The 115,343-nt window shown below is 42.8% G+C and carries 88 protein-coding genes and 1 pseudogene (1 of these 89 running past the window's edge); 55 read left to right on the top strand and 34 right to left on the bottom strand.

Going from position 1 to position 115,343, the window contains the following annotated elements; translation table 11 throughout:
• Together QM738_RS23670 and QM738_RS23665 are read right to left on the bottom strand one after the other, a co-directional pair.
• Nucleotides 1-762 carry the 5' portion of a PAS domain-containing sensor histidine kinase gene (locus QM738_RS23670; RefSeq protein ID WP_462279243.1) on the bottom strand. It extends 291 nt beyond the left edge of the window, so only the first 762 of its 1,053 coding nucleotides appear in the window; its start codon is at nt 760-762; its stop codon lies off the left edge, out of view.
• A 155-nt stretch (nt 763-917) separates the two neighbouring features.
• Nucleotides 918-2,594 carry a PQQ-dependent sugar dehydrogenase gene (locus QM738_RS23665; RefSeq protein WP_462279242.1) on the bottom strand — a complete coding sequence of 559 codons (1,677 nt, stop codon included), beginning with the start codon at nt 2,592-2,594 and terminating at the stop codon, nt 918-920.
• A 209-nt stretch (nt 2,595-2,803) separates the two neighbouring features.
• Here QM738_RS23665 and QM738_RS23660 point away from each other — a divergent pair, with 209 nt between their 5' ends.
• Complete coding sequence (locus tag QM738_RS23660) at nt 2,804-3,655, top strand: dienelactone hydrolase family protein (RefSeq protein ID WP_462279241.1); 852 nt, start codon at nt 2,804-2,806, stop codon at nt 3,653-3,655.
• 87 nt (nt 3,656-3,742) lie between these two features.
• Nucleotides 3,743-5,614 (top strand): tetratricopeptide repeat protein, encoded by a 1,872-nt coding sequence (locus QM738_RS23655; protein WP_462279240.1) that lies wholly within the window; start codon nt 3,743-3,745, stop codon nt 5,612-5,614.
• A gap of 5 nt (nt 5,615-5,619) precedes the next feature.
• Here the strand turns inward: QM738_RS23655 and QM738_RS23650 are convergent, their stop codons facing one another.
• The 6 genes from QM738_RS23650 to QM738_RS23625 all read right to left on the bottom strand — a co-directional run bounded on the left by QM738_RS23650 (nt 5,620) and on the right by QM738_RS23625 (nt 10,350).
• Nucleotides 5,620-6,531 (bottom strand): GNAT family N-acetyltransferase, encoded by a 912-nt coding sequence (locus QM738_RS23650; protein ID WP_462279239.1) that lies wholly within the window; start codon nt 6,529-6,531, stop codon nt 5,620-5,622.
• Nucleotides 6,521-7,063 carry a hypothetical protein gene (locus QM738_RS23645; RefSeq protein WP_462279238.1) on the bottom strand — a complete coding sequence of 181 codons (543 nt, stop codon included), beginning with the start codon at nt 7,061-7,063 and terminating at the stop codon, nt 6,521-6,523. The genes QM738_RS23650 and QM738_RS23645 overlap by 11 nt, the downstream gene beginning before the upstream one ends.
• A gap of 60 nt (nt 7,064-7,123) precedes the next feature.
• On the bottom strand, nt 7,124-8,308 hold the full coding sequence (locus QM738_RS23640; RefSeq protein WP_462279237.1) for an MFS transporter: 1,185 nt from the start codon (nt 8,306-8,308) through the stop codon (nt 7,124-7,126).
• Nucleotides 8,309-8,356: 48 nt separating this feature from the next.
• A complete protein-coding gene (locus QM738_RS23635; protein ID WP_462279236.1) occupies nt 8,357-8,968 on the bottom strand; it encodes a histidine phosphatase family protein in 612 nt (203 codons plus the stop codon).
• A gap of 120 nt (nt 8,969-9,088) precedes the next feature.
• Nucleotides 9,089-9,820, bottom strand: coding sequence for a phytanoyl-CoA dioxygenase family protein (locus QM738_RS23630; RefSeq protein ID WP_462279235.1), 732 nt, complete (start codon nt 9,818-9,820; stop codon nt 9,089-9,091).
• Nucleotides 9,820-10,350: a hypothetical protein gene (locus tag QM738_RS23625; protein WP_462279234.1), complete on the bottom strand. Its 531-nt coding sequence runs from the start codon at nt 10,348-10,350 to the stop codon at nt 9,820-9,822. The genes QM738_RS23630 and QM738_RS23625 overlap by 1 nt, the downstream gene beginning before the upstream one ends.
• On the opposite strand from QM738_RS23625, the gene QM738_RS23620 reads away from it, so the two are divergent.
• The 10 genes from QM738_RS23620 to QM738_RS23575 all read left to right on the top strand — a co-directional run bounded on the left by QM738_RS23620 (nt 10,349) and on the right by QM738_RS23575 (nt 27,283).
• On the top strand, nt 10,349-10,555 hold the full coding sequence (locus QM738_RS23620; protein ID WP_462279233.1) for a hypothetical protein: 207 nt from the start codon (nt 10,349-10,351) through the stop codon (nt 10,553-10,555). The genes QM738_RS23625 and QM738_RS23620 overlap by 2 nt on opposite strands.
• Nucleotides 10,556-10,780: 225 nt before the next feature.
• Entirely contained in the window at nt 10,781-12,655 is a 1,875-nt protein-coding gene (locus QM738_RS23615; protein ID WP_462279232.1) for a rhamnogalacturonan lyase, read from the top strand.
• A gap of 476 nt (nt 12,656-13,131) precedes the next feature.
• Nucleotides 13,132-15,474, top strand: a complete 2,343-nt coding sequence (locus tag QM738_RS23610; RefSeq protein ID WP_462279231.1) for a glycoside hydrolase family 2 protein — start codon at nt 13,132-13,134, stop codon at nt 15,472-15,474.
• A 78-nt stretch (nt 15,475-15,552) separates the two neighbouring features.
• A complete protein-coding gene (locus QM738_RS23605; protein WP_462279230.1) occupies nt 15,553-16,338 on the top strand; it encodes a rhamnogalacturonan acetylesterase in 786 nt (261 codons plus the stop codon).
• A 3-nt stretch (nt 16,339-16,341) separates the two neighbouring features.
• The gene (locus QM738_RS23600) at nt 16,342-17,136 is read left to right on the top strand and encodes a rhamnogalacturonan acetylesterase (RefSeq protein WP_462279229.1); all 795 of its coding nucleotides are present in this window, start codon (nt 16,342-16,344) and stop codon (nt 17,134-17,136) included.
• A 15-nt stretch (nt 17,137-17,151) separates the two neighbouring features.
• Entirely contained in the window at nt 17,152-20,061 is a 2,910-nt protein-coding gene (locus QM738_RS23595; RefSeq protein ID WP_462279228.1) for an exo-beta-1,4-galactosidase, read from the top strand.
• Nucleotide 20,062: 1 nt separating this feature from the next.
• A complete protein-coding gene (locus QM738_RS23590) occupies nt 20,063-23,560 on the top strand; it encodes a DUF4450 domain-containing protein (RefSeq protein ID WP_462279227.1) in 3,498 nt (1,165 codons plus the stop codon).
• A gap of 23 nt (nt 23,561-23,583) precedes the next feature.
• Nucleotides 23,584-24,297 carry a hypothetical protein gene (locus tag QM738_RS23585; protein WP_462279226.1) on the top strand — a complete coding sequence of 238 codons (714 nt, stop codon included), beginning with the start codon at nt 23,584-23,586 and terminating at the stop codon, nt 24,295-24,297.
• Entirely contained in the window at nt 24,260-25,711 is a 1,452-nt protein-coding gene (locus tag QM738_RS23580) for a hypothetical protein (protein ID WP_462279225.1), read from the top strand. Before QM738_RS23585 ends, QM738_RS23580 begins: the two co-directional genes overlap by 38 nt.
• 150 nt (nt 25,712-25,861) lie before the next feature.
• Nucleotides 25,862-27,283: a glycoside hydrolase family 28 protein gene (locus QM738_RS23575; RefSeq protein WP_462279224.1), complete on the top strand. Its 1,422-nt coding sequence runs from the start codon at nt 25,862-25,864 to the stop codon at nt 27,281-27,283.
• Nucleotides 27,284-27,342: 59 nt separating this feature from the next.
• Here the strand turns inward: QM738_RS23575 and QM738_RS23570 are convergent, their stop codons facing one another.
• The 3 genes and pseudogenes from QM738_RS23570 to QM738_RS23560 all read right to left on the bottom strand — a co-directional run bounded on the left by QM738_RS23570 (nt 27,343) and on the right by QM738_RS23560 (nt 30,922).
• On the bottom strand, nt 27,343-28,335 hold the full coding sequence (locus QM738_RS23570) for a hypothetical protein (protein WP_462279223.1): 993 nt from the start codon (nt 28,333-28,335) through the stop codon (nt 27,343-27,345).
• A gap of 196 nt (nt 28,336-28,531) precedes the next feature.
• Nucleotides 28,532-29,027, bottom strand: a pseudogene (locus tag QM738_RS23565) (DUF6250 domain-containing protein).
• A gap of 185 nt (nt 29,028-29,212) precedes the next feature.
• Complete coding sequence (locus QM738_RS23560; RefSeq protein ID WP_462279222.1) at nt 29,213-30,922, bottom strand: polysaccharide lyase family protein; 1,710 nt, start codon at nt 30,920-30,922, stop codon at nt 29,213-29,215.
• Between the two features lie 163 nt (nt 30,923-31,085).
• Here QM738_RS23560 and QM738_RS23555 point away from each other — a divergent pair, with 163 nt between their 5' ends.
• Nucleotides 31,086-31,289 carry a hypothetical protein gene (locus tag QM738_RS23555; RefSeq protein WP_462279221.1) on the top strand — a complete coding sequence of 68 codons (204 nt, stop codon included), beginning with the start codon at nt 31,086-31,088 and terminating at the stop codon, nt 31,287-31,289.
• 182 nt (nt 31,290-31,471) lie between these two features.
• Here the strand turns inward: QM738_RS23555 and QM738_RS23550 are convergent, their stop codons facing one another.
• From QM738_RS23550 to QM738_RS23530, 5 genes are all read right to left on the bottom strand, one after another.
• Nucleotides 31,472-32,152 carry a DUF2306 domain-containing protein gene (locus QM738_RS23550; protein WP_462279220.1) on the bottom strand — a complete coding sequence of 227 codons (681 nt, stop codon included), beginning with the start codon at nt 32,150-32,152 and terminating at the stop codon, nt 31,472-31,474.
• Nucleotides 32,153-32,248: 96 nt separating this feature from the next.
• The gene (locus QM738_RS23545; protein ID WP_462279219.1) at nt 32,249-32,872 is read right to left on the bottom strand and encodes an HAD-IA family hydrolase; all 624 of its coding nucleotides are present in this window, start codon (nt 32,870-32,872) and stop codon (nt 32,249-32,251) included.
• 47 nt (nt 32,873-32,919) lie between these two features.
• The gene (locus QM738_RS23540) at nt 32,920-33,525 is read right to left on the bottom strand and encodes a hypothetical protein (RefSeq protein WP_462279218.1); all 606 of its coding nucleotides are present in this window, start codon (nt 33,523-33,525) and stop codon (nt 32,920-32,922) included.
• A gap of 60 nt (nt 33,526-33,585) precedes the next feature.
• Nucleotides 33,586-35,535, bottom strand: a complete 1,950-nt coding sequence (locus tag QM738_RS23535) for a T9SS type A sorting domain-containing protein (protein WP_462279217.1) — start codon at nt 35,533-35,535, stop codon at nt 33,586-33,588.
• Between the two features lie 154 nt (nt 35,536-35,689).
• Complete coding sequence (locus QM738_RS23530) at nt 35,690-36,085, bottom strand: DoxX family protein (protein WP_462279216.1); 396 nt, start codon at nt 36,083-36,085, stop codon at nt 35,690-35,692.
• A 197-nt stretch (nt 36,086-36,282) separates the two neighbouring features.
• Between QM738_RS23530 and yiaK the strand changes: the two genes are divergently transcribed.
• Complete coding sequence (yiaK, locus tag QM738_RS23525) at nt 36,283-37,299, top strand: 3-dehydro-L-gulonate 2-dehydrogenase (protein ID WP_462279215.1); 1,017 nt, start codon at nt 36,283-36,285, stop codon at nt 37,297-37,299.
• Between the two features lie 86 nt (nt 37,300-37,385).
• Entirely contained in the window at nt 37,386-39,818 is a 2,433-nt protein-coding gene (locus QM738_RS23520) for a hypothetical protein (RefSeq protein ID WP_462279214.1), read from the top strand.
• Nucleotides 39,819-40,152: 334 nt separating this feature from the next.
• Here QM738_RS23520 and QM738_RS23515 read toward each other — a convergent pair whose 3' ends face one another.
• From QM738_RS23515 to QM738_RS23505, 3 genes are all read right to left on the bottom strand, one after another.
• Nucleotides 40,153-40,518 (bottom strand): hypothetical protein, encoded by a 366-nt coding sequence (locus QM738_RS23515; RefSeq protein ID WP_462279213.1) that lies wholly within the window; start codon nt 40,516-40,518, stop codon nt 40,153-40,155.
• A gap of 76 nt (nt 40,519-40,594) precedes the next feature.
• Nucleotides 40,595-41,197 (bottom strand): hypothetical protein, encoded by a 603-nt coding sequence (locus QM738_RS23510; protein WP_462279212.1) that lies wholly within the window; start codon nt 41,195-41,197, stop codon nt 40,595-40,597.
• 58 nt (nt 41,198-41,255) lie between these two features.
• The gene (locus QM738_RS23505) at nt 41,256-41,726 is read right to left on the bottom strand and encodes a hypothetical protein (RefSeq protein ID WP_462279211.1); all 471 of its coding nucleotides are present in this window, start codon (nt 41,724-41,726) and stop codon (nt 41,256-41,258) included.
• Between the two features lie 193 nt (nt 41,727-41,919).
• Between QM738_RS23505 and QM738_RS23500 the strand changes: the two genes are divergently transcribed.
• The 9 genes from QM738_RS23500 (at nt 41,920) to QM738_RS23460 (ending at nt 58,271) form a co-directional block, all read left to right on the top strand.
• Entirely contained in the window at nt 41,920-43,062 is a 1,143-nt protein-coding gene (locus QM738_RS23500; RefSeq protein WP_462279210.1) for a glycoside hydrolase family 88/105 protein, read from the top strand.
• A 33-nt stretch (nt 43,063-43,095) separates the two neighbouring features.
• Nucleotides 43,096-46,074, top strand: a complete 2,979-nt coding sequence (locus QM738_RS23495) for a glycoside hydrolase family 2 protein (protein WP_462279209.1) — start codon at nt 43,096-43,098, stop codon at nt 46,072-46,074.
• A gap of 366 nt (nt 46,075-46,440) precedes the next feature.
• Complete coding sequence (locus tag QM738_RS23490) at nt 46,441-47,025, top strand: sulfatase-like hydrolase/transferase (RefSeq protein WP_462279208.1); 585 nt, start codon at nt 46,441-46,443, stop codon at nt 47,023-47,025.
• Entirely contained in the window at nt 46,922-47,842 is a 921-nt protein-coding gene (locus QM738_RS23485; protein WP_462279207.1) for a sulfatase-like hydrolase/transferase, read from the top strand. The genes QM738_RS23490 and QM738_RS23485 overlap by 104 nt, the downstream gene beginning before the upstream one ends.
• A 159-nt stretch (nt 47,843-48,001) precedes the next feature.
• Nucleotides 48,002-49,249 carry an oligogalacturonate lyase family protein gene (locus QM738_RS23480; RefSeq protein WP_462279206.1) on the top strand — a complete coding sequence of 416 codons (1,248 nt, stop codon included), beginning with the start codon at nt 48,002-48,004 and terminating at the stop codon, nt 49,247-49,249.
• A gap of 80 nt (nt 49,250-49,329) precedes the next feature.
• A complete protein-coding gene (locus QM738_RS23475) occupies nt 49,330-52,167 on the top strand; it encodes a glycosyl hydrolase (RefSeq protein ID WP_462279205.1) in 2,838 nt (945 codons plus the stop codon).
• A 224-nt stretch (nt 52,168-52,391) separates the two neighbouring features.
• Complete coding sequence (locus tag QM738_RS23470; protein WP_462279204.1) at nt 52,392-55,628, top strand: SusC/RagA family TonB-linked outer membrane protein; 3,237 nt, start codon at nt 52,392-52,394, stop codon at nt 55,626-55,628.
• Nucleotides 55,629-55,646: 18 nt separating this feature from the next.
• Complete coding sequence (locus QM738_RS23465; RefSeq protein ID WP_462279203.1) at nt 55,647-57,206, top strand: RagB/SusD family nutrient uptake outer membrane protein; 1,560 nt, start codon at nt 55,647-55,649, stop codon at nt 57,204-57,206.
• A gap of 3 nt (nt 57,207-57,209) precedes the next feature.
• The gene (locus tag QM738_RS23460) at nt 57,210-58,271 is read left to right on the top strand and encodes a glycoside hydrolase family protein (protein WP_462279202.1); all 1,062 of its coding nucleotides are present in this window, start codon (nt 57,210-57,212) and stop codon (nt 58,269-58,271) included.
• Between the two features lie 102 nt (nt 58,272-58,373).
• Here QM738_RS23460 and QM738_RS23455 read toward each other — a convergent pair whose 3' ends face one another.
• On the bottom strand, nt 58,374-58,610 hold the full coding sequence (locus QM738_RS23455) for a helix-turn-helix domain-containing protein (protein WP_462279201.1): 237 nt from the start codon (nt 58,608-58,610) through the stop codon (nt 58,374-58,376).
• The gene (locus QM738_RS23450) at nt 58,579-59,238 is read right to left on the bottom strand and encodes a cupin domain-containing protein (protein ID WP_462279200.1); all 660 of its coding nucleotides are present in this window, start codon (nt 59,236-59,238) and stop codon (nt 58,579-58,581) included. Before QM738_RS23450 ends, QM738_RS23455 begins: the two co-directional genes overlap by 32 nt.
• A gap of 219 nt (nt 59,239-59,457) precedes the next feature.
• Between QM738_RS23450 and QM738_RS23445 the strand changes: the two genes are divergently transcribed.
• The 22 genes from QM738_RS23445 (at nt 59,458) to QM738_RS23340 (ending at nt 94,121) form a co-directional block, all read left to right on the top strand.
• Nucleotides 59,458-60,636, top strand: coding sequence for a family 43 glycosylhydrolase (locus QM738_RS23445; protein ID WP_462279199.1), 1,179 nt, complete (start codon nt 59,458-59,460; stop codon nt 60,634-60,636).
• Nucleotides 60,637-60,756: 120 nt separating this feature from the next.
• On the top strand, nt 60,757-62,364 hold the full coding sequence (locus QM738_RS23440) for an alpha-L-fucosidase (protein ID WP_462279198.1): 1,608 nt from the start codon (nt 60,757-60,759) through the stop codon (nt 62,362-62,364).
• A gap of 21 nt (nt 62,365-62,385) precedes the next feature.
• Entirely contained in the window at nt 62,386-63,771 is a 1,386-nt protein-coding gene (locus QM738_RS23435) for a TolB-like translocation protein (RefSeq protein WP_462279197.1), read from the top strand.
• A gap of 61 nt (nt 63,772-63,832) precedes the next feature.
• Entirely contained in the window at nt 63,833-65,299 is a 1,467-nt protein-coding gene (locus QM738_RS23430; RefSeq protein ID WP_462279196.1) for a hypothetical protein, read from the top strand.
• Nucleotides 65,300-65,325: 26 nt separating this feature from the next.
• Nucleotides 65,326-67,266: a glycoside hydrolase family 97 protein gene (locus tag QM738_RS23425; RefSeq protein ID WP_462279195.1), complete on the top strand. Its 1,941-nt coding sequence runs from the start codon at nt 65,326-65,328 to the stop codon at nt 67,264-67,266.
• Between the two features lie 29 nt (nt 67,267-67,295).
• Complete coding sequence (locus QM738_RS23420; protein ID WP_462279194.1) at nt 67,296-68,288, top strand: family 43 glycosylhydrolase; 993 nt, start codon at nt 67,296-67,298, stop codon at nt 68,286-68,288.
• A 1-nt stretch (nt 68,289) separates the two neighbouring features.
• Nucleotides 68,290-69,306 carry an aldo/keto reductase gene (locus QM738_RS23415; protein WP_462279193.1) on the top strand — a complete coding sequence of 339 codons (1,017 nt, stop codon included), beginning with the start codon at nt 68,290-68,292 and terminating at the stop codon, nt 69,304-69,306.
• Nucleotides 69,307-70,188: 882 nt separating this feature from the next.
• Nucleotides 70,189-71,529 carry a family 43 glycosylhydrolase gene (locus tag QM738_RS23410; protein ID WP_462279192.1) on the top strand — a complete coding sequence of 447 codons (1,341 nt, stop codon included), beginning with the start codon at nt 70,189-70,191 and terminating at the stop codon, nt 71,527-71,529.
• 28 nt (nt 71,530-71,557) lie between these two features.
• A complete protein-coding gene (locus tag QM738_RS23405) occupies nt 71,558-72,709 on the top strand; it encodes a glycoside hydrolase family 27 protein (RefSeq protein ID WP_462279191.1) in 1,152 nt (383 codons plus the stop codon).
• A 29-nt stretch (nt 72,710-72,738) separates the two neighbouring features.
• Complete coding sequence (locus QM738_RS23400; protein WP_462279190.1) at nt 72,739-75,474, top strand: family 78 glycoside hydrolase catalytic domain; 2,736 nt, start codon at nt 72,739-72,741, stop codon at nt 75,472-75,474.
• Nucleotides 75,475-76,908: a sialate O-acetylesterase gene (locus QM738_RS23395; RefSeq protein ID WP_462279189.1), complete on the top strand. Its 1,434-nt coding sequence runs from the start codon at nt 75,475-75,477 to the stop codon at nt 76,906-76,908.
• 15 nt (nt 76,909-76,923) lie between these two features.
• Nucleotides 76,924-78,015, top strand: coding sequence for a hypothetical protein (locus QM738_RS23390; protein ID WP_462279188.1), 1,092 nt, complete (start codon nt 76,924-76,926; stop codon nt 78,013-78,015).
• A gap of 69 nt (nt 78,016-78,084) precedes the next feature.
• Nucleotides 78,085-79,608, top strand: a complete 1,524-nt coding sequence (locus QM738_RS23385) for a glycosyl hydrolase family 28 protein (RefSeq protein ID WP_462279187.1) — start codon at nt 78,085-78,087, stop codon at nt 79,606-79,608.
• 75 nt (nt 79,609-79,683) lie between these two features.
• Entirely contained in the window at nt 79,684-82,158 is a 2,475-nt protein-coding gene (locus QM738_RS23380; RefSeq protein WP_462279186.1) for a glycosyl hydrolase 115 family protein, read from the top strand.
• A gap of 76 nt (nt 82,159-82,234) precedes the next feature.
• Nucleotides 82,235-85,087: a glycoside hydrolase family 2 protein gene (locus QM738_RS23375; protein WP_462279185.1), complete on the top strand. Its 2,853-nt coding sequence runs from the start codon at nt 82,235-82,237 to the stop codon at nt 85,085-85,087.
• Between the two features lie 16 nt (nt 85,088-85,103).
• Entirely contained in the window at nt 85,104-85,586 is a 483-nt protein-coding gene (locus tag QM738_RS23370; protein WP_462279184.1) for a protein-tyrosine phosphatase family protein, read from the top strand.
• Between the two features lie 88 nt (nt 85,587-85,674).
• Entirely contained in the window at nt 85,675-86,985 is a 1,311-nt protein-coding gene (locus QM738_RS23365) for a BNR repeat-containing protein (protein ID WP_462279183.1), read from the top strand.
• Between the two features lie 2 nt (nt 86,986-86,987).
• Nucleotides 86,988-88,190, top strand: coding sequence for a glycoside hydrolase family 88 protein (locus tag QM738_RS23360; protein WP_462279182.1), 1,203 nt, complete (start codon nt 86,988-86,990; stop codon nt 88,188-88,190).
• A gap of 13 nt (nt 88,191-88,203) precedes the next feature.
• On the top strand, nt 88,204-90,030 hold the full coding sequence (locus tag QM738_RS23355; protein ID WP_462279181.1) for a glycoside hydrolase family 35 protein: 1,827 nt from the start codon (nt 88,204-88,206) through the stop codon (nt 90,028-90,030).
• 33 nt (nt 90,031-90,063) lie between these two features.
• Entirely contained in the window at nt 90,064-91,275 is a 1,212-nt protein-coding gene (locus QM738_RS23350; RefSeq protein WP_462279180.1) for a DUF2264 domain-containing protein, read from the top strand.
• A 42-nt stretch (nt 91,276-91,317) separates the two neighbouring features.
• Nucleotides 91,318-93,156 (top strand): glycoside hydrolase family 2 protein, encoded by a 1,839-nt coding sequence (locus tag QM738_RS23345; RefSeq protein WP_462279179.1) that lies wholly within the window; start codon nt 91,318-91,320, stop codon nt 93,154-93,156.
• A 17-nt stretch (nt 93,157-93,173) separates the two neighbouring features.
• Nucleotides 93,174-94,121 carry a glycoside hydrolase family 43 protein gene (locus QM738_RS23340; RefSeq protein ID WP_462279178.1) on the top strand — a complete coding sequence of 316 codons (948 nt, stop codon included), beginning with the start codon at nt 93,174-93,176 and terminating at the stop codon, nt 94,119-94,121.
• A gap of 34 nt (nt 94,122-94,155) precedes the next feature.
• Here the strand turns inward: QM738_RS23340 and QM738_RS23335 are convergent, their stop codons facing one another.
• The 4 genes from QM738_RS23335 to QM738_RS23320 all read right to left on the bottom strand — a co-directional run bounded on the left by QM738_RS23335 (nt 94,156) and on the right by QM738_RS23320 (nt 97,317).
• On the bottom strand, nt 94,156-94,608 hold the full coding sequence (locus QM738_RS23335) for a hypothetical protein (RefSeq protein ID WP_462279177.1): 453 nt from the start codon (nt 94,606-94,608) through the stop codon (nt 94,156-94,158).
• A gap of 21 nt (nt 94,609-94,629) precedes the next feature.
• Entirely contained in the window at nt 94,630-95,814 is a 1,185-nt protein-coding gene (locus QM738_RS23330) for an MFS transporter (RefSeq protein WP_462279176.1), read from the bottom strand.
• A 207-nt stretch (nt 95,815-96,021) separates the two neighbouring features.
• Entirely contained in the window at nt 96,022-96,657 is a 636-nt protein-coding gene (locus tag QM738_RS23325) for an NAD(P)H-dependent oxidoreductase (protein ID WP_462279175.1), read from the bottom strand.
• A gap of 282 nt (nt 96,658-96,939) precedes the next feature.
• The gene (locus QM738_RS23320) at nt 96,940-97,317 is read right to left on the bottom strand and encodes a DoxX family protein (RefSeq protein ID WP_462279174.1); all 378 of its coding nucleotides are present in this window, start codon (nt 97,315-97,317) and stop codon (nt 96,940-96,942) included.
• Nucleotides 97,318-97,443: 126 nt separating this feature from the next.
• Between QM738_RS23320 and QM738_RS23315 the strand changes: the two genes are divergently transcribed.
• The 8 genes from QM738_RS23315 (at nt 97,444) to QM738_RS23280 (ending at nt 104,843) form a co-directional block, all read left to right on the top strand.
• A complete protein-coding gene (locus QM738_RS23315; RefSeq protein ID WP_462279173.1) occupies nt 97,444-97,812 on the top strand; it encodes a winged helix-turn-helix transcriptional regulator in 369 nt (122 codons plus the stop codon).
• Between the two features lie 146 nt (nt 97,813-97,958).
• Nucleotides 97,959-99,392 (top strand): glycoside hydrolase family 28 protein, encoded by a 1,434-nt coding sequence (locus tag QM738_RS23310; protein ID WP_462279172.1) that lies wholly within the window; start codon nt 97,959-97,961, stop codon nt 99,390-99,392.
• Between the two features lie 136 nt (nt 99,393-99,528).
• Nucleotides 99,529-100,815 carry an L-fucose:H+ symporter permease gene (gene fucP, locus QM738_RS23305; protein ID WP_462279171.1) on the top strand — a complete coding sequence of 429 codons (1,287 nt, stop codon included), beginning with the start codon at nt 99,529-99,531 and terminating at the stop codon, nt 100,813-100,815.
• 11 nt (nt 100,816-100,826) lie between these two features.
• On the top strand, nt 100,827-101,168 hold the full coding sequence (locus QM738_RS23300) for an L-rhamnose mutarotase (protein ID WP_462279170.1): 342 nt from the start codon (nt 100,827-100,829) through the stop codon (nt 101,166-101,168).
• Between the two features lie 78 nt (nt 101,169-101,246).
• Nucleotides 101,247-102,011 carry an SDR family NAD(P)-dependent oxidoreductase gene (locus QM738_RS23295; RefSeq protein WP_462279169.1) on the top strand — a complete coding sequence of 255 codons (765 nt, stop codon included), beginning with the start codon at nt 101,247-101,249 and terminating at the stop codon, nt 102,009-102,011.
• A gap of 96 nt (nt 102,012-102,107) precedes the next feature.
• Nucleotides 102,108-102,965 (top strand): fumarylacetoacetate hydrolase family protein, encoded by an 858-nt coding sequence (locus tag QM738_RS23290; protein ID WP_462279168.1) that lies wholly within the window; start codon nt 102,108-102,110, stop codon nt 102,963-102,965.
• Nucleotides 102,952-103,779 carry an amidohydrolase family protein gene (locus QM738_RS23285; RefSeq protein WP_462279167.1) on the top strand — a complete coding sequence of 276 codons (828 nt, stop codon included), beginning with the start codon at nt 102,952-102,954 and terminating at the stop codon, nt 103,777-103,779. The genes QM738_RS23290 and QM738_RS23285 overlap by 14 nt, the downstream gene beginning before the upstream one ends.
• A 53-nt stretch (nt 103,780-103,832) precedes the next feature.
• A complete protein-coding gene (locus QM738_RS23280) occupies nt 103,833-104,843 on the top strand; it encodes a zinc-binding alcohol dehydrogenase family protein (RefSeq protein ID WP_462279166.1) in 1,011 nt (336 codons plus the stop codon).
• 7 nt (nt 104,844-104,850) lie between these two features.
• Here the strand turns inward: QM738_RS23280 and QM738_RS23275 are convergent, their stop codons facing one another.
• The 9 genes from QM738_RS23275 to QM738_RS23235 all read right to left on the bottom strand — a co-directional run bounded on the left by QM738_RS23275 (nt 104,851) and on the right by QM738_RS23235 (nt 114,337).
• Nucleotides 104,851-105,024, bottom strand: coding sequence for a hypothetical protein (locus QM738_RS23275; protein ID WP_462279165.1), 174 nt, complete (start codon nt 105,022-105,024; stop codon nt 104,851-104,853).
• Between the two features lie 143 nt (nt 105,025-105,167).
• Entirely contained in the window at nt 105,168-105,941 is a 774-nt protein-coding gene (locus QM738_RS23270; RefSeq protein ID WP_462279164.1) for a LytR/AlgR family response regulator transcription factor, read from the bottom strand.
• Between the two features lie 5 nt (nt 105,942-105,946).
• Nucleotides 105,947-109,021, bottom strand: a complete 3,075-nt coding sequence (locus QM738_RS23265; RefSeq protein WP_462279163.1) for a sensor histidine kinase — start codon at nt 109,019-109,021, stop codon at nt 105,947-105,949.
• Between the two features lie 103 nt (nt 109,022-109,124).
• Entirely contained in the window at nt 109,125-109,787 is a 663-nt protein-coding gene (locus QM738_RS23260; RefSeq protein WP_462279162.1) for a hypothetical protein, read from the bottom strand.
• A gap of 31 nt (nt 109,788-109,818) precedes the next feature.
• Nucleotides 109,819-110,268 carry a hypothetical protein gene (locus QM738_RS23255; RefSeq protein WP_462279161.1) on the bottom strand — a complete coding sequence of 150 codons (450 nt, stop codon included), beginning with the start codon at nt 110,266-110,268 and terminating at the stop codon, nt 109,819-109,821.
• A gap of 145 nt (nt 110,269-110,413) precedes the next feature.
• A complete protein-coding gene (locus QM738_RS23250) occupies nt 110,414-111,145 on the bottom strand; it encodes a hypothetical protein (protein ID WP_462279160.1) in 732 nt (243 codons plus the stop codon).
• A 5-nt stretch (nt 111,146-111,150) separates the two neighbouring features.
• Nucleotides 111,151-111,891, bottom strand: a complete 741-nt coding sequence (locus QM738_RS23245; protein WP_462279159.1) for a hypothetical protein — start codon at nt 111,889-111,891, stop codon at nt 111,151-111,153.
• Nucleotides 111,892-112,057: 166 nt separating this feature from the next.
• Nucleotides 112,058-113,134, bottom strand: coding sequence for a trypsin-like peptidase domain-containing protein (locus QM738_RS23240; RefSeq protein ID WP_462279158.1), 1,077 nt, complete (start codon nt 113,132-113,134; stop codon nt 112,058-112,060).
• Between the two features lie 21 nt (nt 113,135-113,155).
• Complete coding sequence (locus QM738_RS23235; RefSeq protein ID WP_462279157.1) at nt 113,156-114,337, bottom strand: type III secretion system chaperone family protein; 1,182 nt, start codon at nt 114,335-114,337, stop codon at nt 113,156-113,158.
• Nucleotides 114,338-114,488: 151 nt separating this feature from the next.
• On the opposite strand from QM738_RS23235, the gene QM738_RS23230 reads away from it, so the two are divergent.
• Nucleotides 114,489-115,184, top strand: a complete 696-nt coding sequence (locus tag QM738_RS23230) for an SDR family NAD(P)-dependent oxidoreductase (protein WP_462279156.1) — start codon at nt 114,489-114,491, stop codon at nt 115,182-115,184.
• Nucleotides 115,185-115,343 lie beyond the last annotated feature (159 nt).

The following is a 115,343-nucleotide window of genomic DNA, read 5'->3' as shown; positions in this document are numbered from 1 at the left end:
TTTTAATTCCTGTGTAAGATAAGTTTCGTTGCAGCTGCTTGTAAAACTGCAGGGGATATTGTTGAGTAAAGAAAATTCATTGCAAAGCCATTCCAGGGTGGCATTTAAACCAAGATCATCGAGCATGCCGGGGCTGATAGAAAAAGAAATGCGCTGTATGGATTTGATGAGCATTTGTGCAATGGCAGAAGCATGCTCTACTCTTTCATCTACTGTTGGCGGCAGATCGGTCTTATAATTCAGTATCCAGTCGATATCCATTTTTAAAACGGATACCAGTTGGGCCAGTTCCTCGTGCAGTTCGTAAGCAAAATATTTTTTTACTTTCTCCACTCTTTTTTTAAAGTGAGTGGCCATGCCCTGCAGCTTAATGTAATTTTCCTCTACTTCTTTTTCCACCAGTTTTCTTTCTGTTACATCTTTAGCAATGGCAAACACGGTTTCAGTTGCGGGGTTGTAAATGGAGGTCCATTCCAGCCATACAATGTCATTGGTTTTAGTAACATAGCGGTTGGCAAAATTGCGCAACACTTTTCCTTTCAGCAGGTCGGCGCGGTATTGTTGCGTACGTAATTTGTCATCGGTGTAAATAAAAGAAGCGATGGGTTTGGAAAACAGTTCTTCCCGGGAATAACCCAGCCTGTCAACCACTGATTGATTGATGCGCTTAAAATAACCTTCCTTACTGGCAATGCATACGAGGTCTGGAGTAATATCGAAGAACACCGATAGGTCCAGGTCGGTAACAACAGAATTTTCCATGTGTCGGTTTTAGCTTTACTTGAACAAAGCGTTGGAGCAGGCACATGCAATTTAATAATAAAAAAAATTAGCTGCAAATTTTCTATCGTGTAGTAATAACACTGCCGGTTGTTAAGGCCGGCAGTGTGGATATTGTTTTAAAGGTTAAACAATGATTATTTGACCAGTATTTTCTCGGTAACAGTACGACCCGGTAAAATGATCTTTGCTACATATAGACCACCGGGCAGCCGCTGCAGATCAATAATATCATTATTTAAATAACTGCTGATATTTAAAACATTCTGGCCGCTTAAATTATATAGTTGAAAAACTGCTTTTTCATCGGGAGGAATATTCAGCCAGATGATCCTGGAACTGCCGCTGTAGTAATATACCAGTTGGCGGTCTGTTAAAGTATTGTTCTTTAAATAGATCGTATTGGAATATTCAACCCGGCCATTGTTGTTCACAATTTTTAAACGGTAGTATAAAAAACTGTTTTGTATAAAATGCCGGTAGCTGTACGCCGCATGCTGGTTGTTCTTTGCAATCACTGTACCTGCCGTTTTAAAACTGATGCCATCTGTACTGTATTCCACTTCAAATTGTTTTACATCAATTTCGGAAGCCGTCTGCCATGTCAACTGGTTGTAATTTTCATAAGGAAATCCATCCCATTGTAATAATTTCAGCGGCAATACCGAACTTGTTCTTACTTCATACAGAGTGCCGGTACGTGTAAGCACCACAATTTCGCCATTCTCCAGTTCCCCAAAGCCCGATACATTCAACAGTTGGGTAGGTTGTTGCGTGGCGGCATTACTGGTGGCATTGATCACCCAGGCATTGCCGGTGATATAATCGGCGCAGATATAATAACCATACATTGCAGGAAATAAACTGCCGCGATATACATAACCTCCCGTTACCGCGTACCCGCCGGTAGTATTATTGTGCGGATAATCAAATATGGGGGATATATAACTCGATGCCGGTAAGCAACCCGAAGTATTGTAGGGTTGCAGGCCTTCATAACATCTCCAGCCATAATTGGCGCCATTGGCCTGTGCAGCTGTAAGTACATTTACTTCTTCTCTTGCATCCTGGCCTACATCTGATATCCATAAATTGCCGTTCAGTTTATCAAAACTCCAGCGCCATGGATTGCGCAGGCCGAATGAAAATATTTCATTCATGATGGTACCACTGCCTACATAAGGATTGTCAGGTGGAATGGTATAATAAGGCGGTGTAGTAAAATTATCAACATTAATGCGTACCATCTTGCCCCATAGGCTATCACCACGTTGTGCAAAATTGCGTGGATCGCCGCCACTGCCGCTATCACCCAAACCAAAATACAAATTACCATCCGGCCCAAAATTCAGTTTGCCGCCATTATGATTGGTAAAGGCAACCGGTTTATCAATCGTCATGATATTGGTTCTTGTAGCAGCATCGGCCTGGTTGGCATTGGACGACATGGTTTGAAACCGGTCGATATTAATGCCCCCTGCTGCATTGGTATAATACACAAAAAAATACCGGTTGTTCTCATAATCGGGATGAAAAGCGAGACTCAGTAAACCCTGTTCACCACCGGAAATAAAATTCCCGCTCAGCGTTAAAAAATTACTGTTCAGTAAAGTATACGTATTGCTGTACACTTTAATAGTACCACCCTGTTCTGCAATGAAAATGCGGTTGGTGCCATCGTTGGCAGGCACTGCATCAACAGGTGTTGATAAACCGGAACTGATAACGGAAGTGTAAGTGAGAATGGGTTGAGTGTAAGAAGAGCAGATCGATGTTATCATAGCAACAAGGACCAGGAGTAAATGTTTTGGCATAGGTATAGTTTTAGAAAGATGAGGTCTCAATTACAATGCCACTTTATAATGCATTGAATTGCTGCTGCATAAAAAAATGCAGCGGAAATAGTTTTCCCGCAGTGAGGAAATTTTTAAAAAATCTGCCTGTAGAAAAATCTACTCATACCGGATGTTCATAAATCTTTATAAAAAAGCAGGACCGATGTTTTAACTTTAAAAGAAAAAACATGAACCAGGAGATCATCAATCTATACGACGATTACACACATACACCATTGAGCCGGGGTGAATTCATACGCCGCCTGGTGTTGATCACCGGCAGCCTTACCGCGGCAATGGCGATACTGCCCTCAATAGAAGTGAACGCGGCCAATATGAAGATGACCAGTGACGAAGACCTGTTCACGGAAAGGATCAGTTACCCCGGTGTACCCGGTAAAATGGATGCTTATGTAGCGAGGCCGAAAGAAGAGAAAAAATACCCGGCCATTATAGTGATACATGAGAACCGTGGGCTGAATGCACATATTGAAGATGTGGCCCGCCGTGCAGCGAAAGAAGGATTTTTGGCTATAGCGCCCAATGCATTATCTGCTATCGGCGCTAATCCCGCCAATGAAGATGAGGCACGCCAGAAATTCCAGGAGTTGAAAGCGGAAGACAGCCTGAAGAATTTTATGAATGCCTTTGATTACCTGGGCACCCGGAAGGATTTTAATGGTAATGCAGGTTGCGTGGGCTTTTGCTGGGGCGGCGGCATGAGCAACAGTCTTGCGGTTAAATTACCGGGCTTAAAAGCGGCAGTGGCATTTTACGGCCGTCAGCCTGCAGCGGAAGAAGTAAGCTCCATTAAAGCAGCAGTGCAACTGCACTATGCGGGCCTGGATGAAAGAGTGAATGCCGGCATACCTGCTTATGAAGAGGCGCTCAAAAAAAACAATGTCACCTACGAATTGTATATGTACGAAGGCGTTAATCATGCCTTTCATAACGATACGGCACCCACCCGCTATAACGAAGCTGCTGCAAAACTGGCCTGGCAGCGCAGCATTGCCTTCTTTAAAAAATACGTGAAATAATACCCATTTACTATTGATAAATGTGGCTGGTGGGTATTTGATTTCATTAAAGCAGTTTTTACTTTTACAGGTGAAAAAACCAGTGAAATGAAAAAGCTATTGTTATATACGCTGTTGCTTACGCTTGCATTACCCGTACTTGCGCAGGACGAGATCAGCCAGGGCAATGATTGTTATTCCAAAAGGCAGTACCAGTGTGCCATTGATAAATACATGGCATCGCTGGATAAAAGATCGTATAAAGATGGAGAAAGGCATTTACTGGAATACCGTATCGGCAGCAGCTATGCAGCTTTAAAGCAGCCTGATAAAGCAAAGGAGTATTACCAGAAAGCTATTTACAGCAAACCGGAATATATGTTCAGTTACTGGGATCTTGCAGATATCCAGTACGATGAAAAAAATTATACAGACGCCATCAATAATTATCAAAAAGCATACGACCGCAGTACTACAGAAAAAGATAAAGAAGACCTTACCTGGTGGATCGCCACCACACAGTATGAAGCAAAGAATTATACCGCTGCCATACCCGGTTTTAGAAAGATCGTATCGAGGCAGGATAAATTCAGTAAGACAGAATCTTACCTGGGCGATTGCTATTACAGTTTAAAAAAGTTTGACAGTGCACTGGCTGTTTATAACCGGGCGCTCAATAATTATAAACCCGGCGATTCTGCTGTAAGGTTCGTAAAATGTTTTATAGGTAAATGCTACCGCGAACTGGGCAAGTACAAAGAAGCAGAACAAATGTTTGATGCGGCACTGGCTATTGATGCCAACTACGGCCTGCCCAAATGGGAAAAAGGCATATTGCTGGTAAATAAACTGGATTATGCAGGCGCTATTGAATGGTATAAAAAAGCCCTGCCTGCTTACAATAATAAACCTTCAGATGCTTATACGCTTTGCGGCAATATTGCAGCCTGTTACGAGAACCTGGGTAATTATACCGAATCGGCGAACTGGGAAATAAAGAGAAAAGCTTACTCCACCAATAAGTATAAAGACTACCTGCGCATAGCTTCGCTGCAGTATGGTAAAATGCGCCAGCCCAAAGAAGCAGAGAAGACCTGTACCACGGCGATCAATGAGTATGTGCTGGAACCGGCAGATAAATTAAAATCATTCTCGGTAGAGGATTATGTAAAACTGAATGCGCTGGCCGGTAAAATTTCGCTGGAAAGAAAAGATACCGTGCAGGCGATGAAATATTTCGAGACCGCGTTAAAACTGAATAAGAATAATTACGAGGCCAATGCAGGCGCTGCAGCCATTGCATGGGCACGAAAGGCGGAGAGCGATTATAAGATATACTACGCTAATATTTATAAAACGGCGTACGATACGCTGTTGTCCACCAGAAAGGATATTGCCAATGTGTACGGCCGTGCCGCCTATACCGATGCTTATGTGAACAAATACAGCTATTATACCACCAGTGTGGAAAGCGCCCTGGAATTTGATTCATTACAGCGGGAAGCGGTGGTATTGTGGCCGATCGTATTGACTAACGGTGCTGCATATACGTTAACAGCCAAGCGCTATGCCTGTTTATCTATACTGAACCAGGCCATCAAATTATACGCATCCGACAAGCAGTATGTAAGCGACCTGCTGAATTCCAAAGCGGTGATGCTGGAAAGCAAGGACACCCTGGCGATCAAAAAAGCGCTGGAAGAAGCCATCAAAGTATATCCTGAGAATATAAGGGCATGGGAAAACTTATTGAAATATTATGGCTCGTACGATAATAATACCGGTGCCGTAGCGGTGGAAAAATTGATTGACCTGCTAAAGAAGAAAAAAGATAATATCACCACATCAACGGCCTATGTTTATAAGGGTGATTTTTTGTGGCGGGTAAATAAAAAAGAAGATGCTAAAAAAGCCTGGCAGGAAGCATTGGTATGGGATAACAGCAATGCTACGGCCAAAGAGCGGATAAAGATGCAATAGTGCTTTTATTCAGCATCATCTTCCCATAACAGCGAACTGATCTTCCAGCCTTCGCCAGTTTTAATGAACTGGAATAATTTGTTGCCATATTCTTTAAAATCCACTCCATCACGGCGACCAGTTTTTTGATAACGGGAGGAACGCTGTGCAATATTACCTGTAATATTTGTAGCAAAGTTTAATTCCCGTTCGGAAAAGTCAATGAGCGAACCACCTGATAAAATTGCTTTTCTTGGCGTAATAAAACTATCAACAGAATCAATCGTTTCTTTTACACCAGTTTTTTTAATGATGATGGCTTCTTTAATAAAGCAGCTGTGTGCCAAATCCCAACCGGGCTGCCGGCCATTAACATTATTGAAAATGCTGAAGAATGTTTGGATAAGCCTGTTTACCTGTAACTGATCGGATGTGGCTTCAAACAGCAATAATTCTTCCCCGTTGTTCAATATCTTTTCGCTGAAGCTGAGGCCCAGTCTCTCCAAAAGGCTGATGGAATTGGTATTGCTTTCCAGTGTGGTGGCCAGCAGGTGCGTATGGTTATGGTCGTTTGCTATATCATTTACCACTGCAGCAGCAGCTTCAAAAGCGTACCCTTTTTTACTATGGCCGGGTAAAAAAGCAAAACCAATATCGTGGTGCCTCAGGTAATCCCGTTTGATGAGTGTGATCACACCCACCGGCACCTGCTCTTCTTTAAGCGATGCCACCCAATAAACGATGTTCTTATTGTCCACCAGTTTTTGTACATAAGCGGCAGCCGTGGCTTTATCATGTATATGCCGGTCGCCAATAAATCTTTTCCATGATTCGGTATTCACCAGTTCGAAAATAAAATCTGTATCGTGAATGGTAAGCGTATTCAGTAAAAGCCTTTCGGTATCGTATTGCTGCTGCATAAAAATTCTATTTTGCACTATCTGGTTTTAAATAATAAGCAGGTATGGGCAGTTTTGCAGATTCCACGTCCCAGATGATGCTGGTGACTTTCCAGCCCTGCGCTGTTTTTACCAGCTGAAAACTGTTCACGCCTCTTTCAGCAACCGAGTCCATGGTATTGACATAAGTTTTGTAAGTGCTGATCCTTTGTGCTATCCTGCCAAACTGTTCGGTGGTGCCGCTGATCTCTTCTTCGTAAAAAGAACCGATCTTATTGGAAGTGATGAATTCTTTATAAGCCGCTGCAAACTGGTCGATGGTAAAATACTCGAGTGTGTCATTCCTGAAGTTGAAGAATTGCGCCTGCGGTACAAAGTAATTTTTTACTGCATCAAATTTTGGTTGCTCGCCCTGTTTAAAACTTATACAGGTATAAGCATCAGCCACTGCTTTTTTGATAGCCGCTTCTTCTGTAGCATGTACAGTGTTTACAACAGGCGTTGTTTTGGTGTCGTTGTTATTGCATGCGGTAAAAAGCACGATACCTATTGCAGGAAACAATAGCTTCATATAAGATGGTTTAAGCATCAAAGTTGATTGTTTTTTATGAGAATTGTGAAGCGCAGGTAGTTATTCTGCAGTTTTATTTTTTTGCAATAATGCTGTTAAGCCGAGTACAGGACCAATCGCCAGCAGCAGGTAAATATATTGCGGACTGATGGTTGCTGATAACATCTTTATTAACTGTATACTGATGATGGTAATGGCAAAACCAATACAGGTCACCATCGTGATAAGCGTTCCTCGGGAGTGCTCTGGAACATTTTGTGCCACCAGTGCAGAGAACAGGGGAGAGTCGGCAATGACCATCCATCCCCAGAAAAATAAAAAACCGATCAGCAAAGTGGTATTGCTGCTGAATAAGAACAGGGGCGATACGATACAACAACTGCCGGATAAGAACAAAGCAATAGCTGCGATCCTTTTAGTGCCCCAGCGTTGTGATAATACGCCGCTTACCATACAGGCAATGCCGCCCAATGCAATGATCCAAAAAGAAAATAAAGAAACATTTAGGTTGTTGTGATGCTGTTCTTTATTCACTGTAAGCATCACCGGTACAAATGCCCAGAAAGCATACAACTCCCACATGTGTCCGAAATAACCCAGTGCAGCCGAACGGAAACCGGCATTGCTGAAGCCGCCCAGTAATGCACGGAATTTTAATGCCTGTCCCTTTTTTCTATAAGGGCCATCCTTTACTAACAGCAACAGCAGCAAGCCGCCTGATACTGAAAGCGCAGAAATGGTATCGATCACGTATCGCCAGGGCAGGTGCGTGGTAAAGGTTTTTAATAAATGCGGTAAAGAAGTACCGAATACCAGGGCGCCAACTAAAAATCCTAACGATCTTACCAGGCCTTTCTGAAAATAATCCGAAGCGATCTTCATACCGACAGGGTAAATGCCTGCGAGGAAAAAACCGGTAAAAAAACGCAGCAGCATGATACTGTTTACCGAAATGCCGGGAATGATCATACCCAGGTTAAAAGCCGCTGCAATAAGGGAGCAAACAAAAAAAACTACCGAAGGAGAGAAGCGGTCGGCAATAGTGAGTAAGGCAAACATCAGTGTGCCCGCAATAAAACCCAGTTGCACAGCACTCGTGATATTGGCTAAAATGCCGGGTGTGGCGGCTATATTACTCACAATGTCCGGTATCACTGCATTGCCTGCAAACCACAACGATGTGCAAAGGAACTGCGCAATAACGATCACGGGCAGTATCCATTTTTTAACAGCAGTATTATCCATAATGTGCAGCAACTAAAGCGGTGAAGTTACTGCATATTAAAAATACTATCACGGATAGATCTGGTAAGGAGGTTTCGGGCAGGTAGCATTTGGGAAGATATTTTCCTGTTCAATATTAAAACTTAAAAGCTTAAGCCCCGATTTACCTTTTTTGAATTCCAGTATCCAGATACTTTCAAAATCGCAGCCATTCCATCCCGGCACAATGCTGGCCAGTTTACTGCCCACCAACGCCTTGGCAAGTGGTGGTATATTGCTATGTTCCCAAACCATCAGCACCACGCCTTTGCGGGTAAGCACATTATTGGCAGCAGCTGTAGTACTGTCTTCTTTATAAGCACTGTTGATGGTTAAATTCTCTTTTACTGCAAAAGGCGTAACGAGCTGAAACATTCTTACACTGGTTGTTTTAGTGCCCATACCCATAGTAGGTACATAGGTATAATCGGGTTTGCCGGTAACAGTATCCAGCACAGCGGGCAGCGCCATGGAACGGAGCAGGCCGGTATCGGAAAGATTATCTCCTTTTTTTGGTTTTTCGCCATGGCGGATGATCACCACTTTTAATACCGCATCCTTATTAAGTAATTGTGCTGTAGCGCAGCAGGTGAAAAATATAAGTGTGGTTAATAAAGCAGCTTTTAAAAAATATTGTTTCATAACAAGAATATTTAGGGAGTTAAAAGATGTGGCAAGATGTAAAAAAGAACCGGTGCATTTACCCGTATTTATACCTGAATTTTGGTGAGTGTATCCTGCAAGACGGTAGTAAATTCACATTCAATTAAAATTCATCCGCTCCGCCCAGTTCAATGCTGCGGGTAATTCCTTGTTTGAAAATTCGATATGTATCACACGCCTTTGTTTGTTACTGGTCGTTCTGCCGGAACTGTGCAGCAGTAAGGGTTTCATCAACATGATGCCGCCTGCCTGCACACTACAGCTGCAATCCCGGCTTGTTTCGTGATCAATGTTTTCAGCTCTGTAAATGCCTTGCCGGTGCGATCGAGGTATGACTTTTAAAGCGCCATTACACTCGTCCGTATCATCCAGGTGGATACGGACCGTTACAATGTTTTGTAAAACATCCAGCGGGGGCTGTACAGCAAATTGGTTTTGTTTGGTGGTCCAGTTATCAAAACCTTCCAGTTCAATTTTTCTGTCAACAGAAATAGTGAGATCCTGGTGATACGATACATACCAGTTGGAAGCAGGCGGTTTGTCAAAATAGATACTCTTTACAACAAAATATTGCTCGCCTAATAAATGTTGCAACACCGATCTTAATTTGCTATTGAAAATAATATCAATTGCCGCAGGGATCTCTTTCAGGAATTGCCTGATAGCAAAAAGTCCCGCCGATTTTCTGAAGGTGTCTTTATCCGTATTTGCAGCGTTGATCTTCTCCAGCAGGCATTTGATCTCTGCTGCGGTATACATGTTTGGAATGGTTTCAAAACCTTCTGTCATTAATTCATCTGCCTGTAAAGGCGTTTTTGATACTATTGCCATCAGGCTGTTTTTTTATGCAATCTGCTGTTTTTCTTTTGTTCAAAAGCTTTCAATGTATCATCTACCAGGTGCGCTATCTGCATAAAATTAACAGCAAGTGTTTTAACTGTCTGCTCAATATGGGCTGCATCCAGTTCCACCCAGCCTTCCATTAAAGTCAAAGGCCCGTATTGCACACTTACGTTCTGCCAGCGTTGCTGCACTTTCCTGAATTTTTTCCGGAATTGTTCGGCAAAATCCCTGCTGGATATATCATAACCCTTTAACTGCCGCAGCTTAAAAGCATGAATATTGTAGTATACCCGGTTTTGCTCCGCGGTTTTTTCATTGATCCACACAGAAAAGAAGATCCTGGTGGCGGCATTCAACGGGTCCTCCATATCATTTACCCAGGTCTTTTTGTATAATTTCAAAAAAACAGAATCCAGCACAATGCCCACTGCAGCCTCCAGTTGCAATTTGCCCAGCTGTGTTTTATCCATTTGCCCAAGGGCATTTTTAAATTTTTGTGTGTAAACGGTAAGATCCATGACAAATATTTTCCCGGTAAAGTCCCGGATTGTAACCGGTATCCATTTTAAATTAGTATTAAAAATAATTATAAAATACCGCCCTGAGAAAGATACTTACCCACGGGAACGCCATATCATAAAAAAACCGTCGCTTTTATCCACTCATTTATCCACCTGTTTTTCGCAGGATGCAACAGGATGCAGCCCTTTATATATCAACTAAATTGTGCCTGTAAAACGATTCGCCTGCATGAACTTCTGCCATAAACATAAGATTCTTCACAGCATTCATTTACATGAAAGATTTGCTGCTGCGCAGCAAAGGATTAGCCACGGATTACACAGATTTTCACAGATCAAATACAAAAAAATAGATAAGAAAAATCCGTGTTAATTCGTGTAATCCGTGGCCCAAAAAGACTGCGAAGCAGTCTCTAAATAAATTTATATGAAAAGAAAAGCAAGCATTTTATTGGTGGCAATTTTTTGTGGCATCAGCGCTTTTGCACAGCGGCAGATGGAATACCTGAACCGGGGTGTGGTGGCAGTGCCCGATGGAAAAGGAAATATTTTTGTAAGCTGGCGACTACTGGTTACTGATGATGATAAAGTGGATTTTAATGTTTACCGGGCAGATAATGGCGGCAAACCGGTGAAGATCACTAAAAAGCCAATTGCTGCGTATACGCATTACAGTGATGATGGTATTGACAGCAGCAAAGCCTACAGTTATTTTGTAACACCGGTGGTAAAAGGAAAAGAATTAACGCCTTCAGAAAAATTTACGGTACCTGCAATGGCAAAGCCTTATTTATCCATACCATTACGCACACCGGCAGGCTATTCGGCCAATGATGCTTCCGTAGGCGACCTGGATGGCGACGGACAATACGAGATCATCATTCACATGACGGGTAGGGCGCACGATAATTCGCAGTCGGGTTATACCGATCCACCCATATTGCAGGCCTATAAAATGGATGGCAGTTTTTTGTGGGAGATCAATTTAGGAAAGAACATACGGGAAGGTGCACACTATACGCAATTTATGGTATACGACCTGGATGGTGATGGCAAAGCAGAGATCGCGATGAAAACTGCGGATGGCAGCATGGATGCCAAGGGCACGGTGATCGGCGATTCATCAAAAGACTGGCGTAATGAAAAAGGATATATTTTATCAGGTCCGGAATACTTAACTGTATTCAACGGCTTGACCGGTGAGATCATCAATACCACCGATTATGTGCCGCCACGCTATGGTAAATTAAATCCCACTACCGAAGAATTAAAAGTCATGTGGGGCGATGGTTATGGCAACCGTATGGATCGTTTTTTGGCCTGCGTGGCTTACCTGGATGGCGTACATCCGAGTTTAGTAATGTGTCGCGGTTATTATACCAGGACCATTTTGGCAGCATGGGATCTTAAAGATGGTAAATTGGTAAAACGCTGGGTGTTCGACAGCAATGATGAGGGTAATAAAAAATTTGCAGGGCAGGGCAATCATAATTTAACGGTGGCCGATGTGGATGGAGATGGTAGGGATGAAATTGTATACGGGCAAATGACCGTGGATGATAATGGCAAAGGTTTGTACAGCACCGGCATTGGTCATGCGGATGCACTGCACGTAAGCGATCTCGATCCTTCCCGCCCGGGGCTGGAAGTATTCAGCATACAGGAACGTTTTGATGATGCAGGCGCTAACTTCCGTGATGCAAGAACCGGCGAAGTGATCTGGAAAAAAGCTTCTGTGAAAGCGGGTGATGATGGCGAAGGACCGGGTCGTGCACTGGCACTGGATGTGGATCCACGTTATCCCGGTTTTGAATGCTGGGTGGCAGGTGCAGGTATCACCGGCATGTTTGATAACAAAGGCAATAAGATAGCCGACAAAACACCGGCCTGTAACATGGGTATTTTTTGGGATGGTGATGTGTTGAGCGAAGTACTCAATGGCGTTAACGTAAGCAAATGGTTGTACGACAGCAGCAAAACACAAACCTTATTCGACGGAAGAAATTTTGATTGTGTAAGTAATAACGGTACCAAGTCCAATCCCTGTTTATCGGCCGATCTTTTTGGCGACTGGAGAGAGGAACTGATCTGCAGAACAAAAGACAGTAAAGAACTACGCATCTTCACAACCACTATTCCGACAGATAAAAAATTCTATACACTGATGCAGGATCCGCAATACCGTTTAAGTATTGTGTGGCAGAATGTGGCATACAACCAACCACCGCATACCAGCTTCTTTATGGGACAGGATATGTCGCAACCGCCGAAACCGAACATCGTTGTAATGAAGAGAAAGTAATTGTAGATTTTAGATGGGCGATTTCAGATTTGTGATTTGTGAGTTGTGAGTTGTGAGTTGTGATTTGTGAGTTGTGAGTTGTGAGTTGTGAGTTGTGAGTTGTGAGTTGTGAGTTGTGAGTTGTGAGTTGTGAGTTGTGAGTTGTGAGTTGTGAGTTGTGAGTTGTGAGTTGTGAGTTGTGAAAATATTTGGGTTTGTAAAGATACTGCGATTTGGATGCAGTCTATCTTCGAGTTATCACCAGTACCTGCATAAGGCGCCTCTTTTGGTTCGGTGATGCCGAAGGCGGCATTCGAAAAATCCGCCTTTGGCGGTAATTTTTCGAAAGAGCCAAAAGTAGCGCCGGTGTAGGTACGCAGCCCCACCGGCTGTGGAGGTGAAAGGGACAAATTAATAAGAGCTTGTAAAAAAGCATACCCGGCAACGATTTTTATAAATTAAAGAGAACTTGTAAAAATTAAAAGAAAAAACGAATAATGGGAAAAAAGTATTTTGTATGTAAGATATTTCTATTGGTAACAAGTTGTTTTTTCGTAACAACAATTACTGCACAGGAATTATCAAGAAAAACAATTTCTTTTGATGATGACTGGAAATTTTTAAGGGATGATGTAAAGGGTGCAGAACAAACTGAATTCAATGATGCCGCATGGCGTTCATTGAATGTACCACACGACTGGAGCATTGAAGGTCCATATGACAGGAATAACGCCACCGGCCGCGGCGGCGGATATTTGCCCGGCGGTATAGGCTGGTACCGCAAAACATTTACATTGACTAATGATAATGCACAACAAAAAATATTCATTGAGTTTGATGGTGTGATGGCCAATAGTGATGTCTGGATAAACGGGTATCATTTGGGCAAACGTCCTAACGGTTATGCAAGTTTTGAATATGAACTCACAGGTCATTTGAATTTTGGGGATAAGAAAAATGTTATTGCGGTAAGAGCTGATAATACGGTGCAGCCTGCCTCAAGGTATTATACAGGCGCCGGCATCTATCGCCATGTTTCACTGAATATTACCAATCCGGTGCATGTGGCGCACTGGGGTACTTTCATTACTACAAAAAATATTAGTGCAGTAAAAGCAACGGTAAACCTGAAAGTAAAAATTTTGAATGAATCTAAAGCTGCACAAAATATATCGGTAGAGTTTATGATTTCCTCAACGCGGGATGGAAAAAAAATTACAGCGGTATCGGCTAAACAAAAAATTGAACCGGGTGCTGCGCAAACTGTAGATCAAAATATTGTTCTGGATAATCCATTGCTTTGGGATATTGATAGTCCGGCAATGTATGAGGTATATATAACGGTCATTGTAAATAAAAAAACAGTGGATAAAACCGTTGAAACATTCGGGATCAGGGATATTCAGTTCGATGCGGCATCAGGTTTTTTACTCAATGGCAAACAGGTAAAAATAAAAGGCGTTTGCCTGCACCATGATGCCGGTGCTTTAGGAGCAGCAGTTCCATTTAGCGTTTGGAAAAAAAGATTGGAAACATTAAAAGAACTAGGTGTAAATGGTATCCGTACTTCTCATAATGCAGTGGCTCCGGAATTTTTAAGCCTTTGTGATTTTATGGGTTTCTTAGTGATGGATGAGACCTTCGACACATGGAATGCTGCTAAAAGTCACGCAGAAAAAGGATACAATTTATATTTTACTGATTGGTGGGAACGTGATACAAGGGATATTGTATTGAGAGATCGCAATCATCCTTCCATTGTAATTTACAGTATTGGTAACGAGATACACGATAACCTGAATGATTCATCAGGGTTTAAGAAATACCGGATGCAGCAGGACCTGGTGCATTCACTCGATCCCACAAGGCCGGTAACGATGGCTTTGTTCCGACCGGCATTATCCAAAGTGTATGAGAATGGATTTGCAAAGATCATGGACGTGGTGGGACAGAATTACCGGGAGAATGAACTGGTGGCAGCACATGAAAAAAATCCTGACTGGAAAGTAATCGGTACAGAGAACAGGGTGGAACAGGCCGCATGGATACCTTTAAGAGATAAACCTTACATGTCGGGGCAGTTTTTATGGACAGGTATTGATTATCTCGGCGAAGCCGACTGGCCTGAAGTGGCGCATGGTTCGGGGCTATTAGATAAAACAGGAGCAATAAAAGATGTGGGCTATCAACGGCAAAGCTGGTGGAGTGATAAACCGATGGTATACGTAATGCGTAAAGAAGGCAATGCCGGGGCGGGCGCATGGGTAAGCGACTGGAGTCCTACGGATATTGATACCTATGATGAAGCAAAGATCCAGGTGTTCAGTAATTGCGATGAGGTGGAATTGTTTTTAAATGGTACATCAGTAGGAGTGCAGCCACGTCCTGCAGATAATGCATCACCCAGAAACTGGTCGATCAATTTTCATAAAGGCACATTAAAAGCGGTGGCCAGGAATAATGGCAAAGTGGTGGCCGAACAGGAATTGACCACAACAGGCAGTCCATCAAAGATTGTATTAACGGCTGATAGAAATAAGATATTGAACACATCGGAAGATGCTGTATACATTACCGCTACGGTTACGGATGATAATGGTTTGCCCTGTATCAATGCGATCAACAAAATAAAATTCACCGTAGAAGGGCCTGGTGTAATTGCGGCGGTAGACAATGCCGATCTTGCCAGCACCGATCCTTATCAAACCAATGAAAGGTGGGCATTTAAAGGAAAATGTGTGGCTATCATCAAAGCCAGTGCTGGTGCAGGAACGATAAAGATAACGGCTTCTTCCCCTGAATTAAAAAATGCGGTTATCAACCTCAAAATAGATGACTAAAACAGCTATGAGTTATGCGGATAAAGAACTTTTAATTAGTACTAATTCGTGTAATTCACTGCAATAAAAAACACTACGATGAAAAGGATTGTTAAATTGAGAACAGTATTTCTCTTAACTATTGTTATTGCATTGAGCTCTTTTCTTTTATTGAAAAAAGAAAAACCAACGCTCTACATCATCGGCGATTCTACCGTAAGAAATACCAACCGCCCGCAATGCGGCTGGGGCGAAAAGATCGGCGATTTTTTTGACACCACCCAGCTCCGTATTTCCAACCAGGCCATGGCGGGAAGGAGTACACGAACTTTTATAAAAGAAAAACGCTGGGATAAAGTGATGAGTACATTAATAGCCGGCGATTATGTGATCATGCAGTTTGGTCATAATGAAGGCAGCAAGCCGGATACCAGTAAAGCGGGCTATCGTGGCGTGTTAAGAGGCACCGGCGAAGAAACAGTAGAATTGACCTGGCCCGACAGCACGAAAGAAATTGTACACACTTATGGATGGTATATCCGTAAATTCATACAGGATGCAAAATCCAAAGGCGCAATACCTATTGTAGCATCCATGATACCGAGAAATGAATGGAAAGATGGTAAGGTAAAACGTGCCGACAATGATTATGGTAAATGGGCTAAAGAAGTTGCCACCAGCGAAGGCGTGACCTTTGTAGACCTGAATGCCATCACTGCGGATAAATATGATGCGATGGGGCCGGATAAAGTAAAAGAATTCTTTCCCGGCGATCATACCCATACCAACGAAGCAGGTGCAACAATCAATGCAGCCTCCGTAACAGAAGGTATTAAAATGGTAAAATCATTGGGATTGAATAATTATTTACTCAATAAAAATTAAGTCATGTTGAGATATAAAAAAAGAAATATTGTTTTGGCAGTAGCAGTGATCCTGCTTTCTTCATTTTTGATGCTGAAAAAAGCGGATAAAAAACCAACACTGTTTTTCATTGGCGACAGCACTGTAAAAAATGGTCGTGGTGATGGTGCAGGCAATATGTGGGGCTGGGGCGACCTGATGAAACCATTGTTTGACACCACGAAGATCGACCTGGAAAATGATGCATTGGGCGGCACGAGCAGCCGTACTTATTTAACCAAGGGCTTATGGGATAAAGTGTTGGCAAAAATTCAGAAAGGTGATTTTGTGATCATGCAGTTCGGGCATAACGACAGCAGTCCGCTGGATGATACTGCAAGAGCAAGAGGAACCATTAAAGGAGTAGGGGATTCTGCGAAGGAAATTTATAACCCCATTACCAAGCAGCAGGAAGTGGTGCATACCTACGGATGGTACCTGGCCAAATTTACCAATGAGGCAAAAGCAAAAGGCGCCACCGTATTCATTTGTTCGCCTATCCCCCGCAACGACTGGAAGGATGGCAAGGTGGTGCGGTATAACGGTACCGGCTATGGGCTGTGGGCAAAACAAACTGCAGAAGCAACGGGCTCGTTTTTTATCGACCTGAACAGCATTACTGCCGATGCCTATGATGAAATGGGGCCGGAAAAAGTAAAACCGTTTTTTCCTAATGAGCATACGCACACATCATGGGATGGCGCTGCATTGAATGCCGCCAGTATAGTAAAAGGCATCCGACAATTGAAAAACTGCAGCTTGCAGCAGTACCTGCGATAAATTTTTTAAAACTATATGGGGAGACAAAGCAGTTTACACATAAAGTTATTGATTTCCCTGCTGGTGATACTGGCAGGGAATTGTGCTATTGTACATGCCCAAACGATCTCACTTGCAGGGCAATGGGATTTTAAAATGGATCCCAATGATGTTGGTATCGCAGAAAAATGGTTCAATAAAAAACTGGATGATCACGTCACATTGCCCGGCTCTATGTTAAGTAATAATAAAGGCAATGAAGTAACCATTGATACAAAATGGACAGGCAGCATTTACGACAGCAGCTGGTATTTTATGCCCCGCCTTGCTAAATACCGCCAGCCCGGTAACCTGCATTTCCCTTTCTGGTTAACACCCAATAAATATTATGTGGGTGTTGCCTGGTATAGTAAAACTATTGTAATACCCGCTGGCTGGGCACAACAAAACATACAGCTCTTCCTCGAAAGGGTGCATACTATTTCTACTGTATGGATAGATGGAAAAGAAGCAGGTACACAAAACAGCCTCGCCACGGCACATGAATATGATTGTGCAGCTTTTTTACAACCGGGCAAGCATACCATTACAATAAGGCTGGATAACCGCATAACGGATATGAATGTAGGGCCTGATTCGCATAGTGTTACCGATCATACACAGGGTAACTGGAATGGCATCATTGGCAAAATGGAATTGAGGGCGGTCCCGAAAACATTCATCAAAAACGTACAGGTATATCCGGATGTAAAAAATAAAAGAGCCAGGGTACTGATTACTGCATGTAACGATGCTGATAATACTGCTGCAATCGTTATTGGACTGTCAGCAAATGCCTTTAATACCAAAACGGCTCACCGTGTAACAATCAAAAAAAATGCAGAGATCACAAAGGGTGATACAGTGCTGGAATTAATATTACCCATGACCGATCAGGTGCAGTTGTGGAGTGAGTTTGATCCGGTACTTTACGAACTCCATACTGTTATTTCGGGCAAAAATGCACAAAGCAGCAGTATTACACAATTTGGTATGCGTGAGTTTGGTGTTGATGGCACACAGTTTACCATCAACGACCAAAAAACTTTTTTGCGTGGCACGGTAAACAACTGCGAATTTCCGCTTACCGGCTTTCCACCTACTGACCTGGCAAGCTGGCAAAAATTATTTGCGACTGCAAAAGCACACGGATTGAATCATATGCGCTTTCATTCCTGGTGCCCGCCCGAAGCGGCATTTGATGCAGCAGACAGGGAAGGATTTTATTTACAACCGGAAGTGGATTCCTGGCCCAATCATGGCACTTCATTGGGCGATGGAAGGTTTATTGATCAATATATTTATGCGGAAGCTAAAAAAATGTTGCAGCGGTATGGTAACCATCCTTCCTTTGCTATGCTGGCAGCGGGTAACGAACCTGCGGGAAGAAACCAGGCAAAATATTTAAAGGATTTCATCTTTTATTTTAAGGCCTTAGACAATCGCCGTTTATATACCGGGGCATCAGTAGCCATGAGCTGGCCATTGGTACCCGAAAATGAATACATGATCAAGTCCGGCGCAAGGGGGCTGGACTGGAATTCGCGTATGCCTTCCAGTGACTCTGATTACCGTCGTGCTATCGCCGCGTTCACTATGCCCTATGTTACGCATGAACAGGGGCAATGGTGTGTATTTCCGGATTTTAAAGAGATCAAATTGTATACGGGCAATTACCGGGCAAAGAATTTTGAAATGTTTCAGCAGGACCTGATTGGAAATGGAATGGGTGATCTTGCAGAAAAATTTTTAATGGCTTCAGGAAAATTGCAGACCATCTGTTATAAGTACGAACTGGAAAAATCCCTGCGCACACCCGGGCTTGGCGGATTCCAGCTATTAGGGTTGCAGGATTTTCCCGGCCAGGGTTCGGCAATCGTTGGTACACTCAATGCCTTCTGGAAAGAGAAAGGCTATACTACGGCAAAAGAATTCAAACAATTCTGTAATATAACGGTGCCGCTGATACGCTGTTCAAAATTTGTATATACCAATGACGAAAACATACAGGCAGCTGTAGAAATTTATCATTACGGGCAGGCAGATATGAATGATGCAACCATTAGCTGGCAGTTACGCAACAATAAGGGTGCCGTATACAGCGAAGGAAAATTTGCAGCACAGAATATTGCCACCGGCAAAAATACTTTCGCAGGTAATATTACTGCTTCTTTAGATAAAATTAGCGCAGCGCAGCAGTTAACTTTATATGTAACCATTGATAAGACCGGTATTGAAAACAACTGGAATTTTTGGGTATATCCCAAAGCATTGCCTGCAATAAATAACAATACGGTTTATTATACCGATACGCTGGATGCAAAAACCGTGGAAGTGCTGAACAATGGAGGAAAGGTATTTTTAAATCTTGCCGGAAAAATCATGAAAGGAAAAGAAGTGGTGCAGTATTTTACGCCGGTATTCTGGAACACATCCTGGTTTAAAATGCGCCCGCCCCATACATTGGGTATGCTGATAGAGGAAAAGCATCCTGCCTTTGCTGCCTTTCCAACCAGCTATCACAGCGATCTTCAATGGTGGGAAATAGTGAACCGTGCACAGGTAATGCACCTGGAAGATTTTCCCCAGGATTTTAAAATATTGCTGCGGCCCATTGATACCTGGTTCATGAACCGGAGGCTGGCCGTTTTATTTGAAGCAAAATGCGGTAACGGGAAGATCATGGTAAGCAGTGCCGAGCTTTCACCCAATACGCCGGGCAAGCCAGCCGCCACGCAATTATTTTACAGCCTGCAAAAATATATGAACAGTGATGCATTTGCGCCTGCACAGTCAATTGATATAAATTTGATCAGGGATCTAACCAGTAAACCTTCAAAGTTTGTATGGGACGCATTTACCAAAGCAGCGCCTGATGAATTAAAACCAAAATTGATCGCACAATAACATGAAGAAAAAAAGATGTACCATATACGATCCCGGGGCAACAGTCAAATACTGTGTTGTGCTGTTATTGTGCTGCATCATTGCACCTGTTTGCATCAAGGCACAACAGAATGAAACTACTTTTTGGCACGATAAGGAAAGAACGGTGCATTACCTGCCGCAGGGCAATGATTTTGTTTTATATAAAGGCACCCGGAAATTCAACCGGGCGCTGTATGGCACCAACACTGCCTTTCGTGTAGAAGCAGGTGACTTACCTGAATTTGCCTTGTACATGCCCGGTATGGGAGGTAACTGCAAAATTGGTATCAGTGTAAATGGAAAAAGTAAATGGATCAGTAATGCCGATGTAATAAAAACTATTTACCGCCCCGGTACAATGCTGTATGAAATAAAAGACAGTTTACTGGGAAAAGGCTCCATCAATGTTACAGTGTTGGCTATGGCAGATGCGGAAGGAATGATCGTTAAAATGGAAACAATTAATGCACCGGCCAATACCAATTTGTTGATGGTATACGGTGGTGCCACAGGCAAAAAATTCGGGCGTGATGGAGATATCGGCGCCGATCCTGAATCATCTTTTTATTTGCAGCCCGGTTATTGTAAAGACAACAGTTATAAAATTGAAAAGAATAGTTTCCAGCTTTTTTACGGATTGTCAAAAGCATTAAGCGAAGATGAACGATACGAGATACAATATGGCGATAAGAAACCTGATACGAGTGGAAAAGAAAAACCTAAACAGCTGACAGGTATCTTTCCTGTAACAGCAACACTAAAAATTGCGGATGCAGAAAAGCAGTCATCACCAGAAGAATTATTTGCTTCTTCCGCAACTGCTGCATCGCCGGTGGTTATTGCAAAATGGAGTGTAGGAAAAGATCATCCATTTTATTTTGCAGTGCAGAAGGCAGGAGATAATACCAGTGCAGAAATATTACCCGCAATGTTTGCGAAAGCAGAAGCGGCAAGAAAGAAAATTGCAGACCGGGTGCAGTTGCAGACGCCGGATGAATTTATCAATCCTATGGGTGCTGCATTGGCCATTGCGGCAGACGCCATCTGGGAAGAACCTTCTTTTATGCACGGTGCTATTGCATGGCGCATGCGGTTGCCTGCATGGCGTGGACCTTATGCTGCCGATCCGCTGGGCTGGCACGATAGGGCAAGAACACATTTCAGCAGTTATGCCTTATCACAGGTAACGAAGGTGCCACCAGGTCCTGTAGTATTTGATACAGCGTTACACATAGCGAGACAGCAGGAAAAAATGGGCAACGCCATGTTCAGCAATGGGTATATCAGCCGCAACCCCGGTGGTGATATCCGTCCGCATCATTATGATATGAACCTGGTGTACATTGATGAACTGCTCCATCATTTTAATTATACCGGCGATATAGATTATGTAAAAAAAATGTGGCCGGTAATAAAGCTGCACCTGCAATGGGAGAAAAGAAATTTTGATGCAGATGGCGATGGACTATACGATGCTTATGCAGCGATATGGGCCAGCGATGCACTGCAATACAGTGGCGGTGGTGTTACACATTCTTCTGCTTATAATTACCGTGCCAATAAAACTGCGGCCATGCTGGCCAAAATGATAGGTGAGGATGGGAGCGCTTACGAAGCAGAAGCAAACAAGATATTTGCTGCAATGAACAAAGAACTGTGGCTGAAAGATAAAGGCTGGTTTGCTGAAAACAAGGACCTGATGGGGTTGCAACTGGTGCATCCTGCGGCTGCATTATGGACGGTATACCATGCCGTGGATGAGAACGTGCCGGATGCAAAGCAATGCTACCAGCTGATGCGTTATGTAGATCATCATATTCCGCATATTCCTGTAAAAATTAATGGCTTAAAAGATGAAGGATATTATTTATTATCTACTACTAACTGGCAGCCGTACACGTGGAGTATGAATAATGTGGCCTTGGCAGAAAACCTGCATGCATCGCTTGCATACTGGCAAAGTAATGAAGCGGATAATGCCTATAAATTATTTAAAAGCACCGTGGTGGAAAGTATGTACGCCAGCGCCAGCCCGGGTGGTTTTGAGCAATTGTCTTTTTATGATGCCATCCGTGGCGAACTGTACCGTGACTTTGCAGACGGCATTGGTATGGCGGCAAGATCTTTAACAGAAGGTTTGTTTGGTATCTTGCCGGACGCATTGCATGATCAGCTTTTAATAAAACCAGGTTTTCCATCCGCATGGCAGTTTGCAAAAATTGCAGTGCCCGATATTAGTTTTGAGTTTAAACAAAATAAAAATGTTGCTTCTTACAATATCACGCAATCTTATCAAAAATTATTGAACATTACATTGCAGTTGAAAGCGCTGCAAGATAAAGTGGCATCGGTAACGGTGAATGGAAAACCTGTGAAATGGAACTGGATGCAGAACATGGTTGGTGCGCCAATGATCGCAATTGAATGTGGCAAGACCAGGAATGCTGTTATAAAAATAACCTGGGGAGGCAAAATCTTTGATGACGTTGAAAGTCAATACCTGAGGCCGATATATGGAAAAGGTAAGGTAGAGCTTAAAAATGCAATTTGTATTGCAATAGATGATCCTCAACACGTTTTTAAAAATACGAATATGCAAAAAACATCGGTTGCTTACGAAGTGACCGATGAGCCTAATTTTCATACAGCTTTTTTGCAATTGCAACAGGGCGGTGTCACCTGGTTCGACCCGGTACATTTTGATATTAATTATCCTGTCGAGGTCGACAATCTGAAGGATTTTCCTCCTTATGGTCCGTTTACTATGGTAGACCTGCAACCCTATTTTAATGATAAAGTGACGCAGATATTTAAAAACAAATACCTTTCGCCCAGGCCATCATCAACCACTTTGCAGATACCCTGGCAGGGGATCGGTAACTGGTGTTATCCATTAACAGATGTGAATATTGATGACAGTGGTGTACGGGAAAAAGCAGGCAGTGCTAACACGATCTATCTTGATCAACTACCCTTTGCAACTCCATCAGCGAAAGATGCGAAAAATATCATTTACACTTCGCAATGGGACAATTATCCAAAGTCTGTAACAATACCATTAAATGGAAAAGCGCGGCAACTGGAATTACTCATGGCAGGAAGCACCAATCACCAGCAAAGCCAGTTTACCAATGGAAAGATCACTGTTACGTATACTGATGGAAGTACTGATGAAGTGGCTTTAGTAAACCCGTACAACTGGTGTCCCATTGAGCAGGATTATTATGATGATGGATTTGCTTTTGATACGCACTATTCGAGGAATTACCGCTTGCTTTTAAAAACAGGTGAGTTTACCAGCAAGATCACTAAATTAAGTACTATTAAAGGGCTTACCAGTCGTGCTATTGACGGTGGCGCCGGAATTGTAATTGATATGTATTTAAAAAGAGATAAAGAATTGAAAAGTCTGAAAATAGAAACCATTGCCAACGAAGTGGTAATCGGTTTAATGAGTGCAACATTGGTAGGTAATTAATAATTAAAAATTAATAATTGATAATGAGATCGGTTTTAAATATTGTAGTAGCAATTTTTGCTTTTGTATCAGCAACTGCTCAACCCATCAACCGCAAAGCATTGGTGGAAAGGCATACCGTTGTCAATAAAAAAATGGATACGCTTTCTTCCCTATCCGTAGGCAATGGAAAATTTGCATTTACCGTAGATGCCACAGGATTACAATCTTTCCCCGACGCTTATGCGAAAGGTGTGCCACTGGGTACAGAAAGCGAATGGGGCTGGCATAGTTTTCCTAATACAAAAGGATACAAGGAAGAAGAAGCATTAAAGACCTATCATTTGAACGGCAGGGATGTACAATACATGGTGCAATGGAACAGTCCTGAACAAAATAAGAATGCCTGCAACTATTTTCGACAAAACCTGCATCGTTTGCAATTAGCCAACATCGGGCTGGAGATCACTAAGAAAGACGGGACCATTTTTAAAATAGAAGATGTAAAGGATATTGATCAGCAATTGAATATGTGGACAGGCGAGATCCATTCAAAATTTACAGTAGATGGTGCGCCGGTGGAAGTGATCACTTATTGCCACCAGCAGGATGATATGATAGGGGTTAAGATCAATTCTGGTTTAATAAAAGAAAGAAGGATCAACATCCGTATCCGGTTGCCTTATCCCACCGGTGGTTGGGCAGATATGAATACCAATTTTGCTGACGAAGAAAAAACATCAGTCTGCATTAAATGAATCATCACATAACAGTGCAGTGATCACTCATAACCTGGATACCACTTCGTATAAATTGTTTTTGAACTGGAACAACAGGGCCGATATCAGCACCAAACAAAAGCACTATTTTTTAGTGAAGCCTTATGCAACTGATGCTTTTGAATTTACCTGCGCTTTTACACAGGCTACGGGTTTGAAAAAAGAATTTTCTTTTAGTGATATAAAGAACAATAGTACCAGTTCTTGGGCTGCGTTCTGGAAGCGGGGTGCCGCAGTGGATTTTACAGGCAGCACCGATATAAGGGCCAGCGAACTGGAAAGAAGGATCGTGCTCTCGCAATACCTTACCAAAGTAAATTGCGCCGGCAGCAATCCTCCGCAGGAAACAGGGCTCACGTATAACAGCTGGTACGGTAAACCGCATATAGAAATGCATTGGTGGCATGCCATTCATTTTGCATTATGGGGCAGGGTAGACCTTTTGGAAAAAAGTTTGCAATGGTACGACCGTGTTGCACCCATTGCAAAAGCAATCGCAAAGCGGCAGGGATACGAAGGCGTGCGCTGGCAGAAAATGACCGACAACGACGGGAGAGAAGTGCCTTCATCCATCGGCGCCTTTTTAATATGGCAGCAACCACATTATATTTATTTTACAGAACTGGTTTATCGGGAAAAGCCTAATACACAAACACTCAACCGGTATAAGAACCTGGTATTTGCCACGGCAGATTTTATGGCCTCTTTTGCACGCTACGATGCAGCCACCAAAAAATATGTATTGGGAAAAGGTGTGATCGCTGCACAGGAAAGATTTAAAGCCGATACCACTTATAATCCTACCTACGAGCTGGCTTACTGGCACTGGGCCTTATCCACTGCACAAAAATGGAGAGAACGCCTGCACCTGCCCCGCAATAAAAAATGGGATGATGTGATCAAAGATCTTTCGCCTTTACCGGTACAGGGAGATAAATATTTGTTTACCGAAAGTGCAACGGACTCTTACACCAATCCTGAATTCAAGACAGATCATCCATCCGTACTGGGTGCATTGGGTATGGCGCCGGAAACACCGATGGTGGACAAAACGATCATGAAAAATACGTTCAATTGGATATGGAGCAACTGGAGCTGGAATGATACCTGGGGATGGGATTTTCCCATGACGGCGATGACGGCTACACGGTTAGGGATGCCCGAAAAAGCTATTGACGCCTTGCTGATGCCCATTACCACCAATACTTATTTGAACAATGGACACAATTACCAGGATGGCAGGTTAACGATCTATCTACCGGGTAATGGCGGTCTGCTGGCAGCAGTGGCGGTAATGTGTGCCGGTTACGAAGGCAGTAAAGAAACTGAACCCGGTATCCCTAAGAACGGTCAATGGAAAGTGAAATGGGAGGGGTTGAGGAAGATGCTGTGACCCCAAATTTCTTTTGGGGCATATTCCTGCGCCTGGCGCTGAAGTTATGTATTACGATATGAGATACTCCGGCATCGATTCCGTAGATTTTTTTAAAAGCAATTTTTTATCTGCTTACTTTAGGAAACTGTTTTATAAATAACGGTTGCAATGAAACACTCCAACAATTCCCGCAGGGATTTTTTAAGAACAACAGGTAAGGCATTGGCGCTGATGCCTGCAGTAATGGCAATTGATAACACGGCTTTTGCTACTACTGCCCAAAAAGTTTCAAAGGAAAATAATAACAAAGAAACGAAGGACACACAGCTGGTACTTAACATTCGTGATTTTGGCGCCATAGGCGATGGGCAAACAAAAGATACTTTATCTATACAGCAGGCAATAGATCGTTGTTATGTATTGGGAGGCGGCGAAGTGCTGGTGCCCGCCGGTAATTATTTTACCGGTGCCATTGCATTACGCTCCAATGTATTGCTGCGCCTGGAAAAAGATGCCATACTTACTGGCACACCCGATTTTGCAGATTATCCTGTAATGCAGGTGCGTTGGGAAGGCAAGTGGGTAAAGGGGCATACGGCATTGATCTATGCAGCAGAGGCCAGTAATACCGGCATAGTTGGCCCGGGGCATATTGCAGGCAATCATGCACTGGGCGGCAGGCCGAATGATAAATATCCGTTGCGCCATCCGGCATTGATAGAACCTATTGGCTGCAATAATTTACGCTTCGAGAATTTTTCAACGGACTATTATTTAATGTGGAGCCTGCATCCCACCTATTGCGAAAATATTGTTATTAAAAACCTTACCATACGCAGCACGGGCGGCAATGGTGATGGTATCGATATCGATTCCTGCAAACACGTTACCATCGATAATTGCGATATAGCCACCGGCGATGACTGTATTTCCCTTAAGTCGGGCAGGGGTATGGAAGGATACTCACTGTTACGGACAACCGAAGATGTAACGATAACCAATTGCACTTTTGCAGATTCCATTTTTGCCTGCATCGGTATTGGCAGCGAAACATCAGGAGGCATACGCAATGTAAAAATTCAGCATTGTAAATTTATTGGTGCTAAAACGCATGCGGTGTATATCAAAAGCCGCCCCGGCCGCGGCGCCTTTATTGAAGATATTATCTGCGACGACCTGGAAGTATCCAATGTGCAGGCAGGTTTTTTACGTTTCAATATTCTGGGCAGCGGCCTGCAGGACCAGGTGCCCGTGCCGGGACTGGAAGGCATCCCCACCATCAAAAATTTCAGATTCAATAATATCAGGGTAAAAGATGTGCCGGTACTGGTGGATGGTACTGCGATACATCCCGATAAGCCACTGGATGGATTTACATTCACCAATATCAGCGGCACCTGTGCCAAAGGGATTGCATTGGCCAACATTAAAAAAGCAAAATTGAAAAATATAAACGTTACAGGATTTACCGGTCCGTTGATCAGCATTAATAATGTAAGCGGCAAGGGGCTGGATGGTGCAACTACTATCGAAGCGCCAAAAGTTCCTGAAACCATTCCTGCAACACAACCTCCTTATCAACTTAAATAAAAGCACCGCATAAAAAAGCCGCCCTTAAGGCGGCTATTGCTATGCACCATTAACCTGAATTATAATTTTACATACCTGAGATTGGTAACTTCCCCGGTTATTTTATTGTTTAAAGAAAGCGTGTACACACCCGGTTTAATAACAGGCAGTGTAACAGCACTTGCAGTAAGTGTAGTATTGTAAATAGTAGCGCCAGTTGCATCACGTAATAACAACTGCATGTCTTTTGGCTGCAAAATGCCTTTAAAATTCACCGTGTTGCCGGTGTTAGGCACTGGGAAAGCATAGATATTATTGCCGCTGGTATACTTCACTACTCTTGTATCGCTGTAAGTGAATTTACCATTCAGGTCAGTTTGTTTAAGACGGTAATAGCTGGTGCCGGTAACAGGATTTTCATCAAAACTTTCGTAGTTGATAATAGAAGAAGAATTCACTGCACCCTTGACAGTTTTTACAACCGTCCAGTTTGCAGCATCCGTTGATCTTTCAATAGAAAAATAATCATTGTCGATCTCCGATTCTGTTGTCCAGTCCAGTTTTACTTTATCCTTTACCGCTTCGGCAGTAAAGCTGGATAATTTAATAGCCAGCGGACCTCCTGATGGAAAAGTGAACGAAATGGTCTGCGCCGCAATACCGGGACCTTCAATGCTTAAAGTGGCACCATTACAACCTAAAGAAGATACGGTAGCGGTGTTACAATCAGGATTAGGGTTCCATACATTAGAACCAGTAGTCAACTGACCTGAACCACCGGCAACAGGCAGGCTGTAAAAATGCGTGGATGATCCGCAACCGATATTGCCCTGCAAAGTGTACAGGCTCGATGGAATATTTGAACCAGTAAAAGTAACCGTGTAGTTCACCTTTAAATTGTAATTGTAACCATAAGTACAAGAGGTAGTACTGGGTACAATAGCAACGGGCTGCACGGTAACATGCACCATATAACCATTAGAAGAGGTGATATGTACCTGCGAATGGACAGGGCTGGCTAAAAATGTAAAAAGGAAAACAGCAATTGCTGCAGTGAGTAAATGTTTTTTCATTGTGATGAGGTATTTGCGGTACAAAGCTAGGAAAATACTGCATTTTGAACCGTAGTTCTACTACTACAACAGTAATTTTACGGCACTTTTAATGCTTTTTTAATAGGCATAAAATGAAGTTTGCCTTAGAAGCAGTTGCTTATAAATGCAGGAGAAAATATATGCGTCGCAGAAATTTGTATAAATTAACAAGCTATTAATCCAGCTGGTAGATCTTTACATCATCCACCTGCTGGCGGCTGCGGGTAGAGCGGATGGCAAAATAGCCATGACTGAAAGGCTGCTCGTCCTTCCAGGAAAAATAGGTTTCACCGTTCACACTGAAAGTAACCTGGCCATTTTTCATCGTGATCTCAATAGTATATTCTTTATTCGGTTGCAGCAGGTGCAGGCTGTCGCTGTATTCGGCAATGATCTCTTTTATCACCTGCCTTGTATTTACGAAAGCGGGTCGTTTTATTATAATTGCCACCCATGCCCACATAATACATATCCAGTGAATCATATTCTGCAAAGCCGCCTTTACGGGTGAACATTTTTTTGGAAGGATCCGTTGCCATCCAGAATTGATTAAGATCCGATAAGCGGTCATTCTTGCCGCCTTCCATGATCACTTTTCTTTTGTAAACAATGCGGATATTTCCCGATAGTTCTTTTTTATACCAGATGGTGGCGCCGCCGTAAGTATCCATTACAAGACGACCATTTTGCGTGGTCACAATTTCGCTGTCTGCTTTTTGTTTTTCCACCAGCCAGTTGTCCGTATTTAATCCTGCGGAAAAATCATCGCTGAACAACAGCACCTCTTTTTGCGCAGAACTGCCGCATGCCAGCAATAAAAAGAAAAAAGCAATAACGCTTTCATGGTATAAATATTTTATTGTTTCGCTTCCAGCTTGATGGCATCGTACATAATACCGGCGCCCAGCTTGACCGATCTTAAATTGAGCGTGATCTTATTTTCGCCTGTTTGCAAAAGCGCAGCAGGAAATTTTAATTCTTTTAACTGGTAATAACCACCTGCAATGGCCGAGCGGTAAACGCTGGCATCATTGCCCATTCTTAAACTGCTGATCACCGTTCCGTTCACCACTACATCCAGCTGTGGGTTTCTTGCACAACCGGCCACAGCAATGGTAAGCGTGGCGCTGTCGGTATAGGTTTTATTATTGGTGAACAGGATATTCCAGTTGCCTTCTTTGGTTTGTGCGTAGTACCAATCATTATTTTCCTTACTGGTGCCGATAGTATAATTCAGCTCTGCAGGCGGTTGAAGAAATACTGCATAATTGCGTTTGCTGTCGGCCAGTTTAAAGCCCGTGGTCTTTCGGTCTGCAATACCGATCTGCCATAATTTTTCACCATTGTTTTTAGGTTCCCATTTTAGTTTACCCATTACCGTTACTATGTCTGCTGAAATGCTCACATTGTTCTTTACAAATTCTTCGGTCTGGTTACTGCCATAAGCATACAAACTGTATTTGCCCGGCCTGATATTGTTGACCACGAATTTACCTTCGGAATTTGTTTTGGTATAATAGATATAGCCGCGGCTTTGCGCCTGCCAGTCGTAACCTTTATCGGCCAGTACAATATGTGTACCCGGCGCAGCTGGCTGCCCGTTGATCATCAGCTGCCCGCTGGCCTGGCCCCGCAGCAAAGGATAATCAGCGTGCTGCATCCATTTGTAAGGCCATTGCGCTTTCTCTGTTACTGCACGTTGCTTGGCAGTTTTCCAGATCGCGGCAATATCTTTTCCTTCGGTAATGAATAAAAAGAAAGGACCATTCAGTTTTCTCCAGTCGCCATCAATTTTATTATCTCCCTTGCGTACATCACTTAAAAAATGTCCGCAGTTGAACATGTTGATCAAAAAAGGATCGCTGTGCACATCCTGGTATTGCTTGGTGGGGCCGCCGTTCAGGTATTCATGACTGGGGTTGATGACAAAAATACCGAGCCCGCTTTTTTGCCCCGCCATACCATGCACATAGCGGTCTTCAATATAATCGGCATAATCATATTTCGTGTAGTAGGTACTGTCAGGTAGGCGATAGGTCCAGTCCTGTATGGGGTCTTTCAGCTCGGCCATCTTGGGCATGGGGCCCTGAATACTGTCCCGCACCAAATGATAATCAAATAAATTTTCATCAGCCCTGATGCCCCACCTGGTTTGCCCGTAATCACCAGTGGAGTCGCCGGCACGGTGCGTTTCTTCTAAAAAGCAATACACCCCTGCATCGCCGCTGCGCAGGATATAATGCAGATCGTATTGAAAATGATTGGAAGCATCGTGAAAAAAAGACAACTCTATCAATGAATCTGTTAATCGTACAATGGTAAAACGGGAAGGCGACATATTAAAATCCGGCGCCAGCAGGTAAGCCCTGCCTTTTTTACCCAGCAGGCTTATTTTTTTGTGGTTGATGATCTCCGTGATATCCGCATTGGTTTTATTGAAACCTAAACTGATAATACCGTTGGAAAGCTGTACGGTTTCGCCCTTATCCAGCAACTGCACTTTTTGCGCCATCATGCAATGGTGAAGCAAAAAGAACCAAACAGCAGCAACGATCTTGTATTTCATCTAACAGCAATATGAGTGTTTAAATTTACGGTAAAGATATATCTAACTGTCCTGAATAATTGCAGGACAGTGCAGGGTTTTAGCGAAGTTTTTGGAGAATCTTTAACAAAGCTGCATGTGTTATTGACGTATCTTCAGGTACCTTAATTTAACCGGTCGCTTTATGATCTTTTTACCCTTTCTTTTTATTGGTATACCCATAATGGTATGGTTAGCCTACTTTATTTCCAACTCTGTTTATAAAAGCATTAAAGAAACCAATAAGTATGCAAAGCTGATATGTGTGCTGCTTGCACTAGGCATATTTGCGGTACTCATGCTCCTTGCTTTTTATTTTATAGTGGAAAATATAAGGCTGGAACGTTAAGCAAAACGCTATGCTCCTTATTTACTTAATACTTATTTCGATACTATTGCTCTATGGCTGGTTATCGGGCGTAATTGCCAAAAAGCTATGCATGCCTATGCGCAAACAGCATGAGCGGGCCGCAGATATACTGCAATTTTTCACTGCACTCGTGATCTTTGCCTTACTGTTTTTTCTCAGTTTTATTTTCCTGCTTTCCAACCTGCGATTGGGTTGCTGATACGATAGGTTGAAAAATTTTTTCTACGGATCAGCCATTCTGCAAATAACAGGTTGGGTACAAAACCCATCCAGGCATCGATCATATACAATGTTGCAGGATCAATCGTAAAAGAGTGGGAGAGAATGATCTTCCAGGTACGCAGTGTAATGGCAGAAAATGTAAGCGCATAACTGCGGATCATATATTGCTTATGCGTTTTGATATCTTTTGCTCTTATTGCAGCAACACCTTTGTAGGTAAACCAAAACCATAAACAATCCAATATAATAAAAGCAATTTTAGATGGGATGCCGCCATTGGCATAAATGGCCATGATCATTCCGGCGGGTACATTGATGAGCAGGATATCGTACGCATAAATCCTGCCCGCAATGCGGTGCAGTTTTTTATGATGCTTTAAAACATAGCTGGAAAATTGGGTGAACCCGGCGCATAAAGTAAGCAGGCTGGAAAATACATGCGTGTAAAAAGCGATCCTCCATATATCAATGTCAATATAATCCTGCTTGAACCTCAAAAAACCAATATCTGTTTTAAAGGAAGCATATTGTGAAATGGCGAGCAACATACCAAAAGTTGCTGCACACAATGCAAAATATACAAGGATGTTTTTGCCGGTATTTTGTAAGGCTGCTTTCAAGAAAAAGAGTTACTCAAAATAAAGCAATCCGGCACACAATAAAAATACCCGGCAATGTGTACAAAAGATTTTACGCAAACCTTAACTTTTCAGGTATCACTTGATTGTAAAACCAAACTTTGCCAGTTTTTCTACCGTGGTTTTATGATCGATATGGCGCAGGCCTTTTATGCCCAGCGTTTCGGCCACCTGTACAAACATGGAACGATCTTCCAGGTACAGTACCTGTTGCGGTGCTACTTGTGCGGTATCCAATGCGATCTTAAAAATATCTGCATCTGGTTTGCGGAAGTGTACAAAACTGGATACAATAAAAAAATCCACGAAATTATTCATGCCGAATTTGCGGATACGGTATTCCGCCAGTTCACGGCCTTCGTTGCTCACTACAGCTATTTTTACACCGTATTGTTGTTTTAATTGCTGTACCAGTTGCAGCATTTCCGGAAATGGTTTGGACTGGCTGTACATAAAATCCTTGAACGCCTTGCGGGAAAAAGAACGCTTTTTATAAAATACCACCCGGTCCAGGTATTCATCCAGGGTTATCTTGCCTACTTCATACGTATCAAAAGTAAGGTGGTGCCGTTCCTCCGTCTCTTCTTCATCCAGTTTAAAAAGATCAATGGCCCGGCGCCTGCTGCCACGGTCCCAGCCGTTGGTGAGTAGCACACCGCCGATATCGGTGAAGATGGTATTTACAGGTATTTTCTTTTTCATATTGTTACACTAACAATAAAGTCCTGCATATTGTTTGTTATAATAAATTATTTCGGGCAGTCCAGTTTGGCAGCATATTTACTGTAGCTGTCATAGCAATCCAGTCTTATTGCAGTGCTGCCATTTACGGATACCCAGCTTAATTTCAAATACGCAATATCTTTTTTAGGAAGTTTCAATTCGTAATAATAATAACCGGCAATAGTTTTATTATCGCAGCTTTTAAGCAGTTTGGCAGTAAAAGGTTTTTTGCCAAAAACGCTGTCCAGTGTATATTTTGGCTGCATTTCATTGCTCAGGGGCTGGCTTACAATACTAAAGGAAGTGTAACCCATGCGGGGACCTTTCAGCATGATGTTCCATTTAATAGGTTCTGCACCCTGCATATAACTTTTGCCTTTGAGGGTTATATCAACAGCGCCCATCCTGAAAAAGTTGATGCTGGTATCATCACTCATTTCCAGTTTATCGGCCTTCCATTTAATGGGGAATTTTTTAGGCGTACCCACGGCCCAGTCGCCTACATTTTCGTAGCCGGTGCTGTCGGATAACAATTTTTTAATAAGATCGTACAATTCTGTTTTAGGGGATGTTTGTGCATTCACAGCTATGCAGCTGCAGCAAACAGTAATAAGCAGGATAAGTTTTTTCATGCGTCTAAAGATAGAGCATAATTAAAAACCCCGAAATTTTTCTGCGGCCTTTGCAAAAATCTATTTCAGTTTCAGGATTTTTTGTGTAAAACTTGTGTTAGGCGTTTTCACGCTGATGAAGTATACACCATCTGCATAAGCAGACAGATCCGCTAACCGCAGCGGGTTCGAGCCGGGAGGAATATTGATACGGGTGCTTTTTACCAGTTTTCCAAAAGCATCCCGGATAGTTATATCTGCAGATTGATTAACAGCTGTAGTGTAAGAAAGCCATGTATCACCATGTGTTGGGTTAGGAAAAATACCCGGGGGGGCGGCTGCATCCCTGTTTCGTAATGCTGCAATGTTACTGTACTTCATCCTGCCGTCTTTACCCGTTACTTTTATCCTGAAATAAATAATGGCAGCATTCCATTTTTCAAGCGGGAAGGAAGCCGCATAGCCTGCAATGCCGCTTTTTTTGGATGCCGGCACTGTATCCAGTGGTAAAAAAATATTACCATTCAAACTATATTCAATAAAGTATTGTGCAGCTTCTTCGTTTGCAGATGCCTGCCATGTTAAGGAAGCCTTGTTGTCATTTGTTTTAGTGGCGGAAAAATCAATAATGTCTACCGGTAATACCCTGCATATACTGTCGAAAATAAGTTTTACCGAATCTTTGGAATAATAAGCGCATTGCGCATTCAACTGCTGCGTTACATAATAGGTGCCGGGCCTGTCTACATAGATGGTAATACCAACATTACTGCCTACAATATTTCCATTATTGGTGGTCCATGTATAGATCGAATTGGGATTAGGATTAAGTACAGTAACGGGTGTTAATGGAAAAACCTTGCAGAAATAAAGCAGGTACGAAAATGCGTTCACGGGCGGAAAATCAAACATCCTGAAAGGCGCAACAAAATCTTTTAATTCCGAAGTGAATGAAGTGGAGGATCTTGTTTTTATAAGTACTCTTCTGAATGGTGTGCCGCAGGGATTATTGCTATAGCTGCCGGGGTCAATTCCTAATTTAGTAAGGTTCACAGAAAATTCCAGGAACTGACCTGGAATATAATCAGTCACCACGCTGTTATCTGTTCTTACTAATGAGAAAGGACCAGCCCAGGTAGTTTCAGTTGATTGCAGGCCGGTATAAAAATCTCCGGCAGTTTTAGGTACAATGCTCGCATAACCATAAGTAGCGCCATTGCCATCGCCATCAAACTGCCCACCCCAGTTGAAATTCTGTGGAGTGGTCAGGAGCGCATTTTTGTTGACCCATATCCTTGCTTCCACCAATGTAAGTGATGAGCTGCTGAACTCTTCGCTGAATATAATATCGCCCGCCTTGATCACATTACCGCTGGCATCAAATTGCCAGGCTGTATGGCCTGCTTCAGCACTATAGCCTTTAAAGGTATTCGTAGAACGGTCGTAATAAAAATCAGTTTGATACAACTCAAAATCAAAATAGCGGTTGCCATTGGTATTTTCAATCGATAAGCCACCAAACATCCACAGCGAATCAGTCACAGAAGGGCCGGCCCTTCTGATATGAGTAAATGCATCGAGTATTTCATTCTTATCGGGTATGCCTTGCGAAACCGGGCAACTCCAGTTGGCAGGGCTCATGCCATTTTTATTGCTTCCAGAAGCAAATACGGTTGAATCGTCACCATGAAAATCGCGGTGAAAAACGGCGTCGATCACCAGGTTATTTTGCAGCACGCTGTAAAATGCAGGACCCATAATACGGGAGAAAGAGAGCATTCTTGATGCAGGATTAGTATTATAACCGGCAACAATAGCTGCAGCCCCGCTGGTATCGATCATAAAATCTCCTGATCCAAATTTGGTTTGTTTGAACCAGTCATCAGTGCCATTGGAAATTACATTAGTAAAATAATTTGCTTTCAGGTTGCCGTCTACGCCAAAATTTGCTTTTATGGCAGGTGTTGTTATCTGCGCAGGAACTAGGTTGTAAAAAAGCAGTGATATAAAGAGGTATAAAATTGTTTTCATCGGCTTCAGCATTTGTTATAGAAACTCTGCCAAAATGGATATTGAAAATAGCAGCAGCATACAATCACTGCTATTAAATTAAAACTAAAGTTAGGCCAAAAACTTGCCAGGAAAATACTCAATTTTCCGGTGATTATACCTCGTAGGTTTACGATTAACTATTACCTGTGGAAACCTGTTTATTTAAATGTCCCGGGAACATAATGGCCAGCACCACGCAGATCAGCAGGAAATTATATTCCATACCATTGCGGCCGCCGCCTACCACGTACCAGCCTTCGGGGTAGTGTACCATAATGATGCCCGCCACCAATACAAAAATGGTGGCAATGCCAGCCCATTTTACATATTTATTCAGCAGGAAAAGCAGGGCGCAAAACACATGCGACAATTTTATTGCCCAGGCAAGGTAAATACCAAAAGGCCTGAACCCTTTTTCATCCAGGTACAGGGTGCCAAAATCGTTGATGCTGTTATCAAACATGCCGGGAAGGCTGTGCGTAAAAAGAATGATAGCTACAGCCAGGCGGAGTATAAGATTGTTGTTCATTGCAGTGGTTATTGGTGAAGCGGTTAAATAAAGTTATACAATTAACTGCAGGATGTCAATACGCCCGGTATTTCATAAAATGCGCCGGTATTTTTAAAAAATGCGACAGGTTAAGCACTGGTTAAAACGGCCGGTATACAGTAATTCTTACAAAGGATTGCGTTGAGAAGTTTATTTTGCATTAAAAAGTCATTGATATGACAACTATAAAAACAATACGGGTACCTGCGGAAGAAATGCAGCAGGTTTTTGAAACTGCTTTGCTGCAGCAGGGATTTACTAAAGAAAAAGCTGCCACCTGCGCAAAGATATTTACAGAAAATAGTATCGATGGCGTGTACACGCATGGAGTGAACCGTTTTCCCCGCTTTATAGAGTATATACAAAGAGGCTATGTTGATAAAGATGCGGTTGCTACGCTGCGGCACGAATTTGGCGGCATCCAGCAATGGAATGGCAACCTTGGTCCGGGTATACTGAATGCACTGCAGGCAACGGATAATGCTATGGCTTTGGCGCAGCAATTTGGTATAGGCTGTGTGGCACTCTCCAATACCAATCACTGGATGCGGGGCGGCACTTATGGATGGAAAGCAGCAAAAGCCGGTTATGTATTCATTGGCTGGACCAATACCACGGCACTGATGCCCGCCTGGGGCGCTGTGGATGCCAAACTGGGCAATAATCCGCTGGTGATCGCAATGCCTTATAATAACGAAGCGATCGTGCTGGATATGGCGATGTCGCAGTATTCCTATGGCGCTATGGAAAAATATGTGGCACAACAGGAACGGCTACCCGTAAATGGCGGATTTGATGAAACGGGAGCACTTACCAATGATCCGGCAGCAATTTTGCGTTCCAAAAGATCGTTGCCGATAGGATACTGGAAAGGAGCGGGGCTGTCGCTGCTGCTCGATCTGCTGGCGGCTATCTTATCCGGCGGACTGGCAGTTTGTGATATAAAGGAGCAACAGGCGGAACAGGCTTTATCGCAGGTATTTATTGCTATTGATATTGCAAAGCTGGGGAATGCATCCGCCATTACTCAAACGGTGGAACATATAATAAAAGATTATAAAAATTCCATACCGGCAACGGAAAATGATACCATTACCTGGCCAGGCGAAAGGGTGCTGGCAGCACGAAAGAAAAACCTTGCAGAAGGTATACCCGTAATGGAAAATGTATGGCAACGGATATTGCAACTGTAATGGTGTACTGTTGCATGTTACCACATGACAGTTATAAATAGGCAAACCAATAAATTCATGCTAATAAAATCATTGCTATGTGTTCGATGAACAAACGGTTGTTAATCATCTTTCTTTTTATTTTTTTCGGGAAGAACGCAATGCTTGCACAGCAGCAGGACGGTACAGGGATCAAATTATTTTTTGAAAAAGTATACCTGCATACAGACCGCAATTTTTATGCAGGTGGCGATAATATCTGGTTTGAAGCTTACCTGGTGAATGGGCAAAGCAATTATCCCGTAAGCACCAGCAATACTTTATATACAGAATTGATCGATCCTTTCAATAAGATCATATCACGACAGGTGATCCGCATTGACAGCGGAGTTGGTATCGGCGATTTTAAACTGGATGATTCAATAGCCGGTGGCAGTTACCGCATCAGGGCCTATACCAACTGGATGCGGAATTTCGGCAATCATTTTGTTTTTGAAAAGCAGCTGGAAGTAAAAGCGGTCACCACAGAAAATAAAAAGAATGAAAAGCATGCAAAAGAAGCAGCAGTTGCAACGGCATTGTCACCTGCTTATACCATACATTTTTTTCCAGAAGGGGGATCGATGCTGGAAGGCATAAGATCTGTGATAGCATTTAAGGCAGAAGATGCGAATGGTAAAGGAGCAGAGGCATCCGGCGCTGTGTTGTCGGCTTCCGGCGATACTGTTGTGCGTTTTAAAACCACGCATGCCGGCATGGGCAAATTTGAATTTACTCCCGCAGCGGGCATGCAGTACAAAGCCTGGATAAAATACCCCAACAATACCAGTTCGCTTACCGAACTGGATGCAGCTTTGAAAAATGGGTACGCCATGAAAGTGGACAATAATAACGGTACTGCCGTGGTGAACATATTTACCAATGCGGCCACCGCACAGTTACATCCATCGGGTAATATCACTGTGGCTGCAAAACATGGCGGCAGGATATTGTATAAGGAAAAGATACAACTGAAGGACGATCATGCAGAACTGAATATCCCGCTGAAGGATATTCCGGAAGGTATCTGCAGCGTTACGGTGTATGATGAAGACCTGCACCCCAATTGCGAAAGACTGATCTATGTGTCAGCCGCGGAACCACTGAATATAAAAGTGACTACACTGAAGAATACCTATGCATCCAAAGAAAAAGTTACCGTGAATATCATGGTGACCGATGCGGCGCAACGTCCTGTAAAAGCTAATATCTCACTGGCAGCCATAGACGATAATATTGAAAAAGCAGGATCCGAAAATATCAGCACCAACCTGTTGCTGCAAACGGAAGTAAAAGGCCGGATAGAAAATGCCGCCGCTTATTTTGATGTAAATAATCCACAACGCTTGCAGCAACTGGACCTTTTATTGATGGCACAGGGCTGGCGTGATTTTTTATGGAGAAAAATGGCGGATACTGCTATCGCTATTCATTATATGCCTGAGCAGGGTATCAGTATCTCGGGAAGAATAAAACAGAAATTTTCGCAAAAGCCTTTGCAGGATATGAATATCAGCCTGCAGGCACCCGGCGCAAAAGGAGATAAATGGTATACCACCCGCAGCGATGCACAGGGCAATTATTTTTTAGATGGCATTCCATTGTATGGTGTGCAGACGCTTAAATTGAATGCTGCCAATGATAAAGGCGAAAAAATGGGCGAGCTGCTGATGGATTCACTTTTCGCACATCCAATGACCGTTACAAATGCTGCTGTTCCGTATGATACGGCTGCTTACCTGCATTTTGCACAGGATGCCGCCAAACGATACACAGTAGAAAAAAATAATAAATGGTTCACGGTATTACCAGGTGTAACGGTGACCACGCAAAAGAAAACAGAATTTTTAAGAGATGGCGCTTACATGAGTTTTGGTTACCCGGTAGATAATTTTACCATCACCGCCGCCGATTATGGTTATGATGACCTGCGGAATTTTTTAGGCAAGAAAGTGCCCGGCGCTTATTATGATATGGAGAATGATGGCATTTATTTTATGGCCAATGGTAAAAAAGTACGGCCAAGATTTGTAGTGGATAAAAGAGAAGATGTATTTGACCGCATTGATTATTATTCCCTGCCCATGCAACAGGTGCAGAGTGTAACAGTAAGGCATATGGTGGGCCAGCCAAGATTTGAACGTACAGAAACTTTTGATGGCCATGTCCGCGACCTAGGTGCTTCTCCTACAGATATCTTTATCATTACACTGGTATTGAAACCCGGTGCCGGTAATATGGATCCTACCAAAATAATGACCGAAGTAAATGGCTATTACCAGGCAAAGGTATTTTATGCACCCAATTATGCAGTAGATAAAGATGCGGCTGACGAACGCACCACCATCCATTGGGCGCCATTAATCACCACCGATGAAAATGGCAAGGCCAGTGTGAGTTTTTATAATGCCGATCCTAAAACCACGGTACGTATTGATGTGCAGGGGGTGAGCAGTAAAGGCGCTACCATTGTTGCAGAGAAAAAATATGCGGTGCAGTAGCGTGCGATTTAAGTATATAGAAAATAATGGTTAGGAAAGTTTAAATGATCAATGTTTGTTTTTCTTCCACTCGTTATAACTGATTATAACTTCAGCCATGTTGCTCAGATTGTATTTTTTAGGAATAGTTTCTATAAAATCATCTTCCAGTTGCAAATCATTTTTCAGCATACTGAATAACTCATCTTTCTTAAAAGTACGTTTAAGCCGTACAAGGCCGGATTTGGTTTTTACAAAATAATTCGTGTAGTAATTGCCTCCGCTCGCAACACCTTTGTGATGAAGAAATACATCCTGGTTAAAACGGCAGATATAATAACTTAAAGGATTCCCTTCAACTTCTACTTGTGCAAAAACTGCAGTAGGCGGATTCTTTTTTAAAGAATTGCAGCTCGTCGCTATCGATATTTAAAGACCTGAATTCATAATGTACATCTTTGTAGTCGAAATTAAATCCCTTTATTTCTGCAGGAGAATATTCTTTCTCAGTCCCACCTTTAGCGGTAAAGTTCATAGAAAGGATAAACATACCCCAATTGAAAGGTATATAGTAGGCATCCCTGATCCTCTCCAGCCGGATTTGTCCTTTTATAGTGTCATTCTTAAGGGTGATAATATAGCCATCAGCAATCTTTTCAGCGTGGCCAGCACTTAAGGCAATGCTTAAGATAAATAGCAACAGGGGCTTTTTTAAATTCATGGTACAGTTTTAAAAGTAATTTTTTTAGGGCTTGATCCAGAACGAAGATAAGCAATCAACATTAATCTCTTCAGTATTATTGCAGAGGGCTAAACTCAAATTTAAAATACCCCTCGTATTCAAATCTTTGGCGGTCATAATTAACCGGAGTCTCGGTAGGGAAATGGTATATTTCGCCACCCATTGTTTTTATATAACCATAAATGATATCGCCTTTATGCAGGTCCTGTCTTTTACTTAACACCAATATCAAAGTATCGGGGCTGGTGCCTGCGCCGTAACTCAATGCACTGTCGGAAAGTTTGCTTTTAAAACATTTACAGCTTCTGCTGGATACAAATGTTTCCACAAAACAACTGTCGTTCCTGAACGAAAGCTGGAACCCGATCGGAGCGATCACATTAATGAATGTGCAGAGCGTATCTTTTTTATTGATAGTTACCATGGAACTTAAAGGCCAGGGGACACTGCTTAAGAGGCCGGATTTTTCGGGCACATCGTCGATGTATTCTTTTATGGTGAACGCATTTAAGTTTTTTTGCTTTTTGCAGATCTTTTCAATGCCCGGATCAACGCTGATGCCAATGGGAAAAGTGGTGGATTGTTGCGCTGCCAATTTAGTGATCAGTAAGATGGATAAAACAAAGCAGCAACAAGTTTTGATCAGCCTGTACAACATAAGGTGGTCGGTTTTATTCTTTCGTAAATGAAATGTACAGCCAAGATAAGATATATTATTATTTCAGTCTTGTAAAACTATACTGGTGCGTGGCAACACCATTGGGGCATAACAGCACTGTGAAATTATCCACGTCAGTAAGCGTGAATTGAACAAAATAGGCGGTCTTTTTTGTTGTCCCGCTTGTTTTTGCAGCTTCCAGTTCCAGCACAGTGTAGCCGCCATCATACCATACCGTATTACCATTATCATCCGTATAAGTTTCATCAGGTTTTTCATACAGCAGCCAGCTGCCTTTATACAGTTCCCTTGTGCCTCCATTGTATTCAAATGTACCGTCTGCATTAAAAATGTAATCACCCGTGCCGAATTCGAGTGGCGTATTATTGCCGAAACCATTCATGCCGGTTATCTTTTTTACATGCCATTTTCCGGCGATAGTGTCATGATCGTTCAGCTTTGCTGGTTTTCTACAACCGGCACTGGTAATGATAATAAGGGCTGCTGCGAGTACAAATTTTATGGGCATCTGGCTAAAGTTGTTTTGGAAGCATCATAAAGAAATAAAATGGGCATCAAATAAAATGTTAAATGGAAGGCTGGAGGGGGGCTAAGTGATTCAATCAGTCATTTTTAATGCCGTTTTAATACAGGATACCACATGACAATCATCCCCGCAAATCATCCTAAACTGCATCATAATTCGCTATTAACTTGCATATATGAACCAGATAAAGAATGCTTTTTTTATAGGTACCGCCATCCTGCTGGTACAGTGCAGCACCGCACAAAAACTTCCCGAAAAAAAACAGGTATTGCAAACCATTACATTGGCCAATAAATATTTTATGGACAAATGGCCCGATGCCGGCAAACCCATATTTGTGCCCAGCCGCAACCGTACCTGGCCGAGCCATATCTGGACAAGGGCTGTGTATTATGAAGGCCTGATGGCTTTGTACAGTGTAGATCCACAGAAAGCGTATTATGATTATGCCGTGGACTGGGGCGCAAAACACCAATGGAACCTGCGTGACGGCAGCCGTACCCGCAATGGTGATAACCAGGCCTGTGGTCAAACTTATATTGACCTGTATAATATTGATAAAAAACAGGAATACATCGACAGTATTAAAGCATCCATTGATAAAATGATGCAGACTGATAAGATAGATGACTGGAACTGGGTGGATGCCATACAGATGGCGATGCCGGTGTATGCAAAACTGGGTGTGCTGTATAAGGATACCAATTATTTTCACCGCATGTACGAAATGTATGCGTATACCAAGTATAAGCACGGCGATCATGGTTTGTACAATGCAGCAGAAGGATTGTGGTGGAGGGATAAGGATTTTGATCCGCCTTACAAAGAACCCAATGGCGAAGATTGTTACTGGAGCCGTGGCAATGGCTGGGTGGTGGCGGCATTGGTACGTGTGCTGAGCACCATACCTGCAACAGAACCACACCGCGAAGAATACCTGCAGGATTATAAAAGCATGATGGCCGCCCTGCTGAAAGTGCAACGCAAGGATGGCTACTGGAACGTGAGCCTGCACGATAGTACGAATTTCGGCGGCAAAGAACTGACCGGTACTTCACTTTTCGTGTATGGGTTGGCGTGGGGTATCAATAATAAAGTACTGGATAAAAAAACATACCTGCCTGCTGTTATTAAAGCATGGGATGCATTAAGTAAAGAATCGGTACACAGCAATGGCTTTTTAGGTTATGTACAGGGTACAGGAAAGGAACCCAAAGAATCGCAGCCTGTTACTTACGACCGGGAGCCGGATTTTGAGGATTTCGGCCTGGGTTGTTTTTTACTCGCAGGAAGCGAAGTGTATAAATTAAGAAAATAAAGTTGGTTATTTTAAAACTATAATGATCTTTTAATGAAACGTTTTTGTTTGTTTACAGTTTTTGTGATCGCATTGCAATATGGTTTTGCACAACGCACCAAATACAATTTCAACAGCAACTGGAAAGTGCTGGTAAAAGATGACAGTGCTGCAGTAGCGCCTGCCTACAATGATGAGGCCTGGAAAAAAGTAACATTGCCTTATGCCTGGAACGAAGATGATGCTTTTAAAAAAGATATTGCCGATCATACCACCGGTATTGCATGGTACCGCAAACATTTTAAAATTCCTGCGACTGCAAAAGGACAAAAAGTGTTTTTAGAATTTGAAGGTGTACGCCAGGGCGGCGAATTTTATGTGAATGGAAAATATATCGGGCTGCACGAAAATGGCGTAATGGCATTTGGTTTTGATATTACCAGCGCCGTACATTTTGGAGAGGATGAAAATGTGATCGCTGTAAGAACGGATAACAGTTGGGATTACAGGGAAAAAGCCACCAACAGTAAGTTCCAGTGGGAAGACAAGAATTTCAATGCCAACTTTGGCGGTATAGTAAAAAATGTTTACCTGCATGTAGTGCCAACCGTATATCAAACATTGCCCCTGTATTCCAATCTTAAAACAACCGGGGTTTATATTTATGCAGATAACTATGATGTAAAGAACAAAGCTGCCACCCTGCATGCGGAAAGTGAAATAAAGAACGAAAGCGGGCAACCGCAGCAAATAACTTACCAGGTAGCCATCGCGATGGACGAATTGGGCAAAACGATCAAAACATTTACCGGCGATAAAATAACATTATTGCCGGGCGAAACAAAAATTGTAAAAGCCAGCAGCGCTTTAACCGGTTTAAATTTCTGGAGCTGGGGCTATGGTTATTTATATGATGTCCAAACCACTTTGCTGATCAACAATAAACCTGTTGATGTGGTGACCACCAAAACAGGTTTCAGGAAAACAGCTTTTAAAGACGGGATGATCTATTTAAATGATCGTGTTATCATGGTGCATGGCTATGCACAGCGTACGAGTAATGAATGGCCTGCGATCGGTTTATCAGTGCCTGCATGGCTGAGCGATTACAGCAACGGATTGATGGTGGAAAGTAATGGTAACCTGGTAAGATGGATGCATGTAACGCCGTGGAAACAGGATATAGAAAGCTGCGACCGGGTAGGATTGATGCAGAGCATGCAGGCCGGTGATGCAGAAAAAGATGTGGAAGGCGTAAGATGGCAACAAAGAAAAAATGTAATGCGGGATGCGATCATATACAACCGTAATAATCCCAGTATCATTTTTTATGAATGCGGTAACGAAAGCATCAGCGAACCGCACATGCAGGAAATGAAAGAGATCCGCAATATGTACGATCCTGCCGGTGGCCGTGCTATTGGCAGCAGGGAAATGCTGGACAGTAAAGTAGCTGAATATGGCGGCGAAATGTTGTACACCAACAAAAGCGCTCATATACCCATGTGGGCCATGGAATATTCCCGTGATGAGGGATCAAGAAAATATTGGGATGATTTTACGCCTCCTTATCATAAAGATGGGGTAGGGCCGGATAGTGTATGGTCGGCATCTGTAAATGCAAAGGTCAAAAGTCCTGATGCAAGGCCTTACAACCGTAATATGGAAAGCCATGCGGTGGAGAATGTAAAACGCTGGTTCGAGTTCTGGAATGAACGCCCCGGCACAGGAAAGCGGGTAAGCGCCGGCGGTGTGAATATTGTTTGGAGTGAGACGAATACACATCATCGCGGCGAAGAAAATTACCGCCGCAGTGGGGAAGTGGATGCACTGCGTATCAAAAAAGAAAATTTTTATGCCAACCAGGTGATGTGGGATGGATGGGTGAATCCTGAAAAACAACACATACACATCATTGGTCATTGGAATTATAAAGAAGGGGTGAAAAAAGATATTTTCGTGGTAGCCACTGCGGATAAAGTGGAACTGAAAGTAAATGGTGTATCGCAGGGCTTTGGCACCAGGAGCGATGGCTTTTTATTTACGTTTAAAAACATTGAATGGAAGGCAGGCAATATCAGTGCAAAAGGTTATGATGAAAAAGGCGTTGCAGTTTCTTCCGACCAGGTAAATACTGTAGGCGAGCCGGTGGCATTGCGGTTGAAAGCTATTGAGCGCCCTACCGACCTTGTTGCAGATGGGCATGATCTTGCATTGGTGGAAGTGGAAGTAATAGACGCCAAAGGCAGCCGTTGCCCCACAGCCCTCAATATGATCAATTATACATTGAACGGTCCTGCTGAATGGCGTGGCGGCATGGCAATGGGACCGGGCAATTATGTACTTGCCAAAGCTTTTCCTGTAGAAGGGGGCGTTAACCGTTTCCTGGTAAGAACCACCACCACTCCGGGAGATATCACCATCACCGCAACAACCGATGGGCTGAAGCTGGCAACACTAACGCTTACGAGTAAACGATTTGAAGAAAAGAATGGTTTGTCAACCATACTGCCTTCGGCAGGCTTGCCGGTAAACCTGAAACGTGGGCCAACGCCTTCCACAGCTTCTTACCAGGTGATCCGCACAGCGGTGAATATTGTAAATGCCACGGCAGGCGCCCATGCCGACAGCGCTTTTGCCAGCTACGATGATAATGAGCTGAGCGAATGGGTGAATGATGGCAAACTGAATACGGCCTGGATAGAATATGAACTGGAAAAAAATGCCACCGTGAACGAGATCACGATCAAGCTGAATAATTTCCGTTCGAGAAGCTATCCTTTGCTGATCACACTCGATGGCAAGGAATTGTTCAATGGCAGCACTGAAACCTCGTTGGGTTATTATACTATTAAGTGCAAACCGCAAACCGGGAAAAAACTGAAGATCCAACTTACAGGCACTGCTCAAACAAAAGATGCCAACGCAGGTGTGGAAGTGAACGGAAAAAAACTGGATGATGGCGTGGCGAGGAACGATGTAAATGCGAAGGGGACTTTGAGTATTATTGAGATGGAAGTGTATGGGAAGTGAGTTGTGAGTTGTGAGTTGTGAGTTGTGAGTTGTGAGTTGTGAGTTGTGAGTTGTGAGTTGTGAGTTGTGAAAATATTTGGGTTTGTAAAGATACTGCGATTTGGATGCAGCCTATCTTCAAGTTATCACCAGTACCTGCATAAGGCGCCTCTTTTGGTTCGGTGACGCCGAAGGCGGCATTCGAAAAATCCGCTATCGGCGGTAATTTTTCGAAAGAGCCAAAAGCAGCGCCGGTGCAGGTACGCAGCCCCACCGGCTGTGGAGGTGAAAGCAACAAGTTTAAAGCAGCTAACAAAAAGAATTATAAGCTTATCATCCAACTACTATATTATTATGTTTGATCTGAAAAAAAATATTACAGCGTTTTTGTTATTGCTAACAATAACGGCATCAGCGCAGCAAAAAGACAGCCATCCGAATATTATTTTTATACTGGCAGATGATCTTGGCTATGCCGACCTGGGTTGCTATGGACAGCAAAAAACAGAAACGCCCTACCTGGATCAAATGGCGAAAGAGGGGATGAAATTCACGCAATTCTATTCCGGCTCTACGGTATGTGCACCTGCACGCACTACACTGATGACAGGTTTGCACACCGGCCATACAGCCATCCGTGGTAATAAAACTTTTTTGCCTGAAGGACAAACGCCATTGGATGCAAACGTAATGACCATTGCAAATGTTTTGCAGCAGCAGGGCTATAATACCGGCGCTTTCGGTAAGTGGAGCCTTGGTTTCATCACCACCTCCGGTGATCCTGCGAAAAAAGGTTTTGCAGAATTCTTTGGATATAACTGTCAAACGCTGGCGCATGATTATTATCCTGATCATCTCTGGCACAATCATGACCGGATTCGATTTTCCGCAGAACATAACTGCCAACGCCATTTATTCTGCGGATACCATACATGCAATGGCCATGCATTTCATCAGCCAGCAAAACAATAATAAGCCTTTCTTTCTTTATTTGCCTTATACACTGCCACATGGCGATGTGATACTGCCGCATGATAGTGTGTACAATTATTACATTAAAAAGTTTGACGAAAAACCATTGCCTGATACTAAAAAAGATAAACTGGCTTATGAACCTTACCCGCATGCAGCATTTGCGGCAATGGTAAACAGACTGGATAGATATGTAGGAGATGTGATCAAAATGATCAATGATAAAGGCCTTGCAGAAAATACCCTGATCATTTTCTGCAGCGATAATGGTCCGCATAAAGAGAATGGGGGCGACCCTGATTTTTTTCAGAACCATGGCATTTACCGCGGTATAAAACGCGACCTGTACGAGGGCGGCATAAGGGTACCGTTCATTGCTTACTGGAAAGGAAAGATACTGCCTGCAACAACCGATCAATGGCTGGCATTATGGGATATGTATCCCACCTTCCAGGAAGTGGCGGGGATCAAACCTTCGAAAAATGTAGACGGTATTTCCATTGTACCTACTTTATTGCAGCAGAAAAAACAAAAACAGCACGAATACCTTTATTGGGAGTTTCATGAAAATAATGGCCGGCAGGCGGTGCGCTGGAAGAACTGGAAACTGGTAAAGCTGGAAGTAGGTAAAAAAGATTCTGCTGTGGTTGAATTATATGACCTGGCAAATGATCCTTCTGAAAAGAACAATGTGATAGCACAGTTTCCCCGGATTGCTGAAAAACTGGATAAGAAAATAAAAGAGGCCCATACACCCAATGCCGAATGGCCATTGCTGCCGGAAGAAACACAAGGCGTAAAACCAGTGAATGATTAACAGGGAATAGCTGTAATAACAGGCTGGTTAACATTTGTTAACCGCATTTTAATGTGGCATGTAACTACAGGATGGATAGAACTGGAAGGCCGGTAAATTGTGTTGCTATTCTATTGCCAGGTTTAACAACGATTGTATAACAACCAAAACAATTTTACGATGAGATCTTTTTTAACAGTATTGCTGTCGGCAATAGCATGCACTTCATTACAGGCACAGGAACTGATGGAAACCGGTGGTAAAAAAATGCCTACCGAGTGGATCGACAAAGATACCCACCACAAAATAGTACGTTTGTCCGGCGACCTTCCCGGCAACAGTTTAAGTTTTTATTTTCACAACAATCCTTTTATTGGTAATAACATGGTGTTTTACAATAGCAGTAAACAGGCTGCTGCTGATGTAACGGATATGAAGCGGGAAGAAGCAAAGCCCACCAATATCAACGACCGGCAGCTATACAGTGTGGACCTTGCCACCCGTAAAACCACCCGCCTTACATCCTGCGCATCACCGATGAATGGTGAAGTGGTGTGCGAAAAAACAAAAACTGTTTTTTACCAGGTAAAAGACAGCGTGTTTTCGCTCGATTTCAATACACACAAAAGCAAACTGGTCTTTGTTTTTCCCGAAGATTTTAAATCTGCTATCATGACGGTGAATGCAGATGGTACACTGCTCGCAGGTTCAAGAGCTACTGATGCGGAAAAAGAAATTTTAAAGAACAATCCGAATAAGAGTAGTTATTTTAATTTGATCTATGATGCGCATCTGCCTAAAACTTTATTCACCATTGATGTAAAAACAGGTAAGCTGGATAAGATATTTACGGACAGTGCATGGCTGAACCATTTGCAGTTCTCTACCATCGATCCCAATCTTTTATCTTTTTGTCATGAAGGCCCCTGGCATAAAGTAAACCGTATCTGGACCATTGATGTGCGTACCAAAAAGATCACGCAGGTGCATCACCGTACGATGGATATGGAAATATGGGGGCATGAATGGTTTGGAAAAAGCGGCAAGACCATCTGGTTCGATCTGCAGCAACCAAGAGGCACTACATTTTTTGTAGGAGGTTATGATGTGGCAACAGGCAAAGAAGTGAAATATGAATTTGGCCGCAACGACTGGAGTGTACATTATAACAGCAACAATGATGAAACCTTGTTTGCAGGTGATGGCGGCGATCCCGGTGCAGTGGCCAAAGCGCCTGATGGGCAATGGATCAATTTATTTACACCCAACGGTAATAAGTTTGACGTGGAGAAACTGGTGAACATGAAACACCATCAATACAAACTGGAACCGAATGTGCACTTCAGTCCCGATGGAAAATGGATCATCTTCCGCGCCAATTTTGAAGGCGAGTCAGGTGTGTATGCGGTAGAGATCAGGAAGAGTTAGTTAATTAGTTAATTGGTTTATTAGTGTAATTAGTATAATTCGTGTAATTCTTTTAATTCGTGTAATTAAAGTAATTAAATATGAGGAAATTATTGCTTTCTGTTGTTGTAACTACAGTTATTATTACTGCAAATGCGCAGGTAAAATGGCCGGCAGTAACCAGCCAGACAAAGCCCTGGACAAGATGGTGGTGGCTGGGTAGTGAAGTAAAAAAGAATGACCTTACCACTGTAATGCAGCAATACCAGCAGGTTGGTTTGGGCGGACTGGAAATTACACCCATCTATGGTGTGCAGAAAGAAGATGACCAGTATATTCCCTTTTTATCGCCGCAATGGATGGACGTGTTTGGCCATACTTTAAAAGAAGGCAAAAGGCTGAACCTGGGTATCGATCTTGCGAATGCGACCGGCTGGCCCTTCGGTGGTCCGTGGATCGGTGATGAAGATGCCTGTAAGAATATGCAGATCAAGACCTATACATTGAATGGTGGTGAAACATTGAGTGATACGATCCAATTGATACAGGAACCATTGATACGTACAGAGAATTATAAACAACTGAAGATCGAAGATGTATTATATCCTGTATCTGCCAATAAAAATTTACAGGCATTGTCGATAGACCAGGTAAGGTTTGTGCGCCCATTGCCTTTACAAACATTAATGGCGTATTCCGAAACAGGCGAAGCAATTGAATTGACCAGTAAAGTAGATGCCAAAGGCAAACTGAACTGGACGGCCCCCAATGGTAAATGGAATTTATACGCATTGTTCATGGGCTGGCATGGCAAGCAGGTGGAAAGGGCTGCGCCCGGCGGTGAAGGCAATGTGATAGATCATTTTTCCGCCAGTGCTTTACAACACTATTTAAAAAAGTTTGATGATGCTTTTAAGAATTTTGATATCAGTAGCCTGCGGGGTTTCTTCAACGATTCTTACGAAGTGGATGATGCAAGAGGGCAATCCAATTATACGCCTTTGTTGTTTGAAGAATTTAAAAAAAGAAGGGGCTATGATCTGAAGAATGAATTGCCGGCATTATTTGCCAAAACGCATACGGACAGAACGAACCGTATTTTGTGCGACTACCGGATGACCATAGACGAACTGATACTGGAAGATTTTACAGGCGTATGGAAAAAATGGGCGCAAAGCAAGGGCAAGATCGTCCGTAACCAATCGCATGGTTCGCCTGCCAATACACTGGACTTGTATGGGGTAGTGGATATTCCCGAAACAGAAGGTACAGAAATATTACGCATCAAATTTGCGCCCTCCACTTCGCATGTAATGGGCAAACAGCTGGCCGCATCTGAATCTGCCACCTGGCTCAACGAACATTTTGTGTCGTCTTTAAGCGATGTAAAAAAAGCGCTGGATGTGTATTTTATCGGCGGGGTGAATCATATTGTGTATCACGGTACCGCCTACTCGCCGCCATCGGAGCCCTGGCCCGGCAGGTTGTTCTACGCTGCTGTAGAATTTACACAGGTAAATCCTTTCTGGAATAATTTTGCGGCACTCAATAGCTATGTTACCCGCACGCAATCTTTTTTACAACAGGGCAAACCGGATAATGATGTATTGCTCTATTTTCCTATCTACGATAAATATTCCGAACCGGGCAGGGACCTGTTGCTGCATTTTGATGGTATGAAGCCTGATTTCAATGGTACGCCATTTGAAACGGCTGCACAAACCATGCAGGATAAAGGGTATGCATTTGATTATATTTCCGACAGGCAGGTACAAAACCTGCAGGCTGCCGGTAATAAGATCAATACCGGTGGAACCAGTTATCAAACCATTGTGTTGCCGGATGCTAAATTCATACAGCTGCAAACATTGCAGCACCTGGTGGAACTAGCTAAACAAGGCGCTACCATTATTGCGTATAAAAATATGCCTTCCGATGTACCCGGTTATGGCAACCTGGAAAAAAATCTTGCTGCTTTTAAAGCATTAACTGCCACACTGAACTTTAAGCCTGCTGCTAATCCCGGCATACAGGAAGCCAAAATTGGTAACGGAAGATTTTTGACCGGCGATAACCTGGAAGAATTATTACAGGCTGCCATGATCAGGAGAGAACCAATGACAGCAGACGGCTTCCAGTTTGCACGCCGCAAAAATGCAGATGGTACTAATTTTTATTTTATTGCCAACCGCAGCGGTAAAAAAACAAATGGCTGGATAGCATTGAATACCACCAAGGCTACAGCTGCCGCCTTATACAATCCTATGACGGGGAAAGCGGGCATTGCACAATATAGGAAGAATGCCGCCGGATATATTAAAGTATATCTTCCTGCTAATATAGATGAAAGTTATATTGTACAGTTGAGCAGCAAGCCGCTTAAAGGCAATAAATATGCTTATATCAAAACGACCGGTAGCAGCAATGAAATAACCGGTGAATGGGCCTTGCGTTTTACAGAAGGTGGTCCGGCTTTACCCGCTGCTGTTAAGATGAACAGCTTAAAACCATGGACAGAACTGGACGACAACAGTTATAAGATATTTTCCGGCAGTGCAGTGTACAGTGTTCAATTTAACAAACCTACAGGCAACGCAAAGCAGTATTTGCTCGATTTAGGTAAAGTGTATGAAAGTGCAGAAGTGTTTGTGAATGGCAAAAAAGTAACAACACTGATCGGCCCTTCTTACACTGTTGCAATAGATGCAAAAGAATTAAAACAAAATAACCTGCTGGAAATAAAAATAGCCAACAGTATGGCTAACCGGATCATTGACCTGGATAAAAGAAAAGTGGTTTGGAAAAAATTCAATAATACCAACTTCCCTGCAAGGCTTGGCGTTAACAGGGGAGCGGATAATTTGTTTGATGCATCCCGGTGGGAACCTAAAGTATCCGGCCTAACAGGACCGGTTACCTTAACTGCTATCGAAAATTAAAACTAACACGCTGTTCAATTAGTTCTGCCATAGAAGTATACATCAGTAATGCTAATTTAGTATCGGTTTTTATCAATCCAGTATTGATATAGTAATCCTTTGAAACCCTTTACTGGCAAGAGTTTCAAAGAAATGCTTTGCAGGATGGAACAGGATGATTGCGGTAAGTAATCGCAATAATTTCATATACGATTTTACGATTTTCTCACGCTAAAAATTGCTGTATGAAATTAAACTCAGTGTTTCAGAAAAGTATTGTCCTGGTACTTTTCTTCTTCTTGTTCTTCTCTTTTTACTCAACTGCTCAAAACGGATCATTTAATGTAAATGGAAAAGTTACCGACGAAAGTGGTAAGCCACTGGACAAAGTAACGGTAACGGTTAAAGGAACTTCTAACAGTACGGTCACCGATGCAAATGGTAGTTACCATATCAATGCAGGTTCGGGCAAAGCGGTACTGGTATTTACTTCTGTGGGTTACCAGGCTTTTGAAATGCCTGTGCTCAACAGGTCGGTGGTCAATACCGCACTTACCTTATCACAAAAAATACTGGATGATGTAGTGGTGATCGGGTATGGTACACAAAAAAAAGGCAACGTGTCCTTTGCCGTTAGTAAACTAAAAAATGACAATTTTGATGAAAGGGCCATTACCCGTGTGGACCAGGCATTGGTAGGCCAACTGGCCGGTGTTACCGTAAAACAGAATACAGGTGTGCCCGGCAAAGCTTTCAGTATACAGGTGCGTGGTTCAGGATCTATCAGCGGTGGTAACGAACCTTTGTATGTACTGGATGGTTTTCCGTTAACACCCAACTCTTCCAATACCAGCAATGGTAGTTTCTCGGGTGGTAATCCTTTAGATAATATCAACCCAAATGATATTGAATCCATTGAAGTGCTGAAAGATGCTGCTGCTGCGGCCATCTATGGATCAAGGGCTTCTAACGGTGTAGTACTGATCACCACCAAGCGTGGTCAATCGGGCAAAGCAAGGATATCGGTGAATGGCTATGCAGGTTACAACCAGGCTGCTAAAAAACTGGAAATGATGAATGGCCAGCAATGGATCGACCAGGCAACAGAAGTGATCAATGCACAATATGTAGCCAAATACGGATCGGTTGGCGCAACTGCCAATGATGACAGGGCTACAAGGCTGGCACGTTTACCGGGTGGAGTAGTGGATCCCAACTATATACTCGATCCCCGCTGGACGATGCCCGGACATCCCGGGCTGCGTTTTATAGACTGGCAGGATGAAATAGAACGCAAAGGGAAAATGGAGAATTACGAAGTATCGGCCAGTGGCGGTACGGATGCAATAAAATATTTTATATCGGGTAATTATGCCAACCAGGATGGCTTTGTGATAGGGTTGGGGTATAAAGCCTATTCGCTTCGTGCGAATGTAGAAATGAATCTTTCTAAAAGAGTGAAATTCGGGGTGAATATTGCGCCCACCTATTCTATAACACAGGATCCCGGTGTCGACGGAAAGGATAATATATTTCACCAGGCGCTAAGCCTTGCGCCGGTACAGGAAGATACGATGGGTGTGCTGGTGAATACTTCTACCAATGGTCAATATATCTGGAGCAGCACCACCAATTCGCCTGTAGGAAAATTAATGTACAATAAAGGCACCACTAAACGCTATCGTACACTCGGTACCGCTTATGGCGAAGTGCAGATCATTAAAGGCCTTGTTTTCAGAAGTTCGGTGAACCTGGATAATACGGATAACAATGCATCCACTTATGTGCCTTACATTACTGCGGGTACACTTGCCGCACGTACTTTTACCGGCTCCAATAACCTGCTGGCAGCAACTTCGGGTACGTATCGCAGTTATAGAAGGCAGACTTTTGTAAATGAGAATACATTGAATTATACCAGGAATTTTGAGAAATACCACAGCAGCCTGAATTTACTGGCAGGTTATTCCTATAATTTCGATCGTTTGGACCAGACAGCTATCAGCTCCAACGGTGGTTATACAAGCGCAGTGATACAAACTTTAAATGCTGCAGCTGCGGTAACAGGTAATACCACTTCCAGCCAGAGCGTACTGATCTCATCCTTCAGCCGTTTACAGTATTCTTATAAAGAAAAATACATGCTGCTGGCCAGTATCCGCCGCGATGGTACATCAAGAGCGGGTGTCAACAACCAGTTTGCTTATTTTCCTGCTGCATCACTGGCATGGAGGATCAACCAGGAAGATTTTATGCAGTCAGTGCGTGCCATCAGCGACCTGAAACTGCGTTTTTCCTATGGCGTGAACGGTAATATTCCTTCCGGTGATTACGGAGCTATTGCTACACTCGGTTCTTTTGGATATCCATTTGGATCAACTGCTGTGGCAGCCATAGGCCAGGCGCCCAATGTGCTCGGCAATCCAGAACTGCATTGGGAAAGATCAAAGACCTATGATGTTGGTATCGACTTCGGTTTATTCAATAACCGCATCACGGGTTCTATCGATTACTACAATAAGCTGAACTATGAATTATTACTGAATGTACAAACGCTTGCAGTAACTGGTTTTGGCAGCTACCTGAACAATATCGGATCTGTAAGAAATGTGGGACAGGAACTGGAACTGACTTCCCGCAACATTGTGCAAAAAGATTTTCAATGGACCACTTCTGCCACTTTAACACATAATACCAATAAGATAGTGGCGTTGGCGCCGGGCCAGACACAGATCATCGTTCCGAATGGTCTTACTGTATCCGACCAGATATTAAGAGTGGGATCGCCACTGAACAGTATTTATGTATTGAAGGTGATCGGTTTCCTTACTGCAAAGGATATTTCGGATAACGTTCCCCGTTATACCACTGCCGAACAACCCGGCGATTTTAAATTTGAAGATATCAATGGCGATGGTCAGATAACAGAGGCAGATAAACAGATCGTTGGCCACCCTAATCCTGATTATACGTATGGCATCACCAACACATTCCATTATAAAGGTTTCGACCTGAATGTGCTGGTACAGGGCCAATGGGGTGGATCTATCTATTCGCAATTGGGAAGGGCCATTTCAAGACCTGGCCAGGGCCGCTCAGATAATCACCCTGCTTCTTTTGTAAACAGGTGGTATTCTGAAAGCAATACCGGCGAAGGCAGGTTTGGTAAAGCTTATTCCACTTACAATAACCCCATTACATCTGCCACAGACTGGTTGTATTCTTCCGATTATATCAGGGTAAGGAATATAACACTGGGCTACAGTCTTAAAAACCTGTTTAAAAAGAATTATGTACAGAATGCAAGGATATATTGCACACTCGAAAACTTTTTTGGCCACGATAAATATGTTAACGGCCTGAATCCAGAAGCAGCCAATACCGCAATAAGCTCAAACTCTACTGCTTATCCTGAAGCAGGAGATTATGGTGGATTGCCATTGGCAAAATCACTGATCTTAGGATTGAACATTACTTTTTAATCAGCCAAATTTTAAACAATGAAAAAGCTATCATTTATTATATTAACAGGGTTTGCCTTAATATCGGTATCGTGTAAGAAAAATCTTAACCAGGTACCTATTTCCGCAGCTACTACTGAAACATTCTATAAGCAGCCGAGCGATTTTATACAGGCAGTGAATGCCACTTACAACGACCTGCGTGGTTATCCCGACAGGCTCTTGTTTCTTTCTGAAGTACGTTCGGATAATATTTATCCCACCAACGATGTGGGACGTGACCCGGACCCGGTCAATAATTTTTCTAAAGGCATAGCGCCCAATACTTATGTGGAAGAAGGATGGACCGCTGATTTTAATGGCATATTCAGGGCCAATACTGTATTGGAGCAACTTACAAAGAATGCCAGTTATGTAGGCTCAGCTGCGCTGGCAACAAGGCTTACAGCCGAAGCCCGTTTCCTGCGTGCATTCTTTTATTTCGACCTGGTAAGGTATTACGGCAAATTACCGGTCATAGATCATACGGTAACATCAACAGAAGCGAATACCATACCCAGGAGCAATGTAGCAGATGTATACACGCTCATCATTAACGATCTGCAATACGCAATTACAAACCTGCCCGCTAATTTCAGCGGCACATTTCCTTCTTATGCTGCTACTGATGTTGGGCGTGCGTCAAAATATGCTGCAGAAGGTTTGCTGGCATTGGTGTATATGACACGTTCCGGTCCTACTTATGGTATTGAAGGGCCAGGCCTTGGATTAAATAAGTGGAATCTTGCACTGCCTTTATTACAGGATATCATTACCAATGGCGGCTTTGTTTTTAACAGCGCTGCATATACTTTCCCTGTACCGGCCGCGGGCATCTTCTCTTACAGTAATCAAAGCCCGGCAACTAATAAAGAAGCGGTATTTGATGTAATGTACCTCACCGGTCAATCAACAATAATCGGCGCTACATTCCCCTGGCAGTTGGTGCCGAATGCTTATTTTAATTCATTACCTGCAGGTAATACGCCGGCGAATGGAGCATTGGGCGTGCCTTCTGTTTCAAATGACCTGCTGGCAAAATTCGTTGCAACGGATACACGAAAATCACCTACTTTCCACACCACTCCATTCAACAATTTGGGAACACCGGATTTTCATGCTTTCTACAGGAAATATTTGGATACAACTAAAATACCTACCAGCCGTTTCGACTGGGGTATTAACTTCATCGCCATCCGTTACACCGACATACTGATGCTGAAAGCGGAGTGTATTTTGCACGGAGCGCCGGGCACACAGGCTGATGTGGATGCAATTGTGAACCAGGTAAGAACCAGGGCAGGGCTTGCAAACATGACCAATGTTACATTGGCGCAGTTGTTTGATGAAAGAAGAAGAGAATTTGCGGGTGAGGGTTCCCGTTGGTTCGACCTGCAACGAAGCGGCAACCTCATCACCATCATGAATGCATGGATAACAGTGGAAGATGCCGCCTTGCATAAAATGAACCAGGTGGTACCGGATTATATCATTTATCCTGTGCCGCAAACACAGATGGATGCTGCCCCCGGATTGTATAAACAGAACAACGGTTATTAAACTATGCAGCGAAGGCAATTTCTGTCACAACTTTCTATACTTACTACAGGAGCCTGCTTTGCCCAAAGCGGGGCAGGCTCTTATTTTGCAGGCGATGAAGCGGAATTTGCAAAACATATCAAACCCGTAGGCCGTGCATTGGAGATGGAAGGTTATTATGTGTGGTGCAACAGCCCGATACTGGGCGAAGATGGATTGATACATGTTTTCTTCAGCAGGTGGGATGCCAAAAAAGGAATGGGCGGATGGATCAAAGGAAGCAAGATAGCGCATGCGGTGGCGGATACGCCCGAATCGCCTTTCAGGTTTGTGGAAACCATTTTTGCGCCAAGGGCCGGCTTCTTCGATGCTACTACCTGTCACAATCCTTTAATAACAAAAGTGGATGGTAAGTATTGCCTTTTTTATATGGGTAACAGTAACGGCAAGACGAATACCAAACGTATTGGCCTTGCATTTGCCGATTCACTCAACGGGCCGTGGACAAGACCGGACAAACCCTTGCTGGAAGCCGGGGCAGAAGGCGCCTGGGACGATCATTGCACCACTAATCCTGCATTTATAAAACGCAATGGTAAATACTGGCTGTACTATAAATCGTGGAACACCAAAGATTATGAAACATCCACTGATCCCGTAGTAAAAGGCAACAGGAAATACGGTCTTGCAATAGCCGACAAACTGGAAGGGCCTTATATAAAATACGAAGGCAATCCCGTGATCGATTTTTCTTACAAGGGTAATAACTGCCAGTTTGAAGATGCTTTTGTATGGCAGGAAAAGAAAAAAATAAAAATGATCGCAAGGGATATGGGATTTTATAACCACGAGGATGGTTTATTGATGCAGACAAAAGACGGTTATAAATGGGACCTGCCGAAGATCGCTTATTACGGCGCTGAAAAATACATTCAGCAACCACCGCCACCATCGTATCTTAAAAAATACGGCCGTTTTGAAAGACCACAACTGTTATTCCTAAATGGCAAACCGGCCTATCTTTTTACTGCATCGCAGGGAGGAAAATATATGACCTCCTCTTCTTTTATATTCAAGATTACCTGAAAATCCACCATAAGCGCTCTCATCGATAGCAGTTCGAGAAAAAGAAGTCCCGTTCATACCAGCAGTTATGACGGGCTTCTTTGTTATATGAACAAAGGCAGGTCAGTTTAATTGCAGATCTTTTCGGTATTGACGGGGGCTTGTTTTCTTTACCAGTTTAAAGAAGCGGTTAAAGTTGGATACATTATTAAAACCGGAATCGGAAGCAATTTTTGTAATAGGGATGTCCCGGTTATTTAAAAGTTTGCAGGCATGGCCAATGCGTATCTCGTTGATGAATTGCGTGAGTGATTTTTGGGTACGTGATTTAAAAAACCTGCAGAATGCATTGGGATTCATGGCAGCAATGCGTGCAACTTCTGCCAATGAGAATCTCCCTGGTGAAATTCTTCATTAAAAAACCATACACATCATTCATCCTGCCATTCTCCGAGTCCTGGATATGATTGGTATAATCGCTGCTGGCCAGTAATTCATATTCTTTGGTAATACTTAAAACCTGTATTATTTTCAGTAAACTAATGATATGTTCTATGCCGGTCTCTTGTTGCGCCTGCAGCAGTAAAGCAGTTAGTTTGGCCTTGCTTTTTCCATAAATGAACATACCCCGTTGCGTTTTTTTAAATAACTGTTCCAGTTTTTGCGTGGTACCAAATTCGGCAGAGTGGGCGAGGAATTTTTGTGGTGAAATAAATAAGGAAAGAGAAGCAGAATGAGCCGTTTTTTTAACCGGTTTTTTCCTGCTGGTATTATACCATACATGCGGTACATTAGAGCCAATAAAAACCAGCTCGTCCTCATCAAAATGTGCTACAGCATCGCCCACCACTCTTTTTCCTGAGCCTTTGATAATATAGGCCAGCTGGCATTCTTCATGAAAGTGAAATTCGCTGGAGAAATAATCGCTGTTGATCTCCCTCATAAAAAAGATCCTTTCGGGTGCAATAATAGCGGCAGAAGGTTTCATGCTTTATAACATCGAAAATGATACAAGTGTAAGTTCGTGAAAAAAATATTTTCTTTGCAGCAAATGTGATATTTATACAAAACTATGCTAAAATAATACCAGTTTTAATACAATAAGGAAGCATTGCATTTATAACAGGATGCAACAGGATGCTGTTAAGGTAAAACTAACATAGATTTATTTTTTGCCGGATACTACTTTACTTAACGACAGCAGCTAATGAATTTTTTATCACCAATCATTCTCACCGGAATATTGTTTTTTTCTTACGGCAGTCTGCATGCACGGCAAACGAATAACCAGTTTTCGCAAACACAGATCGATAGCGTGTTACATTCTGTATCGGGATTATCCGGTGCCGGTAAACCAATAACAGGTGATGGCGGAGGGGGATGGAGAAGTGGTTCTGATGGCGTATTGTACAATGGCCCCGAACCACAACCCGGCTGGAAAAAGATGGCTCCTGAAAAATCATCGGGTGCTGTAATAAAAAATAAATTACTGCCACCCATAAAACCATTGATGGAATTGCATTTGCGGGATGCAGTGATCTGTGTGGGCGGTGATGGTAATTATTATCTCACCGGTTCCTCCGGTCATAATATATGGGCCTGGGCCGAGGGGGTGGAAATATGGAAGTCAAAAGATCTTAAGGACTGGTCTTATCTTGGATTGGTATGGAGTGTTGAAAAAGATGGAGCTTGGGAAAAGCAATGGCAGAACCTGCATGGTAAACCTGCAAGGGCTTTGTGGGCGCCTGAATTACATTTTGTAAAAAACAATTACTATATCTGTTTAAGTATGCCGCCGGGTGGTATCTCCATTTTAAAAAGTACAACAGGCAAACCGGAAGGACCTTATGAGCATGCCACAACGGTTACGGATAAACCTTTTGTGAATGGTATTGATCCCACTTTGTTCCAGGATGATGATGGCAGTGTATATTTTACCTGGAGCGGCGCCACCCGTATCGCAAAAATGAAAGATGATATGAGTGATTTTGCAGAGCCGTTCCATACGATCGTATTACAAAACCCCGATCATGATTCTGCACATCATTCAGCAAAATGTATGAAACGGGGCTCCAATGATCTCGGCCATGAAGGGGCTATTCTTTTTAAACACAACGGCAAATATTATTTAGGTGCAGCGGATGAATATCAAGGCCGTTACTCCAGTTGCGTGGCAACAGCGGATAATATTTACGGACCTTATACCAACCGGCAGGAGAGTGTGCCCTGCGCCGGTGGCGGTAATTTTTTCATGGATAAAAAAGGCAACTGGTGGGCAACCATCTTCGGCAATGATGATCAGTCGCCATGGAGGGAGAAGCCGGGTATTGTAAAGATTACATTCGACGACAATGGAAAAATACTGGTAGCGGGATTAAGTAAATGATCATTGATACAAGCGAAAACGGTTTCGCTTTTATACTTATTAAAAAGAAGCAATGAAATATAAACCGTTGTAAATTGTACAGCTTTAGACAAACCATTTTATAACGATCAAACCTGCTGTATGTCAATTTCAAGAAGAAAAATTTTAAAGAGTCTTGCGTTGGGAATTCCTGCGCTGCAATTGAATCCAACACTTGCTTTTGGTAATGATACTGCTGCATTCAAAAAAAATAATTTTATAACCAATGGTCCTTTCGCTGCAACAAGGGCATCATTAAGAGCTTACGAAATTCCGCAATGGTACCGCGATGCAAAATTCGGCATCTGGGCGCACTGGGGGCCACAATCTGCCATTGAAGCGGGGGACTGGTATGCACGTAACATGTACATACAGGGGCAACGGCAATACAAATACCATGTTGAAAAATATGGACATCCTTCCAAATTTGGTTATAAGGATACTATACCCGCATGGAAGGCAGAAAAGTTTGATGCAGATTATTTGCTCGGCCTATATAAAAAGGCAGGAGCAAAATATTTTATGAGCATGGGTGTACACCATGATAATTTTGACCTGTGGGATTCTAAACATAATCCCTGGAACGCAGTAAAGATGGGGCCTGGAAAAGATATTGTGGGGTTATTTGCCAAAGCTGCAAGAAAACATGATCTTAAATTTGGGATCAGCGATCATTTATGGATCGCTTATAAATGGTTCAGTACAAGTAAAGGCGCCGATAAAGACGGACCTTTTGCAGGCGCCCCTTACGATGGCGCATACCCTAAGAATTTCAGCCTGTATGGCAACTGTGAAGAGGTATTCAATAAACGACTCGATTGGAATGAGAACTGGATACCGGAAGCGTGGAAAAAACATTGGTTCGACCGGATGAAGGACCTAGTGGATAAATACGAACCGGATGTGTTGTATTGCGATGGACATTTGCCTTTTGAGGAACATGGGTTGGCCTTACTGGCGCATTTATATAACCAGAATGCTAAAAAGAATGGCGGTATAACGCAAGCGGTTTATAACAGTAAGCGGCCGGAAGATTGTGAAGACAAAACCGGCGTGTGTGTATATGATGTGGAACGGGGCGTGGTGGATGGCATCTGGCCCAGGCCCTGGCAAACCGATACTTGTATTGGTGACTGGCATTATAATAAAGACAGGGTAGGCAAATACAAGACTGCTAAAACAGTAATAGACCTGTTAGTAGATATTGTAAGTCGTAATGGTAATTTAATGCTGAATATTCCTTTACCTGCAAGCGGCATGCCGGACAGTGATGAACTGAATGTGCTGGACGGTATCACTAAATGGATGGCGGTGAACAGTGAAGCGATCTATGCCACCCGGCCCTGGAAAATATTTGGCGCCGGTCCGCAATCGGCCATCACAAAAGGAGATAAGGGCGCTGTATTTGATAACCTGCAGTTCAACGAAAAGAACAGGAAAGATTTTAGTGCAGAAGATGTTCGTTTTACAACAAAAGATAAAACGCTTTATACATTTTTTATGGGTTGGCCGGAAGGCAACCAGGCTGTGATCAAACCATTGGCAACAACCAGCGAACAAAAAATTGGTAATATTGAAAATGTGGAACTAGTGGGTTATGGCAAAGTGAATTTCAGCAGGGACAGCGAAGGATTAAAAGTTATTTTACCGGCGCAAAAACCCTGTGAACATGCTTTTGCTTTAAAGATCAATGGCAATGATCTTGTATAGAAAAATAAAACAAACGATATAATGAAAAATTGCTTGCAAACCGGTATGCTGTTGATGACAACGGCGCTGTGTCTTTCTTTAAATGCGCAGATCGGTAAACGATTTCCTTCGGAGAAAAAAGTGGTGAAAGATCCTGTAACGGGAACGATGCTTACTTTTTTAACCAGCACGCAAAACGGCGATGCCAAAATTTATCAAACACATAATCAATGGACATCAGATGGACAGTGGCTGATCTTTCGCAGCAACCGTGTTAAAGGCGAAGCAATGGCCGTGAATGAACAAACAGGCGATATTGTACAGGTAACGGAAGGCGGTTATACCGGTATGCTGAATGTGGGCCGCAAATCGATGAAGCTGTATTTTATGCGCAATGAAAAAACAGATACGATCCCTGTAACTCCCGGCGATACTGCCAGGCGCCGTGTACAAAGACCGGTGCAGATAATAGAAGTGGACCTGGCTAAATTGTTTGCAGACAGCAAGGCCGGTACTTTAAAAAAAGAAAGCGCTTACCAGCGTGTTTGCGGTACCACGCCTAAGGAGCTGGGTGCCGGTGGCGACATGGCGTTGGATGGCGATGAAGAGTGGGCCTATTTTCGTGTAGGCCTGCAGGAAGCCTCGAAACATTTAGCACCCAATACAAAGCTGGAGCCTAATTTCGGGCCCAGGAATATGGGCGCAGGTCCATCTGGTATTGCAGGTATGAATATTCACACAGGACAAATAAAATATGTAGTGAGTGTGCCCTTCCAGATCGGGCATATACAAACCAATCCATGGGTGCCAGGCGAAATTGTTTTTTGCTGGGAGACCGGTGGCAAATCACCACAACGTACTTGGACGGTGATGAGTGACGGTAGTGGATTGCGGCCCTTGTATCCTGAAAGTGAATACGAATGGGTAACGCATGAAGCTGTGATCAGCAAAGACGAAGTGGCCATTGCCATCATGGGGCATCGTAAAGTTCCCGGAACGGATAAAGTGGTGGAAGCGGGTACGCCTGTAAGTGGTGCCAATCCCGGCCAGGAAGCTGCATGGGGTCCTTCTGGTACCAGGGAAAAACCAACCGGCTTAGGCATTGTTAATTTGCGTACCAGGGAAATGGTGATCGCAGGCCAAACAAAAAGCGGCAGTGGCTTATGGCATGTAAGCGGATCGCCGGATGGCAGGTGGGCAGTGGGAGATGATTTTGCAAGGAATATTTATTTGATCGACCGGCATACCAACGAAATGATCTTGCTTTCTGCAGGGCATAAAACAACGGCGGCAGATCACCCGCATCCCACAATGAGCCCGGATGGTACAAAAATAGAAATTGAATCGGCTATGCTGTCGGAAGATAACCGATCCATGAATATCTGCATCATTCCGGTGCCCGAAGCATGGCTGAACAGGAAATATTAAGAAAGTTGTTGTAATTTTCTTTTGTATTTGCCCTGCCGGAGTTGCAGTTTAAATGATCATCATGTATCCAGGGAGCCATAAACCTTGTACTTACTTTTTTTTATTAACGTTATTGCTGCTGGTTTGTTACGGTGGTACGGCACAGACATTGCAGTACAGCCGGCAAAATATTTTTATTGATAATCCCGATGATCTGCAGATGGTAGCTGATATAGCAGGTACACATCATTTGTTAAAATTCAACAACAACGAAAGCCCCGAGATATTTATTTATAATGATGCACTGGAATTTAAAAAAAAGGTGAAGACGGCTTTTAAATTCCCCGAAAAAGCATCGCTGCGTATAATAGCCTGCGATAAATTTTATTATCTCTGCATCCGTCCCCGCTTCAGCAACAGTTATTTTTTGTGGAAGATAGACAGTAATGGAAATAGTGTGGAACTCACCGATGCTTTCCGTAAGCTATTGCGGTCGCAGGCACAGAATATGGAATCGGGTTTCCAGTTGATAGAAAGTGACAACCGGCTTTGCCTGCTGTACCATACTTATATCCCCAAGCTTGAAAAAAATGTGCTTACGTATATTAAAACGGATAGTGTAATGGGCATCAGTTCGGTACGCAAAGTGATGTATGAATTCAAAGCCGACCAGGAAAAACTGCAGCAGGAGGCCATCGTTTCAGGAAGATATTTGCTGGTATTGAAGAAGATGAACAGCATCATGCTGAAAGTAATGAAAGTGGATATTGCCACCGGCCTCGCAGTAAGTAACGAATTCACCAGCTCGGGGTATTATTATAGTCAATGCGGTTTTACGTGGAGCAACACTGATTCATCCATTACCATTTCGGCATTGCTTACGGAGCCTACCAAAAATTATAATCCACGGCATTATATATTTGTAAGCAGGCTCAATAATATGCTGGCCGAGCAAACACCTTTTACTATTTTTAAATCGCAGTTTGCAAAAAATGCCGGCACCAATTTTTTAATGGTAAATGGCGCCTCGGTGTGGAACAGGATGCGGGTGGTGTGGACGGGGATGCCTAACCAGGCGATGGATAATACCATCAGGGTGTACCAGGATATTACCATGCCCTGCGATCAGCAGAATGCGATGGATAATAACCGGCTGCTGGCATCATTTAATGCTATGAATGATTTTGATTATGCAGAAGACCAGCGCCGGGGCGTGCGCATATCAATGCTGGATAAGAATTTAAAACTGGCAAGTGATACTTTGATAAAAAACAATAAAGATTCTTATACATTGCGTCCGGAAGATTTTACACGCTTTAATTGTAATGGCAAAGATCATTTGCTGATAGCACAACAATTTACCGGTAGAAATAAAGGGCTGCTGCTTATAAGCCCTAACGAAATGCAGCAGTTGAGTTACGATCATCTGCCCGTTATCAGCAGGTACAATTATTTGTTATCAAAAGCACAGCTGGTACCGGGAAAAGCGTTGCTGATACCTTACCTGTATAAAATGGATGCCGGGCTGGTGAAAGTGACCGTCAATTGATACTATTGTATTTATAAAACATAACAATGATAAAAGGAATGAAATTTTGGGTGATGATGGTTTGTGCAGTTGTTGCATTGCAGCAAATAAAAGCGCAACCAATTGTGATAGAAAGCCCGGATAAGCGGATATCCGTAACAGTTATAGTAAATGCCCAACAGCAATTGCAGTACAGTGTTAAATATGCCGGTAAAACCGTTTTGCAACCTTCAGCATTGGGTATTATAAGGGAAGATGCAGATTTTAATACCGCAGTAAAGTTATTGAGTAGTACGTCCCAGGCAGCAGTAAAAGAGCGCTATAATATGCTTACCGCAAAAAAATCGCAGGTGGATTATACTGCAGGCAGGAGGATACTCACGGTACAAAATGCGAAAGGGGAGAAGATGAATATCGTATTCCAGGTATCGAATGATGGTGTTGCTTTCCGCTATGAATTCCCGGGGAGTTCTGCTGATATAAAAAAAATAATGGAAGAAAAGACATCTTTTCATTTCGTGGAAGGCACCAGGGCATGGCTGCAGCCTAAAACAGAAGCGCAGAGCGGCTGGGAACATACCAATCCATCTTACGAAGCGCATTATATGATGGACATTAAAACAGGTACACCGGCACCGGGAAAAAATGGCTGGGTGTATCCTGCTATGTTTTATTACGACAGTACCTGGATGCTGATAACAGAAGCGGCATTGGGTAGAACTTATTGCGGCACTTCTTTGCAACAGTTCTCAGACAGTAATGAATACAAAATAAATTTTCCGGAAGACCCCGAAAAATATACCAATGGCATTTTGTTTCCCCAATCTACTTTGCCCTGGCAAACGCCCTGGCGCATTATTGCCATCGGCAGCCTGAAGACCATTGCTGAGTCCACGCTGGGTACGGACATGGCCATTCCCACAAAAGCAACGGATATGAGTTTTATTAAACCGGGCAGGGCATCCTGGAGCTGGATCAACAGCAAGGATAATTTTATTGTGTATGATGAACAGAAAAAATATATTGACTATGCAGCTGACATGCACTGGGAATATTGCCTGATAGATGTGAATTGGGACACCAAGATCGGTTACGATAAAATAAAAGAACTGGCCGCTTATGCTGCCACTAAAAATGTTGGGTTATTATTATGGTACAATTCCGCCGGCGACTGGAATACGGTGAAGTATACGCCCAAAGGCAAATTGCTTACACACGAAGACAGGGTGAAAGAATTTGCATTGCTGCAGCAGATGGGTATAAAAGGGATCAAAACAGATTTTTTTGCTGGTGATGGCCAGTCGATGATCAACTATTACCAGGACATACTGGAAGATGCAGCACAGTATCATTTGCTGGTGAATTTTCATGGAGCTACTTTACCAAGAGGGTGGCAGCGCACTTATCCCAATTTAATGACCACGGAAGCGGTGTATGGTTACGAGATGATCACCTTCAATCAAAAAGATGCGGATGTAGCGCCGGCACACATGGTGATGAGCGCTTTTGCACGCAATGCTTTTGACCCGATGGATTTTACACCGGTGAATTTATATAAGATACCGAGGATCAACCGCAAAACAACCAGCGCTTTTGAACTGGCCACTTCGGTTATTTTCTTATCCGGCATACAGCATTTTGCTGAAAGTCCCGAAGGCATGGCACAAATGTCGGCGCCGGTTAAAAAATTCATGCAGGATGTTCCGGCCAATTGGGATGATGTTGTTTTCCTGGATGGCTATCCCGGTAAAAGTTATGCCGTGGCAAGAAGATCGGGCAGGAAATGGTATGTAGCTGCTGTAAATGCGGATACTGCGGTCAAACAATTCATTATCAATTTTTCTTTTTTGCCATCAACAAGAAATGGCCTGATGATCTATACAAAAGATGACGGCCAGGTATCAACAGCAGCTTACACAGCATCAGGTATGCTGCAAACAGTTTTTATGATAAAGCCCAACGATGGTATCGTGATGGAATTTGATTAAGCGATGCTGTATAATCCATATTAAAATAAATGAAAAAGATAATTGCCGTATTGTGGTGCTTTGCTTGTATGCATGTGTTGCAGGCACAAAAACATATTGTTCCCAAGCCTTTGTTTGATGATCCTGTTTATCATGGCGCGGCTGATCCCGTGATCATTTATAACAAACAAAAAAAGAAATGGTGGATGCTGTACACGAACCGTCGTGCTGCATTGAATGATACTACTGTGCAATGGGTACACGGCACCCGCATTGGTATTGCCGAAAGCAAGGATGGCCGTAACTGGAAATATGTAGATACGGCCAATATCAATTACCGGCCCGACAGCGGCTATACTTTCTGGGCGCCGGATATAACCGAACACAATGGTATTTATCACATGTACCTTACTTATGTGCCGGGTACATTTAAAGACTGGAATCATCCGAGAGTGATCATTCATTGTACCAGTGCAGACCTTGTTAACTGGAATTATGAATCCACGCTTAAACTCGTGAACGAAAAAGTGATCGATGCAACTGTATTTAAAGTGAACGATAGTTTGTGGCGTCTCTGGTACAATAATGAAAAGGATGGTAAATCTATCTGGTATGCGGATAGTAAAGACCTGTATCATTGGGAGGATAAAGGCAAAGCGATCGCCACGAGGGGAGAAGGCCCGAAAGTTTTTTACTGGAAGGAACAATATTTTATGATCGTGGATGCGTGGAAGGGCATGGAAATATTTTCATCCACCGATCTGTTGAACTGGAAAAAACAAAGCAACCGGATACTGGAACAACCCGGTAAAGGCACCGATGACCAAGCTATTGGTGGGCATTGCGATGTGGTGGTGAATAATGGCCGTGCCTTTGTATTTTACTTTACACATCCCGGCAGGTTCAAGGGTAATACATTTGCAAAAAACGCCTTTGAATTAAAACGCAGTGTGATACAACTGGGAGAATTGAAATGGGTGAATGGCGAAATTATTTGTGATCGCGATGAACCAATAAAGATTAAATTGCAGGCAAAAAAATAGTATGTCTTATACAGCTGCCGAAGACCGTTATTCGAAAATGCAATACCGCCGCAGTGGTAAAAGCGGGGTACAATTACCCGCTATCTCGCTTGGGCTATGGCAGAATTTTGGTAACAACGATTACGAAGCCAATTACCGTAAAACACTACATACTGCCTTTGATAATGGCATCACGCATTTCGATCTTGCCAATAATTATGGGCCGCCTGCAGGGAGTGCTGAAAGTAATTTTGGCACCATACTCCACGAAGATTTTCATGCTTACCGCGATGAGTTGATCATCAGCACCAAAGCTGGTTATTATATGTGGCCCGGTCCTTACGGAGAATGGGGTAGTAAAAAAAGCCTGGTGGCCAGTTGTAACCAAAGCCTGCAACGGATGCGGCTGGATTATGTAGATATCTTTTATCATCACCGGCCCGATCCCAACACACCATTGGAAGAATCTATGATGGCACTGGACCTGTTGGTGCGCCAGGGTAAAGCATTGTATGTTGGTATATCCAATTATCCTGCAGACCAGGCAGCGGCTGCTTTTAAAATTTTAAAAGAACTGGGTACGCCGTGCCTGATCCATCAACCTAAATATTCCATGCTGGAAAGATGGGTGGAAAAAAAGCATGCTGCGGTAAATAAGAACCTGTTGGAAGTACTGGATGAAAATGGAGTGGGCTGTATCGCATTCTCTCCATTGGCGCAGGGTTTATTGACCGATAAATATTTGAAAGGCATTCCCTCAGATTCAAGGGTGGGCCGCAAATTGCCCAATGGCGCTCTTACAGAGAATGGTTTGAACGAAGAGGTGTTGAAAAAGGTGGCTGCATTAAACGAGATCGCACTGCAGCGTGACCAAACCATGGCGCAAATGGCCATTGCCTGGTTGCTGAAAGATAAAAGGATCACTTCTGTTTTAGTGGGTGCCAGCTCTTCGCAACAATTATTGAATTCAATAGCTGCTGTTAATAATATTGATTTTTCGGAAGCAACATTGCAGGCCATTGAAAATATATTGCAATGATGTGATGTTGTAGGGTAACGCAACGGCTCACATGCACCACCTCTTTTAAACACGATGCGTTCCTACGGAACGCTGTGCAACAACTGCGTTGTTGCTACCGATGAGTTGTCCCTACGGGACAGGAAATGCAGTATTTTACAGGATGGATAGTGATTTGAATTTCGTTCTGTAAGAATATTTCATTGTAATGGTTCCCGGCAAGCGGATCGTGTTTTAAAGCGGTCCATAATTGTATCGCCTTGATTACTACAGATAGAAACTCTTTAATTTTATCTCTATTTGTATTTCGTTCCGTAGAAACGTTTCATAGGTAACATCATCAGTTCACCCGAATGACCTGATGACGTAGGAACGTTTTATGGGTAACACAAAAACTACCCGGATGTTATCGTTCCGTAGGAACGGCTGGTGCTCTCGAAGCCACGATTATTATATAGTCTGCTCCCAGCATCGCCAGAACAATTCCTGAACTTTTCACCTCTATTTGAACTTCGTTCCGTAGGAGCGTTTCGTGGGTAACACCACCATAATGCCCGCTCTCTTCGTTCCGTAGGAACGATTCGTGCTTGAAGGTTGCGCCGATCATACTATTCCTCCCGACAGCACAAGACAATTCTTTAACTTTAGTTTTGTTCCGTAGGAACATTTCATCGGTAACACAAAACTACCCGGATGCTATCGTTCCGTAGGAACGGCTCGTGTCTGAAGGTAGCAGCTATCATACTATCCCTCCCGACAGCACAGGATAATCCTTTACCACAAATAAATATTTTTACTACACTCAATCATTGCTGTATGAAGTGTTGGCATACCCCCGTTATCTTGGTTTGCAAAACAAAGAAGCCGTTCCTATGGCTACTGTTCTTTTTATGTACAGGCACAATGTCTTCTACCGCACAAAAACAAAATGCCATTTATTCAGGTGTACCCTGGTACGATGACCAGGGAAATATCGTAAGTGCACATGGCGCCAATATTGTAAAAGAAAAAGATCGCTATTACCTGTTTGGAGAAAGGCACACAGATACCAGTAATGCATTTGCAGGCTTCAATTGCTATTCTTCTATCGACCTGTACAACTGGAAATTTGAAAGCATCGCATTACCGGTGCAGGCAACAGGCAAGCTGGATAGGAACGGCGTAGGCGAGCGCCCTAAAGTGATGCAATGCCCTGCCACAGGAGAATATATCATGTACATGCATGCAGATACAATGGGCTATATAATCCCCTATGTGGGATATGCTGTTGCAGAAAAAATAACTGGCCCTTATATTTTCCAGGGCCCGTTACTGTTGAATGGTAAGCCGGTAAAAAAATGGGATATGGGCACTTTCCAGGACGAAGATGGTACTGGATATATACTATTACATGGTGGAGATATTTATAAACTCAGCAATGATTATAAAAGTATCAGCGAACAAACCTGTAAAGCATTTGAAAAGGGATTTGAATCACCGGCAATATTTAAAAAAGATAGTTTGTATTATTTTTTAGGGTCTGATCTTACAGGATGGGAAAGGAATGATAATTATTATTTTACGGCAACATCATTAAATGGACCATGGACGAAAAGAGGATTGATTGCGCCACCGGGTACACTTACCTGGAACTCGCAAACTACATTTGTTTTACCAATAAAAGGCTCAGAAGAGACCCATTATATTTTTATGGGTGACCGCTGGTCGTTTCCCAAACAGGCTTCTGCAGCAACTTATATCTGGCAACCTTTGACCGTGAAAGGTTATGATATTGCAATACCTGAATATGAAGGGGCATGGAGCATTGATCTCTCGACCGGCAGAATATCTTCGCAAAAAATAAAACCTGGTAAATTAATTGCTGCGGACAAACTTAACGGATACCTCGGTAACTGGGTACAGGGTGCGCTTTCCACTATGAGCAGCGATGAGAAAAATGCTTCATTTTCTTTTACAGCAAAAGCAACGCAAATAGGATTTTACGGTTTAGCCCGGCCAGATGGCGGATATGCAGGCATTACCATCAAAAACAGCAAAGGGGAAATAATATTGACGGGAACAGTGGACATGTATGCCAAATACCAAATGGTAGGTTTGAAATATCTTAGCCCGGTACTTAAAAAAGATACTTACACCATTACCATTACAGTGTTGGGTGAAAGATGGTACTGGAAAAATAAAAAAGGAGATTTATCCGGCAGCAAAGGCGATATGGTTTCTATTGCCAGGATAGTGATGATATAAATAATTTTAACTGAAAATAAAAGATACCATGCGCAGGATAATTTGCATCATCGTTTGCTTAGGAGCAGTTCTATTTACATTCGCTCAAAAGCCAAAACCACCCATCATGGGCTGGAGCAGCTGGAATCATTTCCGCGTTAAGATCAATGAGCAGATGATACAACAACAGGCAGATGCAATGGTCGCTACAGGAATGAATAAAAGCGGTTACAGCTTTATCAATATCGATGATGGCTATTTTGGTGGCAGGGATTCTGCCGGTGCTCTTTTTGTAAATAAGGATAAATTTCCTTCGGGGATGCAGTCATTGGCGGCATACATACACAGTAAGGGATTAAAAGCGGGTATTTATACAGATGCGGGGAAAAACACCTGCGGTTCTATTTACGATAAAGATTCTTTGGGTATCGGTGCAGGCATTTATGGTCATATCAATAAAGACTGTGCACTTTTCTTTACACAATGGAAATATGATTTTTTAAAAGTGGACTGGTGTGGTGGCGAAAAAATGAAACTGGATGAAGCAACAGAATATTTAAAGATACTGGACAGCGTAAAAGCGATCGATCCCGATATTGTTTTCAATGTTTGCCGCTGGAAATTTCCGGGAGAATGGGCCATTAAAAAAGCAGATTCATGGCGGGTATCGGGAGATATCCGGGCGCAGTTCAGTTCTATCTTAAAGATCATCGATCTAAATGCTGATCTGTATAAATATGCATCAGCAGGGCATTACAACGATATGGATATGCTGCAGGTGGGCCGGGGTATGAGTTATGATGAGGATAAGACCCATTTTTCCATGTGGTGCATGCTGAACTCACCATTATTGGCGGGCAATGATCTGCGCAATATGACTGCACAGACACTGGAAATTTTGACCAATAAAGAAATTATTGCCATCGACCAGGATATTACGGATGTGCAGGCAAGAAGAATGCTGCAGGATAACGGGATAGAAGTATGGATGAAATCGATGCAGAAGGGGAAGGTAAAAGTAATTGCCATCATGAACCGGGACAATGAAGAAAAAAATTATACTATCACTGCAAAGCAGGTTGGCAGCACAATAAAAACTAAATTGCGTAACCTGTGGCTGCACCAGGACCTGGGGCAATTCGGGGAACAACAAAGTTTTACTATTCCCAAACACGGGATCGTGGTGCTGAAACTATATTGAGTAATTTATTTTAAAACCATTCTTGTTGTATGAAAAAGGTATTTTCACTTTTCCTTATTGTCAGCTTTACAATGTTGTCGTTACAGGCACAGTTAAAAGCAGATCATCTCTTGACAGAGAACCTGCAGGATCCTGTTGGTATCGATATCCTCCAGCCACAGTTCAGCTGGCAGTTACAATCTGGTGAAAGAAATGTACAGCAATCCGCTTACGAGATACAGGCAGGCACAGAAACTGCTGCATTGGTAAAAGGAGAGGGTGCCTGGAAGACGGGAAAAATAAACAGCGACCAGTCAGCCCATATCACATACAATGGCCCTGCGCTGGTGGCAGGTAAAAGATACTATTGGCGGGTACGGGTATGGGATAACAAAGGCAATACCTCAGAATGGAGTAAACCAGCTTCCTGGCAAATGGCATTATTACAGCCTTCCGACTGGAAAGCGCAATGGATCGTACCCGGGGTTGATGATAGCACGTATGCGTCACCGTTATTTAGAAAACAATTCTCCTATAGTAAAAAAGTACGTTCTGCAACCGCTTATATTACAGCGCATGGCCTGTATGAAGCCCAATTGAACGGGCAACGTGTTGGTGATGCCTATCTTGCTCCCGGCTGGACCAGTTATAACAAACACCTGCAATACCAGTGTTATGATGTGACGAATCTTTTAAAACAGGGTGCAGCAGTAATAGCAGTAACACTGGGCGACGGCTGGTACAGGGGCAATTTTGCATTTGACAATAAAAGGAATATTTATGGTACGGATATCGCATTGCTGTTCCAGCTGGATATTGTTTATGCAGACGGCACCAAAGAAAGTGTTGTATCCGACAACAGCTGGAAGTCATCCACCGGCGCCATACGCTCCGCAGGTATTTATGCAGGCGAAACAATTGATGCAAGGCTGGAGAAAAAAGGGTGGACGTTGGCTGGTTACGATGACAGCAAATGGGATGCCGTAAAAACAGCTGATCTTTCAAAAACTGTTTTAGCAGCAGCTTACAACGAACCGATAAAAAAACACGAAACCATCCAGCCGGTTAAGATCATCACCACGCCTAAAGGTGAAAGGGTGATCGACTTTGGACAAAACCTCGTGGGCTGGGTGCAACTGAAAGTAAAAGGCAAGCCGGGAGATTCCGTAAAGATCTATCATGCAGAAGTACTCGATAAAAACGGGAATTTTTATACAGAAAACCTGCGGGGCGCAAAGGCAGAAGATATTTATGTATTGAAAGGAAATGAAGAAGAAATATTTGAACCGCATTTCACCTTTCACGGTTTCCGCTATGCAAAACTGGAAGGATATCCCGGCGAACTGAAACCAGAGAATTTTACAGCAATGGTATTGTATTCAGACATGAAACAAGCTGGCAGTTTTACTACATCCGATCCGTTGATCAACCAGCTGCAGCACAATATTGAGTGGGGATTAAGAGGGAATTTTTTAGACGTGCCCACCGATTGCCCGCAACGGGACGAACGCATGGGCTGGACGGGTGATGCACAGGCTTTCTTCCGCACCGCGACTTTTTTAAGAGGTGTAAATAATTTTTTCACCAAGTGGCTGAAAGATTTATCACTCGACCAGGTAAGCACCGGTAGTGTACCGCATGTTATCCCCAATCCTTTGGGTGATAAAGGCTGGGCAGCGGGTGGCAGTGCCGGTTGGGCAGATGCATCTACTATCATTCCCTGGCAGATGTACTTGGTGTATGGTGATAAACGCATACTGGAAAATCAATACAACAGTATGAAGGCCTGGGTGGGTTATATGCAATCGCAAAGCACCAACGATCTGTGGAATAAAGGCAGTCATTTTGGCGACTGGTTATTTTATACCATGGCAGATGATAACGATGGTAAATCAGCGATCACCAATAAATACCTGATCGCACAATGTTTTTATGCCAATTCCACTCAATTATTGATCAACGCTGCGAAAGTGCTGGGCAAAAATGAAGATGTGGCAACTTATACTGCTTTGCTGCAAAGAATAAAAGACGCTTTTCTGAAAGAATACACAACGGCAAATGGCGCTACGATGTCCAATACACAAACGTCTTATGTGCTGGCCCTGCAATTTGATATGTTGCCGGAGGCTTTACGGCAACAGGCGGCGGACAGGCTGGTGGCAAACATACGGGAGTATCGAAATCACCTGACAACAGGTTTTTTAGGAACGCCTTATCTATGCCATGTGCTGAGCCGTTACGGATATACCGATGTCGCATACACGCTTTTGTTGCAGCAGACATATCCATCCTGGTTATATCCTGTTACAAAAGGCGCCACCACCATCTGGGAGCGTTGGGATGGTATCCGCACCAATGGCGAATTTGAAGCAGTGACCATGAATTCCTTTAACCATTATGCGTATGGCGCCATCGGCGACTGGATGTACCGTGTGATGGCGGGCATTGACAACGAAGATGGAACAGTGGGATACAAACAGGTACGCATACAGCCGCATATCGGGGGAGGTTTTACAGATGTGGCCGCATCTTATGATACGCAATACGGCAAACTGATCTCTTCCTGGAAAATAGCCAATGGCAAATTGATATTGCAGACCGAGATACCTGCTAATACCACTGCAACTATCTACGTTCCTGTACAGGGCGATAATGAAGTAATGGAAAGTGGGCAACCGCTCAGTGCATCCAAAACAATACAAACCACCGGCAAAGAAAAAGGATACCTGGTGGTAAAAGTGGGTTCCGGCAAATACGAATTCAGTACAAATTATAATGGCAAATAAATGAAACGATCTTTAACAGCTGTTTTGTTGATGACTGTGATGCTGCCTATAAAAGCACAACAGGCCGTGGACAGTAATTTTCATTTGTACCTGCTCATAGGTCAATCGAATATGGCCGGTAGAGGTCCGCTTGATGAAGACAGCAAGAAAATAAATGAAAAGATATGGATGCTGGATTCCCTCAATAACTGGGTGCCGGCAAAAAACCCTGTTCATTTTGATAAACCGGATATTGCAGCAGTAGGCCCCGCTATAAGTTTTGCCAATGAAATGCTGCAGGGTAATAACAAAATAAAAATAGGATTGATTCCCTGTGCATGGGGCGGCTCGCCCATTAAAGTCTGGGAGCCGGGCGCAAAATATTTTGCGGCGCATCCTTACGATGATGCGATCAAAAGAACTGCAATAGCTATGCAACGTGGTGTGCTCAAGGGTATTCTCTGGCACCAGGGCGAATCGGATAATGATACTGCAAAAGCGACTGTTTATTTAGAAAAATTAAAAGCACTGATCAACAGGCTGCGCAATGATCTTCAACAGCCACAAGTACCTTTTATTGCCGGGGAGATCGGTTATTTCAATAAAGAAGATCATATCAATGCGGTCATCAATCAATTGCCACAGGCAATGCCGCTAACAGCTGTTGCCAGTGCAAAAGACCTTACTGATAAAGGGGATCACCTGCATTTCAATACGGCATCTGCAAGAGAATTGGGCAAACGTTATGCAGCAGCCATGAAGCAATTACAGCAAAAAGGTAAGGGTAAGCTGCAACCTGTGGTGGCACTGGGTTTTGATGATGCCGAAATTTCCCAATATACCATTGTGGCGCCGCTGTTGAAAAAATTTGGCTTTGATGCTACCTTCTTTGTTTGCGAAATGCCTTATAAAGCTCCCGGCGATTCTGTGTATTATATGAAATGGCCGCAGATCGCTGCATTATATAAACAGGGATTCGAGATCGGCAATCATACCGGGCATCATAAGAACATGACGAAGATGAACAGGGAAGAAATGCAAAAAGAGATTTCCTACATCGAAACAAAATGCAAAGAGAATGGTATCCCCAAACCCATTTCGTTCGCATACCCGGGCAATCGTTCCGATTCATTATCGCAGGTGGTATTAAAAGAAATGGGTTACCGGTTTGCAAGGGCAGGCGGCAGCCAGTATTACGATCCGCAAAAAGACCCGCCACTCGTGATACCCAGTTATACAATGGGCTCAACAGAAAAACTGGGCGAACGTACCTGGACCGCAATAAAGAACCTGCAACCGGGACAGATACTTGCGTTCACTATTCATGGTGTGCCTGATATAGCACACCCGGATTATACTACTTCTGAACAGGTTTTTACTGAATTTCTGCAGTACATGAAAGAGCACCAGTATAAAGTAATTGCAGTGAGAGACCTGCAGCAGTACATTCAATAATTCAATGCTTTGCCGATGATAAAATGTTGTATGGCCGACCGCAGGATACATAAAGCGGCATTCTTTATCTTAATGATATTGTGCTGTGATACGGTTTTGATGGCTCAAACTGTAAATGGAAAAATATTAAAAACAGTAACAGAACATAAAGGGCCTGTTATCAGCAGTACGCATCCTGATGTGCTCGCAAGTAATAATAAGTCGGGTTTTGAAACAGGGCAGGTGATCAAACTCAACGGGCTGTATCACATGTTTGTAAATGAAATGTTCGACCGTCCGCACCGCGACCTGCGCATCGCCTACTGGACAAGTACTGATGCGGAGAACTGGAAAAGACAATCCACCATTGTGAACAGCATACCCGGCAGAACGGCCACCAATCCACGTTCTGAAGTATGGGTAAGCACGGTGATCTTTAATGAAGAAGAAAATGCCTGGAATATTTTTTACGTGGCTTACCGTGCCGGCGACAGTACTAAAGGAGAAATAGCCGGAAATGATTATGAAGGAAGGATATGGCGGGCAAAATCGGTTATGCCTGGCCGTGAGGGTATTGCAGGCCCTTATGCCGATATGAGTATTGTATTGCAGCCCGATGAACATTCGCAGGCATGGGAAGGGCAGCAGGCGATCGCTTCTTTCTTTCCCTATAAAGTGAATAACAAATGGTACGCTATTTACGATGGCCATTATCATACACCCAAAGGTCCCTGGCCAGATGGAATGGCGTTTGCTGATAAGCTCAGCGGTCCCTGGACAAGGATGCCTGAAGGATTTAATCCCATTCCCATCGCAGATACCTTTACAGAAAATGCCGTGGTAAGCCGTTTAAAAGATGGGCGCTATATGATGGTATTTGATTCATTTGGCGACCAGGAAATAGGATACAGTCTTTCTACTGATGGCGTACACTGGGCAAAAGAGACCCGGGTGAAAGTACAGCGAAAAGAAAGTACCTGGGCGGAGAACGGGGATCATTTTACACGAACACCACTTTGCGCCATTGAAGAAGAAGATGGCACATTTACGGTTGTATATACCGCCATGATGCTGGTGAATGGCAAACGTTTTTATGCTATTGGCAAATGTTCAATGGCATGGCAATAAAACTTTACAAACAGTGCAGGATAATTGCAGCAGTGCATCCACTAATTTTACCTGTAAACGATCAACTGTATGAAAAAAACGCTTTTTACTTTTTTGATTTTCTGCATTACAAAGATTGTGTCAGCCGCACCACCGGCAGAGTTTAAGTTGATGGTCGCCCCGGCTACATTGGCTTCCAACCAGGTGACCGTTTTATGGGATAAGCAATATATTTCCGGCGCTTTTGAATATGAAGTGCTGCTCAACAGCAAAGTAGTGGGTGCCACCAATAAAACCAATTATACTATCACGGGTCTGTTGGCATCCACCCAATATGCTGTAAGTGTTCGTGCAAAAGGTTTTACGTCCGGGTTATTAAAATTCAAAACACCCGGTAAGGGCAAAATATTTAACATTACTCAATACGGAGCAAAAGCAGAACCCGGTTTCAAAAACACCAAAGCCATACAGGCTGCTATCAACGCCTGTACCACTGGAGGAACGGTATTGATCCCTAAAGGCGTTTTTGAGAGCGGCGCTCTTTTTCTTAAAAGTGATATGACGTTGTGCATTGAAAAAGGCGCGGTGCTGAAAGGTGCTGTTGATACATCGGATTATCTTCCATTGTACCTCAATCGTTTTGAAGGTTGGGAACTGGAAACCTATGCCAGTTTGATCAATGCCGGCACATTGAACCGCAACGGGTCTTATAATGTAAAGAACCTGCGCATTACCGGGGGCGGTACTATTGAAGGCGGCGGCAAAAAACTGGGCAACGACATGATATCGGCAAGGGGTATACGAAGCCGTGGCCGATTGATCTGCCTGATGAATTGCCAGGATGTATGTATTGCCGATCTTACGATACAGGAACCGCCCTGCTGGACCATTCATTACATCTACAGTGATAATGTAACACTGCAAAACCTGGTGATCAATACTTATGGCATCCGCAATGGCGATGGTATCGATCCGGATTCTTCTACTGATTCTTATATCTTCAACTGCAGTTTTGATACCGGCGATGATTGTATCGCCGTGAAATCGGGTAAAAATCCGGAAGGTTTTTTTGTAGCTAAACCCACTACTAATGTACGTGTCACCAACTGCGATTTTATCCGTGGGCATGGTATTTCCATCGGCAGCGAAATGAGCGGGGGCGTAAGTGATGTGCTGGTGCAGGATTGTAAAGCAGGTGCATTGATCAACGGCATGCAGATAAAAGGCACCAAAGAAAGAGGCGGTTATGTAAGAAATGTTACAGTTACTGATTGTGAATTACTGCAGATCACCGTGTTTTCAAAATTGAGTTATAATAACGATGGTGAAGCAGCACCTGAGCCTCCTGTTTTTGAAAATTTTACATTCAGGAATATCGACCTTTCAAAAGCTCCACTTACAAAGCCGGTTATTGATATCAACGGCTTTGCTGATCCGGTACATAAATTAAAAAACATACAATTCAGCAATATCACCTTGCCTGCCAAAGCCAGGGTGGTGGTGAATGATGCAGAAAAAATATGGTTTACAAACGTAGCCTGTACCGATGGCGAAAAGCCTGAATATGTGATCAATAACACTACCGGGGTTACATACGGAAAAGTGACGCAATAACGTGTTTTTTCGCAGGATGCAACAGGACGGATTAACTATATTGCAGGTTTAATTTACAAACCTTTAAACGATTGTATGTTGCGTAGACTTATTTTAGCGGCCTTTCTGTTTATATTCCTTTCATCAACTGTTTTTGCGCAAACAAAGAATAGCCTTGTTGTTGCCGAACAGGATGCTCCAGTTGCATTTCCTCTTTTTACAAATAACAGTACACCGGCTTTTTATTACGATAGTAAAGATGCCAAAGTAGTGCAGATAGCTGCAGAAGCTTTTGCAGGAGATATTAACCTTGTGTCGGGCAAAACAATAAAGCTGAATACTTCTGGCAATATTGCTGATGATTATGCCATCATTGCCGGCACTATTGGTCATGCAGCATTGATAGACGAACTGGTAAAAGCAAAACAACTGGATGTGTCGAAAATAAAGGACCAGTGGGAACGCTTTACGATCACTGTTATCAATCAGCCTTATAAAAAAGCAAAGAAATTACTGGTGATCGCAGGGAGCGACCGGAGGGGGACTGCTTATGGCATTTTTCATTTATCCAGGGCAATGGGTGTATCACCATTAGTGTGGTGGGCCGATGTGTTGCCTGCAAAAAAACAACAACTATTCGTTTCCGGTAATTATACCTCTGCTGCACCATCTGTACAGTACCGTGGCATTTTCATCAATGATGAAGATTGGGGCATGCAACCCTGGGCAGCTAAAAAAATGGATACAGATATTAAAGACATTGGTCCCAAAACTTATGCAAAAGTGTTTGAATTGTTATTGCGCTTAAAGGCCAATTATATATGGCCGGCCATGCATCCTTGCACAAAGGCATTTTATTATTACAAACAAAACCCCAAAGTGGCGGATGATTACGCCATTGTGGTGGGCGGCAGCCATTGCGAGCCCATGTTGCGCAACAATGTATGCGAATGGGCCGAGACCTACGAAGAAGAATACAAAAAGAAACCCGGCGAATGGCGCTATGATGTGAACCGTGATGAGATATATAAATACTGGGATGATCGTATCAAAGAAGCGGTGAATTATGAATCGGTATTTACGGTAGGTATGCGTGGTGTACACGATGGCAGTATGCCGGGCCCCAAAGATCCCAATGAAAAAGTAAAGCTGTTGGAAAAAGTGATCACCGATCAAAGAGAGATATTGCAAAATAATTTCAAAAAAGCGCCGGAAGCCCTGCCACAGATATTTGTGCCTTACAAAGAAGTACTGAGCCTGTACAGGCGCGGATTAAAGCTGCCGGATGATATCACCATTATCTGGCCTGATGATAATTACGGTTACATACGTCAACTCCCCGATGATACAGAACAGAAAAGAAGTGGCGGTAATGGCGTGTATTATCATTTATCCTATTGGGGCAGCCCGGCAGATTATTTATGGTTGAGCACTACATCACCAGCATTGATCGGTTATGAAATGAAGAAAGCGTATGATTACAATGCCAAAAAATTATGGGTGTTCAATGTAGGCGATATAAAACCTGCTGAACTGGAAATGCAGTTTGCAATGGATATGGCATGGGATATCAATACTTATGATCCCGCTAGTGCATCTGCCTATATAAAGCAATGGGCAACTGCTGCGTTTGGTACACAGGCAATGGATGATATTGCGGCAATAAAACAATCGTATTATTCCCTGGCCGCAGCAGGTAAACCTGAGCATTTGAATATGCTGAAATTCACTGCGAAAGAGATCAATGAAAGATTGGAAGCCTATCAAAAGCTGGAAGATATGATGAATAGTTGTGCAGCAAAGATACCGGCCACTTTAACGGATGCCTTTTACCAATTGATAAAATACCCTGCACAGGGGGCTGCCCTGCTGAACAGGAAGATATTGTACCAGCAACTGGCACAATTATCCTTACAACAAAACCAGGCTGCAGAAGCAAAAGAATACCTGCAGATGGCACAACAGCATTTTAATATCATACAGGAGATAACGGAAAGGTATAACCGCTTTACGGCACTGGGCAAATGGAACGGCATGATGGACTGGAAGCCCCGCAATCAAAAAGTATTTAATGCGCCGCCTGTGCTCGACAGCCTGAAACCAGCCAACGATTCTGTATGGACCAAAAAACAGTACCGCGAAGGGCAGCGGGTGGCCATTGTTACAGCACAGCAATTGTACAACAGTAAATCGGTTGCAGGTTGCACACTATTGAATGGAGTAGGTGTAAGTGGCGCAGGCCTTAGTCCTTCAGCTGCAAAAGCCAGTATCGCTTATAAAACAAAACTGAATGCGGGCACTTACACCATCGTGGTAAAATGTTTGCCCACATTTGCAATGGAAAAAGAAAGATTATTGCAATACAGTGTTTCATTCAATACCGGCGCTGCACAAACCGTAAATGTAAATGCCGAAGCAGAGACCAATACCTGGAAGGAGAATGTGTTGCAGGGATTTTCTGCAGGTGAAACAACCCTGCCATTGACCACCAGTGGCATTACCGCCATCAATATTGAACTGCTCAATAAAAATATCGTATTGTCACAAATAGAGATCTACAAGGTAGATTAATAAATTAATTAAATAGAATGCAAAAATCGCCGGTTGCATGCTGTTCCGCAGGAACAATTTATCGGTAGAATATAAAATGAAAAAAATAATCGCATCGATCATTTGCATGTGGGTTTTGGGATCACATGCACAGCAAAAGCAAATTCAGTATTTAAGCGGCACAGATACCAAACACACCACACAATGGGATTTTATGTGCACCGCAGGCCGCAACAGTGGTGAATGGAAAAAAATAGCCGTACCCAGTTGCTGGGAACAACAAGGTTATGGCAATTATAATTACGGAAGAGATTATAAGACCAACGGAAAGAATTTTCGTTTTTATGATGAAAAAGGAATGTACAAATACAGTTTTAAAGTAGCCCCCTCATGGAAGGATAAAAAAATAAACATCGTTTTTGATGGCAGCATGACCGACACAGAAGTAAAGATCAATGGTAAAAGCGCCGGCGCCATTCACCAGGGAGCGTTTTACCGTTTTAAATATGATATCACCTCCCTGCTGTATTTTGATAAGCCTAACACACTGGAAGTGACCGTAAGTAAAATGAGCGCCGATGCCAGTGTGAACAACGCAGAACGCCTGGCAGACTATTGGGTATTTGGCGGCATCTTTCGCCCGGTGTTTTTAGAAGCGATGCCGAAGCAGTATATCGATTATGTTGGTATTGATGCAAAAGCGGATGGAAAATTTGCCATGCAGGTATGGCCAAAAAATCTGGCACAAAATGCAGTGGTATTAACTACCATTACAGATGCTAATAAAAAAGTGATCGGCACCGTAAAAGCGCCGGTTGCAAAAACGGATGAAAGTATTGTAGTGAATGCTGCAGTAAGCGGTATCAAAACATGGACATCCGAAACACCCAACCTGTACAATGCCAATATTGTGTTGCAGGATGCAACGGGAAAGAAATTGTATGAGATGAATGAAAAATTCGGATTCCGTACAATAGAAGTGCGGTATGGAATGGGCGTATACATTAATGGTGTGCAAGTAAAGATGAAAGGTACCAACCGTCATTGTTTCTGGCCGGAAACAGCCAGGGCATTAAGTGATGATCAACAACTGAATGACGCATTACTATTAAAGGAAATGAACATGAACGCAGTGCGCTGTTCGCATTATCCGCCGGATGAATATTTTTTGAAAGTGTGCGACAGCATTGGTATTTATGTATTGGACGAATTGGCGGGTTGGCAGAAATGGTATTCCACTAAAGCGGGCGAACCGTTGGTAAAAGAAATGGTGCTGCGTGATCTCAATCATCCATCCATTATTTTCTGGGACAATGGAAATGAAGGTGGCACCAATAAAGAACTGGATGATGATTTTGTAAAATGGGATTTTCAAAAAAGGCCGGTGATACATCCGCACCACCGCCCGGGCAACCAGTTCAATGGTATTGATTGCAATCACTACGAAGATTATTACAGCACACAAAAAATACTGAATGATTCACTGATCTACATGCCAACAGAATTTCTGCATTCGCAGGACGATGGTGGCGCAGGCGCAGCAATGGAAGATTTCTGGAACCTGCACTGGAAGTCGCAGAAATCGGCCGGCGGATTTATATGGGCCATGATAGATGAAGCGGTTGTAAGAACGGATATGAACAATGCCATTGATGCCAACGGGTTAAATGCCAATGATGGTATCATGGGGCCGCACAGGGAGAAGGAGGGTAGTTTTTATGCACTGCGACAAATATTCTCACCCATCAGGTTAAACCTGCCGCTGGAATTGCCTGCTAATTTCAACGGACAGGTAGAACTGGAAAACCGCTTTCATTTTTTAAATGCCAGTCAATGCACGTATTACTGGGCGCTGGTAAATTACAGCAAGCCATTCGATCGCTTTGATGGATATATAGTTCAGCAAAAAGGAACGGCGACAGCACCTGATATTGCAGCCACAAAAACAGGCGCATTGCAATTGAACCTGCCCAGTGATTATAAAAATTACGATGCCCTGGTGATAGTGGTAAAAGATAATTTTGGAAAAGAACTGTACAAATGGACAGCGAAGATCAAAACCAATGCAGCCATCATCAGCAACTTTGTTACAGCAAAAACAGATGCTGTAAGTGTAAAAGAAACGGATACAGTGTATACCATCACCGGTGGAGATATAAGTATCACATTAGATAAAAAGACAGGCAACCTGGTCACGTCAAAAAATACTTCTAATGATTATACATTATCCTTCAACAATGGACCGGTGCTGGTAAAAGGCAATGCAACAGTCATTGCAGGAAAAACCTATAAGGAAAACAATGATCAGGTAGTGGAATTTACGTACAGTGGCGACATGAAATATACCAAATGGAAGATCAACAGTAGCGGATGGGTAACACTGGAATATGAATACAGTGCCAATGGAGACCTGCCATTTGCAGGCATCAGTTTCAACTATCCTGAAAATTATATAATCGGCAGCCGCTGGCTGGGCAAAGGGCCTTACCGCCAATGGAAGAACCGCCTGCAAGGCACTGAAGTGAATGTGTGGGAAAATATTTATAACGATACCAAGACAGGTTATGCGCCACATATTTATCCCGAATTCAAAGGCTATTATGGCGAAGTGAACTGGATGGAACTAAGCACCGTGGAAGGCAAATTGTATATCGCCAGTAAGGACAATGGATTGTTTGTACGTCTCTTTGATTTTTATGCATTGAGCGCTGCGGCCAAACCACATCCTGAATTACCAGTGGGTAATATCTCTTTTTTAGACTGCATTCCTCCAATAGGTACCAAGCTGGCAACGGGATTAAATACCAATACCAAAGCGCTGGGGCCATTAAGTGAACTGAATCATTTGAACGGCAGTAAACAACGCACTTTGTATTTTTATTTCGGTATGCCTAAAACAACCGATAGTAAGGAAGCCTATAGCAGGCCTGCAGTGGATAATGTGTTTTAATGTGGAATAAAAATGAATGAACACAAAAATATACTGGATACATCAATTTGAAAACAATGCCCGGCTGGGTATAATGGCCAGGCCCCGGGGCAATGATTGGCTGGAAGATGAAATAAACAATCTGGAGAATCATCAAGTGGGTGTATTGGTTTCTTTGCTCGAAAGTGAGGAAATATATGAATTGGGTCTTGAAAAAGAAATCCATCTGTGTCGTCAGAAAGGGATAAACTGTATAAATTTCCCGGTAAAAGACAGGGGCGTCCCCGACAGTAATGAAAAAGTACATGCTCTGATCAATCTATTAGCAGCAAAATTGAACGAAGGTCACTCTGTTGTGGTGCATTGCAGGATGGGCATCGGAAGATCGTCAATAATCGCAGGTGCAATTTTGCTAAGGTATCAATCAAGTGTAAATAATATTATAGATAATATAATCCGGGTGCGAGGACTTAATGTACCCGATACGGACGAGCAATTGCAATGGCTGAAAAGACAATAAAAGCATGTCATTTATTGCTCAGTATTTTTTAACGGTCTTAATACCCGCTTTTCTTTTTCACCTCAACTTTTTACTTTAAATTGTTGCAATGTTTAAAGGTTGTTTATCTACAATATTTTTATTGATTGCATCAGTGGTTTTGGGGCAATCGGTAAAGACTGTCCGAACGGTGTATGTGGACAGTGGCTGGGCCAATAACTCTGTCAATACCGTAGTGTTCCGCAAAAATTCCTTGTGTACCTATAAGAACACGCAATACATTTCTTTTTATAATAAAGAGGGTTGGGTGGTATTGGGTAAACGAAAGTTGGGTACAACAAAATGGGAGTTAAATACAACCGCTTTTAAAGGTGATGTGAATGATGCCCATCGTTCCATCAGCATCATCGTTGATGGCGAAGGATATTTACATTGTTCCTGGAATCATCATGGTAATAAACTGCATTACAGTAAAAGTATTGCGCCCGGATCTCTGCAGATGAGTGGCGAGGTAAGTATGGCCGGTATTGCCGAGACCGATGTGACTTACCCGGAATTTTATTTGCTGCCCAATGGAAACCTGTTATTCCTTTACCGTGATGGACAATCAGGGCAGGGTAACCTGGTGATCAACCGCTATGATACCAGGATGAAAAAATGGGAACAACTGCACAGCAATTTAATTGATGGCGAAAAACAACGCAATGCATACTGGCAGGCCTGTGTGGATACCAAGGGCATTCTTCATGTATCGTGGGTATGGCGCGAAAGCCCGGATGTGGCCAGTAATCACGACCTGTGTTATGCAAGATCAACAGATGGAGGTGTAACATGGGAAAACTCGAAAGAAGAAAAATATAACTTACCTATCAACGCAACCACTGCAGAATACGTTTGTCGCATACCACAAAAAAGCGAACTTATCAATCAAACGAGTATGTATGCAGATGAAGATGGTAATCCATTTATAGCCACTTATTGGAAAGATAAAGGAGACAGTATTCCGCAATACCATATTGTATACCACATCAATGATCAGTGGAAAGTATCGAATACAGGTTTCAGGAAAACAGCCTTCAGTTTAAGCGGTGCAGGTACCAAACGGATCCCGATCAGCCGTCCACAACTGATCAGTTTTAAAAACCGGGATACACATGCAGTTATCTTATTGTTCCGCGATGAAGAAAGAGGCAATAAAGTTTCTGCAGCCATCAATAAAAATATCAATGCAGGTGAATGGCAGGTAAAGGATATAACGGAGCAACCGGTAGGTTCATGGGAGCCAACATTTGATACAGAATTATGGAAGCAGCAAAAGCAACTGCATCTTTTTGTTCAGTATACCGATCAGAAGGATGGAGAAGGGAGGGCGAATATTCCGCCGCAGCCAGTTTGGGTAATGGAAATAAAAATCAAATAATCATGAAGATAGTTGGTAGTTTTTTTATCGCTGTATGTTTATGTACACAATCTTTTGCACAGGTAATTAAACATGATAAGAATTTATTGAGAACCATTGATAAGAATTTTATTGATGCGGCCGCACAATATAAATTCTTAGCTAAAAACCTGCCTCCTGATAAATTTCCCAAAACTTATTTTCCAACAACAGGAAAATATGAATTCAGTAATTCCGGCTGGTGGTGCAGTGGTTTTTACCCGGGCACTTTATTATACCTGTACCAGCAAACAAAAGATACCGCTTTATACAATGAAGCAATGCGGATATTGGTACCATTGAAAAAAGAACAGTTCAATAAACGTACGCACGACCTGGGATTTATGATGTACTGTAGTTTTGGTAATGCCAATATGATAAGACCTTCAGAAGAGTACAAAGAAATATTGTTAAACAGCGCCAGGTCTTTATCAACAAGGTTCAATCCAAATGTAGGCTGTATCAAATCCTGGGATGGTAAACCGGGAGAGTTTATTGTCATCATCGACAACATGATGAACTTAAAATTATTGTTCTGGGCCACGCAGGTAACCGGCGATTCTTCTTTTTATAAAATAGCCGTATCGCATGCCAATACTACTATGAAAAATCATTTCCGGGCAGACAACAGTTCCTATCATGTATTGAATTATGATTCTGCAACCGGCGCTGTGCAACAAAAGAAAACTGCCCAGGGATATGCGAATGAATCGGCATGGGCACGTGGACAGGCATGGGGCTTGTATGGTTATACCGAAACCTACCGGGAAACAAAAGATAAAAAATACCTAGAACAAGCCAATAAGATAGCGTCATTTATTTTGTCAAATCCAAACCTGCCCGCAGATAAAATTCCTTATTGGGACTTTAATGCACCTGATATCCCGAACGCATTAAGGGATGCTTCCGCAGCTGCGGTCATGGCTTCGGCATTTTTAGAACTAAGTGATTATGTAGATAAGCAATTGGCTAAAAAATATTTTAAAACTGCTGAAACCATTTTAAAAAATCTTTCAACGGAAAAATATAAGGCTGCTACCGGAGCCAACGGCGGTTTTATTCTGCAGCACGGAGTGGGGCATATGCCTAATAAAACAGAAGTGGATGTGCCATTAACTTATGGCGATTATTATTTTGTGGAGGCAATGGAGAGGTATAAAAATTATATTATTGTAAATGTCAATTAAACCTGGTAGAATAATGAAGAGATATGTTGTTCTTGTTTTTTACATACTAGTTGTATATTTCAACGCTAATGCGCAAAAATCCGCTCACAGCTTTGCATTGGGCGATTCTGTTTTTTTACTCGATGGCAAACCGTTCCAGATGATATCAGGAGAGATGCACTATCCCCGTGTACCCAGGGAAGCCTGGCGCCAGCGCATGCAAATGGCCAAAGCAATGGGATTGAATACTATTGGCACTTATGTATTCTGGAACCTGCACGAACCACAAAAAGATCAGTTTGATTTTACAGGCAATAATGATATTGCAGCATTTGTACAAACAGCAAAGGAAGAAGGATTGTGGGTGGTGCTGCGCCCGAGCCCCTATGTATGTGCCGAATGGGAATTTGGCGGGTACCCGTACTGGTTACAAAACGAAGAAGGATTGACTGTAAGAAGCAAGGAAACAAAATACCTGGCTGAATACCGGAAGTATATCAATGAACTGGGAAAGCATTTAGCACCTTTGCAGGTAAACCATGGCGGCAATATATTAATGGTGCAGGTGGAAAACGAATATGGTTCTTATGATAAGGATAAAGCGTACCTGGATATTAACCGAAAGATGTTTATTGACGCCGGCTTTGACGGATTGTTGTACACCTGCGATCCTGTAAAGGATGTAAAAGACGGGCACCTGGATGGTTTACTACCCGCAGTGAACGGTACTGATAAACCTGCACAGATAAAAGAACTGGTGCGGAATAATCACGATGGTAAGGGACCTTACTATGTTGCAGAATGGTATCCTGCCTGGTTTGATTGGTGGGGCACCAAACATCATACCGTGCCTGCAGAAAAATATACACCCGGACTGGATGCAGTACTATCTGCTGGCATCTCCATCAATATGTATATGTTTCATGGTGGCACCACCCGTGGCTTTATGAACGGTGCTAATTACAACGACCGTAATCCTTACGAACCACAGATCAGCAGTTACGACTATGATGCACCGCTGGATGAAGCAGGTAACGCTACGCCTAAATTCATGGAGTTTCGCAAAGTGATCATGAAATATTTACCGGATGGCACTACACTACCCGAAGTGCCGGCTGCAAAACCGGTAATGCAATTGCCTGCGATCCATTTTACACAATCTACCAGCGTATTTGATATTTTGCCAAAAGCAACCGGCAATGCCACCCCTTTAACTTTTGAAGCGCTGCACCAGGATTATGGATTTGTATTGTACCGCACTACTTTGGCAAATGCAGCATCCGGGCTTTTAAAAATAAAAGACCTGCGGGATTATGGCATTGTATTTATCAATGGTAAGCGGGTAGCGGTTTTAGACAGGCGGTTAAAACAGGATAATGCGAATATCGATATACCCAAAGGAAAAGTAACCCTGGACATACTGGTGGAAAACCTGGGGCGTATCAATTTTGGCCCTTATCTTTTAAAGAATAAAAAAGGTATCACCGAAAAAGTATTGCTGGATGATAAAGAAATAATGAACTGGCAGATGTATTCGCTTCCTTTTGATGATATCAATGCTATTAAAAACAAAGCAACCAAAAATACAAACGATGCACCTGTTATAAAAACAGCCAGCTTTAATGTAGAAAATGTAGCAGATACTTATTTTGATATGAGCAACTGGGGCAAAGGTGTATTGTGGGTGAATGGACATAACTTAGGCAGGTATTGGCAGGTAGGCCCGCAGCAAACTATTTATGTACCGGCAGAATGGTTGAAGAAAGGAGAAAATAAAGTAACCATACTGGAATTGATAAAGCCCGGCGAAACGCTTTTGCAAAGCGTAACACAACCTGTGCTTGATAAATTGAATAAATAAACACATTCTTAAAAGCCATTAAAATATAAGCTGATGATAAGAAAAATGTTGTTGCCTCTGCTGATTTTTTTTATCAGCGGCCTGCAGGCGCAGCAGGCGAGTACAACAAGAAATGTATGGCTCAGATACCTGGATAAGATAGCAAGGCCAGTATTGACCAATCTTGCCAATAATACTTTAAAAGAAAAAATGCCCCTGGTATTATCCGAAAGAGTGGATAATAAAGTTGCAAGAACCAAAGCATCTTACCTGGAAGCATTTGCAAGAACACTCTGCGGCATTGCGCCCTGGCTGCAATCGGGAGAAGGGGATAGTAATGAAAAAAAACTGCGGGATGAATACCGGCAGCTGGCATTAAAGTCGTTGGCCAATGCCGTTGACCCCAATGCAAAAGATTACCTGCAATGGTCGGGCGGACAACCGTTGGTGGATGCTGCATTTCTTTCATTAGGATTGATACGCTGCCCCTGGTTGTGGGAAAATTCAGATACTGCAACACAACATAAGATACAGGAAGCATTGTTGCTGACGAGGAACACAGTACCTGCATACAGCAACTGGCTTTTGTTCACCGCGATGATAGAAACATTTTTCTGCAATTATAATCTGCCTTACGATAAAGTACGCATCGATTTTGCAGTAAAAGAATTTTCCAATCACTGGTATGTGGGTGATGGTATGTTCTCCGACGGCATGGAGTTTCATTTGGATTATTACAACAGTTACGTGATACAGCCTTACCTGCAGTGCATTGTAAGTGTGATCAATAAAAAAGACAGCAGCTACAAAATATTTGCACCGAAGCTGAATAAAATTTCCAAACGCTATGCCGTGATACAGGAAAGGATGATCAATACCGACGGCAGTTTCCCGGTCACAGGAAGATCCATCACCTACAGGGGCGGTGCCTTTCACCATTTGGCCAACATGGCTTTATTGCACCAGCTGCCTGGAGAACTGGATGCTGCGCAGGTAAGGGAGGCGCTTACTGCGGTATTGAAAAAAACACTGGATGCACCGGAGGCATTTAATGATAAAGGCTGGCTCAATATCGGTTTGTATGGATCGCAGCCGGGACTGGCCGAGGGATATATCAACACGGGCAGCGTATATTTATGCTGCCAGGCATTTTTGCCATTGGGCTTACCGGCCACAGATGAATTCTGGACCAAACCCGCCGCACCGTGGACAGCAGTAAAGATATGGAGCGGACAAAATGTGCAGGCCGATCATTCGATCGAATAACAGTTAAGCTGCTTGAAAATACATACCGTTCAAAAAATAAAAATGAAAAGAAAAACGATTTGCTTGTTTGTTTTGATCATTAGCGTGATCAGTAATTCATTTGCACAACAGGGCCTCATCACCAATATACAGGCCAGAAAGACCACCAGCTTGAATGGTGTATGGCAATATATTGTAGACCAGTATGAGACCGGCTTTTACGATTACCGTTTTAAAGAACGTGCCGCCAGCGATGCAGAAGCATACTGGAATAATCCCGTGCAGGTAAATAGGTGGGACAGGAAGGAGCACGGCTATAATGCAAAGTATTCCATCAAGGTGCCCGGCGACTGGAATTCGCAGGACCCTAAATTTTTGTATTACGAAGGAACATTATGGTATCAACGCACATTTGATTATACTAAAACAAATGCCGGCAATCATCTCTATATTTATTTTGGCGCTGTAAATTATAAAACAGACGTGTACCTGAACGGCAGAAAGCTGGGTGCACATAAAGGAGGATTTACGCCATTCAATTTCGAGATACCGGATACCCTTTTAAAACCGACCGGTAATTTTTTAGTAGTGAAAGTGGATAACAAACGCTACGCCGATGAAGTGCCCACATTGAATACCGACTGGTGGAACTATGGCGGCATTACCCGTGATGTATTGCTGGTGGAAGAACCACCTGTTTATGTAGAAGATTATACATTACGGTTGGAATCGACAAAAGCAATTGATCCTAAAAATACGATTATAGAAGGAAGGATAAAACTGAATACAGCTTCCACGCAACAGGTGCTGGTGGAGATACCGGAATTAAAAATAAAGAACACGGTGACTGTAAACGCAGGTGAAGCAACATTTAAATTTCCTGTAAAGAATTTACAATTATGGTCGCCGCAAACGCCGAAACTGTATGAAGTGACCATTACACTGGGAGAAGAAAAAATAAAAGATAAGATCGGGTTTAAAACCATTGAAGTGGTTGGAAAAAAAATATTGCTGAATGGCAAACCTTTGTTCATGCGGGGTATATGTATACACGAAGAAATTGCAGAAGATGTAAGAAGGGCGTACAGCAAAAGCGATGCAATAAAATTACTGGGCTGGGCAAAAGAGTTGAATTGTAATGTGGTTAGGCTGGCGCATTATCCGCACAATGAAAATATGACCCGTACGGCCGATTCACTCGGCTTGCTGGTATGGTCGGAGATACCGGTGTACTGGACGATACAATTCACCAATCCCGAAGTATTGCAGAAAGCAAAACAGCAATTATCTGAAATGATCACGAGGGATAAGAACCGTGCCTGCATTATGATATGGTCGGTAGGCAATGAAACACCGGTGAGTGAAGCAAGAAATATTTTTATGCGGGAGCTGTTGCAAACCGCCAAAAAAACTGACAGTACAAGACTGGTTTCAGCAGCGCTGGAAGTACATTACAATCCGGGGGAAAATTTGATCAATGATGAACTGGGTAAATCCACCGACCTAGTTTCTATTAATGAATACCTGGGTTGGTACAATGGATTGCCGGATAATTGCCGCACCGCACAATGGAAGACGGTGTATGATAAACCACTTTTCTTCAGCGAAACAGGAGCTGAGGCAAAAGGCGGCTTTCATGCCGATTCGCTCACCCGCTTTAGCGAAGAATACCAGGAATGGTATTTTAAAGAACAGGTGGCCATGATGAAGCGCATGCCGGATAATTATGTAGGGTTCTCTCCCTGGATATTGGTGGATTTTAAATCTCCCCGCCGCAATAACCCGGTGTACCAGGAAGGATGGAACACCAAGGGCTTGATCGATAATCATGGTAAAAAGAAAAAAGCATTCTACATCTTAAAAGCTTATTACGATGAGATGCAAAAGTTGTACGAAAAATAACCCGTAAATTAAGTAGGATGGAAGGGAGGTATAAAATATATAAGATAGTAACGGTGATGTGTGTACTATTTTTTGTGCAAACAACTGTTTTGGCACAGGATAGTAAAGTGTATATGTTTGGCTATTTTAATAATAATGGAAAAGATGGCCTGCACCTGGCATACAGCAAGGATGGTTATCGCTGGACGGCATTGAATAAAGACAGCGCTGTGCTGAAACCCATGGTGGCAAAGGATAAACTGATGAGGGATCCCTGTATCATTAAAGGAGAAGACGGGCTTTTCCACATGGTATGGACGGTAAGTTGGAATGACAAAGGAATTGGCTATGCCAACAGTAGTGACCTGGTACATTGGAGTGAGCAGCAATTCATACCTGTAATGAAAGGGGAGGACAGTGCCCGGAATTGCTGGGCGCCGGAGATCACTTATGATAAAAAGAACAGGCAGTACATGATCTATTGGGCCACCACCATTGCGGGAAAATATAAAATGGATACGGTGGTAGAAAATGGTTACAATCATCGTTTATATTATGTGACCACCAAAGATTTTAAAACCTTCAGCAAAACAACCTTATTATACGACAAAGGCTTTAATGTGATCGATGCCACGATAGTGCCCGATGGCAAACAATACGTAATGTTCTTAAAAGATGAAACAAGGTTACCACCGCAGAAGAATATCAAGATCGCCTATAGTAAAAATTTGACCAAAGGATTTTCTGCACCATCAGCACCCATCACCGGCAATTACTGGGCCGAAGGACCGACCACTTTAAAACTGGGTGATACCTGGATCGTTTATTTTGATAAATACAGGGATCATAAGTATGGGGCGGTGCAATCCACCGATCTGAAAAACTGGACAGATGTATCGGATAAAATATCATTGCCGAAGGGCATAAGGCATGGCAGTATATTCACTGTATCGCAGGCGGAACTGGATGTTTTATTGCATATGTAGTGTGTGACAGTGGTAAAGTTACAACCGGCAAAAATTAGTATTTGTGTAACCCCTTGTCGTCATATATTAAGTATAAACTGTCGTAATTAAGCCTGAAGCCTTCACAGTTGCCGTATTCAGTAAGGCAATCTTTAGAACCCGTTAATTGTAATGTAGCATAATTGTAAGTGTTCTGCCCCGCAAACCTGTCTGCAATAGATAGAATTTTAGGTGTATCGGTGTTGTCAAGAGAAAAATATAAACCGGGTTCTAATGATGTGAAAGATATTTTGTTTTTTGCCTGGGTCTTCTTATTAAACAGTGTAATTGTTTTGTCAATGTCAAAATCCTGGAACCCTGTAATATCCGGGTCAATTCTGAGTTTGATCTCTAAACTGTTGTTGATGGTATAGCTGTAATGTTCTACCCAAAATAATTCCCTGAAGCCTTTATAACAAGGATAACTGAGTAACAGCAGGATCAATATTATTTTATACTTCTTTTTCAATACTATAAAATTACCGGCATATTATTCTATCGCTTTCACCCTGCTTATCAGGAAACTGATGCCCAGCCCTAAAAAGGCAATCGTCATGAAGGAGTATTTTAAACCTGCCAGCTGTGCAATATAACCGATCAATGGCGGGCCCATCAAAAAGCCAAGAAAACCAACACTACTCACAGTGGCAATGGCCATTCCTTTTGATATCTTCAGATCGGCCTTGCCTACGGTACTGTATAATAGAGGAATGATACTGCTAACGCCAAAGCCCACTATTAAAAAACCAATAGTAGCCGGAACCACATAAGGAAAAAGCACGGCGATCATCATACCGGAGAAAATAAGCACGCCGCTTACCTGTACCATTCTTTTGCGGCTGAATTTTTCGGCTAATTTTCCACCGGCAAATCTGCCCGTTGCCATCGTTGCCATAAAAGAAACATAACCATAAGACACTAAGAAACCTTCTGTCTTAACCACCTGTTTAAAATATACACCGCTCCAGTCGAACATACAACCTTCGCAGCTTAAACAACAAAAAGCAATGATGCCCAGTTGTAATAATAAACCATGGGGCATACGGATACGCTTAAACGAAGTAGCTTCCCTGTTTATAGGAGTATTTAAAAGATATTTTACAAATACGAGTGCAAGGATCGTTACAAAAACTGCTATAATACAGAAGTGCAGGTAGGGGCTTATCTGCAGCTTCATCATCAAAAGCCCGGTTATGGCACCAAGGCATCCTGCAGCGCTCCAGGCGCCATGAAAAGAGAACATGATCGGCCGGCCATACAATGCTTCGGCATTCACACCCTGGGTGTTCACAGAAATATTACACAGGTTACCACAGATACCAAATGCAAACAGGCACAATGCCAATTGCCAGGGAGCAGTGACCAAACCAATATTGGTGAGTGTAAAAGCATACAGGATAATAGCAATGCGGACCACTTTTTTACTGCCGAAGCGGGTAACGGCTCTTCCGCTGAAAGGCATGGTCAATAATTGCCCGATAGGCAAACCCAATAAAATGCTGCCTAACCCTGCTTCGCTCAAATGCAGGGCTGATTTGATATCGGGAATACGGCTGGCCCAACTGGCAAAGCAGATGCCCTGGCAAAAAAAGAAAACAGAAACTGCGATGCGTATCTGGAGTTTGGAATATTGCGGTAAAGTGGCTGTACTGATCAATTTGTGTAGTAATGACACAAAGATACTTTAAAAAAAATCCATTCAAAGCAAGAAACGCCCTATAGGCCGGGGCGCTCACCTGCACCTGGTGCAGTTGCGACCCGGACTATAAGACACTTCCACTCTCCATAATACTGATCAGCCGGATTTACAACCGCAAACAGGCAGGAGATTAAAAAATGATTAAAGTTTACACATCGATCTTCAAGCAGCCCCGGAAAAGCATTATCGCGGGAAATTCACCACCAGGTCTTTCATCTCTTTTCTTACTTTAGGCGCTTTGGCTAAAAAGTCATTGGCTTCATCGCGGTACCCCAATACCATAATGGCCACGCTCTTTACACCCAGGTCTTTCAACCCTAAAATTTCGTCGAAGGCCGCAGGATCAAAACCTTCCATAGGAGTAGCATCCACTTCTTCGTTAGCTGCTGCAATCAAAGCCGTGCCCAGTGCAATGTAAGCCTGTCTTGCAGCCCAGTTAAAGTTGGTGGCTTCGTCACGGGCGACAATTTTGTCCAGCAAAACTTTTTTAAAGTCTGCCAGGCTTTCCGCAGGTATTTTTTTAACAGCAGCCTGCAGGTTGATATAGTCTTCTACATGCTGTGCAGTAAGATTTTCATACGCTGCAAACACCAGCAGGTGCGAAGATTCGGCGATCTGCGGCTGGTTGAAAGCAGCAGGCTGCAATTGTTTTTTGATCGCTTCATTCTCCACCACGATGATCTTATAAGGTTGTAAGCCTGCAGATGATGCAGACAAACGGGCAGCTTCTAAAATATTATCCACTTTTTGTTGTGGTACTTTGGCGCCGGTCATTCTTTTAACCGCGTAACGCCAGTTTAATTTGTTGATGAGTTCCATTATTTATATTTTTTAATTGGTATTAAAATTCTTTATTACGGCGGTTTTTATGTTCCGTAGGAACAACTCATGGGTAACAGAAAGCCTCTTCTGTCTCCATCGTTCCGTAGGAACGTCTCGTGCCGACAGCCGGCTCCAAGCTTACACTTGCTTACATTACCACACTGCACCGGAATAAAGGCCTTTACTTCTATACTGGAAGCATGCATCCAGGTCGCATCCTCCGTTCCGTAGGAACGTCTCGGGCCTGTTGCCACCCAAAGCCTTTTCCCAACTACAGCATTATACCGCCACAGAAAGCCTGCCTTGCTTATACAGGAATACGTTCGACACCAGTAACACCGCCAGGAATATCACCGGCATAATTATATACTGCGTAGGATCGCCGCTGATGGCATGAGCGATACTGGCCGAAATAAAAGTGATGGCAAAACCTGCATAAGCCCATTCCTTGATCTTGACAGGCACTTGCGGAATGATGAGCACCAAAGCACCGATGATCTTGGCGATTGCCAGCTCCACGCGGAAATAATCAGGAAAACCGAGGTGTTTAAAAGCCGCTGCAATTTCCGGTTTGGCCATATAGTTGTAAGCACTGAAAAGCATCATAAAGCTGATAATGCCCGTGGCTATCCAGTAAACGATCTTATTTGTTTTCATTTTTTTGATTTTATTAATTGAACTGTCTTGTTTTGTACCGCAAACTTATGTACATTTACTTTCTAATAGATAGTACTATACTTTTGGAAAGTGCTATCCTTCAGTATAGTGTTTAAACATTGAATTATGTCATTAACAAAAAGAAGACCGCAGGAAGACCATAAGAATTGTATGGGCATGTTGTTGCCGGTAAGGGATGCCCTGGACTTTTTAAGCGGTAAATGGAAACTGCCGATCATCATATCGCTTTCCTTCGGCAACAAAAGATTCAAGGAATTATCGGCAGATGTGCAGGGCATCACCGATAAAATGCTGTCCAAAGAATTGCGTGACCTGGAGCAAAACCAGTTGGTAAAACGTACGGTATACGACAGTGTGCCGGTAAGGGTGGAATACTCCCTCACCGATTACGGCAGCTCACTCGACAAAGTGATTGTAGAATTACGGGAATGGGGCGTACAGCACCGCAGGCGCATCATGAAAAAGCAGTCCTAAGGGTCGGGGCGCTCACTTTTGCAACGCAAAAAAGCGACCTGAACCGTTCCTCTTCAACACTTATTATCCTGCCCTCATTCTCAGGATACAACAGGATACCCCCTTATCCTTTATAATGTACTTTACAAGCTTAACCATTGATTGCTATGTATACAAAGAATTGCTTAAAGTACCTGTGTCTCATCATTGTGTTTTGCTCCGGCAAACTGGCTGCCCAAACGCCTGCAATGGATTGGGTAAGTAAAGTGGGGGCTAAATCATATCCTGCTTCCAAAAAAATATTCAGCGTGAACGATTATGGTGCGGTAAGCGACACCAATGTTGTAAGTACCAAGGCCATACAAAAAGCCATTGATGATTGCGCTGTAAAAGGCGGCGGTATTGTAACCTTTAAGCCGGGCATGTATGTCAGCGGCAGCATCTTTGTAAAAACCAACGTGGTATTACAGATCGATAAGGGCGTATTGCTGCTCGGTTCGCAGAATTTTGATGACTATCCCGATATCAACACCCGTGTGGCAGGTATGGAAATGGTGTGGCCTGCTGCCCTCATTAATTTAATAGACGTAAAGAATGCCGCCATTACCGGTAAAGGCATTGTGAATGCAAGAGGAAAATTCTGCTGGGATAAATACTGGCGCATGCGCAAAGAGTACGATGCCAAAGGGCTGCGCTGGATAGTGGATTATGATGTAAAAAGGGTGCGGACCGTACTGGTGCAGCGTTCTGAAAATATCACTGTAAAAGAATTGACATTTAAAAACGCCGGTTTCTGGACGGTGCAATTACTCTATTCCAAACAGGTAACAGTGGATGGTATCATTATTAAAAACAACGAAGACGGCAGTGGTCCCAGTACCGATGGCGTGGATATAGATTCTTCTACCTGGATACTGGTGCAGAACTGCGATATTGATTGCAACGATGATAATTTTTGTTTAAAAGCAGGCCGCGACTGGGATGGTTTAAGAGTGAACAAACCAACAGCCTACGTGGTGATCCGCAAGTGTATGGCGAGGAGGGGAGCAGGACTGGTAACGCTGGGCAGCGAAACATCCGGCGGTATCAATCACATACTGGCAACCGACCTGTATGCAAAAAATACGGATAACGGCCTTAGGGTGAAATCTGCGTTTACCCGTGGCGGTGTGGTCGAAGATATTTATTTCCAGAATTGTGTGCTGGATTCGGTACGCAATGTTTTCCAGTTCAATCTCAACTGGTATCCTGCGTACAGTTATTCCGAATTGCCTAAAGGATACAATTATGATTCTATTCCTGCTCACTGGAAATCGATGCTGCAAAAAGTAACGCCGCCTGAAAAAGGCATCCCGACAGCAAAGAATTTTTACATCAATAACATTAAAGCCACCCACGCAAAGCTGGTATTTGATGCTGTAGGATACCCGCAATCCACTTTAAAGAATTTTGTATTCAGCAACAGCACGGTTTCGGCAGCTGTATTGGGAACCATGGAATATATTGAAGGATGGAAGTATAATAATTTTAATTTAAGCGTGGATAAAGCCGCCCCGCCTGCAAAAGTAGAGGGGATTGAAAATCAGGAACGCCTGAAGTAATTTTACTATGAATAATTTTGATACAAAAAAGTATGTTTTACATAGTTTTTGATTTCAAATAACAGATATCTTTAAGGCTTGTATGATCAACTAATATTCACTTTAACTAATATTAACGAGGCTAACCAACATTCACATGGCAATACCTACACAAAGCACAACGCTTGCTGCATCCAAAACAAAAACCAACTATTTATTCCCTTTTATTTTAGTAACGAGCCTTTTCTTTTTCTGGGGCTTTTTGCACAACCTGGATCCCATTCTTATTCCGCATTTAAGAAGAGCTTTCAGTCTTACAACATTGCAGGCTTCTTTTGTTGATTCTGCTGTATTCATTGCCTATTTTTTGATGGCAATACCTGCCGGGATCATTATTAAAAAGTACGGTTATAAAACAGGGGTACTGATTGGACTAAGTTTATTTGCTATTGGATGCTTCCTGTTTGTGCCCGCTGCCAATACCATGTTATATGCTTTCTTCCTGGGGGCATTATTCATAGTGGCATGCGGCTTAACAATTTTAGAGACAGCGGCCAATCCTTACGCAACCATATTAGGTGATCCTGCAACTGCTACACAAAGGCTGAATTTTGCACAGTCATTCAATGGACTGGCTGCATTCCTGGCACCCATAGTTGGTTATTATTTGATCCTTTCTAAAGATCCATTGAAAGATGATGCACTTGCTGCTATGACAGAACAGGCTAGAACTGCTTATTTATTAAGTGAGACATCTTCTGTAAAACTACCTTATATCATTTTAGGTGTCGTGATCTTATTGATCGCAGCAGTTTTCTTTTTTACAAAATTGCCGGATATACGCGACAAGGATGAGAAAGAAGAGAAAAAAGGTTTTTTGCATGCATTCCGTCATACGCATTTAACCGGGGCGGTAATAGCGCAATTTTGTTATGTAGGTGCACAGGTATGTATAACAAGCCTGCTGGTATTGTATGCAACAAAGGCGGTAGGCATAACCGATAAGGAAGCGTCTTATTATTCAGGTGCGGTAGGGCTTGCTTTTATGCTGGGCAGGTTTGTCGGTACAGCATTAATGCAGTTGATAGCTCCGCCAAAACTAATGACGATATATGCTGCAGTCTGTGTGTTATTGCTGGGCGTTACTATTTTTGGTAGTGGTATCCTGACTATTTATGCTATTATTGGCGTGGCATTCTTTATGTCCATCATGTTCCCAACTATTTTTGCATTAGGTATAAAAGACCTTGGGGTAGATACAAAAGCAGGGTCTAGTCTTATTATCATGTCAATTGTTGGTGGCGCTGTTTTTCCGCCTTTAATGGGTTATATAGCAGATGTTACAAAACATTTTCAATATGGTTATATCGTTCCTTTATTTTGTTTTGCCGTGGTAGGATGGTTTGGATTCAGCGGCCATAAAGTGAAAAAGATCGATAGCTAAATTTTAGAATTATGAAAAGATATTGCCTCGCTCTCGACCTGGTCGATGATCCTGTGCTGATAGCGGAATACGAAAACTGGCATAAGGCAGAAAATTGCTGGCCCGAAATAAAACAAAGCATCACAGGCGCTGGTATCACCAGCATGGAAATTTACCGGGCAGGAAACAGGTTGTTCATGATAATGGATACCGATGATTCCTTTAATTTTGAAAAAAAATCAGCCATGGATGCTGCCAATCCCAAAGTGCAGGAATGGGAACAGCTGATGTGGAAGTACCAACTGGCACTGCCCTGGGCAAAACCGGGAGAGAAATGGATATTGATGAACGAAATTTTTAACCTTAAAGCGTGAGTCGTGAGACGTGAGAAGGAACTATAATAATTAAAGCGTTTACTCACGACTAACGACTCACGTCTCACTATAAAAAATATGTTTCTACTTACTAATAAATCAGCAGTGATAACCGGCGGCGGCAGCGGCATCGGTAAAGCCATTGCAACAACCTTTGCAAAGCAAGGCGCTACCGTGCATATCATTGAGCTGAATGAAGCCAACGGAGCGCAGGCCGTAAAAGAAATTGAAGCAGCTGGCGGCAAAGCCATTGCACACAGTTGCGATGTAAGCGATCAGCAGAAAGTAAAAGCAGTTTTTGCATCGATCGATGCGGTGAACATCCTGGTAAACTGCGCAGGCATTGCGCATGTAGGCAAGGCCGACACTACCAGCGCGGAAGATTTTACCAAAGTATTTAATGTAAATGTAAAAGGCACTTATAATTGCCTGCACGAAATACTGCCGTTGTTTAAAAGCAATGGCGGCGGCGTGATATTGAATGTGGCATCTATTGCGGCATGGGTGGGCATACCAGACAGGTTTGCCTACAGCATGAGCAAGGGCGCTGTGTTTGCAATGACCTTAAGTGTGGCAAAAGATTACCTGCATGAGAATATCCGTTGCAATTCTATCTCGCCTGCAAGGGTACATACGCCCTTTGTAGATGGTTTTATTGCAAAGAATTATCCCGGGAGGGAAGCGGAGATGTTTGATAAGCTCTCGAAGAGCCAGCCCATCGGCAGGATGGGGACCGTGGAAGAAGTGGCGGCGCTGGCTTTGTATCTTTGCAGCGATGAAGCAGGGTTTATATCAGGCAATGATTACCCGGTAGATGGGGGATTTATAAAATTGAACAATTAACGTGAGTCGTCAGTGGTGAGTCGTGAGTAAAACCCTCAAATTTGAAATTATCTCTCACGATTCACGTCTCACGACTCACGCCCAAAAAAACAAACAATGAAATTAATTCGATTTGGAGCATTAGGAAAAGAGAAACCCGGCGTACACATTGACGGGGTAAATTATGACGTAAGCGGATTTATAAAAGATTACGACGAACAGTTTTTTGGTAATGGTGGCCTGCCACACCTGGCATGGATGCTGCACCAGCATAAAGATATGCTACGTCGTGTACCTGATGGCGAAAGGATAGGAAGCCCTGTAGCAAGGCCTTCTAAAATAGTTTGTATCGGTTTGAATTATGCCAAGCATGCCAAAGAAACCAATGCGCCGATACCAAAAGAACCTATCATCTTCTTTAAATCAACCACCTCTTTTGCAGGACCAAATGATACGATCGTTATTCCAAAGAATTCGGTGAAAACGGATTGGGAAGTGGAACTGGCTTTTGTAATAGAAAAGAAAGCAAGCTATGTGGATGTGGAAGATGCAATGGATTATGTGGCCGGTTATGCGTTGCACAATGATGTAAGCGAAAGGGAGTTTCAATTAGAACGCGGTGGTACCTGGGATAAAGGCAAGGGCTGCGATACCTTTGCACCGATCGGTCCCTGGCTGGTCACAAAAGACGAGATCACCGATCCGCACAACCTGCGCCTGTGGCTGAAAGTAAATGACAAGATGATGCAGGATGGTAATACAGACGACCTTATTTTCAATATACCTTACCTGGTATCGTATATCAGCCAGTTCATGACCTTATTGCCCGGCGATATCATTTCCACCGGCACACCGGCAGGAGTGGGATTAGGATTCAACCCGCCCATTTATTTAAAAGAAGGCGATGTGATCGAATTAGGCATCGATGGTTTGGGAACAAGTAAACAAACCTGTATTGCTTATGGCAAGAATTGACAGCCACCAGCATTTCTGGCATTATGAGCCGGTGCAACATGCATGGATAGACGAAGCAATGAGCGTCATAAGAAAAGATTTTTTGCCGGCCGATCTGCAACCCATTTTGCAGCAAAATAATATCGACGGTTGTATCGCAGTACAGGCCGATCAGGCAGAAGCGGAAACGGATTTTTTATTGCAATTGCAAAATGAGAACGATTTTATCAAAGGCATTGTAGGATGGGTGGACCTGAGATCAGGTAATATAAAAGAACGCCTGGAGCATTATAAACAATTCAGTGCTGTAAAAGGTTTTCGCCATGTATTGCAGGGAGAAGCGCCGGAGTTCATGTTGCAACCAGCATTTTTAAATGGGATTGCGGCATTAAAGGATTTTGGTTTTACCTACGATATACTCATCTTTCCCCATCATTTACCAGCAGCAATAGAATTGGTACAGCAATTTCCTGATCAGCCCTTTGTGATTGATCATATTGCAAAACCATATATTAAAGCCGGTTTGATAGACGAATGGAAAAAAGATATGCAGCAGGTAGCACAATACGGAAATGTGTATTGTAAAATAAGCGGCATGGTTACTGAAGCTGATTATAAACTTTGGAAGAAGGCTGACTTTACACCTTATATGGATGCGGTGGTGGAAGCATTCGGCACCAAAAGGATCATGTATGGTAGCGACTGGCCGGTTTGCTTAGTAGCTGCATCTTACAGTGAAATGATCAATATAGTACAGGAGTATTTCGATTCGTTTACTACAAATGAGCAGGAAGCCATCTTTGGTAATAACGCCAGCGCATTTTATAAATTATAGAGCTGCGGTCGGTGTCCCCACCGACCAGCAAACTAAAGCGTAATTAAAATAACATGAAAACACTTATCTGCACTACGCCCCATCAATTTGATTATGCTGATACCGCAGCACCGGTGGCTGCCCCCGGCGAAACCCTGCTGAAGATAAAACGCATCGGTATCTGCGGTACCGACCTGCATGCTTTTGAAGGAACGCAACCATTTTTCAGCTATCCAAGAATACTGGGGCACGAACTGGCGGCAGAGATCGTAACAGCTGATGCGCAAGGATTTAGTACAGGCGATGCCGTTACCTTTATACCTTATTTTTATTGCGGTAAATGTATTGCCTGCAGGATGGGCAAACCCAATTGCTGCGCTGCAATAAAAGTTTGCGGTGTGCACATAGATGGTGGCATGCGGGAATATTTATCCGTGCCATCCTACTCCCTCGTGCATGGCGAAGGATTAAGTTTTGATGAACTGGCACTGGTGGAACCATTGGCGATAGGTGCACACGGCGTACGCAGGGCAGGAGTGGAGCCCGGAGAATATGTGTTGGTAATTGGTGCAGGCCCCATTGGATTAGGTACAATGGAATTTGCACGTATTGCAGGTGGTAAAGTAATTGCAATGGATATTAATGACAACCGGTTGGATTTTTGCCGCGAAAAATTAAAAGTAGATGCAGTCATTAACCCTGCAAAAGAAGATGCACTGGAAAAACTGCAGGCCATTACCAATGGTGATATGCCCACTGTGGTGATCGATGCCACCGGCAATTTGAAAGCCATCAATAATGCCTTTCAGTACCTGGGGCATGGCGGCCGTTATGTATTAATAGGCTTGCAAAAAGGAGATATCAGTTTTAATCATCCTGAGTTTCATAAAAGGGAATCCACGCTCATGAGCAGCCGCAATGCCACCCGTGCTGATTTTGAACACGTGGTTGCATCTATGAAGAAAGGGTTGGTAAATCCTGCCACGTATATTACGCACCGTGTAGCATTTGAGCAGGTGAAAGACAATTTTGAAAGCTGGCTCAACCCTGCTACTGGCGTTATCAAAGCCATGGTGGAAATATAAAAAGTACTTATCCTTTCTTTTTAAAAACATTTGCCAGTAAAAATATTATAGCGATAAGAATTACCAGCACTACCATAAAACCGGTCCAGAAACCTGCTTTAAAAATACCTTCTATAGCGCTGCAACTGTTTAGTCCCAATGCAAATACTGCAAACAGGGAAATGAATGATAGCTTTTTCATGATGATCATTTTATTATATAAGAATAATAATGATGCCATGATTTAATAAATACTATTTGCAGTATAAAAGGGTAGCTGGTAACGTTATATTGCCCGTAATGTAGAAATTTGTACACAGGATATTAGTGCGAACAAAGCAATTATTATGAAATGTTGATCTCGTTTATCTTGTTCAGCAGGTCTTCTTTTCTTCTTCTCGCTACTTCTATTTCACTGCCATCGCTCATCCATACCTGTCCGCCTTCGCCCCGTACATATTTTTTGATATGAATAAGATTGACCACGGAACTTTGATGCGTACGGAAAAAATGATGTGGCGCCAGCAGGTCTTCATACTCTTTCAGGTTCTTACTTACAATAATAGGTTTTTGTCCCTGTAAATAAAATTTACAATAACCGGTCAATGATTCTATCCATACAATATCGTTCAGCTCGGCAAATAAGATCCCTTCACTGGTGGACAAAGCTAATTTCTGTGGCGCTTTTTGCTGCGGTTGTTGTAAATGCTGCATCGCCTGTTGAAATAACTGCAGCTGGTCCTGCACCAATTTGTTTTTTTGCGTAATGGCTTTTTCCACGGCTTCCTTAAGATCAGAAGGATCAACAGGTTTTAAAATATAATCGATGGCGCTCAGCTTTAACGCCTGTAATGCAAATCCCTGGTGTGCTGTAACGAAGATCACTTGTATATCATTGCGATTCATCTCCTGCATTAATTCAATACCGCTTTTCCCGGGCATCTGTATATCCAGGAAAAGCAATTCAGGCTGCAGCGATGTTATTTTTTCAAGCCCTTCGGCAGCGCTGCCGGCTTCCCCGATGATCGTTATCGGTAATTGTAATTGCTGCGCCATGTTCCTGATTGCACTGCGGGCATTCGTTTCATCGTCAATAATAAGTGTTTTTAATGGTTGCATAACGATCAGTTTAAAGGCAATAACAATTTTACTGTAGTGCCGGTGGGTGAATCATTTTCTTTTTTGTCAATTATTTCTATCGAAGCTTTCGTGTTCTGTAAGTGCTGCAGGCTTTCCAGCATGCCTGCGGTGAGTTTTTCTCCCTGCGAAGTATGGCCGGCTTTTGCATTGAGCTGGGTACGGCCAATACCATTATCATCAATAATGATCTGCACAGTTTTTCCTATCAGTTTGCAACTGATCAATAATTTTTTGTCACCCTGTTTCGGCATCAATCCATGTAAAATAGCATTCTCAACAAAGGGTTGTAACAGCATTGGCGGGATATTGGTATTCAGCAGATCGTCGTCATCTTCAATATCAAAAGCATAACTGAATTCATTATTAAAACGGAAGGCTTCGATCTCTACATATAATTTTAAAGTTTCTATTGCTTCACCGAGTGGTAAAAAATTATGTTTCGATTGATCTAGTATACGCCGCATCAGCTTGGCAAATTTGGATAAATAACCTGCAGCGTCAATGGTATTATTGCTGAGGATATAATTCTGGATACTGTTCAGGCTGTTAAAAATAAAATGAGGATTCATTTGCGCCCTTAACGCCTGCATGCGCAATTCACTCATCTGTAATTTTATCTTGTTTTCTTTTTGCAGCAGTATTTCTCTTCTCCTGATCAGGTAGAAAATACTGAACAGTACAATTAGCGCAATAAGCAAAACAAACCACCAGCGTTGCCAGAAGGGAGGTTTTATTTCAAAAGTAAACGTTGCAGGCTGTTCATTCCACTCACCCTGGTGGTTAGCGCTTTTTATTTTAAAAACGTATTTGCCCGGCGGCAGGTGAATATAATTTACTTTTCTTTCCGTACCGGGGTATTTCCAATCCTGGTCAAATCCTTCCAGCATTACAGCATAATTATTTTGCTGCCCCTGGTTGTAATTAATGCCGGTGTAAGAAAATGAAATGTTGTTTTGCTCGTAGGCAAATGTTTGTTGTATGCCGGGCGAAAAAGATACACCATCCACTTCCACACCCGTGATCACATTTTGCGGCAGCATTTTTTTCTGAAGAAAATTTTGTGGCTCAAACAAACAGTAGCTTTTTGAAAAACCCAGGAACAAAATTTTGCCGGCATCATCTGCAAAATTGATACTTACAATATTATCGTCGGGCAAACCATCAGCCTTTGTAAAAGAAGAGAATTTTTTTCGTTCTTTATTATAAAAAACAAGTCCGCCTTCGGTCGCTAACCACGCATTACCTTGCTTGTCACTTACCAGTTCATTAATAACGGTAGAGATGATACCGGTCTGTTTGGTGAATGTTTCCACCTTACCGGTTGATATGGTATACAGGGCAAAATACCCCCCGGCATTGATGTACAAAACGTCAGCGCCATCACTTGCAATACCATTAATAGGACGTAAAGGTTTTCCATCCCTCTTTATCAACGTAACATTTGAAAAACTTTGTGTTGCTGCATCATATTTTATAAGGCTGTCCTGCCTCGTCATCCATATATTTCCTTTGGTGTCTTCGGCTTTTGGTCCCGCTCTTAATAAAGGAAATATACCTCCTTCATATTTAGATTTAAAATTGGTGAACGAACCTGTTGCAATATTATACCTGCTTACACCACTTGGTAAAGTCGTCCATATATTGCCTTTGCTGTCTTTAAAAGGGTAAGAAGCAGCATTGTCAAAATTGGATTCTTTATTGATCCCTTCAATGTTACTGATCTTTTTTGTGCCGGGGTCAACCTGAGCAGGCCCGTATACAGAGAACAACCATATCGACCTTCCGGCATCAAAAATGCCATTGCTGATCAGTTTTCTTGTAAAAGCTGCAGGTGGATTATCTAAATAAGATTCAACAGTGTGATGCACTGTATCGAAAGCAAAAAGCCCGGCGCCCATGCAGGCTAAAAAAAGTTTGTTGTTACGATACGTAGCATAGTTATAAGATACCAGGCTTTTCTTATCTTTTAATGCATTGGTAAGCGTTGCATCAGTTTTGAATAAATTGGTTCTTAAAGAAGATTGCAGCAGGTCTTTTGAAGTGCCGATCCATATATTAAGCTCGTCTTTAAGAAGGAATGCACCCAGGCCATCCGGCCATGAAGTGAACCAGAGTGGATGATCAGCGGCTTTTTTTACACTGTTATTGTTGCTGTTGTATAATAATGGCTCGCCGAAATAAGAATTGAGTATAAATATCGAATCGCTCAAAGGAAAAGCTTTGGCTATTCTTTTATCTGCAAGAAAATCGATCGCTAACTTATTGGAAAAACTACGGCCGGTGGTTGTATTGTAATAACACACATAATCCTCGTCGCTTGGTCCCGTTTTTTTCGAAAAAATAAAAGTAGCTTCATGATCCAGCATATCTGCATCCATCAGCGAATAATTATTCTTTAACAGCTCGTTGAATGTAAAGCCGGGCCATTTTTTTTCAACGGGAATGATTGTTTGTGCAGCGAAATCCGGGTAAAAGAAACCTTTGCTTTGCTGCGAATAAAAATAAACATCATCATGCATATCCCGGAAAAGGAATTTACCAAAAAAACCATCGGGTAAACGGGCTTCATCCGACATTATTTTGCGTATTATTTTTCCGGCGCTGTTTAAAACAAAAATGCCGTGCCAGGTGGTCACCCACAATTCGCCTGTTTTTTTCTGGTATAAAATATCTGGTATAAAATAACCGGTAATGGCAAATTTCTGCACCACGGGCAATTCGATCCTGGTGCCCGTAAGTGTGGCAGTATTCAATAAACATAAACCGGCATCGGTACCAACCACTGCCAGATTTTTATTGATAAAACAAATCCTGGTAATATTATTGGAAGGAAGATTGTTCTTTTCATTGCTCAATACATTGATGAATTGTGTGCCGTCATACCGGTTGAGCCCTTCATGTGTGCCGATCCATAAAAAACCTGCACTGTCTTTCTGCAGGCAGGTCACGGTATTATTGCTCAGCCCATCCTGCGTGGTAAAACTGCTGATGTTATTGAACAACTGTGCAGATACAAATTGACCGGTAAATAAAAGAAGTAATAAGGAAAAGGTTCTCATATTAAGACGCTTACACAATGTAAAAAAAATACGCTGACCGGCAAACTAAGTTTGCCAACCTTACGGTTGGCAACTCAGTTGAAAACTCGAGATATACAATAGTCTATTTCCCAAAAGTTTGTAATAATTTGGAAACGATATTGCCGTGTTTAGCTATCCGCATGGCCGATGATCTTCTTTCATCAAAGAAAACAGTTCCGTCTTCCCGCTCCAGCCATTCATTACCCCGCTCATCAACACCCACTTTGTATTTACGCAACCACAGGTATAGCACAATGCCTAATACCACCCAGAATCCTGCAAAGAAATACAGGTATATCTTGTCGGATTTAAAACGCATGATACTCTGTTGCACATAAGTTTGCTGGCTGTCCGGCACATATAATATTGATAATGGCTTGCCCACCTCAAATTTTTCCCATTCCTGTTGCGATACATATTTACTGGTAGCAATGTTGATCAAACGGCCGTCTTTTGCGGTAAAAGATATTTCCACTGTGTTATCTTTATTTTTCCCGCTAACAGATTTGGATAGTATGGTAGCCACATGTTCTTCTCCTTTACTGATGGTATGCGCAAGATCTTTTTCATCTTTATACAACCAGGTACAACAGCCCGCAAATAACAATACGCACAGGAATAGCATCCTTAAACCAAGTGTATTATACCTGCGCAGCACAAACCAGTACACCGCAAAGATGAAAGCGCCGATGAGTACGAGTTCCAGGGTGGAATTCATGTTGTCGAAAAAAATATTGAGTAACATAATGAAATATTTAAGTAATAAGCGATCGCTTTTAATTTAATGCAGCTGTTGAACCAAAGCGCTGGTGCAGCAGGTCGTCAATAACATCTGCCCAGTAACCAAGGTCGCTGATCAGTGTTTTAAATTCTGTGTAATCCATACCATCAATATCTCTTTCAGCAATGGCATACATAAAACCTTTTTCAGGTAAGGTGCCTAATTTAACGCCCATAAAGCTGGCATTGTTCTGCAACGATTCTTCAAACAGTTGTATCTTTTTGGGATCGTTTGCAGGGATGGCGCAAACCGGTGCAAAACACCTGATAAAAGTGCGGATGGTCTTGGTAGCAGTTTCGTAAGAAGATAAGAATACTTCAATAGAAGCAGAGCCTCTTGTAAAAAACCATGCATTGGATTGCTGGTTGTAAATACTTTCCGGTGTGCATCCAATTTCAGCACATAATTGATTTACATAAACCTTTACCATTTCTGAAGTTGTCATTGTTATTAGTTTTTATTTTTAATATTGATTGTTTACAGTGTAAAATTAGCCTGGTGAACAGGGCTTTTTTCCGGCGATACAGCAATGGTGGCCTTAAAGCTACTTCCGGCGGTATTTCTGGTAAAACCGGTGCAGGGGCATTTTTTTAATTGGCAGAGATAAAATGATTGCTGGTGAAATGCGATCCGCTGTAATTTTCTTTTATCCACGCCAGCTGTTTGCTGTATTGTTCTGCATAAGGTTCCGTATAATACTGGATGATGAAACTGCCGTCTGCAGCAGTTTTAACAAGGCAGGGCTTGTCCATATCCAACCTGAAAAAAAATCGTATCCTTTCCCTGAAACTATAACCGGATTTATCGGCAGCTGCAATGGCCCGTTGTTTAAAAGCTTCGTTTGCAGTGCCGGGCAAAAAAATAAAAGCAAGATAATGTGTGAATGTAGTGCTGCGGGTATATTGACCGGTGCTCACCATCGAACTGGTATACCCCCGCCAGAAGAGGTATTTTGTTTTTTCATTGCTGTTTACCTGCAAACTCCCTTCGGCATAGCGCCATTTCTTATCTCCTAAAACATCCAGCGCTGCCTGTGGAACTATCGTTGAAGCATAAATGGCATGATCTGCATAGAACTGCCGCATAGCCCTGGTGCCATTGGGTCGACGCAGGAAGAAGATAAAAATAAATGCCAGTACAAAGGCGGTTATTCCACCTAAAGCACCACTGTAAAATGATATGGCAATGGATACGATAAAACCACAAAGGGTTAAACTTAAAGCACGTTTGGGAAACCATTTTTCTCCAAATAAAAACACACTGCCGAATATTAAAAAATAAAGCACCGTAAGGCAGCTGATCCGTATTGTAAGGTCATTCATAATGATCAGTTGAGAATAAACAGGTCTTTTTTAGTAAGATTTTTTAAAGCGCTGGAATCTGTAACAGGATTGTTTTGAAAATTTAACCAGGTAATATTGGGTTCGTTTTCCAGGCCGGCCAGGTTTGAAAGTTGGTTATTATTAACAGCCAGGCGTTCCAGCAAAGGCAATTTAAGTTCAGCAATACTAGTAAGATTACAATTGTCCAATATCAACCAGTTCAGGTGCGAAAATTCAGAGATCGTTCTTACATCCGCCAGTCTTTTATTCTTTACCTGTAAAGCAATAATGTTTCCCTTTTGTACACATACCACAAATGAATCGGGATTTTTATTCATTTCCCAATAATTCACAAATTTTACATTCTGTGGTTTTGTATTGGTCTGCTGCAGTAATTCCCGTAAAGCAGTTTGCTGCTGTACTTCAATCGTATTTATAGAATAATCAAATTGTCCTGGAGATGCTTTCCCCTTACCGGCATTGACCATATAGCCCATAACGAAAACACTGATGCCCGCCAGGCTCATGCCGATGCCTAAAAAATTCAGCAGGCGTTGCTCCTTCATGATACCCATGATGCCCCAGAACAAAGACAGCAGGTATGCAGCGAATAAAACAGCTATTACAACGATGAGAAATTTGTCGGGTACATTGTTAATAAAGCTGCGGAATTTTTTTTCAAAAACGCTGAAAATAAAAATGCAGATCAATGCACTTACGAAACCGGATAAGAGAAAACTTTTCATTTGAATGCTTTTATTGCATGCAAATGTATTTTCAAAACACAGGCCCGGTGGGAGAAAGGCTGTTGTGGCGGCTTTGATGAGAAGGGTGGTGGAAATAAGCCTATAACTGGCGTTTGCAAATAAGGGAAAAGCCGGTACAAAATTTTATTATTCGGCGGCTACCGGCTTAACTTCTTGAAAAAACTGTTTTAGGGCAACCAAAATTCTCTTCAATATAATTATCAGCAGCATCAGCCCTGTTGATAAATTCACTCAACTCGTTGATCACGTTCTCCTGCAAAGGACCATAAAGATCTGCCAAGGCAAAACGGTAGGAGAGAAAAATATCATTCTGGTAAATGCCATAGCGATAAGGCGCAGCCGCATTGGAAGCAAGATAGCGGTAAAGTGCTTCCAGCTTATTGCCGCCAAGGCTGTTAAGCGGCGAAGTGGCATATACATAATTGTCTTTGTAAGAAAATATCCTGATAAGTGAACTGCCCTGGTGAAACTCCCAGTACAACCTGCCTACTCTTGCCAGTACAGGATCGGTGCCCGATTGTAAAATGGCTTTTTCAATCAAAGGAGCAAAACGTTCCGGTTCCTTGGTCTTAAAATAATTAGTACTGATTGTTGCGCCACAGTGGTTGCAATAAGAAGCATCTTCGATGGAAAGATTACCGCACGAACTACAGCTCACACTGAATTGCTGCTGATCGCCGGTTAATTTATCCAGCACACTCACCAGCACTTTATAAGGAATACCAAAACCTGTACTGTCTGCTTCTGTAAGTTTGGAAGAAGCAATAGCGATCAGTTCCCCCGCACTGTTTACAATAGGGCCGCCGCTGTTGCCGGGATTAATGGCCGCATCTGTTTGCACAAACATTTTGTTGTTGAGAATACGTGCATTATTGGAAATGATGCCTTCTGTAACGCTGAATGGCCCGTAAGGGAAACCCAGCACTGTAACCTTCTGCGCTTCTTCAATGCTCAATGAAATATTAATGGGGATGGCCGATGTCTTAGCCGTATCGTTGCATCTTAAAATGGCAATATCATTGGCAGGATCAACCAATATCACTTTTGCATTGTAGCGGTACTTCGATTGATTCTCTAGCGCCACTTCATGAAAGCCTTCCACCACATGATAATTGGTGGCAAAACAATCTTTGTCTTTTAAATAAAAAGCAGTGCCTGTTCCATCAGAAGTGTAAACTTTATGAACAGCATTTTTTATAGCGGCTAAAAGCGTGTTTTCCATCCCATGGTTTTTTAAAAATGATCAGCTGAACCAGCCTGCAAACAAACCTTTCTTTTCTTCTTTTTTATCCGGGGCAGGAGCGGTAACCTGGTCACGCGGATTAGTATAGAATTCGTTGAGTGCATCGTACAATTTATTAGTGGCATCAGTCAGGGGAAGGTTGTTGAGCCCGGTAAGGATCGATTCAATATGTTTCCATTGTGTTTCATTGAACCGGTAATTATAAAGCATACGGAACGCTGCTTTTTGTAACCACAGGTAAGCACTGATGATCTCGTTCTTGGTAAGATGGTTATATGCATCGGTAAGATATTGCTTCAGCGCAGTTTGAACATTGGCGGCTGAGCCGGTGATCTTGGCCGGAATAAAAGTGGAGATATCATACAACTGCGAAACAAAATTTTCCTGTGGCAGATTATCCAGCGTATTTAAAAAAGCAATGCCATCATTCGCCAGGTCCAGTATATCTTTTTTCTCGAACAGCTTATCAATATTAGCTTCCATCAAATTTTTCAGCGAACCCTGTGGTGCACAAAGATGATCGATCTTCAGCAGCGTAACATACACCACATCCCATACCACGTACGAATAGCCTTGCTGTTTCCAGTAAGCGGCCCATTCTTTTCCTTCCTGCAAATATTGTTTAAAGCCCAGCCAGCTTTGCTGCAGCCGGCTTTCATTAAAAGGAATTACTTCAGGCTTGCATAACCAGCTCGCTTTATGCAGCGTAACAAAATCATCATCATATTTATCTGCTGTCCAGCATATCTCTCTTAATATATCATAGATCTTCCAGGGTTCACAGGCTTCTACGGGGCAACTGAAAATAAAACAAAGATCATCTTCCCTGCATTCAATCCTTGCAATGGATAGAACATTAAAATTGATCTCGCAGCTTTTGCGCAGTATCACCATTTTTTGTGCATTTGTAATATCTACAAAAGGCGCCAGCACCTGTAACTGCCCGTTATTAACAGCAATATGCATCTGCATGGAGCCATGCAGCACTTTTACTCCCGTTTGCGGATCTTTGGCAAACTGTTCACCGATCGCGGTATCAATATAACTGATGGTACTGCAAAGCGCTTCCAGGTATTTTCCTTCTTTGTATTGATCTTCTGCTTTACTCCAGTTAAAGCGGCCAAAACTAAGATCCTTGCGCAGTTGCTGGCTGGGTACGTATGAAAAGGGTTTGTCTGCCATAAGCCTGGTGGAGTTTTGAGTGTACTAAAATAAATATTCTTATGCGCAGAAAGAAATTAAATCAGTATGCGGTGCATTTCATTGTTTATACGGTCGCGGTAAGGTTTAAACTGATTTTCATAAATTTGACAGAACAGAAAAATAAATTGATATGGCAAACAAAACAGTGATCGTAACCGGCGCATCGGGCAATATGGGACAGGCAGTGGTTAAAAAATTTCTTGCAGAAGGGTATAACGTGGTGGGTACCATTGTTCCCAATGATAAAGCCCCTTTTGATATCGACGATGAAAAACTGGAGAAAGTGGTGGTAGACCTGATGAATGAAGATGATGCGGAAAAATTTATTCAGAATGTAATTACCAAATACAAAGGCATTGAGGCAGCTGTACTTACGGTCGGTGGTTTTGCAATGGGCACAGTTGCAGCAACAAAAACTGCTGATATTCAGAAACAATACAAACTGAATTTTGAAACAGCTTATAATGTGGCCCGTCCTGTATTTGTACAAATGCTGCAGCAAACAACAGGGCGCATATTTTTGATCGGTTCCAAGCCGGGCCTGAGCACAGCCAACGGAAAAGGAATGGTGGCTTACAGCCTCGGTAAATCACTCATTTTCAGACTGGCAGAATTGATGAATGCCGAAGCAAAAGGTACCGATGTGGTAACGAGCGTAATAGTGCCCAGCACCATCGATACACCTCAAAACCGTCAATCAATGCCCGATGCCAACCACGATGCCTGGGTAAAACCGGAAGACATTGCCTCTGTAATATCTTTTTACTGCAGCCCCGAAGCAGCAACGCTGAGAGAGCCTGTTATCAAATTATACAACAAGGCCTGATGCCGGAAAGATATGCACAGCAAATGTTAAAGCAGCAGCGCCTGCTGGAGATATGAAAAAAATGACGTAACTTTTCCAAAGTGGCGTAGCACTGGCAATGTAAATGCACCCTCTCTTACTATTCTTGTATTCACCTGTTTCATTTGCAGCGCTGGTAAA

Source organism: Ferruginibacter sp. (assembly GCF_049840995.1).
Lineage (GTDB): Bacteria > Bacteroidota > Bacteroidia > Chitinophagales > Chitinophagaceae > Ferruginibacter.
The sequence above is the reverse complement of the archived record's forward strand: the minus strand, read 5'-3'. Positions and strand labels throughout refer to the sequence as shown.

What these genes read in the sequence shown, in the direction of transcription:
- QM738_RS23665 (WP_462279242.1), bottom strand. Translation starts at nt 2,594, where the DNA reads ATGCCAAAACATTTACTCCTGGTCCTTGTTGCTATGATAACATCGATC.
- QM738_RS23660 (WP_462279241.1), top strand. Translation starts at nt 2,804, where the DNA reads ATGAACCAGGAGATCATCAATCTATACGACGATTACACACATACACCA.
- QM738_RS23655 (WP_462279240.1), top strand. Translation starts at nt 3,743, where the DNA reads ATGAAAAAGCTATTGTTATATACGCTGTTGCTTACGCTTGCATTACCC.
- QM738_RS23645 (WP_462279238.1), bottom strand. Translation starts at nt 7,063, where the DNA reads ATGAAGCTATTGTTTCCTGCAATAGGTATCGTGCTTTTTACCGCATGC.
- QM738_RS23640 (WP_462279237.1), bottom strand. Translation starts at nt 8,308, where the DNA reads ATGGATAATACTGCTGTTAAAAAATGGATACTGCCCGTGATCGTTATT.
- QM738_RS23635 (WP_462279236.1), bottom strand. Translation starts at nt 8,968, where the DNA reads ATGAAACAATATTTTTTAAAAGCTGCTTTATTAACCACACTTATATTT.
- QM738_RS23630 (WP_462279235.1), bottom strand. Translation starts at nt 9,820, where the DNA reads ATGGCAATAGTATCAAAAACGCCTTTACAGGCAGATGAATTAATGACA.
- QM738_RS23620 (WP_462279233.1), top strand. Translation starts at nt 10,349, where the DNA reads ATGACAAATATTTTCCCGGTAAAGTCCCGGATTGTAACCGGTATCCAT.
- QM738_RS23625 (WP_462279234.1), bottom strand. Translation starts at nt 10,350, where the DNA reads ATGGATCTTACCGTTTACACACAAAAATTTAAAAATGCCCTTGGGCAA.
- QM738_RS23615 (WP_462279232.1), top strand. Translation starts at nt 10,781, where the DNA reads ATGAAAAGAAAAGCAAGCATTTTATTGGTGGCAATTTTTTGTGGCATC.
- QM738_RS23610 (WP_462279231.1), top strand. Translation starts at nt 13,132, where the DNA reads ATGGGAAAAAAGTATTTTGTATGTAAGATATTTCTATTGGTAACAAGT.
- QM738_RS23605 (WP_462279230.1), top strand. Translation starts at nt 15,553, where the DNA reads ATGAAAAGGATTGTTAAATTGAGAACAGTATTTCTCTTAACTATTGTT.
- QM738_RS23600 (WP_462279229.1), top strand. Translation starts at nt 16,342, where the DNA reads ATGTTGAGATATAAAAAAAGAAATATTGTTTTGGCAGTAGCAGTGATC.
- QM738_RS23595 (WP_462279228.1), top strand. Translation starts at nt 17,152, where the DNA reads ATGGGGAGACAAAGCAGTTTACACATAAAGTTATTGATTTCCCTGCTG.
- QM738_RS23590 (WP_462279227.1), top strand. Translation starts at nt 20,063, where the DNA reads ATGAAGAAAAAAAGATGTACCATATACGATCCCGGGGCAACAGTCAAA.
- QM738_RS23585 (WP_462279226.1), top strand. Translation starts at nt 23,584, where the DNA reads ATGAGATCGGTTTTAAATATTGTAGTAGCAATTTTTGCTTTTGTATCA.
- QM738_RS23575 (WP_462279224.1), top strand. Translation starts at nt 25,862, where the DNA reads ATGAAACACTCCAACAATTCCCGCAGGGATTTTTTAAGAACAACAGGT.
- QM738_RS23570 (WP_462279223.1), bottom strand. Translation starts at nt 28,335, where the DNA reads ATGAAAAAACATTTACTCACTGCAGCAATTGCTGTTTTCCTTTTTACA.
- QM738_RS23560 (WP_462279222.1), bottom strand. Translation starts at nt 30,922, where the DNA reads ATGAAATACAAGATCGTTGCTGCTGTTTGGTTCTTTTTGCTTCACCAT.
- QM738_RS23555 (WP_462279221.1), top strand. Translation starts at nt 31,086, where the DNA reads ATGATCTTTTTACCCTTTCTTTTTATTGGTATACCCATAATGGTATGG.
- QM738_RS23545 (WP_462279219.1), bottom strand. Translation starts at nt 32,872, where the DNA reads ATGAAAAAGAAAATACCTGTAAATACCATCTTCACCGATATCGGCGGT.
- QM738_RS23540 (WP_462279218.1), bottom strand. Translation starts at nt 33,525, where the DNA reads ATGAAAAAACTTATCCTGCTTATTACTGTTTGCTGCAGCTGCATAGCT.
- QM738_RS23535 (WP_462279217.1), bottom strand. Translation starts at nt 35,535, where the DNA reads ATGAAAACAATTTTATACCTCTTTATATCACTGCTTTTTTACAACCTA.
- QM738_RS23530 (WP_462279216.1), bottom strand. Translation starts at nt 36,085, where the DNA reads ATGAACAACAATCTTATACTCCGCCTGGCTGTAGCTATCATTCTTTTT.
- yiaK (WP_462279215.1), top strand. Translation starts at nt 36,283, where the DNA reads ATGACAACTATAAAAACAATACGGGTACCTGCGGAAGAAATGCAGCAG.
- QM738_RS23520 (WP_462279214.1), top strand. Translation starts at nt 37,386, where the DNA reads ATGAACAAACGGTTGTTAATCATCTTTCTTTTTATTTTTTTCGGGAAG.
- QM738_RS23515 (WP_462279213.1), bottom strand. Translation starts at nt 40,518, where the DNA reads ATGAATTTAAAAAAGCCCCTGTTGCTATTTATCTTAAGCATTGCCTTA.
- QM738_RS23510 (WP_462279212.1), bottom strand. Translation starts at nt 41,197, where the DNA reads ATGTTGTACAGGCTGATCAAAACTTGTTGCTGCTTTGTTTTATCCATC.
- QM738_RS23505 (WP_462279211.1), bottom strand. Translation starts at nt 41,726, where the DNA reads ATGCCCATAAAATTTGTACTCGCAGCAGCCCTTATTATCATTACCAGT.
- QM738_RS23500 (WP_462279210.1), top strand. Translation starts at nt 41,920, where the DNA reads ATGAACCAGATAAAGAATGCTTTTTTTATAGGTACCGCCATCCTGCTG.
- QM738_RS23495 (WP_462279209.1), top strand. Translation starts at nt 43,096, where the DNA reads ATGAAACGTTTTTGTTTGTTTACAGTTTTTGTGATCGCATTGCAATAT.
- QM738_RS23485 (WP_462279207.1), top strand. Translation starts at nt 46,922, where the DNA reads ATGACCGGATTCGATTTTCCGCAGAACATAACTGCCAACGCCATTTAT.
- QM738_RS23480 (WP_462279206.1), top strand. Translation starts at nt 48,002, where the DNA reads ATGAGATCTTTTTTAACAGTATTGCTGTCGGCAATAGCATGCACTTCA.
- QM738_RS23475 (WP_462279205.1), top strand. Translation starts at nt 49,330, where the DNA reads ATGAGGAAATTATTGCTTTCTGTTGTTGTAACTACAGTTATTATTACT.
- QM738_RS23470 (WP_462279204.1), top strand. Translation starts at nt 52,392, where the DNA reads ATGAAATTAAACTCAGTGTTTCAGAAAAGTATTGTCCTGGTACTTTTC.
- QM738_RS23465 (WP_462279203.1), top strand. Translation starts at nt 55,647, where the DNA reads ATGAAAAAGCTATCATTTATTATATTAACAGGGTTTGCCTTAATATCG.
- QM738_RS23460 (WP_462279202.1), top strand. Translation starts at nt 57,210, where the DNA reads ATGCAGCGAAGGCAATTTCTGTCACAACTTTCTATACTTACTACAGGA.
- QM738_RS23455 (WP_462279201.1), bottom strand. Translation starts at nt 58,610, where the DNA reads ATGAATCCCAATGCATTCTGCAGGTTTTTTAAATCACGTACCCAAAAA.
- QM738_RS23450 (WP_462279200.1), bottom strand. Translation starts at nt 59,238, where the DNA reads ATGAAACCTTCTGCCGCTATTATTGCACCCGAAAGGATCTTTTTTATG.
- QM738_RS23445 (WP_462279199.1), top strand. Translation starts at nt 59,458, where the DNA reads ATGAATTTTTTATCACCAATCATTCTCACCGGAATATTGTTTTTTTCT.
- QM738_RS23440 (WP_462279198.1), top strand. Translation starts at nt 60,757, where the DNA reads ATGTCAATTTCAAGAAGAAAAATTTTAAAGAGTCTTGCGTTGGGAATT.
- QM738_RS23435 (WP_462279197.1), top strand. Translation starts at nt 62,386, where the DNA reads ATGAAAAATTGCTTGCAAACCGGTATGCTGTTGATGACAACGGCGCTG.
- QM738_RS23430 (WP_462279196.1), top strand. Translation starts at nt 63,833, where the DNA reads ATGTATCCAGGGAGCCATAAACCTTGTACTTACTTTTTTTTATTAACG.
- QM738_RS23425 (WP_462279195.1), top strand. Translation starts at nt 65,326, where the DNA reads ATGATAAAAGGAATGAAATTTTGGGTGATGATGGTTTGTGCAGTTGTT.
- QM738_RS23420 (WP_462279194.1), top strand. Translation starts at nt 67,296, where the DNA reads ATGAAAAAGATAATTGCCGTATTGTGGTGCTTTGCTTGTATGCATGTG.
- QM738_RS23415 (WP_462279193.1), top strand. Translation starts at nt 68,290, where the DNA reads ATGTCTTATACAGCTGCCGAAGACCGTTATTCGAAAATGCAATACCGC.
- QM738_RS23410 (WP_462279192.1), top strand. Translation starts at nt 70,189, where the DNA reads ATGTCTTCTACCGCACAAAAACAAAATGCCATTTATTCAGGTGTACCC.
- QM738_RS23405 (WP_462279191.1), top strand. Translation starts at nt 71,558, where the DNA reads ATGCGCAGGATAATTTGCATCATCGTTTGCTTAGGAGCAGTTCTATTT.
- QM738_RS23400 (WP_462279190.1), top strand. Translation starts at nt 72,739, where the DNA reads ATGAAAAAGGTATTTTCACTTTTCCTTATTGTCAGCTTTACAATGTTG.
- QM738_RS23395 (WP_462279189.1), top strand. Translation starts at nt 75,475, where the DNA reads ATGAAACGATCTTTAACAGCTGTTTTGTTGATGACTGTGATGCTGCCT.
- QM738_RS23390 (WP_462279188.1), top strand. Translation starts at nt 76,924, where the DNA reads ATGATAAAATGTTGTATGGCCGACCGCAGGATACATAAAGCGGCATTC.
- QM738_RS23385 (WP_462279187.1), top strand. Translation starts at nt 78,085, where the DNA reads ATGAAAAAAACGCTTTTTACTTTTTTGATTTTCTGCATTACAAAGATT.
- QM738_RS23380 (WP_462279186.1), top strand. Translation starts at nt 79,684, where the DNA reads ATGTTGCGTAGACTTATTTTAGCGGCCTTTCTGTTTATATTCCTTTCA.
- QM738_RS23375 (WP_462279185.1), top strand. Translation starts at nt 82,235, where the DNA reads ATGAAAAAAATAATCGCATCGATCATTTGCATGTGGGTTTTGGGATCA.
- QM738_RS23370 (WP_462279184.1), top strand. Translation starts at nt 85,104, where the DNA reads ATGAACACAAAAATATACTGGATACATCAATTTGAAAACAATGCCCGG.
- QM738_RS23365 (WP_462279183.1), top strand. Translation starts at nt 85,675, where the DNA reads ATGTTTAAAGGTTGTTTATCTACAATATTTTTATTGATTGCATCAGTG.
- QM738_RS23360 (WP_462279182.1), top strand. Translation starts at nt 86,988, where the DNA reads ATGAAGATAGTTGGTAGTTTTTTTATCGCTGTATGTTTATGTACACAA.
- QM738_RS23355 (WP_462279181.1), top strand. Translation starts at nt 88,204, where the DNA reads ATGAAGAGATATGTTGTTCTTGTTTTTTACATACTAGTTGTATATTTC.
- QM738_RS23350 (WP_462279180.1), top strand. Translation starts at nt 90,064, where the DNA reads ATGATAAGAAAAATGTTGTTGCCTCTGCTGATTTTTTTTATCAGCGGC.
- QM738_RS23345 (WP_462279179.1), top strand. Translation starts at nt 91,318, where the DNA reads ATGAAAAGAAAAACGATTTGCTTGTTTGTTTTGATCATTAGCGTGATC.
- QM738_RS23340 (WP_462279178.1), top strand. Translation starts at nt 93,174, where the DNA reads ATGGAAGGGAGGTATAAAATATATAAGATAGTAACGGTGATGTGTGTA.
- QM738_RS23325 (WP_462279175.1), bottom strand. Translation starts at nt 96,657, where the DNA reads ATGGAACTCATCAACAAATTAAACTGGCGTTACGCGGTTAAAAGAATG.
- QM738_RS23320 (WP_462279174.1), bottom strand. Translation starts at nt 97,317, where the DNA reads ATGAAAACAAATAAGATCGTTTACTGGATAGCCACGGGCATTATCAGC.
- QM738_RS23315 (WP_462279173.1), top strand. Translation starts at nt 97,444, where the DNA reads ATGTCATTAACAAAAAGAAGACCGCAGGAAGACCATAAGAATTGTATG.
- QM738_RS23310 (WP_462279172.1), top strand. Translation starts at nt 97,959, where the DNA reads ATGTATACAAAGAATTGCTTAAAGTACCTGTGTCTCATCATTGTGTTT.
- fucP (WP_462279171.1), top strand. Translation starts at nt 99,529, where the DNA reads ATGGCAATACCTACACAAAGCACAACGCTTGCTGCATCCAAAACAAAA.
- QM738_RS23300 (WP_462279170.1), top strand. Translation starts at nt 100,827, where the DNA reads ATGAAAAGATATTGCCTCGCTCTCGACCTGGTCGATGATCCTGTGCTG.
- QM738_RS23295 (WP_462279169.1), top strand. Translation starts at nt 101,247, where the DNA reads ATGTTTCTACTTACTAATAAATCAGCAGTGATAACCGGCGGCGGCAGC.
- QM738_RS23290 (WP_462279168.1), top strand. Translation starts at nt 102,108, where the DNA reads ATGAAATTAATTCGATTTGGAGCATTAGGAAAAGAGAAACCCGGCGTA.
- QM738_RS23285 (WP_462279167.1), top strand. Translation starts at nt 102,952, where the DNA reads ATGGCAAGAATTGACAGCCACCAGCATTTCTGGCATTATGAGCCGGTG.
- QM738_RS23280 (WP_462279166.1), top strand. Translation starts at nt 103,833, where the DNA reads ATGAAAACACTTATCTGCACTACGCCCCATCAATTTGATTATGCTGAT.
- QM738_RS23275 (WP_462279165.1), bottom strand. Translation starts at nt 105,024, where the DNA reads ATGAAAAAGCTATCATTCATTTCCCTGTTTGCAGTATTTGCATTGGGA.
- QM738_RS23270 (WP_462279164.1), bottom strand. Translation starts at nt 105,941, where the DNA reads ATGCAACCATTAAAAACACTTATTATTGACGATGAAACGAATGCCCGC.
- QM738_RS23265 (WP_462279163.1), bottom strand. Translation starts at nt 109,021, where the DNA reads ATGAGAACCTTTTCCTTATTACTTCTTTTATTTACCGGTCAATTTGTA.
- QM738_RS23260 (WP_462279162.1), bottom strand. Translation starts at nt 109,787, where the DNA reads ATGTTACTCAATATTTTTTTCGACAACATGAATTCCACCCTGGAACTC.
- QM738_RS23255 (WP_462279161.1), bottom strand. Translation starts at nt 110,268, where the DNA reads ATGACAACTTCAGAAATGGTAAAGGTTTATGTAAATCAATTATGTGCT.
- QM738_RS23250 (WP_462279160.1), bottom strand. Translation starts at nt 111,145, where the DNA reads ATGAATGACCTTACAATACGGATCAGCTGCCTTACGGTGCTTTATTTT.
- QM738_RS23245 (WP_462279159.1), bottom strand. Translation starts at nt 111,891, where the DNA reads ATGAAAAGTTTTCTCTTATCCGGTTTCGTAAGTGCATTGATCTGCATT.
- QM738_RS23240 (WP_462279158.1), bottom strand. Translation starts at nt 113,134, where the DNA reads ATGGAAAACACGCTTTTAGCCGCTATAAAAAATGCTGTTCATAAAGTT.
- QM738_RS23235 (WP_462279157.1), bottom strand. Translation starts at nt 114,337, where the DNA reads ATGGCAGACAAACCCTTTTCATACGTACCCAGCCAGCAACTGCGCAAG.
- QM738_RS23230 (WP_462279156.1), top strand. Translation starts at nt 114,489, where the DNA reads ATGGCAAACAAAACAGTGATCGTAACCGGCGCATCGGGCAATATGGGA.